This is a genomic window from Acinetobacter genomosp. 33YU, from assembly GCF_001990725.1.
GTDB classification, from domain to species: Bacteria; Pseudomonadota; Gammaproteobacteria; order Pseudomonadales; family Moraxellaceae; genus Acinetobacter; species Acinetobacter seifertii.
The window spans coordinates 1-115,343 of the sequence record NZ_LFZQ01000008.1; the positions used below are offsets into that span (position 1 = coordinate 1).

General features: G+C 38.6%; 99 protein-coding genes, 1 other RNA gene and 1 pseudogene (1 of these 101 running past the window's edge). 64 read left to right on the forward strand and 37 right to left on the reverse strand.

Features of this window, described 5'->3' with window-relative positions:
• Nucleotides 1-223: 223 nt before the first annotated feature.
• From AC056_RS09330 to rimI, 3 genes are all read left to right on the forward strand, one after another.
• On the forward strand, nt 224-1,105 hold the full coding sequence (locus AC056_RS09330; protein ID WP_004703331.1) for a metal-dependent hydrolase: 882 nt from the start codon (nt 224-226) through the stop codon (nt 1,103-1,105).
• Nucleotides 1,106-1,343: 238 nt separating this feature from the next.
• On the forward strand, nt 1,344-2,219 hold the full coding sequence (locus AC056_RS09335; protein ID WP_077163467.1) for a metal-dependent hydrolase: 876 nt from the start codon (nt 1,344-1,346) through the stop codon (nt 2,217-2,219).
• Between the two features lie 108 nt (nt 2,220-2,327).
• Nucleotides 2,328-2,783, forward strand: a complete 456-nt coding sequence (rimI, locus tag AC056_RS09340; protein ID WP_077163468.1) for a ribosomal protein S18-alanine N-acetyltransferase — start codon at nt 2,328-2,330, stop codon at nt 2,781-2,783.
• 38 nt (nt 2,784-2,821) lie between these two features.
• Here rimI and AC056_RS09345 read toward each other — a convergent pair whose 3' ends face one another.
• The 3 genes from AC056_RS09345 to trxB all read right to left on the reverse strand — a co-directional run bounded on the left by AC056_RS09345 (nt 2,822) and on the right by trxB (nt 5,454).
• Complete coding sequence (locus tag AC056_RS09345; protein WP_004703325.1) at nt 2,822-3,637, reverse strand: arginyltransferase; 816 nt, start codon at nt 3,635-3,637, stop codon at nt 2,822-2,824.
• A gap of 18 nt (nt 3,638-3,655) precedes the next feature.
• Complete coding sequence (gene aat, locus AC056_RS09350) at nt 3,656-4,387, reverse strand: leucyl/phenylalanyl-tRNA--protein transferase (RefSeq protein WP_077163469.1); 732 nt, start codon at nt 4,385-4,387, stop codon at nt 3,656-3,658.
• 119 nt (nt 4,388-4,506) lie between these two features.
• Nucleotides 4,507-5,454 carry a thioredoxin-disulfide reductase gene (gene trxB / locus AC056_RS09355; RefSeq protein WP_004703323.1) on the reverse strand — a complete coding sequence of 316 codons (948 nt, stop codon included), beginning with the start codon at nt 5,452-5,454 and terminating at the stop codon, nt 4,507-4,509.
• A 269-nt stretch (nt 5,455-5,723) separates the two neighbouring features.
• On the opposite strand from trxB, the gene AC056_RS09360 reads away from it, so the two are divergent.
• Together AC056_RS09360 and rhtC are read left to right on the forward strand one after the other, a co-directional pair.
• Nucleotides 5,724-8,756 carry a DNA translocase FtsK gene (locus AC056_RS09360; protein ID WP_077163470.1) on the forward strand — a complete coding sequence of 1,011 codons (3,033 nt, stop codon included), beginning with the start codon at nt 5,724-5,726 and terminating at the stop codon, nt 8,754-8,756.
• A gap of 149 nt (nt 8,757-8,905) precedes the next feature.
• Nucleotides 8,906-9,526, forward strand: a complete 621-nt coding sequence (gene rhtC, locus AC056_RS09365) for a threonine export protein RhtC (protein WP_004703321.1) — start codon at nt 8,906-8,908, stop codon at nt 9,524-9,526.
• 48 nt (nt 9,527-9,574) lie between these two features.
• Here rhtC and AC056_RS09370 read toward each other — a convergent pair whose 3' ends face one another.
• From AC056_RS09370 to AC056_RS09395, 6 genes are all read right to left on the reverse strand, one after another.
• On the reverse strand, nt 9,575-9,862 hold the full coding sequence (locus AC056_RS09370; protein WP_004703320.1) for a PA4642 family protein: 288 nt from the start codon (nt 9,860-9,862) through the stop codon (nt 9,575-9,577).
• A gap of 83 nt (nt 9,863-9,945) precedes the next feature.
• Entirely contained in the window at nt 9,946-10,218 is a 273-nt protein-coding gene (gene minE / locus AC056_RS09375) for a cell division topological specificity factor MinE (protein WP_003653273.1), read from the reverse strand.
• A gap of 2 nt (nt 10,219-10,220) precedes the next feature.
• Nucleotides 10,221-11,033 (reverse strand): septum site-determining protein MinD, encoded by an 813-nt coding sequence (gene minD / locus AC056_RS09380; protein ID WP_019456834.1) that lies wholly within the window; start codon nt 11,031-11,033, stop codon nt 10,221-10,223.
• Between the two features lie 70 nt (nt 11,034-11,103).
• Nucleotides 11,104-11,826 (reverse strand): septum site-determining protein MinC, encoded by a 723-nt coding sequence (gene minC, locus AC056_RS09385; RefSeq protein ID WP_019456833.1) that lies wholly within the window; start codon nt 11,824-11,826, stop codon nt 11,104-11,106.
• A gap of 121 nt (nt 11,827-11,947) precedes the next feature.
• Nucleotides 11,948-12,994, reverse strand: a complete 1,047-nt coding sequence (locus AC056_RS09390) for a hypothetical protein (RefSeq protein WP_077163472.1) — start codon at nt 12,992-12,994, stop codon at nt 11,948-11,950.
• Between the two features lie 14 nt (nt 12,995-13,008).
• Nucleotides 13,009-13,935, reverse strand: coding sequence for an acyltransferase (locus AC056_RS09395; RefSeq protein ID WP_077163473.1), 927 nt, complete (start codon nt 13,933-13,935; stop codon nt 13,009-13,011).
• A 245-nt stretch (nt 13,936-14,180) separates the two neighbouring features.
• Between AC056_RS09395 and AC056_RS09400 the strand changes: the two genes are divergently transcribed.
• From AC056_RS09400 to AC056_RS09450, 10 genes are all read left to right on the forward strand, one after another.
• On the forward strand, nt 14,181-14,834 hold the full coding sequence (locus AC056_RS09400; RefSeq protein WP_077163474.1) for an OmpA family protein: 654 nt from the start codon (nt 14,181-14,183) through the stop codon (nt 14,832-14,834).
• Nucleotides 14,835-15,027: 193 nt separating this feature from the next.
• Nucleotides 15,028-17,067 (forward strand): UvrD-helicase domain-containing protein, encoded by a 2,040-nt coding sequence (locus AC056_RS09405; protein WP_039254369.1) that lies wholly within the window; start codon nt 15,028-15,030, stop codon nt 17,065-17,067.
• A 24-nt stretch (nt 17,068-17,091) separates the two neighbouring features.
• Entirely contained in the window at nt 17,092-17,544 is a 453-nt protein-coding gene (gene dut, locus AC056_RS09410; RefSeq protein ID WP_000868152.1) for a dUTP diphosphatase, read from the forward strand.
• A gap of 195 nt (nt 17,545-17,739) precedes the next feature.
• Nucleotides 17,740-19,158 carry a phosphomannomutase/phosphoglucomutase gene (locus tag AC056_RS09415; protein ID WP_077163475.1) on the forward strand — a complete coding sequence of 473 codons (1,419 nt, stop codon included), beginning with the start codon at nt 17,740-17,742 and terminating at the stop codon, nt 19,156-19,158.
• 15 nt (nt 19,159-19,173) lie between these two features.
• Nucleotides 19,174-20,082 carry an acetylglutamate kinase gene (gene argB / locus AC056_RS09420; protein ID WP_004703301.1) on the forward strand — a complete coding sequence of 303 codons (909 nt, stop codon included), beginning with the start codon at nt 19,174-19,176 and terminating at the stop codon, nt 20,080-20,082.
• Nucleotides 20,083-20,200: 118 nt separating this feature from the next.
• Nucleotides 20,201-20,983 carry a GNAT family N-acetyltransferase gene (locus AC056_RS09425; RefSeq protein WP_004703299.1) on the forward strand — a complete coding sequence of 261 codons (783 nt, stop codon included), beginning with the start codon at nt 20,201-20,203 and terminating at the stop codon, nt 20,981-20,983.
• Nucleotides 20,984-21,091: 108 nt separating this feature from the next.
• Entirely contained in the window at nt 21,092-21,940 is an 849-nt protein-coding gene (locus AC056_RS09430; protein ID WP_019456827.1) for a class II glutamine amidotransferase, read from the forward strand.
• Between the two features lie 250 nt (nt 21,941-22,190).
• Nucleotides 22,191-22,646 carry a bacteriohemerythrin gene (locus AC056_RS09435; RefSeq protein ID WP_004703295.1) on the forward strand — a complete coding sequence of 152 codons (456 nt, stop codon included), beginning with the start codon at nt 22,191-22,193 and terminating at the stop codon, nt 22,644-22,646.
• 152 nt (nt 22,647-22,798) lie between these two features.
• Nucleotides 22,799-23,866, forward strand: a complete 1,068-nt coding sequence (locus tag AC056_RS09445; protein ID WP_100291124.1) for a hypothetical protein — start codon at nt 22,799-22,801, stop codon at nt 23,864-23,866.
• Nucleotides 23,866-24,189: an RnfH family protein gene (locus tag AC056_RS09450; protein WP_077163476.1), complete on the forward strand. Its 324-nt coding sequence runs from the start codon at nt 23,866-23,868 to the stop codon at nt 24,187-24,189. Before AC056_RS09445 ends, AC056_RS09450 begins: the two co-directional genes overlap by 1 nt.
• Nucleotides 24,190-24,244: 55 nt before the next feature.
• Here the strand turns inward: AC056_RS09450 and AC056_RS09455 are convergent, their stop codons facing one another.
• The gene (locus tag AC056_RS09455) at nt 24,245-24,643 is read right to left on the reverse strand and encodes an outer membrane protein assembly factor BamE (protein WP_004703289.1); all 399 of its coding nucleotides are present in this window, start codon (nt 24,641-24,643) and stop codon (nt 24,245-24,247) included.
• 111 nt (nt 24,644-24,754) lie between these two features.
• Here AC056_RS09455 and fur point away from each other — a divergent pair, with 111 nt between their 5' ends.
• Nucleotides 24,755-25,192 (forward strand): ferric iron uptake transcriptional regulator, encoded by a 438-nt coding sequence (fur, locus tag AC056_RS09460; protein WP_002052029.1) that lies wholly within the window; start codon nt 24,755-24,757, stop codon nt 25,190-25,192.
• Nucleotides 25,193-25,261: 69 nt separating this feature from the next.
• Here fur and AC056_RS09465 read toward each other — a convergent pair whose 3' ends face one another.
• Entirely contained in the window at nt 25,262-26,380 is a 1,119-nt protein-coding gene (locus AC056_RS09465) for a PilT/PilU family type 4a pilus ATPase (RefSeq protein ID WP_077163477.1), read from the reverse strand.
• Nucleotides 26,381-26,407: 27 nt separating this feature from the next.
• On the reverse strand, nt 26,408-27,445 hold the full coding sequence (locus AC056_RS09470; protein WP_019456823.1) for a type IV pilus twitching motility protein PilT: 1,038 nt from the start codon (nt 27,443-27,445) through the stop codon (nt 26,408-26,410).
• Between the two features lie 126 nt (nt 27,446-27,571).
• On the opposite strand from AC056_RS09470, the gene AC056_RS09475 reads away from it, so the two are divergent.
• A complete protein-coding gene (locus AC056_RS09475) occupies nt 27,572-28,264 on the forward strand; it encodes a YggS family pyridoxal phosphate-dependent enzyme (protein WP_077163478.1) in 693 nt (230 codons plus the stop codon).
• 106 nt (nt 28,265-28,370) lie between these two features.
• Nucleotides 28,371-29,213 carry an undecaprenyl-diphosphate phosphatase gene (locus AC056_RS09480; RefSeq protein WP_068933939.1) on the forward strand — a complete coding sequence of 281 codons (843 nt, stop codon included), beginning with the start codon at nt 28,371-28,373 and terminating at the stop codon, nt 29,211-29,213.
• A gap of 118 nt (nt 29,214-29,331) precedes the next feature.
• Here AC056_RS09480 and AC056_RS09485 read toward each other — a convergent pair whose 3' ends face one another.
• Together AC056_RS09485 and AC056_RS09490 are read right to left on the reverse strand one after the other, a co-directional pair.
• Nucleotides 29,332-32,928 (reverse strand): AAA family ATPase, encoded by a 3,597-nt coding sequence (locus tag AC056_RS09485; RefSeq protein ID WP_077163479.1) that lies wholly within the window; start codon nt 32,926-32,928, stop codon nt 29,332-29,334.
• Nucleotides 32,929-32,937: 9 nt separating this feature from the next.
• Nucleotides 32,938-34,206, reverse strand: coding sequence for an exonuclease SbcCD subunit D (locus tag AC056_RS09490; RefSeq protein WP_039254350.1), 1,269 nt, complete (start codon nt 34,204-34,206; stop codon nt 32,938-32,940).
• A 164-nt stretch (nt 34,207-34,370) separates the two neighbouring features.
• Here AC056_RS09490 and AC056_RS09495 point away from each other — a divergent pair, with 164 nt between their 5' ends.
• A complete protein-coding gene (locus AC056_RS09495) occupies nt 34,371-34,844 on the forward strand; it encodes an OsmC family protein (protein ID WP_039254347.1) in 474 nt (157 codons plus the stop codon).
• Between the two features lie 73 nt (nt 34,845-34,917).
• Here the strand turns inward: AC056_RS09495 and AC056_RS09500 are convergent, their stop codons facing one another.
• The gene (locus AC056_RS09500; protein WP_077163480.1) at nt 34,918-35,295 is read right to left on the reverse strand and encodes a VOC family protein; all 378 of its coding nucleotides are present in this window, start codon (nt 35,293-35,295) and stop codon (nt 34,918-34,920) included.
• A 219-nt stretch (nt 35,296-35,514) separates the two neighbouring features.
• Between AC056_RS09500 and AC056_RS09505 the strand changes: the two genes are divergently transcribed.
• From AC056_RS09505 to AC056_RS09530, 6 genes are all read left to right on the forward strand, one after another.
• Nucleotides 35,515-36,981 carry a DUF3375 domain-containing protein gene (locus AC056_RS09505; protein WP_039254345.1) on the forward strand — a complete coding sequence of 489 codons (1,467 nt, stop codon included), beginning with the start codon at nt 35,515-35,517 and terminating at the stop codon, nt 36,979-36,981.
• Nucleotides 36,982-36,993: 12 nt separating this feature from the next.
• On the forward strand, nt 36,994-37,779 hold the full coding sequence (locus AC056_RS09510; RefSeq protein WP_039254343.1) for a DUF4194 domain-containing protein: 786 nt from the start codon (nt 36,994-36,996) through the stop codon (nt 37,777-37,779).
• A complete protein-coding gene (locus AC056_RS09515) occupies nt 37,779-41,156 on the forward strand; it encodes an ATP-binding protein (protein ID WP_077163481.1) in 3,378 nt (1,125 codons plus the stop codon). The genes AC056_RS09510 and AC056_RS09515 overlap by 1 nt, the downstream gene beginning before the upstream one ends.
• Nucleotides 41,149-42,351, forward strand: a complete 1,203-nt coding sequence (locus tag AC056_RS09520; RefSeq protein WP_077163482.1) for a Wadjet anti-phage system protein JetD domain-containing protein — start codon at nt 41,149-41,151, stop codon at nt 42,349-42,351. Before AC056_RS09515 ends, AC056_RS09520 begins: the two co-directional genes overlap by 8 nt.
• Before the next feature lie 293 nt (nt 42,352-42,644).
• Nucleotides 42,645-43,097, forward strand: a complete 453-nt coding sequence (locus AC056_RS09525; RefSeq protein ID WP_004703268.1) for an ABZJ_00895 family protein — start codon at nt 42,645-42,647, stop codon at nt 43,095-43,097.
• Between the two features lie 83 nt (nt 43,098-43,180).
• Entirely contained in the window at nt 43,181-44,086 is a 906-nt protein-coding gene (locus tag AC056_RS09530) for a TIGR01777 family oxidoreductase (protein ID WP_039254338.1), read from the forward strand.
• Here the strand turns inward: AC056_RS09530 and AC056_RS09535 are convergent.
• Together AC056_RS09535 and hemB are read right to left on the reverse strand one after the other, a co-directional pair.
• Nucleotides 44,078-45,193: an NAD(P)/FAD-dependent oxidoreductase gene (locus AC056_RS09535; RefSeq protein ID WP_077163483.1), complete on the reverse strand. Its 1,116-nt coding sequence runs from the start codon at nt 45,191-45,193 to the stop codon at nt 44,078-44,080. The genes AC056_RS09530 and AC056_RS09535 overlap by 9 nt on opposite strands.
• 25 nt (nt 45,194-45,218) lie before the next feature.
• Nucleotides 45,219-46,232, reverse strand: a complete 1,014-nt coding sequence (gene hemB / locus AC056_RS09540) for a porphobilinogen synthase (protein ID WP_004748084.1) — start codon at nt 46,230-46,232, stop codon at nt 45,219-45,221.
• 142 nt (nt 46,233-46,374) lie between these two features.
• Between hemB and AC056_RS09545 the strand changes: the two genes are divergently transcribed.
• The 5 genes from AC056_RS09545 to ssrA all read left to right on the forward strand — a co-directional run bounded on the left by AC056_RS09545 (nt 46,375) and on the right by ssrA (nt 52,627).
• The gene (locus AC056_RS09545) at nt 46,375-46,872 is read left to right on the forward strand and encodes a thioesterase family protein (protein ID WP_004703260.1); all 498 of its coding nucleotides are present in this window, start codon (nt 46,375-46,377) and stop codon (nt 46,870-46,872) included.
• A gap of 267 nt (nt 46,873-47,139) precedes the next feature.
• A complete protein-coding gene (locus AC056_RS09550; protein ID WP_019456813.1) occupies nt 47,140-48,291 on the forward strand; it encodes an EmrA/EmrK family multidrug efflux transporter periplasmic adaptor subunit in 1,152 nt (383 codons plus the stop codon).
• A gap of 6 nt (nt 48,292-48,297) precedes the next feature.
• Nucleotides 48,298-49,821 (forward strand): DHA2 family efflux MFS transporter permease subunit, encoded by a 1,524-nt coding sequence (locus tag AC056_RS09555; protein ID WP_077163484.1) that lies wholly within the window; start codon nt 48,298-48,300, stop codon nt 49,819-49,821.
• Nucleotides 49,822-50,125: 304 nt separating this feature from the next.
• Nucleotides 50,126-52,108 (forward strand): gamma-glutamyltransferase, encoded by a 1,983-nt coding sequence (gene ggt / locus AC056_RS09560; protein ID WP_077163485.1) that lies wholly within the window; start codon nt 50,126-50,128, stop codon nt 52,106-52,108.
• Nucleotides 52,109-52,268: 160 nt separating this feature from the next.
• Nucleotides 52,269-52,627, forward strand: a transfer-messenger RNA (tmRNA) gene (gene ssrA / locus AC056_RS09565).
• Nucleotides 52,628-52,756: 129 nt separating this feature from the next.
• Here ssrA and AC056_RS09570 read toward each other — a convergent pair.
• Both AC056_RS09570 and AC056_RS09575 read right to left on the reverse strand, forming a co-directional pair.
• The gene (locus AC056_RS09570) at nt 52,757-53,083 is read right to left on the reverse strand and encodes a hypothetical protein (RefSeq protein WP_228144360.1); all 327 of its coding nucleotides are present in this window, start codon (nt 53,081-53,083) and stop codon (nt 52,757-52,759) included.
• A gap of 251 nt (nt 53,084-53,334) precedes the next feature.
• On the reverse strand, nt 53,335-54,699 hold the full coding sequence (locus tag AC056_RS09575) for an MvaI/BcnI family restriction endonuclease (RefSeq protein ID WP_077163486.1): 1,365 nt from the start codon (nt 54,697-54,699) through the stop codon (nt 53,335-53,337).
• A 295-nt stretch (nt 54,700-54,994) separates the two neighbouring features.
• On the opposite strand from AC056_RS09575, the gene AC056_RS09580 reads away from it, so the two are divergent.
• The 4 genes from AC056_RS09580 (at nt 54,995) to AC056_RS09595 (ending at nt 62,003) form a co-directional block, all read left to right on the forward strand.
• A complete protein-coding gene (locus AC056_RS09580; RefSeq protein WP_077163487.1) occupies nt 54,995-56,572 on the forward strand; it encodes a DNA cytosine methyltransferase in 1,578 nt (525 codons plus the stop codon).
• A gap of 125 nt (nt 56,573-56,697) precedes the next feature.
• Nucleotides 56,698-57,141, forward strand: coding sequence for a very short patch repair endonuclease (locus AC056_RS09585; RefSeq protein WP_077163488.1), 444 nt, complete (start codon nt 56,698-56,700; stop codon nt 57,139-57,141).
• A gap of 778 nt (nt 57,142-57,919) precedes the next feature.
• Nucleotides 57,920-60,349 (forward strand): AAA family ATPase, encoded by a 2,430-nt coding sequence (locus AC056_RS09590; protein ID WP_077163489.1) that lies wholly within the window; start codon nt 57,920-57,922, stop codon nt 60,347-60,349.
• A 7-nt stretch (nt 60,350-60,356) separates the two neighbouring features.
• Nucleotides 60,357-62,003, forward strand: coding sequence for a nuclease domain-containing protein (locus AC056_RS09595; RefSeq protein ID WP_077163490.1), 1,647 nt, complete (start codon nt 60,357-60,359; stop codon nt 62,001-62,003).
• 417 nt (nt 62,004-62,420) lie between these two features.
• Here AC056_RS09595 and AC056_RS09600 read toward each other — a convergent pair whose 3' ends face one another.
• Both AC056_RS09600 and AC056_RS09605 read right to left on the reverse strand, forming a co-directional pair.
• Nucleotides 62,421-63,272, reverse strand: coding sequence for a TIGR02391 family protein (locus tag AC056_RS09600; RefSeq protein WP_077163491.1), 852 nt, complete (start codon nt 63,270-63,272; stop codon nt 62,421-62,423).
• Nucleotides 63,273-63,493: 221 nt separating this feature from the next.
• Nucleotides 63,494-63,778 carry a hypothetical protein gene (locus AC056_RS09605; protein WP_077163492.1) on the reverse strand — a complete coding sequence of 95 codons (285 nt, stop codon included), beginning with the start codon at nt 63,776-63,778 and terminating at the stop codon, nt 63,494-63,496.
• Between the two features lie 747 nt (nt 63,779-64,525).
• Between AC056_RS09605 and AC056_RS09610 the strand changes: the two genes are divergently transcribed.
• Nucleotides 64,526-66,331 (forward strand): S8/S53 family peptidase, encoded by a 1,806-nt coding sequence (locus tag AC056_RS09610; RefSeq protein ID WP_077163493.1) that lies wholly within the window; start codon nt 64,526-64,528, stop codon nt 66,329-66,331.
• Nucleotides 66,332-66,509: 178 nt separating this feature from the next.
• On the opposite strand, the gene AC056_RS09615 is transcribed toward AC056_RS09610, so the two are convergent.
• The 3 genes from AC056_RS09615 to AC056_RS09625 all read right to left on the reverse strand — a co-directional run bounded on the left by AC056_RS09615 (nt 66,510) and on the right by AC056_RS09625 (nt 70,437).
• Nucleotides 66,510-67,856, reverse strand: a complete 1,347-nt coding sequence (locus AC056_RS09615; RefSeq protein ID WP_077163494.1) for an OprD family outer membrane porin — start codon at nt 67,854-67,856, stop codon at nt 66,510-66,512.
• A gap of 78 nt (nt 67,857-67,934) precedes the next feature.
• A complete protein-coding gene (locus AC056_RS09620) occupies nt 67,935-69,320 on the reverse strand; it encodes an MFS transporter (protein ID WP_077163495.1) in 1,386 nt (461 codons plus the stop codon).
• 172 nt (nt 69,321-69,492) lie between these two features.
• Nucleotides 69,493-70,437 (reverse strand): dihydrodipicolinate synthase family protein, encoded by a 945-nt coding sequence (locus AC056_RS09625; RefSeq protein ID WP_000050871.1) that lies wholly within the window; start codon nt 70,435-70,437, stop codon nt 69,493-69,495.
• 187 nt (nt 70,438-70,624) lie between these two features.
• Between AC056_RS09625 and AC056_RS09630 the strand changes: the two genes are divergently transcribed.
• Complete coding sequence (locus AC056_RS09630) at nt 70,625-71,515, forward strand: LysR family transcriptional regulator (RefSeq protein ID WP_077163496.1); 891 nt, start codon at nt 70,625-70,627, stop codon at nt 71,513-71,515.
• A gap of 13 nt (nt 71,516-71,528) precedes the next feature.
• On the opposite strand, the pseudogene AC056_RS19865 reads toward AC056_RS09630, so the two are convergent.
• A pseudogene (locus tag AC056_RS19865) lies at nt 71,529-71,687 on the reverse strand (hypothetical protein); the annotation flags it as partial.
• 348 nt (nt 71,688-72,035) lie between these two features.
• Between AC056_RS19865 and AC056_RS09640 the strand changes: the two are divergent.
• From AC056_RS09640 to AC056_RS09670, 6 genes are all read left to right on the forward strand, one after another.
• On the forward strand, nt 72,036-74,672 hold the full coding sequence (locus AC056_RS09640; RefSeq protein WP_077163497.1) for a type VI secretion system Vgr family protein: 2,637 nt from the start codon (nt 72,036-72,038) through the stop codon (nt 74,670-74,672).
• A 2-nt stretch (nt 74,673-74,674) separates the two neighbouring features.
• Complete coding sequence (locus tag AC056_RS09645) at nt 74,675-75,577, forward strand: DUF4123 domain-containing protein (protein WP_077163498.1); 903 nt, start codon at nt 74,675-74,677, stop codon at nt 75,575-75,577.
• Between the two features lie 204 nt (nt 75,578-75,781).
• The gene (locus tag AC056_RS09655) at nt 75,782-76,297 is read left to right on the forward strand and encodes a DUF3304 domain-containing protein (protein WP_039254156.1); all 516 of its coding nucleotides are present in this window, start codon (nt 75,782-75,784) and stop codon (nt 76,295-76,297) included.
• A gap of 28 nt (nt 76,298-76,325) precedes the next feature.
• Complete coding sequence (locus AC056_RS09660) at nt 76,326-77,840, forward strand: T6SS phospholipase effector Tle1-like catalytic domain-containing protein (RefSeq protein WP_039254154.1); 1,515 nt, start codon at nt 76,326-76,328, stop codon at nt 77,838-77,840.
• Between the two features lie 299 nt (nt 77,841-78,139).
• A complete protein-coding gene (locus AC056_RS09665; protein ID WP_077163500.1) occupies nt 78,140-78,847 on the forward strand; it encodes a YoaK family protein in 708 nt (235 codons plus the stop codon).
• A 148-nt stretch (nt 78,848-78,995) separates the two neighbouring features.
• Nucleotides 78,996-80,909: an alpha/beta fold hydrolase gene (locus AC056_RS09670; RefSeq protein WP_139344643.1), complete on the forward strand. Its 1,914-nt coding sequence runs from the start codon at nt 78,996-78,998 to the stop codon at nt 80,907-80,909.
• 49 nt (nt 80,910-80,958) lie between these two features.
• Here AC056_RS09670 and AC056_RS09675 read toward each other — a convergent pair whose 3' ends face one another.
• From AC056_RS09675 to betI, 7 genes are all read right to left on the reverse strand, one after another.
• Nucleotides 80,959-82,293: a basic amino acid/polyamine antiporter gene (locus tag AC056_RS09675; protein WP_019456936.1), complete on the reverse strand. Its 1,335-nt coding sequence runs from the start codon at nt 82,291-82,293 to the stop codon at nt 80,959-80,961.
• A gap of 5 nt (nt 82,294-82,298) precedes the next feature.
• Nucleotides 82,299-83,177: a homocysteine S-methyltransferase family protein gene (locus AC056_RS09680; protein WP_004703215.1), complete on the reverse strand. Its 879-nt coding sequence runs from the start codon at nt 83,175-83,177 to the stop codon at nt 82,299-82,301.
• A gap of 215 nt (nt 83,178-83,392) precedes the next feature.
• On the reverse strand, nt 83,393-83,863 hold the full coding sequence (locus tag AC056_RS09685) for a hypothetical protein (RefSeq protein ID WP_077163502.1): 471 nt from the start codon (nt 83,861-83,863) through the stop codon (nt 83,393-83,395).
• An 89-nt stretch (nt 83,864-83,952) separates the two neighbouring features.
• Nucleotides 83,953-85,593 carry a malate dehydrogenase (quinone) gene (gene mqo / locus AC056_RS09690; protein ID WP_019456938.1) on the reverse strand — a complete coding sequence of 547 codons (1,641 nt, stop codon included), beginning with the start codon at nt 85,591-85,593 and terminating at the stop codon, nt 83,953-83,955.
• A gap of 510 nt (nt 85,594-86,103) precedes the next feature.
• Nucleotides 86,104-87,762: a choline dehydrogenase gene (gene betA, locus AC056_RS09695; RefSeq protein ID WP_077163503.1), complete on the reverse strand. Its 1,659-nt coding sequence runs from the start codon at nt 87,760-87,762 to the stop codon at nt 86,104-86,106.
• A 93-nt stretch (nt 87,763-87,855) separates the two neighbouring features.
• Entirely contained in the window at nt 87,856-89,328 is a 1,473-nt protein-coding gene (gene betB / locus AC056_RS09700; RefSeq protein WP_077163504.1) for a betaine-aldehyde dehydrogenase, read from the reverse strand.
• Nucleotides 89,321-89,944: a transcriptional regulator BetI gene (betI, locus tag AC056_RS09705; protein ID WP_004703204.1), complete on the reverse strand. Its 624-nt coding sequence runs from the start codon at nt 89,942-89,944 to the stop codon at nt 89,321-89,323. Before betI ends, betB begins: the two co-directional genes overlap by 8 nt.
• 264 nt (nt 89,945-90,208) lie before the next feature.
• Here betI and AC056_RS09710 point away from each other — a divergent pair, with 264 nt between their 5' ends.
• The 4 genes from AC056_RS09710 (at nt 90,209) to AC056_RS09725 (ending at nt 95,415) form a co-directional block, all read left to right on the forward strand.
• On the forward strand, nt 90,209-91,831 hold the full coding sequence (locus tag AC056_RS09710) for a BCCT family transporter (protein ID WP_077163505.1): 1,623 nt from the start codon (nt 90,209-90,211) through the stop codon (nt 91,829-91,831).
• A gap of 117 nt (nt 91,832-91,948) precedes the next feature.
• Nucleotides 91,949-94,015 (forward strand): choline transporter, encoded by a 2,067-nt coding sequence (locus AC056_RS09715; protein ID WP_004703202.1) that lies wholly within the window; start codon nt 91,949-91,951, stop codon nt 94,013-94,015.
• A gap of 11 nt (nt 94,016-94,026) precedes the next feature.
• Nucleotides 94,027-94,641 carry a MarC family protein gene (locus tag AC056_RS09720; protein ID WP_004703201.1) on the forward strand — a complete coding sequence of 205 codons (615 nt, stop codon included), beginning with the start codon at nt 94,027-94,029 and terminating at the stop codon, nt 94,639-94,641.
• A 258-nt stretch (nt 94,642-94,899) separates the two neighbouring features.
• Nucleotides 94,900-95,415 (forward strand): acyl-CoA thioesterase, encoded by a 516-nt coding sequence (locus AC056_RS09725; RefSeq protein ID WP_004703199.1) that lies wholly within the window; start codon nt 94,900-94,902, stop codon nt 95,413-95,415.
• Between the two features lie 127 nt (nt 95,416-95,542).
• Here the strand turns inward: AC056_RS09725 and AC056_RS09730 are convergent, their stop codons facing one another.
• The gene (locus AC056_RS09730; protein WP_004703197.1) at nt 95,543-95,737 is read right to left on the reverse strand and encodes a hypothetical protein; all 195 of its coding nucleotides are present in this window, start codon (nt 95,735-95,737) and stop codon (nt 95,543-95,545) included.
• A gap of 500 nt (nt 95,738-96,237) precedes the next feature.
• Here AC056_RS09730 and AC056_RS09735 point away from each other — a divergent pair, with 500 nt between their 5' ends.
• Nucleotides 96,238-97,236 (forward strand): CobW family GTP-binding protein, encoded by a 999-nt coding sequence (locus tag AC056_RS09735; protein ID WP_139344644.1) that lies wholly within the window; start codon nt 96,238-96,240, stop codon nt 97,234-97,236.
• A gap of 42 nt (nt 97,237-97,278) precedes the next feature.
• Here the strand turns inward: AC056_RS09735 and dctA are convergent, their stop codons facing one another.
• Entirely contained in the window at nt 97,279-98,541 is a 1,263-nt protein-coding gene (gene dctA, locus AC056_RS09740) for a C4-dicarboxylate transporter DctA (protein ID WP_039254131.1), read from the reverse strand.
• Nucleotides 98,542-98,731: 190 nt separating this feature from the next.
• Between dctA and AC056_RS09745 the strand changes: the two genes are divergently transcribed.
• From AC056_RS09745 to pgaD, 5 genes are all read left to right on the forward strand, one after another.
• Nucleotides 98,732-99,262: a YaeQ family protein gene (locus AC056_RS09745; protein ID WP_077163506.1), complete on the forward strand. Its 531-nt coding sequence runs from the start codon at nt 98,732-98,734 to the stop codon at nt 99,260-99,262.
• Between the two features lie 87 nt (nt 99,263-99,349).
• Nucleotides 99,350-99,691, forward strand: a complete 342-nt coding sequence (locus AC056_RS09750) for an FKBP-type peptidyl-prolyl cis-trans isomerase (RefSeq protein WP_077163507.1) — start codon at nt 99,350-99,352, stop codon at nt 99,689-99,691.
• A gap of 236 nt (nt 99,692-99,927) precedes the next feature.
• Nucleotides 99,928-101,922 (forward strand): poly-beta-1,6-N-acetyl-D-glucosamine N-deacetylase PgaB, encoded by a 1,995-nt coding sequence (pgaB, locus tag AC056_RS09755; RefSeq protein WP_077163508.1) that lies wholly within the window; start codon nt 99,928-99,930, stop codon nt 101,920-101,922.
• Between the two features lie 13 nt (nt 101,923-101,935).
• Nucleotides 101,936-103,192 carry a poly-beta-1,6-N-acetyl-D-glucosamine synthase gene (gene pgaC / locus AC056_RS09760; protein WP_004703185.1) on the forward strand — a complete coding sequence of 419 codons (1,257 nt, stop codon included), beginning with the start codon at nt 101,936-101,938 and terminating at the stop codon, nt 103,190-103,192.
• Between the two features lie 86 nt (nt 103,193-103,278).
• Nucleotides 103,279-103,698 carry a poly-beta-1,6-N-acetyl-D-glucosamine biosynthesis protein PgaD gene (pgaD, locus tag AC056_RS09765; protein WP_004703183.1) on the forward strand — a complete coding sequence of 140 codons (420 nt, stop codon included), beginning with the start codon at nt 103,279-103,281 and terminating at the stop codon, nt 103,696-103,698.
• A gap of 107 nt (nt 103,699-103,805) precedes the next feature.
• Here the strand turns inward: pgaD and AC056_RS09770 are convergent, their stop codons facing one another.
• Nucleotides 103,806-104,594, reverse strand: coding sequence for a crotonase/enoyl-CoA hydratase family protein (locus AC056_RS09770; RefSeq protein WP_077163509.1), 789 nt, complete (start codon nt 104,592-104,594; stop codon nt 103,806-103,808).
• Nucleotides 104,595-104,752: 158 nt separating this feature from the next.
• Entirely contained in the window at nt 104,753-105,697 is a 945-nt protein-coding gene (locus tag AC056_RS09775; RefSeq protein WP_077163510.1) for a DMT family transporter, read from the reverse strand.
• A gap of 402 nt (nt 105,698-106,099) precedes the next feature.
• Here AC056_RS09775 and pnuC point away from each other — a divergent pair, with 402 nt between their 5' ends.
• Genes pnuC through AC056_RS09795 form a run of 4 tightly spaced genes read left to right on the forward strand, consistent with a single transcriptional unit; the run spans nt 106,100 to nt 108,147 of the window.
• Entirely contained in the window at nt 106,100-106,690 is a 591-nt protein-coding gene (gene pnuC / locus AC056_RS09780) for a nicotinamide riboside transporter PnuC (protein WP_077163511.1), read from the forward strand.
• A gap of 46 nt (nt 106,691-106,736) precedes the next feature.
• Complete coding sequence (locus AC056_RS09785; RefSeq protein WP_077163512.1) at nt 106,737-107,336, forward strand: hypothetical protein; 600 nt, start codon at nt 106,737-106,739, stop codon at nt 107,334-107,336.
• A gap of 21 nt (nt 107,337-107,357) precedes the next feature.
• A complete protein-coding gene (locus tag AC056_RS09790) occupies nt 107,358-107,825 on the forward strand; it encodes a hypothetical protein (RefSeq protein ID WP_077163513.1) in 468 nt (155 codons plus the stop codon).
• Nucleotides 107,826-107,847: 22 nt separating this feature from the next.
• A complete protein-coding gene (locus AC056_RS09795; RefSeq protein ID WP_077163514.1) occupies nt 107,848-108,147 on the forward strand; it encodes a hypothetical protein in 300 nt (99 codons plus the stop codon).
• Between the two features lie 46 nt (nt 108,148-108,193).
• Here AC056_RS09795 and AC056_RS09800 read toward each other — a convergent pair whose 3' ends face one another.
• Nucleotides 108,194-109,006 carry an IclR family transcriptional regulator gene (locus tag AC056_RS09800; RefSeq protein ID WP_004703172.1) on the reverse strand — a complete coding sequence of 271 codons (813 nt, stop codon included), beginning with the start codon at nt 109,004-109,006 and terminating at the stop codon, nt 108,194-108,196.
• Nucleotides 109,007-109,279: 273 nt separating this feature from the next.
• Between AC056_RS09800 and AC056_RS09805 the strand changes: the two genes are divergently transcribed.
• The 8 genes in view from AC056_RS09805 to AC056_RS09840 are tightly spaced (at most 42 nt apart) and all read left to right on the forward strand, a layout consistent with a single transcriptional unit that may run on beyond the window.
• Nucleotides 109,280-109,585, forward strand: coding sequence for a non-heme iron oxygenase ferredoxin subunit (locus AC056_RS09805; protein WP_000118513.1), 306 nt, complete (start codon nt 109,280-109,282; stop codon nt 109,583-109,585).
• Between the two features lie 27 nt (nt 109,586-109,612).
• Nucleotides 109,613-109,912: a recombinase-like helix-turn-helix domain-containing protein gene (locus AC056_RS09810; RefSeq protein ID WP_019456951.1), complete on the forward strand. Its 300-nt coding sequence runs from the start codon at nt 109,613-109,615 to the stop codon at nt 109,910-109,912.
• Nucleotides 109,913-109,928: 16 nt separating this feature from the next.
• Nucleotides 109,929-110,996 carry an aromatic ring-hydroxylating oxygenase subunit alpha gene (locus AC056_RS09815; protein WP_077163515.1) on the forward strand — a complete coding sequence of 356 codons (1,068 nt, stop codon included), beginning with the start codon at nt 109,929-109,931 and terminating at the stop codon, nt 110,994-110,996.
• On the forward strand, nt 110,989-111,753 hold the full coding sequence (locus AC056_RS09820) for an SDR family oxidoreductase (protein WP_049065225.1): 765 nt from the start codon (nt 110,989-110,991) through the stop codon (nt 111,751-111,753). The genes AC056_RS09815 and AC056_RS09820 overlap by 8 nt, the downstream gene beginning before the upstream one ends.
• Before the next feature lie 11 nt (nt 111,754-111,764).
• Entirely contained in the window at nt 111,765-112,694 is a 930-nt protein-coding gene (locus AC056_RS09825; RefSeq protein WP_077163516.1) for a VOC family protein, read from the forward strand.
• Between the two features lie 28 nt (nt 112,695-112,722).
• On the forward strand, nt 112,723-113,934 hold the full coding sequence (locus AC056_RS09830) for an NAD(P)/FAD-dependent oxidoreductase (protein WP_077163517.1): 1,212 nt from the start codon (nt 112,723-112,725) through the stop codon (nt 113,932-113,934).
• Between the two features lie 42 nt (nt 113,935-113,976).
• Nucleotides 113,977-115,200, forward strand: a complete 1,224-nt coding sequence (locus AC056_RS09835; RefSeq protein ID WP_077163518.1) for an MFS transporter — start codon at nt 113,977-113,979, stop codon at nt 115,198-115,200.
• 23 nt (nt 115,201-115,223) lie between these two features.
• On the forward strand, nt 115,224-115,343 hold the 5' end (the start) of the coding sequence (locus AC056_RS09840) for a cupin domain-containing protein (RefSeq protein ID WP_019456955.1). The gene runs 402 nt beyond the window's last position; the window shows 120 of its 522 coding nt (coding positions 1-120); its start codon is at nt 115,224-115,226; the stop codon falls past the right edge of the window.

Genomic DNA, 115,343 nt, shown 5'->3' on the forward strand with positions numbered 1-115,343 from the left:
GTTGCGAAAGTAACTGCATAATCACTTTTCAGTGAAAAAAGCGCTCCTTTTGGAGCGCTTTTTTTATACTTGTTGTTTGACAATTCAATTTAAAGCTGGCCTTAACTGATACTTCAATGTCCTTATTTGCACTTAAGCCTTTTTATTAAATTTGTATGATAAGAATCAAGAAAATGAACAATAAAGTTTATGTAACTTAGGTTACTGGTAAGGAGCTTTCGATATGAACGCTAAAGTGAATATTACGAATCGTGCAGGAGCGAGCTTTCCAGTACGTCGTATGAACTTTGACTTTAATGATGTACCAGAATATTGGATGAATGGTTCTGCTGGACTTACACATTTTATGACTGCATTATCAGCATTGTTTCCTGCTGGTGAGAAATTCTTCATCGATAGTGTACGTGCCGTACGTTATCATCCAGCTATTAAAGATGATGAACTGCTACAAAAAGAGATTAGTGCTTTCATTGGGCAAGAAGCAATGCACACTCAAGAGCATGTAAATTTTAATGCGTCTGCTCAAAAGTTTGGTCATGATGTAGAAACGTTAGAGAAATTTACTGATACAGCGATTCAAACAGCCATTAAAACTTTTGTAAAAATTGTCAAACCTTTTGGCATGACAAAAGAAATGGTGGATCTGACTGCTACTACTGCACTTGAGCATTTTACAGCTACTATCGCCTCACAATTATTAGTAAATAAGAACATTCAAGAACTGATGACTGATGAGACCATGTCAACTATGTGGTATTGGCATGCAGTTGAAGAAAATGAGCATAAAGCTGTAGCTTTTGATGTATACGAGGGTGTATTTGGTAAAGGTGTAAAGGCTTATGCTTTACGTACGAGCTCTTTAGTATTTGCTATGACTTTAATCTTTTTGATTCAGTCATCGTTTGTACTTCGTCTTTTAAAACAAGATAATAAATTAAACTTAGCTGAGCTGTCTGTAATTTATAAATATGGTTATAGCCCATCGAAAGGTATTATTACAGGTATGGCGAAAGAAATGCTTGCTTATTTTAAACCAGGTTTTCATCCTAATGATTTAGATACAGTTAGCTTGTTAAAAACATGGAAAGCTAAACTTGGACTTTAACCAAAAAATAAAGTGAAAAGGGCTGTGAATAGCCCTTTTTTGTTGCCTTAAAAGTGCTACTCATTTTTAAAATTATAGAGTTTTATTTTGATTCAGAAAGGGGCTTTTAATGACCTCATCTGATAATTCGCTGTCCTCATCTGCACTTAAATAGCGCTTTTAAAAGCGTATTATTATAAATATTAAGAAAATAAATAAGGATATAAGTGAATCTTGGGTTCACTTAAAGGAGTCTAATATGAATGCTAAAGTAAATATTTCTAATCGTGCTGGAGCAAGCTTCCCTGTACGTCGTATGGACTTTGAATTTGATCAAGTTCCACGCTATTGGGCAAATTACGATGCAGGATTAACTCACTTTATGACAGCATTATCGGCTCTTTTTCCTGAAGGTGAACAATTCTTTGTAAATAGCACGCGTGCTGTTCGAAATGATGCAAAACTTGCTGACCCAGCTCTTCAAAAGGAAATTAGCGCTTTTATTGGTCAGGAAGCAATGCATTCGAAAGAGCACTTAGCATTTAATGCTTCAGCGCAGGCTTATGGTTATGATGTTCGTCATATGGAAAAGCAAACTGGAAAAGTCATTAAGATGGGTACGGCTGTTGTAACCAAATTAATGAAACCTTTTGGCTACACCAAAGAAATGATTGATTTGACGGGAACATGTGCTCTAGAACATTTTACTTCGACCATTGCCGCTGAACTTCTACAAAATCCTGAAATTCAGGCGATGTTCCAAGATAACACCATGTATCATTTGTGGATGTGGCATGCGGTTGAAGAAAATGAACATAAAGCGGTAGCTTTTGATGTTTATACAAGCATGTATGGGCAAGGTCCGAAAGCTTATTTTATGCGTTCAACTGCTTTAATTATTGCCATGGCTTTAATCTTCGCAACTCAATCTTACTTTACGGCTAAGTTACTCAAGACTGATGAAAAGTTAACTTGGAACGATACCAAATACATGCTTAAGTTTATGTATGGTCGTAAAGGTTTTATGACACGTCAAATTCCAGAATTGTTGGACTTTTTAAGACCAAAATTTCATCCAAATGATTCGGATACCACGGCTTTATTGGCAACTTGGCGTGAAAAGTTAGGTTTCTAATAAATCACATAGAAAAAGAGCAATTTAATTGCTCTTTTTTTTGCTCGTTTTTTCTATTTAAGTTTCTATAATACGCTTAACTAGAAATCTGTAAATGTGTTGAAATTCATGATTCGTACTATGCAAGCCTCCGATGTGGATAGTGTTGCTCAAATTGAAAAGCTTGTTCAGACACACCCATGGTCAAGACAGCAATTTATTGAATCTTTGAATTTTTATCAATGCACAGTGATTGAGTTAAATAGCAAAGTAGTTGGATTTTGTATTTTACAACCCGTTTTAGATGAAGCAAATTTATTACTCATGGCAGTTGATCCTAAAATGCAAGGGCAGGGTTTAGGATATGAATTATTAAGTGCTTCAATTGATCAATTAAAAAATGAGCCAGTACAAATCTTTTTAGAAGTCCGTGAAAGTAATAAAGCAGCTATTGGTTTATATGAAAAAACAGGCTTTCACCAAATTGATCTGCGTCGCAATTATTATCCTACTCAAGAAGGTGGGCGTGAAAATGCGGTGATTATGGTAAAAACCTGTACTGATGATTTCGCATCATTATTTTAATCACTTATCTCTTTGCATTTGATAAGAATAGATTAAAACTATTTAATAATTAAGTTGTTCCATTCGGAAGGTAAGGTTGTCATAAGAGACGTGCCTAACTGTTGGATCTCTTCTGGTGACAATGATCTATTTAAACGGCGCCATTGCCCATCTAGTAAAAGTTCTAAAGGTGTATATTGCGATTTGTAGTTCATTTTGGCAGAGTGAGGTACCCAATAGCCTAAATAAAGATATTCTAAGCCAAGTGATTTTACATATTCGATTTGATTCAAAATCGAATAAACACCTAAAGATCTACGGTGCTCATCTGGATCAAAGAATGTATAGACCGCTGATAAACCATCATCCATAAGATCACAAGTAGAAACACTGATCAGACGGTTATCTTTCCATAATTCCAAGAAGAAACTATCTGTGCAGCTATGAACTAGAAATTTTTCAAACTGATCTAAACTTGGCGGAAACATATCGCCATCGGCATGGCGCTCATTAATATAACGTTCATATAAATCATAATGAATTTGTGCAGCTTGCCGTGTTGGTAGAACAGTCATGGTAAGATCTTGATTCCGTTTCCATGCTTTTTTTTGCATGCTGTTCATTTGGAAATCGGCTACAGGAACACGACAAGACAAACATTGTCTACATAAATGGCATTCAGGACGGTATACAAAGTCGCCACTACGACGAAAACCTAAACGAGAAAGTTCAGAAAGAGTCACCACATCAATTCGATGAATCGGGTCTAAAAAGACCATACGTGCTGATTTATTTTCTAAATAGCTGCAATCGTGAGGTGGAGTAATATAATACTGCAGATCATTTAAAAGGGACTTCGGGTGATATGATTTCATGATTGGTCCCTCCTGTTATCATTCCATTAATTTTGCATTTAATGCTATTGTTTTACTTGAAAATACACGTTCTTGATACTTTTTCCAATTGATAGAGGGGTGAATAATTACATCTTGTAACGATTTAAGATATTCCTGCCGAGAAAGTGTACAAGCCCCAAGGCTAATTAAATGACTATTTACCAGTTGGCAGTCGACCCAAGGAAGCTGATTTTCTTGACCGATTAACATTAAAGTATAAAAAGCCATTTTAGAAACATCGGTTTGGGTACTAAACATAGACTCGCCAAAACAACCTTTCCCGATCGTTATCCCATATAAACCACCTACTAACTGTTCATCTTGCCAGACTTCTATACTATAGCCATAACCTGCATTAAACATTGCGAAATAGCCCTGAATAATATCTTTGCTAATCCAAGTTTCATTGGCATAACTTCGAGGTAGTGAACATGAACGTATGACTTGTTCAAAAGCACGGTTTACCGTAATGGTGTAATCATACTTTTTCATATTCCGAATGAGCGATTTACTTGGTTTATAGTTTTGAGGATAAATCACACAGCGTGGTTCCGGACTCCACCAACAAATAGGCTCATCTTCATTAAACCATGGAAACAAACCATGGGTGTAAGCTTCATATAAAGTAGAAGGGGAGAGGTCCGCTCCGATACAAATTAAACCATGACCATCTGGATCAGCTTCCTCTGGATCTGGAAAAATATATTGAGATAGAGGTAGTTTATTCATAAGTCTAAAATAATGTGCGTTTAAAGGTTATGCTATAAAAATTAATATGAGGCAGCCAGTAATTATTATAAATGATAAAAAAACAGCCGTTATAAAACGGCTGTTTGTAAGGTCTAAACTTAAAGATTGTCTAGATATTTCTCTGCATCTAATGCTGCCATACAGCCTGAACCAGCTGATGTAATCGCTTGACGGTAGATACTGTCAGCTACATCACCTGCAGCGAAAACACCCGCTACAGAAGTTGCTGTTGCATTACCTGAAGTACCACTTTGTACTTGGATGTAGCCATCACGTAAGTTTAATTGACCATCAAACATTCCTGTATTTGGTTTGTGGCCAATTGCTACGAATAGACCATGAACTTCTACATCTTGCTTAGTGTCATCTTTGGTTGATTTAAGGCGAACACTTGTTACGCCAGTATTATCACCCAAGACTTCTTCAACTTCATGATTCCAAACGATGCTGATTTTGCCTTCTTTTTCTTTAGCAAATAAATGATCTTGTAAAATCTTCTCAGAGCGTAAAGAATCACGACGGTGTACTAGGGTTACATGTGAAGCAATATTTGATAGATAAAGCGCTTCTTCAACAGCAGTATTACCACCACCAACAACCATTACTTTTTGGTTTTTATAGAAGAAACCGTCACATGTTGCACAAGCACTCACGCCTTGGCCCATAAATTTTTGTTCAGACTCTAAACCAAGGTATTGTGCTGTTGCACCTGTCGCAATAATTAATGCATCACAAGTGTACTCTTCCATATCACCTTTAAGAACGAAAGGACGTACATTTAAGTCCACTTCATTAATATGGTCATAGACAAGTTCGGTACCGAAGCGTTCAGCATGCGCTTGCATACGTTCCATTAAAGCAGGACCAGTCAAACCTTCAGGATCGCCCGGCCAGTTATCAACTTCGGTTGTTGTTGTAAGTTGGCCACCAAGCTGTAAACCAGCAATAAGTGTTGGTTTGAGATTTGCACGAGCTGCATACACAGCCGCACTATAACCTGCAGGGCCTGAACCGAGAATAATTAACCGAGAATGACGAGCACTCATTGAGGGTATCCTTATTTATTTCGAGAATTTTGAAAATTATACGTGAAATTGCCGACCAATAGCGTGAAATCGATGTGGATAATATTGATCAGGTCAATCGAATTAAGTTATATAACAATATAGAAGAGCCTTATGTTAACAACAACTGTAAAGAATCATGCACCTTTTTTGTAAGAACAGGTGCATAATATAAAGTTCATTCGTTGAAGATCTGAAATGTTGGTCTTCACATCTCTAAACCAATAATTAAATGGGTTACAGGACAGTATATGACTGCGGTGTCAAGTGTTTATGCACAGCGCTTATTGATGACATTATTCTTGGTCTCTTTTGGTATTTATATGTTTCTGGCGACAGTAACGTATACGCCATTTGATCCGGGCTGGATGCATATTTCAAGTGATACTCAGCAAGTATCTAATGCAAGTGGTATTGCTGGTGCATGGATTGCAGATTTGCTGTTTGGCTTTTTAGGCTGGGCAAGTTTGCTTATTCCAATTTTCTTGTTTGTTGAAGCCATTCAAGTCTGGTGGCCGCATAGTTTTCTAAACCGCCCATTTCGTTATGCTGCTCAATTCTTCTTAATTCTTGTTGTGTCGAGTTTACTCTATTTACACTGGAATGTACCGGCAGATACTTTGGATAATGCCGCAGGCGGAATTATTGGTTATGAATTGGGACAGAGCTTATCTCAACTATTAACAATTTATGGTGCCACATTCTTTTTATTGGTTTTTGGGGTGGTTTTGTTCACTTTGGCATTTGGAGTGCAGTGGAGCAAAACTTGGGTTACGCTCAAAGCGATGCCAAGTTATTTACAAGACTTATTCTATAAGAACGTATCGCCAAATGAATCTGCTTATGATTTAACTACACAGCCCGCAAATAAAACAGCAAAGGTAAAAGTTGCAGAGATGCCTAAGGCCGAAGTTGCTGATGAGACAGAGTTAAATATTCAACCAGAAAAAACACAAACAAAAGTTAGCTCTACACGACACGATGAAATGGCAGAGCGTTTATTTGCCGATGTTTTAGCAAAAGAGCAAAGTCAGCCTGAAGTTGTGGAAGAAAAGCAAACTCCTCAACCAGAAAACTTTGAACATACACTTGAACAAGCGCATCAGCTTAAAAAAGATAGTGAGCGTCTGGTTGCTACTGGTGAAGTTTGGCGCGCTTTGCAACGTGATGATGCAAGTCATAAGCAAGAAATTGACGCCTTATTAAGAGCAGCTGATGATTCAAATGAACATCCAAGTCATGAGCAGTTCCAAGAGGTAGCTTATCAGGCTAAACAAACTCAGCCTCAAGTCTCGAATACTCATCAAAGTTTAGATTGGAACGATGATGAGATTTTTGACGAGTTACTTGCCGCAGTTCCAAATAGTAAAACTGCGACTGATGTGCATACACCGTTCATTCAAGACCATCATGTTGAACCAGTTTTAACGCCGCAAACATCTCATGCATCAGTTGAAACATCTGTAGCTCCATCGAATTTAAATCAGTCACCTAAAAATTTATCAAATGAACAGGTGTTTGATGATTTTGATGACTTGTTAATTGATGAAGATATTGCTCCAGCAACTCAACCGGTCAAAGCAAGTAGTTATGCTCAATCTTCAGCATTTGTACAAGCACCAATTCAAACTGCGATTGGTACAGAGAAGCTTTCAAAAGAAGAGTTTATTGAAGCTTGGCAAGAAACTGCTGGAAAGCCTGATGACGATTTTGAAGATGAGTTCGATTTTGATGCACCATTAACTGATGCATCTGGTCGACCAATGTCTCGTGCAATGCAGGTAGCGAAGAAGCGTTTAGATTTACCAACCTTACCGGGCTTTGAACTGCTTGATAAGGTTGACCCAAATAAGAAAGTTAACTTTACCGAAGAGCAGCTTTCACGTTTGTCTGAATTGTTAGAGATTAAATTACAAGAGTTTAATGTTAAGGCTCAGGTGGTTGAAGCTCAGCCAGGGCCAGTTGTTACGCGCTTTGAATTAGACTTAGCACCGGGTGTGAAAGCATCTAAAGTGACTAATATTTCCCGTGACTTGGCGCGCTCAATGTCTATGGCTTCGGTACGTGTTGTAGAGGTTATTCCGGGTAAACCGTATATTGGTATTGAAGTACCTAATAGTGCCCGTGAAATGGTACGTTTGATCGAGTTATTGGAAACACCAACATATCGTGACCCAAGTGCCCTCATTAGTATGGCAATGGGGAAAGATATTTCTGGTAATCCAGTATTAACAGATTTAGCAAAAGCACCGCATATGTTAGTTGCTGGTACAACAGGTTCTGGTAAATCTGTTGCGGTTAACTCGATGATTTTATCGATGTTACTTAAATATACGCCAGACCAGCTACGTTTAATTTTAATCGATCCAAAACAGCTTGAACTTGCAAACTATAATGATATTCCGCATTTATTAACGCCTGTAGTCACTGACATGAAAGATGCAGTCAGTGCATTAAATTGGTGTGTAAATGAAATGGAGCGTCGTTATAAGCTTATGTCATTCCTTAAAATTCGTAAATTAAGTGACTACAACCGAAAAGTTGAAGAAGCAATTGCAAATGGGGAAGACTTGATTGATCCAACATGGAAGCCAAGTGACTCAGCGACACAAGAGCGTGCACCTCGTTTAACGCCGTTACCATCAATTGTAATTGTGGCAGATGAGTTTGCCGACATGATCATGCAGGTGGGCAAGAAAGCGGAAGAAATGATTACGCGTTTGGCGCAAAAATCTCGTGCTGCTGGTATTCACCTTTTACTTGCAACTCAGCGTCCATCGGTAGATGTTATTACGGGTTTGATTAAAGCCAATATTCCAACGCGTGTAGCTTTACGTGTAAACAGTAAAATCGACTCACGTACTATTTTGGATGCAGGTGGTGCAGAAGACTTGTTAGGTCATGGTGATATGCTGTTCTTAGGGCCAGGTAAGATTGAGCCAGAACGTGTACATGGCGCATTTATTAGTGATGATGAAGTGAACCGTATCTGTGATGCGTGGCGTGAACGCGGTGAACCTGACTACGTAGATGAGATCTTAACGCCATTTGATGAAGAGCCTACTTCTCGTGGCTTTGAAGAGGGTGATGGTGCTTCAGACCGTGATGCACTTTATGACCAATGCGTATCGTTTGTCCTAGAAACTAGAAAGGCATCTACATCTTCATTACAGCGTAAGTTTAGCTTAGGTTATAACCGTGCTGCCCGTATTATCGACCAAATGGAAGAGAACGGTATTGTGAGTGCTATGGGTGCCAATGGTAAACGAGATATTTTAGTTTAATATCTTCACCTGAAATTAAGCCTCTTCGGAGGCTTTTTTATAGTTCAAAATAATAGCTCTGAACTGAAAGTTTGAGATTTTATCAAATAGTAAAAAATGCTAATGTGTGCTTCTAAATAAAAAACAATGAAACAAATCAGGAGGACAACATGCTAGTCGCGTTAATTACGTTAGCTTTTATTCATTTTTGTGCGCTTATTACTCCAGGGCCTGATTTCTTTCTAGTATCGCAGACCGCGGTAAGCCGATCTCGTAAAGAAGCAATGCTGGTTGTAGCAGGAATAACAGCAGGCGTTATGTTTTGGGCATCCTTAGCACTGATGGGCTTAAATATTATTTTCGAGAAAATGGCTTGGTTAAAGCAAGGTTTGCTTATAGCTGGTGGTTTATACCTATGTTGGTTAGGCTATCAAATGTTACGTTCGGCATTTTCAAAAAATCAGCAGGAGGAGGTTACGGAGGTTGAGTTACCTAAAGCACCTTACTTATTTTTTATGAAGGGATTACTCACCAATTTATCGAATCCGAAAGCTGTGATTTATTTTGGTAGTGTGTTCTCTTTATTTTTAGCTAACCCTCAGCTTGATCAAGTTCATTGGTTGCTTTTTATTATTGTGTCGGTTGAAACGATTTTATGGTTCTGCTTTGTGACATTTATTTTCTCGTTACCGAGTTTCAGAGTAGCTTACCGTAATTTTTCAAAATGGATTGATGGGATTTCAGGTGGTATTTTCACTGTATTTGGTATTTTTCTCATTGGAAATCGATAAATTTAGATAAGAAAAAAGCCTCTTAAAGAGGCTTTTTTATGTTTAAGGTTAAGCAAATTTTGCTAAAACTTCTAAAAACGGCGCTGATTGACGAGGAAACTTAGCAATCACGTCATGGATGCGTTCACCTTCAGGATCTGTTGCATTGATATCTCGTCCATCTGCAACAAATTTAGTCAAAAGACGTTCATAGTCATTTGGACGCATATGTTTGAAAGCATGGTAGAGCACATGAAAATCTGCGTTCACACCATTTGGAGGAAGTTGGTTGAGGTAGGCAAAAACACGCTCATCGGACCATTCTTCATTGAAAGTTGCTGGCTGTGATAATGCCATGACAATCTCCTCATTTTAAAAAAGGCAAAATAACTTGCGTTATTTTGCCTTGATTCTGATGTGTTGAATAGTCAGAAATAGAATTATCGTTCTTCAGGTAAATTGATATTCATTTCTAACATTTCGATATTTGCTTCAGAACGAACTTGCATTTGGATATGCTGTTCGCCTACACCGCTAACATAACGACTCACAACCTGCATGATTTCTTTCTTCATTTGGTCAATCTTGTCTTGGCTTAAGCGACGGCCTAAACCTTGTTCTGATGCAACAATAACTTTTAAACGATCTTTAGCAGTTTGAGCACTTGATGGCTTTTCGTCACTGCTAAATAATTTACTCCAGAATCCTGCCATATCTACGCTCCAAATAGTCGTGCTAACCAGCCTTTAGGTTGAGCTGTGATGTGTCGATAAGGGCGTTCTTCGCCAAGAAAGCGAGCAACCAAGTCATCATACGCTTGGCCAGCTTTAGTTTCTGAATACAGAATAACTGGCTTACCTTCGTTTGATGCTTGTAATACGCTTGGACATTCAGGAATAACACCTAATGTCGGTACGCGTAAAATATCTTTAGAAATATCATCAATCGTCAGCATTTCCTGACGGTCAGCACGTTCAGGGTTAAAACGTGTAATACATAAATGCTTACGTATACGTCCTTCGTTGTGTTCAACTTTTTTAGTTTTACTGTCTAACATTCCGATGATGCGGTCAGAGTCACGTACTGAAGAAATTTCAGGGTTTGTCACAATGATTGCTTCATCTGCATGGTACATTGCTAAAATTGCACCACGCTCAATTCCAGCAGGTGAGTCACAAATAATGTAATCAAATTCTTGAGCAAGTTCGTCAATCACACGAGCAACACCTTCGTCGCTCAAAGCATCTTTATCACGGGTTTGTGAAGCCGGTAAAATGTAAAGGTTTTCGATATCTTTATCGCGAATAAGGGCTTGTTGCAGACGTGCTTCATTGTTAATTACATTGACAAAATCATAAACAACACGACGCTCACACCCCATAATTAAATCAAGGTTACGTAAGCCTACATCAAAGTCAATCACAACAGTTTTATGACCACGAAGGGCTAAACCTGTTGCAAAAGATGCACTCGTTGTAGTTTTACCTACACCACCTTTGCCTGATGTTACGACAACAATTTTGGCCACCGAATCCACTCCTATTATGGTCATACATACACCCTTAAAAGGGCTGTTTTTTGGTGATTTGCTTAATAAACTAAAGTTCTAGAGCTTCAAATTCAAGCTCTTGCTTTTCATTTAAATAAATATGTACTGGCTTTTTTACCACATGTTTAGGGATATCATCTGCGACACAATATGTTCCGGCAATGGAAACGAGTTCAGCCTCTAAAGATTGGCAAAAAATACGTGCAGCAGCGTGCCCACCCGCACCAGCAATGACTCTACCACGAACCGTGCCATAAATATGTATATTTCCTGAAGCAATCACTTCAGATCCACTATTCATGCCAGCTTTTAAAATAATATCGCCTTGGTCTTGTACAAGAGATTGGCCTGTACGCAAAATTTCATCATGATAAGAGGTAATATGGGCAACTGCATTATTATTTAGTGGTTTTTTTGTTTCGGCTGAAGCTTGTGCAGGTGCCGGTTTCTCTACAATTGCGACTTGCTCGGCAGTTGCTTTAATACGTTGTAATGGCTGATCTGCTGGTAATACAGGGAACTGAATAGCGCGTGCTTCATCTCCCAAAATACCATCAATAACTGCCATTGGTTGCAAACCTAAGCTGACTAACAGCTGAATTAAAGCAATCAACTCTTGTTCAACAGTACTATCTATAATAACGAGAGTTCCCTGATAGGACCCTTCATTTAATATGTTTGATAATTGCTGGCGGATCACATCATGATCATTCGTATCGAAGGTTATCCTGCTAAAGTTAACCATTCTGCCGGTAATCCGGATATCAGCCATAAGTCTTCCTTCAAGGCGTTAAAACGAGCTGTAATATCGTTAAGTTTATTGTAAATAGAGCAAATGCTAGAACAAATCGTGCCAATTCTCTAGCGTGTTTCATAAAAAATTAAGTAAATGCTTATTCTTTGATTCGATCATGCTCCGCAAGGGTTTGTTGCCACTGTTTGACCTTAACTTGTTTGCGAATTGCTTCTAGGCTTTCAAACACCACAGACTCTACAAGTTGCTCAAGCTCACGGTTATTAATATTCACGTTACTTATTTTTTCTGAAATTAATTGATAAGTTGCATTTGGGTGCTCTTTTGATCCTTCAACTAATGGTTCAATTAAACCTGCACTGATATTTTCACCGAGCCGTTGTCCAATACTTTGGATTTGCTGTTCGATACGACCACCCACTAAAGGAATTAAGCGTAATAATTGAGTTAACTCAGGCGTATCCTCTATTGCCTGATCAACAATTTGCCCAACGCCTTTTGTGATTGCTGGCTTTTGTTCTTTTAAAGCAGTCGCTAATGATTCTTGCAATATAGAGGTCAGGGTAATTGTAAATTGTTCACGATGATGATTAACCAACTCATGAATAATTTGCTTATGTGTTGAGCTAGTTTGAAGCTCATTACGAATGCCATCAATAACCGTAATAACAACACGGTCAGACAGTTCTTCCATAACGACACGATAATAAAATAGTCCGTTTTTTCTCCAGCCTTCAGGAATAATAGGATAGCCTAATTCATATAAACGATAGGCAATAATACCAGCACGAAACAAACGTAAAAAACGCAATTGAGGAATGATGGCTAAAATTTCATACCAGTGAATAAATGGGAAGAAGAACCAACGTTTATGGTGTTTATAAACAATAGAAATGCCCCAACGGACAAGAAATTCAGTAATTAAAAAGCCAATAAACCAAGCTTCTGTTGTAATTACCCATGGGTGTAAATAGGTTTTATAAAAGCTGAGTACTTGGGGCAAGTGAATATGTTCGAAAAACCATGCCCCAATACTGCTCATTAAAAAGAAATTTGCTGCAAGACAGAACAGATTGAAAATAATAATAAACACCATAAAGATGTCATAAACCAAAAACAGCTTAAATGAAATGCTGTTTGGATCCATATGGTAATATTTTGCTTGTTTTCTGGAACTGTTTTGCATAGCTATAAATGCTTTTAATGAGTTGAAGTAGTATATCGAGCTTTCATTTGTTCGATAAGTTGATCTTTTTCAGTCCAAAGCTCGTGTACCCATTGTTGAAAACGTTCACGATAAACTGGGTCATCTTCATAATTACCACCGAGTACCCAAGCTGGTATTTGAATTTTACGAAGATTTACCGCAATTTTTGAAACATCACCTAACCAGAAGTCGCCATAGCCCGGTACACCGTCAGGGTAGACAATCGTCATATCAACCAAAGCATCAATTTTGTCGCCCAAAATATTTAAAGCCAACGCCAAACCACCTGCTTTAGGTTTTAACAAATGTTTATATGGCGAGTTTTGTTGATCATGTTTTTCTTGAGTAAAACGTGTACCTTCTAAATAGTTTAATAGCGTAAAAGGTTGGCTCAAGAGTTGCTCGCACGCTTTACGTGCTTCCATCATATCGCGGTCTTTGAGTTCAGGATTTTTCGCAATTTGCTCTTTAGTATGACGCTTCATCATTGGGAAGCCTAAAATTTTAAAGGCTTGACCAACGAACGGAATAAAGATGAGTTCCCATTTGGTAAAAAAACGGGTAAGGGGCATACGTGTTAAACCAAAATACTGATTTACTGTCGTATCAACCCAACTTTGATGATTACAGGTCATTACATATCGGCCTTGCATACTCAAATCAAGACCTTCATCGATCGTAATATCCCATTTTAAATTAGGTAAAACATGATCAATGAGCCAGTTATTTACACCAAGCCAGCTATTTGTAATTTGAATATTGGTTTCATCAACTTTAGACGATTTTTTTAACAGCTTAGTCAAACCTAAAGCCAATACAGGTGGTCCATGAAAAAAAGTACTACCTGTGATGACTGTACCTACAGTGAGTCCACGTGTAATTTTTTTTAGCGCAGATTGCTTATTGGGTGCAGTTGACATATAAATGACCCCGAGTATCTAAAATCCATGGAAAGTTGTTCAACTATAACTATCGTGAAATGAAATACAACGATATCTTAGATAACAATGAAGAAATTGTGATGAGCACGCATCTTAAAGTGCATCAAAATATTACAAAAAAATAACTAAACTGTTTATTATTAACAAAATATCAATGTTTTATACTTCCTTTTTGTTTCATTATTCATCCAGACAACAAAACACACAAAGTGAGGAGGCATGCAATGCGTGCACTAGTTATTTCAACAGTCGTAGGGGCAGCAGTAGTATTATCTGGTTGTCAGACAACAGGTAACAACCTAGGTGGAATTGAATACGATAAAGCCGCATTAGGTACTTTAATTGGCGCAGCAGCAGGTTATGGTATTTCTAAATCAAGTGCAAACTCTAGCCGTCAAAACAACCGTGCTGCGGCAATCGGTGCAGTTCTTGGTGCAGCTGGTGGTTTATATCTTGATAACAAAGAGAAAAAATTACGTGAGCAAATGGCGGGTACTGGTGTAGAAGTAGGCCGTAACCCAGATGGTTCTGTTCAATTGATTATGCCAGGTAGCATTACTTTTGATACAAACAAATCAAACATCAAACCAAACTTCTATGCAACTTTGAATAAAGTAGCTCAAACATTAGCTGAAGATAACAAGAGTGCGATTTTAGTTACTGGTTATACAGATAACACTGGTAATGACTCTATCAACATTCCATTATCTCAAGCACGTGCTCAATCAGTTAAAATGTATTTAGCTGGTAAAGGTGTATCTTCTACTCGTATTGATGCACAAGGTTATGGTTCTTCTAACCCAATCGCAGACAACTCAACTGCTTCTGGTCGTGAACAAAACCGTCGCGTAGAAATCAGCATTTATGCTAAACAATAAGATTTAATTTATTGTTTCGAAAACCACCTTCGGGTGGTTTTTTTTGGGGTGCAGTACAAGAAATAATCACGACATTCTACGGCGCATAAATTGCATTATTAGACATCATTTATACATATCCGCAGATTTATTATTGGGATTCTAAAAAAGAGATGACTATAATCATGCTCGAAAAATTAAGAGGTAATACACGATGTCAGCTGCCAGTCAATTGAACGACAAGCAAGAAGAAGCCATGAAATATACTCAAGGCCCTTTATTGGTGCTTGCTGGCGCTGGTTCAGGTAAAACATCGGTAATTACCCGTAAAATTGCCTATTTGGTGCAGCATTGTCGTATTCCTGCGCATCGTATTACAGCGATGACCTTTACCAATAAAGCCGCACGTGAAATGAAAGAGCGTGTAACCAAGCTTTTATCACGTGAAGAAGCAAAAGGCTTATCTGTTTCGACTTTCCATACGTTTGGCTTAAATCTTTTACGTTTAGAACTTAAAAATTTACCTTTAAAAGCTAATTTTTCGATTTTGGATGCAGATGACTGTAAACGTATTTTGATGGATTTGATGCATCGCGATAATTTGTCTGGTGCAGAAAGCAAAGAATTAATTGCTAAAGCAATGAAGAAAATTTCAGATTGGAAAAATGATCTGATTTTGCCTGAACAAGCACATTCGACCTGTGAAACTCCTGAAGATGTCCAGTTTGCTCACCTTTACCAACTTTATGAACGTAATTTACGTGCTTATAACGCTGTCGATTTTGATGACCTGATTGTTATGCCAACCCGCTTACTGCAAGAAAATGCAGAAGTACGTGACAAGTGGCAAAACCGCGTTCGTTATTTATTGGTCGATGAATATCAAGATACCAACACCGCGCAATATATTTTAGTGAAACTGTTGGTTGGTGTAATGGGACAGTTCACCGCGGTAGGTGATGACGACCAATCGATTTACGCATGGCGTGGAGCGAAGCCTGAAAACATGGCTTTGCTTAAACAGGATTTCCCAAATTTACATATTATTAAGCTTGAGCAAAATTACCGCTCGACCAGCCGTATTTTGAAAGCTGCGAACTGCGTTATTCAGAATAACCCGCATATTTTTGATAAGAAATTGTGGAGTGATAAAGGCCATGGTGAGGTCATCAGAATTATTACCTGCCGTAATGATGACGATGAAGCTGAACGCGTAGTCAAAGACTTACTGACACATAAGCTGATGAACGGTAAGAACTGGAAAGATTACGCTGTATTGTACCGTGGTAACTTTCAAGCACGTGTATTAGAAACCCAGCTTCGCCAAATGCAAATTCCTTATAAACTCTCTGGCGGTACATCATTCTTCGCTCGTGCAGAAATTAAAGACGTGATGAGCTATTTACGTCTTATTATTAACCCTGAAGATGACAGTGCTTTCTTGCGTATTATTAATACGCCTAAACGTGCGATTGGCCCAGTTACTCTTGAGAAGTTGGGCTTATTCTCTCAAGAAAATAATTTATCTTTACTTGGTGCATCTTCTGACCAACGCTTAAGTATGGTTCTTCCTAAAAAAGCAGAAACTCAATTGCATGAGTTTGCCGACTTTATTGCGACATTTACGCGTGAGTTGCTAGAAGATGATGAGCCTGTGCCTAAAGTTCGTCAAATGATGAATGAAGCAGGTTATATCGATTATATTCGTGAACAGTCTGCAACGCCTGCTCAAGAGAAAAGTAAACTCGATAATATCGAGAATTTATTTACCAGTATTCAAAATCTGATTAATCGTGCAGAAGATGTTGATGAAAAGAACATTGAAAGTGTCATTCGCAAACTGGTTTTGCTTGACTTGCTAGAACAGCAGCAAGAAGAAGAGGATACTGACAAAGTAAACCTACTTACTTTGCATGCAGCAAAAGGTTTGGAGTTCCCATATGTGTACATTATGGGACTTGAAGAAGAGCTTTTACCGCATAAAAACTCGATTGCAGCTGAAACCATTGAAGAAGAACGCCGTCTTATGTACGTGGGTATTACCCGTGCACGTCAAGGCTTAACTTTAACTTTGGCAGAACAGCGTAAAAATGGTGGTCAAATGAAACAAATGACCCCAAGCCGTTTCCTTGATGAGCTTCCGCAAGACGAGCTCGAATGGTTAGGGCGTAAAAAGAAAATTGCAGCAAATGTTGACCCTAAAGAACAGGCTCAACAATATTTGGCAAATTTAAAAGCTTTATTAAAGCGTTAATTTTTTTAATTTTTAGGAAATCCAATGAAAGTTCAAGTTAAATTGCTCGATCCGCGTTTAGGTAAAGAATGGCCTTTACCTTCATATGCAACAGCAGGATCAGCAGGTCTAGATTTACGTGCCTGTTTAGATGAAGCAATTGAAATTGAACCAGGCCAAACTGTATTGGTTAAAACAGGTATGGCAATTTATATTCATGATGTGAATTTTGCTGGTTTAATTTTACCGCGTTCAGGTTTAGGCCATAAACACGGCATTGTTCTTGGTAACTTGGTTGGATTAATTGACTCGGATTATCAAGGTGAATTGATGGTTTCAGTTTGGAACCGTGGTCAAACGACTTTCCGTTTAGAACCGGGTGAGCGTTTAGCACAGTATGTTTTAGTTCCAGTGGTTCAGGCTGAGTTTGAGCAAGTAGAGGAATTTGAAGAAACTCTACGCGGTGCGGGCGGCTTTGGTCATACGGGTAAACAATAATTAGCTTATAAAAAATTATTGAAAGAAACGCCTGTTTTACAGGTGTTTCTTTTTATGTCTTGAATGTTACAATGAATTATATTACAAAACGCTTTACTCATACTCTTTTAACTTTTTTAGCAAATACCCTTTCAAATTTTGAATACTCTATGTTTTTGCGATAGATCAGATTGATCTTTAAATAGAAGATACGTTATGAATGTAAGACACTCATTTCCAAAAAATATTTTCCGTGCTTACGATATCAGAGGCAAACTTTCTTATTTAACTACAGACGTCGTCCGTTCAATTGCCTATGGATTGGCACAACAATATAAACAAGCAGCACAAACTCAATTAGTAATTGGCTATGATGCCCGTCTCACAAGTCCATCTTACGCTCATTTAATTGAAGAGATGTTAATAGAGCAGGGTTTAACAGTTACAAATATTGGTTGTTGCTCGACCCCGATGATGTATTACATTGCACGTGAGTTTGGCGGCAATGGTATTATGGTAACCGCTAGCCATAATCCTAAATCAGATAATGGTATTAAATGGATATTAAAAGGGGAACCCCCATCCCCAGAAATGATTCAGCAAGTCGGTGAGTTTGCGCAAACTTATGTTCCTGTTCATCCAATATCATTATTAGAATTATCAACTCCTCAATTTAAATCAGAATTTTGCAAAAAATACCAACAGGCTCTTTTTAACGATATTCAACTCAGACGCCCATTAAAAGTCGTATTAGATGGTTTACATGGTTCGGCAGGACATTGTGCGAAACTGGTACTTGAAAAAATGGGATGTGACGTCATTGCTTTACGTACTAACCCAAATGGCGAGTTTCCTGACCATGCGCCAGATCCTTCACATGCTGCACATTTAAAAGAACTGCGTAAAACGATTATTGAGCAAGATGCCGATATTGGTATTGCGCTTGATGGTGATGGCGATCGTGTCGTATTACTCGATGAAAAAGCAAATATTCTGACAGCGGATCGTCTTTTATCACTCTTTGCACAAATGTGCCTAGAACAACAACCAGATAAAGAAATTGTATTTGATGTGAAATGTTCGCTTATGGTTCAAAGAACTGTAGAGCAACTACGTGGTAAACCGAAAATGATTCGTACTGGAAGTAGCTTCCTTCGTTCATATTTATCCAAGTCTAAAGGGCAAGCCATTTTTGGTGGTGAATACGCGGGTCATTATGTGTTTAATGATGGTCGTGGTTTTGGATATGACGATGGAATATATGCTGCACTGCGTGTAATGGAATATTTTACCCAATCTAAAGCAAAAACTATTTCTGAGTTATTTTCTATTTATCCTGAAAGATGCTGTACCGAAGATACCTATATCAGTACTCACCATTCAGACCCTAAGCATGTACTACAAGACATTGAAATTTTGAGCCATCGTCTAGGCGCACATATTAGTAAAATTGATGGTGTACGTCTTGATTTTGAGGATGGTTTTGGCATTATTCGAGCATCAAATACAGGTGAGTATTTTACCGTAAGATTTGATGCTGATAGTCCTTTACGTTTAAAGGAAATCCAGCAAAAATTTATTGATATGTTGCAAGAGCGTTACCCGCAAATTGCACAAGAACTTTCTGAAGCCTAAGTAAGGAGAGGCGCAATGCCACAACATCAGCACCTTGGCGTCGACAAAGCAAAAATCTTAATTGAAGCTTTGCCATATATTCAACGTTTTTCCGGTAAGACGCTGGTGGTGAAATACGGTGGTAATGCGATGACTGATCCAGAGTTGGAAAGTTCATTTGCCCGAGATATCGTTTTACTTAAAACAGTGGGTTTAAACCCGATTGTTGTGCATGGTGGCGGCCCACAAGTTGACTCTTTCCTAAAACAATTAGGTCGTGAGTCTGATCGTATTGATGGTATGCGTGTGACCGATGAAGCCACTATGGAAGTGGTCGAAATGGTATTAGGCGGTAGCGTAAACAAGTCGATTGTTAATTTAATTAATAAGCATGGCGGACGTGCGATTGGCTTAACGGGTCAAGATGGCAATCTATTGCGTGCCCGTAAATTATTAATGGAAAAACAAGAAGAAGACGGTTCGATCAGACATATTGACTTAGGTATGGTGGGTGAAGTTACTGGGGTAAAAACAGATGTATTAGAGATGTTTACTCAAAGTGATTTTATTCCTGTTATCGCACCATTAGGTGTTGATGAAAAAGGCAATACCTACAACATTAATGCTGACCTAGTTGCTGGTAAAGTTGCGGAGGCATTAGGGGCGGAAAAATTAATTCTGCTGACTAATATTACTGGTGTGCTTGATGAAAACAAAAATCTATTAACAGGTTTAAGCACCCAAGAAGTTGACCGTTTAATTGAAACCGGCGTGATTTATGGTGGAATGATTCCTAAAGTCGGTTGTGCGCTTGATGCAGTCAAAGGCGGTGTTGTCAGTGCTCATATTGTAGATGGTCGTGTACCACACGCGACATTACTTGAGATTTTTACAGATCACGGTGTGGGTACGCTTATTTCTAATCGTACAAATGCTTCTCACTAAAGTGAGTATTTTTATGAAAAGATCACGCTAAGTGGTCTTTTTTTATGTCATTTAATTTTGGTCATTTTTTTGTCATGAGCTTTGACTAGTGTAAGGGGTGTCACTAGGAGCGTTCATTATGCTGGAAAAATTTAATCAATATCGCCAAACCTGGACTTTACCTCTAAATCGTCATAAGACTACTAATCAAACACAATTTCGCTTTGAATGGGTTGATAATTTAAAAGAATTACAAGATGTACAACGGTTCCGTGCACAACAGTTTAGTAAACAATTTGGCATTCATTTTGAAGATAATTTAGATCAAGATATTTACGATTTTAGCTGTGAGCATGCAGTATTACGTGAGAAATGGACGGGAGAGATTGTGGCTTATACAAGACTTAAACTCTTCCAAGGCCATGAAATTGGACAAAGCTATAGTGCCCATGAGTTTGATATTGTTCCTCAGTTATCACACTTGCCAAACGTATTGGAAATAGGGCGTACCTGTGTGCATCCGCGCTTTCGTAATGGTAAGGCACTTTCTACACTTTGGATGAACCTTGCACCTAAAGTGTTGTGGTCAATGCGTGCTAAATACTTGATGGGTTGTGTGAGTATTCACCTTCAGGATAATTTAGCTAGAGCGTATTATACACATCGTCAGATTCAGCAATTACCAGACGCTAAAACCATCGATATTCGTTCTAAAAAGATTTATGAACCTGAATATCCAGAGTTTAGTTTTCCCCAAGACGAGCGCATGCCAAAACTGTTCCAAATGTATTTGAGTATGCAATCTAAACTGTCTAAAGAAGCTTTTTTCGATGATAAATTTAATTGTCTGGACTACTTTGTATTCTTAGAAGTGAATAAAATTGCTACTTCATTTGTAATGAACAAAATGGCTCAACGATAAAGATATCTTATATTTTGTAATAGCGAGCGCATATTGGGATTTACAAGCTATTTTACTCTCATGCACAATAGTATGTATGAGGTAATGAAGCGAAAAGTTTAGAACAATATGTGCCAGCTATTAGGAATGAATTGTGCAACACCAACGGATATCACTTTTTCTTTCCGTGGTTTTTCACAGCGCGCAGGAATTACCTCTGACCATAGTGATGGCTTTGGTATAGCCTTTTTTGAAGACAAGGCATGCCGTTTATTTGTAGATAACCAGTCTGCGGTTGAATCGCCAATTGCCGACCTTATTCGCAATTATCCCATCAAATCGCGTAATGTGATTGCGCATATTCGTAAGGCGACCCAAGGTAAAATTACACTGGAAAACTCGCATCCATTTATTCGAGAGCTATGGGGACGTCATTGGATTTTTGCTCATAATGGCGATTTACATGATTTTGATCCACCTTTGAGCGGACGTTTTACACCTGTAGGTAATACAGATAGTGAAAGAGCATTTTGTTATTTATTAGACCAACTGGTAGAAGTATTTGGTTATGAAGAGCCAAGTCTTGAGCAAATATTTGAAGTATTAGAAAAGATTTCTCCGCAAATTGCAGAATATGGCACCTTTAATTTCTGTTTATCTAATGGTAAAGCTTTATTTAGTTATGCAATTACTAAATTGCATTGGTTAGTCCGAGAATATCCATTTAACAATGCACATTTAATTGATTTAGATGTTGAAGTTGATTTTAGTCAAGTGACTACTCCAGAAGACCGAGTGGCAGTCATTACCACTGAGCCTTTAACCCATAATGAAAACTGGACAGCTTATCAACCGGGTGAAATGATTTTATTCCAAAATGGAATGCCTATAAAAAAAGCAATAACACATGTTGAAAGATTAATACGTGAAGAGAAAAATCCGGAACTTAAACGTATTACTCGAGCAGATCAATATTAATTTTAACTAAAATAAATATAATTCTTTTAAAAACATATATTTTTATTTACTTGGTAATAAAGTATTTTGATTAAAAAATACTTTATCGTTTTAGTTGGTTAATATTAATTAATTTTATGTAAATCAATGCTTTGGGTTTTAATTCATTTTTATTATATAAAGCCGACAAAATAGGTTTGTTTTTATTTATCCCCTTTAACTATAAAATGCGACTTATGCAACAGTCATTGAACATCATTGGGGGTGGTGTATGAAAATGAAATGGGCTTTAGAATATAATACCGGTATTGAAGTTATTGATGAGCAACATAAACGGATACTTGATTATATTAATCAGATTGATGATGTAAAAGATGATGAAGATAGACGTCGTATTAAAGATGTTTTAGATAATATTATCGATTATACGCAGTCTCATTTTACTTTTGAAGAAAGTTTACAAGAAGAAGCCGATTATAAATATAGAGTACCTCATAAACGTGTACATGACTTATTTATTAAAAAAATTGAGCTATATCGTGAACGTTTTGAAATGGGTCATACCATTGAAGCCGAATTACAAGAAATTTTGGCTAAATGGCTCATTAATCATATTCAACATGATGATGCCGATTATGTAGGAGCAGTAAAAGAAAATATGATGGGAATCATTAGAGAAAAGGAAAAGAAGAAAGGAAAAAACTGGTTCGCTCGTTTTTTCTCATAACTTTAACTAGAAAAACTCTAAATTATCGTTAGCGCGGCAAACTATCGTTTCGGTGGTTTGCTTTTTTTATGGCGCAAACTTTGATTTTCATGCATGAGACGGGCAAAATATCTATAGACTTTTTCAAGGAATGCATAATGCAGGACATACCTATGTCACGTTGGTTATCGCCTCTTATGGCGTTTTGCTTATCTTTTGTCATCATGGCTACTTTGGCCCCAACTATGGGCATCCAGATTGATCGTCAGCTCGATTTCTGGTTATTGTGGTTTGGTACAATGTTGTTATTGGCATTACCAGTTTGTTATTTGGAAATTGCTTTAGCAAAACGATCTAAAACGACCGCTTTAAATGCGCTATCGAGTCTAACTCGTGAAGCAGATAGTTCATCTAAATGGCGTGTGGTTGGCTGGCTTGCTGTTGTTTTTATTCCTTTCTTAGCTGGTAATGTTTTGAGCACTGCAAGCAATATATTAGTTGCACAATTTGCTCCAAGTATTTCTGGGCAAATTATTTTTGCAGGCCTTGCTGTTGCTGCCTTAGTACTATCTTTTATTCCACGTCAAATTCTTATTTTATTAATGACTGTTGGAGTAATTGCTTCTATTGTGTTGGCAAACATGATGGGAACGACTTTACAACCTTGGCATTGGACCAATGTTGAGTTCAAAGAGTGGGGTAATGCAACTGTACTTGCTCTTGTAGCGAGCGGTTTGGGTTTAGGACTTTACTGGCAAAATACAGTGGGTACAGTTAAAGCAGAAGAAGGTGCAACTAAAACTGTGCTGCCAATTTGGTTGGCCCAGCTTATTGCTGTAATTGCTTTTGGCTTCTTTTCGCTCCAAGCTCAATTACCTGTTTTGACGTGGATATTTACAGGTGTGATGACATCTGCGCTATTTGTGCAATTGGCGCGCGAACAATTAGCTCAGCGTCAGCTCATGATTGTTTTACAGTGGGTAATTCTTGTTGTCGCAATTGCAATTTGGGCAGTGCCTGAACTTCATCACTTATTTACGCTAATTCTTATGCTTTGGGGCTTACTCATTAGTTTGATCTATGCCATTTTTGCTGGCTGGATTATGAAAATTAGCCATTTGCGTAAATCAATGAATTTCAGCAACGAGCTTTTCTATAATTTATGGCGTATTGCTGTACGAATTGTTTTGCCACTTTCAATTGTTCTGGCAATTGTTGCCGTAATTGGACAAAGTCTTTAATGGAACGTACTCAGCAAGTTTGGGTGGCTTTTGCCGCACCAGAACAACAGTTTCTCATTTCTATTCCATTTGTAGAGGGCATGAGTGCTTTGCAGGCAGTACAAGCAAGTGGTTTGTTAAATCAAGTTGAATTGCCAGAACCTCTTCAGCTCGGTGTTTTTGGAGTAAAAGTAGAAGTGGATACAGCATTACATGCGGGTGATCGAGTTGAGGTTTATAGACCTTTAACAATTAATCCAAAAGACATTCGCCGTAATCGTGCAGCGAAGAACCCTGTAGGCCGTTACATTAAAAGTAATCGCTTTAAGCAATCAGCTCAATAAGCAAAACCCCTCAAGTTTTTTCACTTGAGGGGTTTCTTTTTATTAGAAAAAACGATTATAGTGGCGGGGCAGTTAAAATCGCTTCTTTAGAAGCTGGTAAACCTGGTTGCGATTCTGGAATAGTCTCTAAACCTTCAATTTTAGTTACAGTTCCAGTACTATCAAAGTAAATTTTTAAATGCTGACCATGTGCTGCGGGGATTTTCGCTTTTTTAGCATATGTTCCCGGGATATAGTTGTAGATATAGTCCCAACGTTGTGGATTGAGCGGATCAGTCACTGTTGGGCTACCAAGCAAAAAGCGCACTTGCTGGAAATTCATGCCGACTTGTACTTGAGAGGCTTGAGCTTTAGTCAATGGAGTCCCTTGAGGAATATCAACCTTATATACACCAAAGATTGAACAACCAGCTAGGAGTGAAGTGACGAATAACGTCAGCACGAGTTTTTGCATTTTGCTACACTATCCCAATAAATTATGATGCATTTGATCAAAGGATAGATCATACTTCATCTAAATTCTATTGCCTATTCCAACTTGAGATTTGTTGAGAGACCTTTTTTCATGCCTATTTCCAATCAAGATTTGCGCAAAGCTGGACTTAAAGTTACCCTTCCACGAATTAAGATTTTGGAATTATTAGAAAATTCAAAACAACATCATCTTAGCGCTGAAGATATTTACAAGACTTTGTTAGAGCAAGGGGAAGATGTCGGACTTGCGACAGTTTACCGTGTGTTAACACAATTTGAAGCTGCGGGTATTATTCAACGTCATCATTTTGAAAATAATCATTCTGTTTTCGAAATTATGCAAGAAGATCACCACGATCACTTGGTTTGCCAAAACTGCAACAAAGTTATTGAATTTACTAATGATGTTATCGAGAAAGAACAGCATTCTGTAGCAGAACAACATGGGTTTACCTTAACGGGTCACTCATTAAATCTCTATGGTTACTGTAATGAACCTGAATGTCAGGATGCATTGCGCAAGAAATAATCGTTTTCACACAAAGAAAACAAATAAAAAAGGAAGGTTACGTTTAACCTTCCTTTTTTTATGAAGAAATTACTGACGATCAAAAGTTAAATGCTGTTTTTCGTCTGTTATTTGATCAGGACCTTCATTTGCAAGTTTAATCGTTAAACGTAAATCGTTTGGTGAGTCGGCATGTTTAAGCGCATCTTTATAAGTAATTTGGCCGGCTTTGTATAAATCAAATAAAGCTTGGTCAAAGGTCTGCATACCAAGCTCACGTGAGCGTTTCATCAAGTCCTTAATTTCATGAATTTCACCTTTACGGATATAGTCTGAAATTAATGGTGAGTTAATTAAAATCTCAATCGCAGCACGGCGTGAATTACCATCTGGCGTTGGAATAAGCTGCTGAGCAATCATGGCCTTTAAGTTGAGAGATAAGTCCATATAGAGCTGACTGTGGCGGTCACTTTCAAAGAAATGAATAATACGGTCGAGTGCTTGGTTGGCGTTGTTGGCGTGCATTGTGGCTAATACAAGGTGACCTGTTTCAGCAAAGCCAATCGCGTAGTCCATTACTTCACGAGAGCGGATCTCACCAATTAAGATGACATCGGGTGCTTGTCGTAAAGTATTTTTCAAAGCAATTTCGAACGAGTCAGTATCAATACCGACCTCACGCTGAGTAATAATACAGCCCGCATGTTCGTGAATAAACTCAATCGGGTCTTCAATAGTAATGATATGACCTTTAGAGTTATGGTTACGATGGCTGATCATTGAAGCCAACGAAGTCGATTTACCTGTACCTGTTGCGCCTACAAAAATAATAATGCCGCGTTTGGTCATTGATAAATCTTTAAGCACAGAAGGTAACTGTAAGTCATCAATCGAAGGAATTTTCGTTTCAATTCGACGTAGAACCATGCCCGGCATGTCGCGTTGCTGAAAAGCACTCACACGAAAACGTGCCGTTTTGTCACGATTCATAATGGCAAAGTTACATTCACGAGTGTCCGCAAATTCTTTACGCTGCTTCTCACTCATAATCGAATGTAAGAGCTGTCCAATCACTTCGCCAGAAAGGCTATTCTTTGAAATGGGAACAATTTGACCATTAATTTTCATAGATGGTGCAACACCATCTGTAATAAAAAGATCCGATGATTTTTTTTCAACCATCAGGTTGAGCAAGTCATTAAAATCCATAATTGTATTCTCGCTATTTTGTTATTTTTATAGGAATGATTCAGGTTGTTTAGCCGCAGTACGTGCAGTTTGTGGGCTAATTACGCCACGTGACACTAAACCTTTTAAGCTTTGGTCAAGCGTTGTCATGCCATAGTTAGCACCAGTTTGAATAGCTGAATACATTTGTGCGACTTTGTTTTCACGGATTAAGTTACGAATGGCAGGAATACCAATCATGATTTCATGTGCTGCCACACGACCGCCGCCGTTCTTTTTAAGCAGGGTTTGCGAAATAACGGCTTGCAAAGATTCAGACAGCATGGCACGTACCATGTCTTTTTCTTCGGCAGGGAATACGTCAATTACACGGTCAATGGTTTTAGCGGCAGATGTGGTATGAAGCGTACCAAATACCAAGTGACCTGTTTCGGCAGCTGTAAGGGCCAAACGAATCGTTTCAAGGTCACGCATCTCACCGACCAAAATAATATCTGGGTCTTCACGCAATGCTGAGCGAAGTGCTTCATTAAAGCCATGTGTATCACGATGGACTTCACGTTGGTTAATGAGGCATTTTTTTGATTGGTGTACAAATTCGATGGGGTCTTCAACCGTTAAAATATGGTCATAACGATTTTCATTAATGTAGTCCATCATCGCTGCAAGTGTGGTTGATTTACCCGAACCTGTTGGCCCTGTCACCAGTACAATCCCGCGAGGATAGTCGCAAATATCTTTAAAGATTTGACCTAAGCCTAAATCTTCCATGGTGAGTACTTTAGATGGAATGGTACGAAATACTGCGCCAGCACCACGGTTTTGGTTAAATGCGTTCACACGGAAACGTGCAACATTTGGTACTTCAAAAGAAAAGTCTGTTTCGAGTTTTTCTTCATAGTCACGGCGCTGTTTATCGTTCATGATGTCGTACACAAGGCGGTGGACATCTTTATGTTCTAAGGCTGGTAAGTTAATACGGCGAACTTCACCATCGACACGAATCATTGGTGGCATGCCAGCAGATAAGTGTAAATCGGACGCGCCATTTTTCACAGAGAAGGCGAGTAGCTCTGTAATATCCATAATTTCCCCAAGTAAATCAAAATATGTCATTATTTTGTAGAATAATATACGGCTTTCACTGAGGCTTACCAACACCTCACTTTAGGTGAAAAGCAAAAAAGTTTTTTGAAAATGAGAACCTTGTCAATGAATTACCTGCAAGATGCGCGGCAGCACGTATTACAGCAAATTAAAACTGCTTGTGAACATGCTCAGCGTGTGCCTGAAACTGTGCAACTTTTAGCCGTATCAAAAACACATCCAAGTGAAAGATTGCGTGAAATGTATGCAGCAGGGCAAAGGGCATTCGGCGAAAATTATTTACAAGAAGCTTTAGATAAAATTGAAGCTCTGCATGATTTAGACATTGAATGGCATTTTATTGGTCATGTTCAACGCAACAAAACTAAGCATTTGGCTGAAAAGTTTGATTGGGTACATGGTGTAGATCGTTTGATTATTGCAGAGCGTTTGTCTAACCAGCGTGGTGATGAGCAAGCTGCACTTAATATTTGTTTGCAAGTGAATATTGATGGGCAAGACAGTAAAGATGGCTGTGCGCCAGAAGACGTTGCTGAATTGGTTGCTCAAATTAGCCAACTGCCGAAAATTAAACTCCGCGGCTTAATGGTCATTCCGGCACCAGACAATACCGCTGCTTTCGCAGATGCCAAAAAGCTATTTGATGAGGTGAAAGGGCAACATGCTCATGCGCAAGACTGGGATACATTAAGCATGGGAATGTCAGGCGATTTAGATGCTGCAATTGCAGCAGGTTCAACCATGGTCCGTGTAGGAACGGCATTGTTTGGTAAGCGTGACCCGATTGAGAAAAAATAACTTTTACGGTTTAGCTAAATATTTTGTGGTGGAACTGTAATCAATTAATTTAAATTTAATTTTCCTCGCCTATAACCCAAATATTTTATATTTGAGTGTGTAATGTATGGATTTGTTGCATGTTTTCATTCTGGCAATAATTCAGGGTTTTGCTGAATTATTGCCAGTTTCTAGTTCCGCACACGTTATTTTAGCTGAAAAGTTAATGGGGTATGATCCATCTGCACCTGACATGACATTCTTACTTGTGATGTTGCATACAGGTACAATGTTTGCAGTGATCGTTTACTTTTGGAAATCTTGGAAAAAGACCTATTTTTCTTCTTGGGAAAGTTTTAAAAAACAAGCCTTCTATATTATTTTGGCAACGCTCATTACAGGCGTGCTTGGTTTAGCGCTCCAATCTATGATTAAACATGTGTTCTTCGGCGGCGCGAGTAGTTTCGAAATTGAGCACTTGTTTAGTAACTCAAAACTCATGGCGGCTGCGCTGATTTCGGCAGGTGTCCTGATTATTTTGTCTTCGCGCTTAGATCGCGGCCAGCAAGGTGAAATTAGTTTGCGTAGTGCTTCTATTATTGGGGCAGTGCAGGCGTTATGTTTACCTTTCCGTGGCTTTTCACGTTCTGGTGCAACCATCTCTACAGGGCTTTTTTTAGGGGTATCTCGCCAAAAGGCTGAAGAGTTCAGTTTTGCGTTGGCTGTGGTATTAACACCAGCAGTGATTTTAAAAGAATTATATCGTTTAGTTCACGCTCAAGGCTTACAAACTGTAGCTCATGGACAAGTGTTCCATTCGATGGTTCCAAGCTTGTTGGGTATGTGCTTTAGCTTTGGTGCTGGTCTTTTGGCGCTAAAATGGTTGTCTTCATGGTTAGAGCATGGCCGTTGGCATTTATTTGGTCTGTACTGTATTGGTTTCGCAATTGTCGTACTCTGCGTTAATTAATTTTTTGATGTTTTAAAATAAAAAATTAGCAAAAGACCATACAAGAAAAAGGGGCGTAAATAATACGCCCCTTTGTTCTATAAGATTCAATCAAATTTAAGATATGAAATCCTAATAATTAACCCACGACCTCAATGGTACTTGCACCAGCACCAAGTGGTTTCACTTGAATTTGTACAGGAATACGTTCATGCATTTCTTGAATGTGTGAAATGAGAATGACCTGACGTCCCTGATTTTGTAATTGGTCTAAAGCATTCATGACCATGTGCAAAGATGAGGCATCCAAAGTACCAAAACCTTCATCAATAAACAGTGATTCAATTTTCATTGAACCCGAGGCCATATTGGCAATCGCTAAAGACAAAGCCAGCGCAGTTAAGAATGACTCACCACCAGACAAAGAGGCAACTGAGCGAGTTTCCCCATCCATGTCGTGGTCAATAATCGCAAGACTTAAAGACTGATCTAGGCGTTTAAGCGTATAGCGCTGAGATAGCATCGCCAGTTGCTGGTTTGCATGTTCAACTAAAATATCTAGGTGATATTGCTGAGCGTAGTCGCGGAACTCTTTACCTTTGGCATCACCGATCAAGCCTGAAATTTTGCTCCAGCGATGTTCCTCTTGCTGAATATTTTGAATTTGCTCGGCGTATTGTTGCTGCTTGGCAAGATTTTGTTGGTGCACTTCAAGCTTAAGTTTAAGCCGATCACGTACTTCAAGTTGCGCTTTAAGCTCTGCAATATTGTCTTGAATAAGGCTAACGAGCTTTTCATGCTCAATATCTGGCTGAGTTTGTAAGTGCTCGCTTAATTGCTCTTGCATGGTTTTTAAGGCAGAAGAAGCTTCACTTAATAAACGCTCGACATGATTAAGTCGGTTACGAATGTCTTGCTCTTGAGCTGAATTAATTTGCATGAGCACTGTAAGATCAGATGCTTGAAAATCAGTGTGGGCTTTTAACCAGTTTTGAATTTGCTCATCAACCTGCTGCTGATGCCCCGCAGTGTGTTGATGTTGATGCTTGAGCTGATCGAGCGCCTGTTTTTGCTGCTCAAAGTGCTGTCTGGTTTGTTCAAAACGTTGTTTAGCCTCGTGATACGCCGTTTGTTGGTGTTGACGTTTAGCGTCATGCTCAATTAACCATTCGTGCGGTTTAATATCAGCGTGGCCTGTCATTTGTTGAATGAGCGACACCGCTTTTTCATTATTTTGTTGGCCTTTAAGCGTAATCTCTTTGAGATTTTGATCGATCTCATCAATTTGCTTGGTCAATTGCTCAAGGTTAGCAGCTAACATTTTAAGTTCTTGTTGCTGTTGTTCAAAACGCTGTGCAAGCTGTTCTTGTTGTTCAAGTTGCTTGGCGCGTGCATCAAGAATAGTCCAAGTTTGCTTAGCTGTTTGGCTACTTGCTTGCTGCCATGCGTGCTGTTCAGTTTTCGATAAACATTCAACAATATGTTGAACTTGTTGTTGCCATTGCTGTGCCGTATTGAGCAAGCTTTCATTATGCTGAATAGCTTGAACAAATTGATTATGTTGTTTTATCGCTTGGGTTAAGCGAAAGTTTTCTGAGTCAAATGAATTTATGGCAGTTTGCGCGGCTTGTCTGAGTTCGTTAAGCGTTTGCAAGATTTGTTCAGGAGCTTGATTAAGCTCAATGTGTAATTGATTGAGGTTAAACGCTTGCTCAAGCTCTTGCTGCAAGCTTGATTGTTTGGCTTTAAGTTGAGTTAAGTATTTCTGAACTTGTTCAAGTTCGGCACGACACTGAGTAAGTGCATGTTGCTGAGTTTGCCAGGCATTAAATTTAGTTTGCTCTAACGCTACTGCTTGTTGTTCTTGTTGTTGCTGTAAGTCGTATAAAGCTTTAGAGACTGCACTGTCATCAACACGATAGGGATGATGTGTACTTCCACAAACTAAACAAGCTTCACCTTCTTTGAGATTGGCTCGTAACTGCTCAATATTTTCGGTGTGTAATAAACGCTGCTGTTGCAGGATGTGCTGTAAATTTTCACGTTCAGTTTTTGCTGTTTGGTAGTCTTGTTCAGCTAACTGGCAAACGGTTTTCAGCTGCTGCTCTTGGCCTGAGGCCTGAGTTTGTTTTTCAGTGAATTGCTGAAGCTCAGCATATAGTTCATGATAAATTTTTATTTTTTGCTGAATCAGATCTAACTGCGTGATTTGAGCAAGTTTCTGATCTTTGTCTTTACGCTGTTGATCAAGCTTTAACTCAATCTGTTCAACGGTGCCTAGTGAAGCTGTCAGTTGTTCAAGTTCACTTTTAGCTTCCGATAGCTTTTGGCGAGCAGAGGCAGGGTTGCCAAGCTGTTGTTCAATCGCTTCATAATTTTGAATAAATTGTCCAAGCTGATGTAGATGTGCTGAGAGGCCTTTGTCTAATACAGCGTATTGCTGAGTCTGAGTAAGCTGCTGTTGTAAATGAATTTTGTTCTGCTCAAGTTGTACAATCTGCTGTTGCAAAATAATTTGCTGTTGTTGCAGTGGACTGAGTTTCTGCTCAAGTACATTTTTCTTTTCTTTGCACTTTTTATATTCATCGGCAATAAAATCACGTTGTTGAATAGACTGCCGAACTTGATTTAAAGCGTGTTGATGCTGTTGTTCAAAATCGAGCGTCTGTTTGAGCTGTTGTTCTGCAAGTTGATATTGTTTTTGTCCCGTTTCAAAAATTTGTACTAACTCATTAAACTTGGTTTGAGCTTGCTGAATTTGCGGCTCAAGTTGTTGTAGTGTTTGTAAATTTTGAGCTTGCTGAAAAACTTGTGGGTGTATTTCAGAGAAAACTTCGAGACGTTTTAATTGCTCGCGTTCACTAGCCAGTTGTTGATAGTGATTTTGCTGTGTTTGAAACTGTTGCTGTTTAGCCTGAACTTCTTGCTCAAGTTTGGCTTTACGTTCAAACCATTGTTGTTGTTTGTCTAAGACATTTTTTTGTTGTTCTAACTGCTGATGGTTTTGCTCGGCTTGCTGATATTGCTCGGTAAATGCAGCAATCTCTTCATCAGACAAAATTTCAATGTGGCCTAAGAACTCTTCAAGCTGTTTACGCTGCTTTGCAATATCGGCTGTTTTACGAAAAGCCAGTTCACCAATTTTAGCGAAGATACTGGAGTTGGTTAGGTACTCAAGTAATTCACCGCGTTCGCTATCTCGTGCTTTTAAAAATGCGGTTACTTCTGACTGGGCAAGTAATACGGCACGAGTAAACTGTTCAAAAGAAAGCTGGGTAATTTGTTTAACTTTTTCATCAACCGCTTTGGCTTTGTCTGCAAGTACCACACCATCGGTTAGGCATTTTAAGTGGCGCTGTACACTTTGTAATTTACCATTTGGGTTTTCACGTGCACGTTTAATTTCCCAACGAGCCAAATAACGCTTTTGATCTTGTGCGATAAAGCAAAGCTCAGCAAAACCATGCCCTGTACCACGGCGTAAGACAGTTAAAGGTGAGTTAGTGAGTAACTCTGAACCATCAACATCTTTTAATTTGCCATCACTGTCTTTCAAGCGAGGCACCCGATTAAATAAAGCCAGACACATCGCATCTAAAATGGTCGACTTACCTGCGCCTGTTTTCCCTACAATTGCAATGAGACCTGCATGGGCGAGAGGCGCGCTTTCAAAATCAATAAAGTGTTCATCAGAAAGAGATGCCAGATTTTTTATTCGAATGGATAAAATTTTCATGACATATCCTTAATGGCTTGCATCATTTTCAAGATTTTTTTGTGCTTCTTGTACCAGACTCAGAAAATCTTTTAAGACAGCATCATCGGCGCTGTAGCCTTGTTTTTCCCAGATATTTTGAAAGAGTTTTTCTGGTGTAGGAGGTTCGAGTGCAATGTGCTGGGTGGTATTTGCATCGGTCGCGTCTTTGTTCACATATTGACGTGAAATACGCACTAAACGATAGCGATCAGGCGGTAGGGCTGCTTCAAATTGCTGACGTAAATTCGGTTGCGGCGGTGTTAAACTATAGTATTCAATATCGACATATTCACGATGGTCAATATTTTCAACAACGCCATGTGGCAACGCTTTGAGTTGTTGCAGCACTTCATTTAATTCACCACGAATGCGGTGCAATTGTATGCAACGCGGAATTTCGACAGCTTCAAATTGCAAACGGTTATCTGTCTCTTGAGCTGGGTCAATTTTGACCTCAACCACTTGGTGCTTATAGTTAATTTCACTAAAAGAAAGCGGAATGGGTGAGCCGCTATAGCGAATATGCGGCTGACCTACTTTTTGTGGTTTATGTAAGTGCCCTAAAGCGACATAATCGACAGCATCTTCAAATAATGTCGTTGAAAGCGCTTCTTCATTACCAATAATAATTGGACGTTCAGAGTCGGACGTTTCCCCACCTTGCATATGGGCATGCGACATCAAAATAAGCGCTTGGTCTGGTGTTTTACGACGTTTGGCTTCGGCAATGAGTTGCTGGTGTAAATAGGCAATCGCATTTTTACTATTAGTGGTGTGTTCATTAAAACCCGTAATTTCGGCCGAGCGTAAAAAAGGCAAGGCAAGGCACCAAGCCACAATATCTTGATTTTGATTATAAATAGGTAAAAGTAGTCGATCGAGATCTAGGGTTTTATCTTCATTCCAGCGAACCACGCCCACGGTTTTTGCATTGTATTTTTCTAAAAGTGGTTCGACCTGTTCAATACGGTAGCCTGAGTCATGGTTACCCGCAATCATGAGCGTTTGCATGTGCGGCGCAATGCGATGTGCATCTGCTAAAAATTGATAGAGTTGTTTTTGTGCTTGAGAACCAGGGTTAATCACATCAAAAATATCGCCAGCGATGAGCAGGGCATGCGGTTGTTTTTCTTGTATTTGAGTGAGTAACCAGCTTAAAAATTGTTGGTGTTCGTAGTGGCGTGAATGATTATAAAAAAACTGCCCCAAATGCCAGTCAGAAGTATGTAGAAAATGTACGGACATAGAAACAGACATCAAGCCAAAATAAACACAGATACGTTAGCATAAATTGGCAGGAGATTTTATCAAGACATTTTAAAGTGCTCGTTATTTAAGCCAGCCGTAATACCTGAATTAAATTGTTCCTTTTAAACCCTGCTTTGTTACTATCAGATCAAACCATGAACTTTGAGAACAAAATGACTATTCATAAATATGAAGTAAAAATACAGTGGGAAGGCAATACGGGCACAGGTACTTCATCTTATCGTTCATATAAACGAGACTTTAGTATTCAACATCCTCAAAAAGCCACGATTGAAGGTTCATCAGACCCAGCCTATTTAGGTGATGTGACCAGATGGAACCCTGAAGATTTATTGGTCGCTTCAGCTTCAGCCTGCCATAAACTTTGGTATTTACACCTATGTGCGGTCAACCATATTCACGTACTGAGTTATGTCGATAAAGCACTTGGTTTTATGGAAGATGCAGATCCCGTTAAACGCGGTCACTTTACTCAAATTATTTTAAAGCCCGAGGTTGTTTTGGAAAAAGGTGCTGACCAAGAGCTTGCTGCAAAACTGCATGAAGAAGCACATCATGAATGCATGATTGCCAATTCGGTAAATTTCCCAATTACATGTGAAGCCAGCTTTAGTTTTGCTGAGTAATTAATATGAAATAGCCACCGTTTAAAGGCGGTGGCTATACATTAAAAATAAATAGAGTGGTTAGATAAAATCTTTAAGCTGCATTTTCATCGGCTTGAAAAATACCAAAAACATTGTGTTCTAAATCGACAAAGTAACCATGCCAAGCGCGACCGGGAATGGCGAATTTATCCATTGCCACAATGCCACCTTGGGCTAAAATTTTTGCAGCAACTTCATCGAAGTTTTCCACATGAACTGAACAGGTAAATGCATTGGTGCCATATTCCATTGGAGGCGTTTGAGCGGGACGTTTTAAAAGGCCGCCCATAATTGAAGGGGTTTCGATACGGTAGTATTCAATCGGTAAGTTTGGATCTAATTTAAATTGCCAGCCGAACACAGCTTGATAAAACTGCGCGTCGCGAGCAGGGTTTGAAGACTGGATTTCAAAATAGGCAATGTTGTTCATGTTTAGCTTTGTATTTTATTCCTTTAATAAATTGTATCCTAGAATATACTTAAGATTAAGCATATCTATGTATTTGGTTTAATTTAAATTTTATATAAACAAACGTTATCATCATATAAAGAATACGACATTTTATGTCGCTTACTCTAATTCCTCTAGTATAGGTTTATTAAAAATTTAATTATTATAAAACATTATATTTATAACTAATGAAAATATATGAATATTCAGGGAATACAGGCAACTTACCGCCGTTTATATCATGAAAGTTCAGTCTGGAAATTATTAAGGGCGGAAAATGCACCACTCATTCTAGCATTTATTGCAGATCTATTTGCGGAAAAAGCCGAAGTTCTGTATGGACATGCCAGAAGCCTACTTGATGAGTTTATCAAATATAGTCGTGAACAAGGACTGTGGCAAACTGAAAATAATGCAGCCTACTATTTAAATAGTTGGATTAAGGCAGGTTGGTTGCGTGAAATGGATGACTTACTAAGCAAGACCGATACCAGTGAAACAGTATTACGTTTTTGTCGCAATCTGGATGAACGGCATAGCAGTACCACTGCGTCACATTTAAGAATTGTACAGGATGCTGTTCGGGATTTTGTAGTGGCTATTAGTGACAATATTGACGATCGGGTGGCCTTGTTAGAACAAAAGAAAGCACAGATTCAACAGGAAATTGATGATCTGCATGCGGGGGTAGTTATGCAGCTCAATGAAACGGAGCAACGAGAACGAATTCGGGAGATTTATCAACTTGCTTCTATTTTAACAGGTGATTTTAGACGAGTTGAAGATGAAATTCGTCAGTTAGACAAAGAGTTAAGGGTTGAGATGATTGGGGGCAACGCTGCACGAGGTGAGGTGTTACTTGCATTGATGCAAAAAGAACAACTACTTGCCAAGAGCGATGCGGGTAGTGCTTTTGATGGCTTTTGTCAATTATTGCAGGATCAGGATCGTTCCACTGAATTTCGGGAACAGCTACGCAGTATTCTCAATCATCCTGTGGCACAACAGCTCAGTGAAGCACAAAAGAAATATTTAGGGCAACTCATGCGTGAATTGGCACGGGAAAGTAGTAGGGTCTTTCAGGTACGTTGTAGAACAGAAGAGGGCCTTCGGGCATATATTGAAAGCGGTGCTGCACTGGAAAATCGTATGATTGATTGCTTACTGTCTCAATTAGAAAAGCAGGCGGTGAATTTAACACTGGAACAGCAATTTGATTTAAAGACTGAAACACAGATGTATTTAGCCGTAGGTTCGGTTCAAGTTGGCTCACCAGAGAATTTTGCATTGAAAAGTCCTAATGAGCATATGGATACACGAGGCGTACAGCAGCAGCAAAATCGTAAAGAACCAAGTGCTCAGATGCTGCAATATTTGGACAGTGTACAGGTTCGGATGATTGCTGAAAAAACACACAATACTTTGCTAAAAAAAGGTGTCATGAGTATTGCCAATTTAACTCAAGAACATCCATTACAGGCAGGTCTAGAGGAGTTAGTGGCGTATTTGCGTATTGCCAAAGCCATTAAAGCGCCTCAATTGACAGAAAAAAATGAGCAGATTCAGTTTAGGGACCAACATGGTGTGAACCTGCAAGCCAGTATCCCGACCTATTATTTAAGTGCTGAATTATTTCCTGAAAATTTAGATGAACTGACATTATAAGAGTGTAGAGAGATGCAACCACAAAAAAGCAGTTTTTTTGACAGAGTACGTCGCCCATCATCTGATGAAAATCATGAGATTCAATCGCAGTGCATCGCGGAAGTCGAAGATGAGTTTACACGGGTTGAAGTGGATCAAGAGCTAGAAAATGATCCTCAGGCAAGCGATGAACTGTCTAGTATGCCGCATGAGGCCAGACGGGTTTTGGTCTATTTGATACGGCATGGAACAATTTTGGCAGCTGAAAACCTGAAACTGTTTGATGTGTTATGTCGTTATGAAACAGCGATTCGTCAACATCTTGCCGAAGTGTATATTCAACTAATTTTAGATGCCAGACAGGGCGTTGCCTATATTATTAATGTGGAAAGCATTGGTAATGAAAATGATAATAGTCCATTATCAGATGATTTTCCTACACTGATTCGTAAACGTACTTTGACTTTGTATGATACCTTGGTTCTGCTAATTTTACGTAAATATTATCAGGAACGAGAAACCGCAGGTGAGCAAAAAATTATTATTGATCTGGAGCGGATTCAGGGAAATTTAATTCCTTTTATTCCGATTACCAATCATGAAAGTAAAGATATTAAAAAATTAAGTGGTACTTTGGATAAATTTAGTGAAAAGAAAATACTTAGTGTGATACGTGGTGAAGAGGGGCGTTATGAAATTACACCGATTATCCGTTATGTGGTCAATGCCGAATTTCTACAAAGTTTATTAAGCGAATATAAGCAATTGGCGGATAAAACAGCTCTGCATCAATCTGAACAAAATAAAGGAAAAGTATAATGCAAGAGATGACTTTGGATACCTTATTTGCTCAGGGACAAATTCGTTTGGCAGAAATTTCAGTGTTTAACTGGGGGTCATTTCACAATTTGCACACGGCTCGTATTGATCCTGAGGGAACATTAATTACAGGGGATAATGGAGCAGGAAAATCTACTTTTATTGATGGGTTGATGGCGTTATTACAACCTGCCAGCAAAGCCAGTTTTAACGTGGCAGCAGCACAGGGCGACCGTTCTGATCGTTCACTTGTGACTTATATGCGAGGCAGTTACGGCTCTGAGCATGATGGTTCAAGTACTAAAGTCAAAAGCAAGCGGGAAAAAGCCGTGACTACGGCACTTCGAGCATTCTATACCGCAGAGGATGGTTCGCAGATTACCCTGATTGGACTCTTCTGGATTGGACAGGGCAAAAATTCGCTCAGTGATGTCAATCGTTTATATATGATTGCCAGTCGCAATGTGTTGCTTACTGAAGTATTGGATATTTTTGCCGATGGTAATACTCGCCAACTGAAACAGCATTTTAATCCAAAAACCGATCAACGCATTCATTATTTTGATAATGATTTTAAAAGCTATCAGGACATGTATCGTAAATATCTATTTATGGATAATCAGAATGCACCTGCATTGCTTGCTCGGGCATTAGGATTAAAGAAAATTGATGATTTGACCAAGCTGATTCGGGAACTGGTGTTGGAACCCAGCAATTTAAGGGAAACTGCTCAGACGGCTGTCAATGAATTTGCTGATTTAGAGGCAAATTATAAGCATCTGGTAGATACTCGGGAACAAGTCGAACATCTACAACGTTTGCCACAATGTGCTGAACAGATTGCCGAATTGACACAGCATTTGGCGCAACTTCATCTGGAAAAACAATCTATTAATGCTTATTTGGGTGAATTGTTTGCTGCATTATGGACAGAGAAATTACAGCAACTTGAGCAGGAATTGTTACAGCTCAATCAACAGTTTCAGCAGATTGAACAGCAGGAACAGGATGCAGAAATACGGCAAGAACGTTGTCATGAAGAATATTTGCAACTCGGGGGAAACCAGATTGAAAACTTACATAAAGAGCTAGGCTTTATCGCCGATAAGCTTAAAAGTTTGGTCTTGGAGGCATCTCGGTATCAGGATGATGCCCGACAATTACAGCTTTCTGATGATTTAACTGAACATCGTTTGCTGGAAAACCATGAGATAGCGACTGAAGAACTGGTCAATATTGAACAGAATACCAAGCAACGCCAAGATGAATTTGCCGAAGTCAGTGGTAAATATGCACAAACTCAGCAACAACTCAAGGATATTCAGGAAGATATTCAGGAAATGGAAGCCAGACCTGACAGTAATATCCATGATGTGCATTTACTGCGTTTACGTGATGAATTAAAACAGCATCTATCTTTTGATGAACATGAACTGATGTTTATTGGAGAGTTGATTGATGTTAAAGATTGCGAAAAAGCATGGCAGGGAGCCATTGAACGAGCACTAGGCGGACTCAAAACCACTTTACTTGTGCCACAGGATCGCTATTCCATGGTGACTAAATGGGTCAATGCCCGTAATAATAAAACCCATGTGCGTTTACAAGTGGTCAATACAAAGCAAGTAGAGCATGTCCATTTTAAAGACAATGGTTTTCTGGGTAAATTACTTTGGCGAGAACACGCCTATCGTGACTGGTTAAAACAGCATTTACAGCGTTTCGATTTAAATTGTGTGAGTGATACCCAAACACTGGATCATACACCATTTTCCATGACCCAACAGGGCTTGATTCATTTGGAAAGAGGGCGCTTCGAGAAAAAAGACCAACAACGTATTGATGAGCGTAAAGCATGGTGTCTGGGTTTTTCTAATACTTCTCGTCTAAACTTACTCAAACATGAATATAGTCAGTTAGAACAACAGCTTAAACAACAATACCAACAGATTGAACAGGCTCGGCAGTTACTCAATAATATTAATCAGCAAAAAGGCTTATGGGAAAGGTTGCAGCGTTATCAATGGGATGCCATTAATTTACCATATTGGCAACAACGCCAGCAGCAGACGCAGCAGGATTTGCAGCGTTTACAACAGGCAGATTCCGATGCTGAACAGGCTCACCAGCGTTGGGAAGCGGCAAAAAATGAATTAAAACAGATTCGCTTACAAAAAGGCGAGTCGCAAAAAATCCGAGGTCAATTAGAACAGCAAAATGGTGATACCCAGTTAAAACAGCAAAAAGCCCAACAAGCAGCTGAGCAGGGAATGAGTGATGATGCCCGACAGTTATTGAAACAACGGATCGGTGAAGTCAAACAACTGGATGATGCGTTGCAGGCAGAAATCGAACGAAAACTTGAGCGTTTAATTGGGCAGACAAATGACCAAAAAACGACGATCAGTAATACCGCCAATGGTATTATGGTGTCATTCCGCAGTAAAGATAAATGGACACATATCCCATTACAACGAGAATGGGCAACAGGTTTGGTAGCGCTAGATGACTATGTCGCTTATTTACAGGAGTTACAGCGGGAAGGTTTGCCGAATTTGGTTGAACTATTCCAACAACGTCTACATAAACATACTACTCAATCTTTAAGTGTGATTCAGGATAAATTGAATGTCAATCGGGAAGAAATTATTGACCGAATTGACATGATTAATCAGGTATTACAACGCACGGAATTTAAGCTCGGTAGCTATTTAAGACTTGGCTATAAGAAAGAAAAATATCCACATGTACAGGATTTCGAACAACGTTTAAAACAGGTTCTGGCTGGTGTAAATAGTGAAGAATATGAACGTCGTTTTAAACAGTTGGCGGAGTTGATGGCGATTTTGGACAAGGCCAGCAGCTCGGCAACCGCCAATAATCAGGAAAGTCTACGTTTGCTTGATCCTCGTTATCAAATGTCATTTCATGCAGAAGAAGTGGATGCACAAACAGGGGTAATACGAGATGTGCTTGAGTCTTCCAGCGGTAAATCGGGAGGTGAAAAAGAATCCTTTGCAGGCACGATTGTCGCAGCAAGTCTAGCTTATGTACTGACACCGGATGGCTATGATTATCCAATTTATAGCACTGTGTTTTTAGATGAGGCCTTTTCCAACACTGCCGAAGCGGTCAGCCGCCGTGTACTAAAGGTATTTAAAGCACTCAAAATTCATGTCAATCTAATTACGCCTTACAAAAACCTAAATCTGGCGCGTGAATCAGCTCGATCATTATTAATTGCTGAGCGTGATATTGACCAACATGAAAGTCATTTATGTGAAGTCACATGGCAAGAGATTGATGAACGGATGCAGCAACACAAACAGACAGTAGCAGCAGAGGCTGAACAACTTGGAATTCAGCTTTATGGCTAGAACAGCAGTATGGGGACTTTTGCCTGATGATGCCATTGCCCAATTACGCAAGAAAGAATGGGATCATCAAAGGCATTTAAAACAACGCTTGCGTCATCAACGTCCATTCCCGATTGTACTTTCACTCAAAGCCCCGACAGGCCAGCAGGCAATGAGCAATTTGGATCATTTCCATACATTTTTTAAGGCATGGAAAAATTTTGTCTATCCTGATCTGGTGGAATGGCAACAACGTCAATTCAAACAGTTGGCAACACAACAAGTCCCTGTTAAGTTGATAATTCCTACATTGGATGTCATGGTGGATGTGCTAGGACAGCAACAGCGATTTAAAAAAATTTCAGATAAAATTTCCTATTTGTTACTGCAGCCATTTGTACAGCCACAAGTGGAATATGCTTTGTTCTGTACATTAATTGAATATTTGGAACTGCTTGAAAAATATCGTGAGGCAGACTGGCAATTGCTGATCCAGTTGATTTCCCAGCTTAAAGCAAATATGGGAGCAGGACATTATTTAAGAGCATTACCTTTGCAGCATGTTGATACCAAGTTTTTAGAAAGAAATGTGCTGTTGGTCGAAGCCATTTGTGATGTCTTATACCATGGAGAAGTACAGGCAGCAGGTGGATTACTAAATTGGCTCAATTGCCTGGATCATCCGAAAGGCTGGCTGATGATCAAACCTTTATGTACCCTAGTGCAACAGTCATTGGGAGGACTGCCAGTTTTTCAGCTTTCTACCGATGTATTGATACAATTTGAATTGCCTGCTCAACATATTATTGTGATTGAAAATATTCAGTCAGGTTTAGCTTTACCTGTGATGGAAAATACGATAGTTGTCTGTGGCGGTGGTAAAAATATTAAATGGCTAGATGCACCTTGGCTACAAAATAAACAAGTATATTACTGGGGTGATATTGATTCCGAAGGATTAAATATCCTGAGCATGGTACGACACAAAGTTCCGGATGTTATTCCTTTGATGATGAATGAAGCCACTCTATTACAATTTCAGGATAAAATGGTGGATGAGCCTGATTCAGTTTTTCTTGAACCTAAATATTTAACAGACGAAGAATTAATATTATTTCATCAATTAAGAAGTAAGTCTTATATCAATAAACGTCTAGAACAAGAAAGAATCACTAATGATTGGATCAGAGAAAATTTAAAAAGGCAAATTAAATAATACTATTATATTTGATTAAAAATAAAAACCGACGATTCGAGTGATGAGAGAATCGTCGGTCAAAGACTTCATCAAGGGTTCTGGCTGCTAACAAAACCTAATCTGAAGGAAGAAAGAGTCGTAATGAAAGGTCACCGAAACAATTTTGCGGATGCCGTGCAAAGGAAGTATTCGGTTGCTGCGACCTTGTTACTCTATATAACGTCAAGAGATTCGGATTGGTTGACAGAAAAATGAAAAAAAATCGAAAAAAATTTATAATTATTTTTTGAACCCATAAATTAGGCAAAAATATGACCAAATTACGTTCTTACTTTCTCTGGTTTTTTGCTATATGCATCATACTTACCTTAATTGTAGGCGTTGTTGCAGCACTATTGCCAGCGAGTGTAGGTGGTATTTTAACAGCCGTTCCTTATTTAGGTGCAATGATTTTTGTCTTATTTAGATTTTTAAAGAAAGAACGCCGTGCGCCGACTGTACCAGAAAAAAAGAAATTTACTTTAGGGTTTACCCTCATATTTTGGGGCTATAACTTATGCGGTGTTTTATTTGGTTTGTTTTTATTTTCAAGACAAGACCCAGAGATTTTGCAAAACTTTATGCTTTACCTCAAGCAGCCTCAGTTCTTAAGTATTATGGTCATTATGATTTTAATGCTGGCTATTCCGCTTTATTTAATTACCTACTGGTTTTATGGCAAACAGGCACAGCGCATGGCTGACAAAATGTTGAATGTGCAATAGATCACTACAAAAACAGCTACGATTAAATATAAATGAGTTTTATATAATCAAATAAAACAGTTGTCCTCAGCTTAGGAGGAAATATGAATAAGAATGTATTAATCACGGGTGCTAGTGGTTTTATCGGAACGCACTTAATTAAGTTCCTATTACAAAAAAATTATAATGTGATTGCTGTAACACGGCAGGCTGGAAAGGAATCTGACCATCCTGCCTTACAGTGGGTACAAAAGTTTGAAGATATTACGACCCGTCAAATTGATTATGTGGTGAATTTGGCTGGTGCAAATATTGGTGAAAAACGCTGGACCGAGTCACGTAAAAAACAACTCATCGAAAGCCGTGTAAATACGACCCGAAAACTTTATGCGTGGCTCAAGCAATCTGAAATTTTTCCTGAAGTAATTGTCTCTGGTTCAGCGATTGGCTATTACGGTATAGACGATCAAGAAAAGTGGGCAGAGGTATGCACCGAACAAAGCCCACCACAACCTATTTTTATGTCTCAGCTTTGCCAAGAGTGGGAACGAGCAGCTTTAGCAGACGCTCAGCAAAACACTAAAATTATTCGTTTAGGCGTAGTGTTTGGGCAGGGTGGTGGCATTTTGCCTAAAATGTTATTTCCTATTCGACTCAATTTAGTCGGTCAAATTGGTCATGGTCGTCAGCCTGTGGTGTGGGTACACATTCAAGACGTATTAAACGCCATCGAGTTTATATTTAAACATCCTCAATCTGCTCAAGTTCATAATGTGGTGGCACCAGAAAACGTGACTCAAAAGGTATTTGTTGAACAAGCAGCAGAGGTTTTAAATAAGAAACCAATATTATCAGCACCAAGCACGGTTTTTCGCTATTTGTTAGGGGAACAATCGCAATTGATTTTAAATGGTCAATACGTTAAACCTGCTGCCTTACAAGCTGAAGGATTTGAGTTTACTTATCCTCAGTTAAAAATGGCTTTAGAAAATATACTCGCGTCAGGCTAAGATTTTATTTTGCAAACGCTCTGGTGAATATGCTTTGGCATCCACTAATGTCGGTTGCCCTAGCATAAGCTGACGGAGCAATTGTGCAGAGCCTGCACCCATACATAACCCATTTCTAAAGTGACCAAAGTTTGCCCATAGGTTATCCATTTCAGGCATTTTACCAATGTAGGGAACGCCATTTGGTGAGCTTGGTCTGAGGCCTGCCCAGCGCTGTACGATCGGGAAATCGGCCAGTTCAGGCACCATTTCTAAACACGCTTCTAAAATATTGTGCTGAGTCGTTTCATCAGTTGAAGTGTCAAAACCACGATGTGCCATGCTAGACCCACAGACAATATGCCCGTCCATACGTGGAATCAAATACATGACTCGATTCATACACATGGTCGGTAGCCAGTGAGCAGGGGTTTTAAATAGCAGCATTTGACCTTGAACAGGTTCGACTGGAATATCGAGTTGTAATTGTGAGTTCCAGTAATGGCTCCAAGCACCCGAAGTTATTACAAAATGATCTGCTGTATGTTTGCGACCATCTTCGGTTTGTAGCGCCTGTATCACATCACCTTGTTGAATCAGTTTTTTGACAGCAGCGTGTTCAAAAAACTCAACATTTGGATGTTGTTTTAAATAACTAATGAGAGATTGTAATACGCGAGGGTTACGAATATTAGATAGTTCAGGGAAATAAATCGCTTCTTGAAACTGATCGGAAATATGTGGATTAACTTGTTCTAGGGCATCGCGCTGTAAATATTCACAGCGTTGCATCGGTTCTTGATGCTGCTCTGCGTAGGAAAGCCCGATGTCAAAATCTTCTTTATCAAAAATTAGCATGCCTGTGTCATGTATTTCAAAATCAATCCCTGTAACAGGGTAGAGCTTTTGGTTCCATGCTTGATAAGAGGCTTTGCCAAATTGAGCAAGTTGGTTCACTGCATGCACATAACGCCACGGGTACATCGGAGAAAGAATACCTCCGCCAGCCCAAGAGGCTGCTTGTCCCGCTTGTTGTTGATCAAAAATGCTGACTTTACAGCCTTGTTCAACCAACTCCAGCGCAGACATTAATCCACTTATGCCCGCGCCAATAATTGCAATATGCATGCAGTGTTATCCTTTCTCTGCGAACTTAGTTCATTTCCTTGAGTTTTTCAGCAGCGGTTTCTGCAAAGTAAGTCCAGATCCCGTCTGCACCAGCGCGGCGGCAGCACATGAGTGATTCTAAAATCACTGAGTCTGATAACCAGCCATTTTGAATTGCGCCCGCTAACATGGCGTATTCACCACTTACTTGATAAATGAAGGTCGGAACACCAAAGGTATCTTTCACTTCACGTACTACATCCAGATATGGCATGCCCGGTTTTACAATCACCATGTCTGCGCCTTCTTGAATATCAAGCGCGATTTCATGTAAAGCTTCGGCACGGTTGGCAAAGTCCATCTGGTAGTTATATTTATTACCACCTTTTAGGTTGGATGCAGAGCCAACAGCATCACGGAACGGGCCATAGAAGCTAGACGCATACTTTGCAGAGTAGGCCATGATGTTGGTGTAGATGTGACCATTGGCTTCTAAAGCCTGACGAATCGCGCCAATACGCCCATCCATCATGTCACTTGGTGCAATCACTTCGGCACCAGCTTCAGCGTGACTCAATGCTTGTTTAATCAAGCACTCTACAGTCTCGTCGTTCAGCACATAGCCTGTTTCATCAATAATGCCGTCTTGACCATGCGTCGTATATGGGTCGAGGGCACCATCAGTGATTAGTACCATTTCTGGTAATTCTTTTTTAAGCAAACGGCAGGTGGTTTGAACTAAACCATCTTCACGCCATGCAGCTTCTGCGGTAAGGCTTTTATCTTCTTGTGGGGTAACTGGAAAAAGAGCCAGTTTTGATACGCCCAATTCCAGAAGTCTTTCAGCTTTTTTCAGTAACAAATCTGCCGACAAACGCTGAATGTTTGGCATACTTGGAATATCTTGGGTCTGATTTTGTCCCGGTAATACAAATACTGGATAAATCAAGTGATTGGTAGTGAGCTGTGTTTCGCTGACCATCGCACGCAACTGGTCATTTTTACGGATACGGCGCATGCGAGTGGCTGGAAATGCAGGACGATTGAACGTATAAGTCATAACAATCTCGATGTTCGGTATTACACTAGAATAGGTTGGCGGATATTCCATTACTGTCAACCGACTGCTGTATTGTAGCCCCATAATGCTGGATTTGTACAAAATTATGGGTGTTTATCATGCTTTTAAATTTAGGCAATGTATGAGTGATGAAAAGAAAAATTGGACTGGGAACATCCATTTAGGTGCCAAAACTGACCTAACTGTGGTGCTCAACCAATTATGTAAGGCGTTTAATAGCTCTCCTTTTTTTAAGCATAGTGGAATGATTATGCGTGTGGTAGATGGCCACATTGAAGGCTATATCGAGATGCAACCCAACCTGATTGGTAATCTGGCATTTCAGATTTTGCATGGCGGCGTTGCTGCAACTTTGCTCGATAGTATTGGTGGAATTGTGGCAATGGAACACCTCTATCGCCGTTCGACTCCTGAAACTTTAACCGAAACCATTAAGCAAGTATCACGCTTGGCAACTGTCGATATGCGGGTAGATTATTTGGCTCCGGGACGCGGTAAGTATTTTATTGCACGTGCGGAAGTGTTACGTTTAGGTCGTAAGGGCTGCACTATGCGCATGACGATGGTCAATGATGAAGATAAAGCCATCGCAGCAGGGATTGCTTCATATGCCTATTAGGCGATGAATTGAACCGTTTTAAAGCGCCATGTGCGCTTTTTTTAGTGCTTAAAAAGCTGGAATTTTCATAAAAACTTTGAGATAAACATTAATTTAATTAGAACGAACGCATGAGTTATATTTTTTTATTCTCATATTGTGAGGTTTTAGCGTTAAAATTGACTGCTTTGACAATGCGATATGTCTTGTTTATAGAAAAATAAAAACTCTATAACAAGGTGTAGTGCGAGATTGATGGCAAAGCCAACTCATCTTTAGGAACATACCATGACTGATGCACAAAGCAATGTACAAGAAACAGTGCCAACAACATCTGCCTCGGATGACAACAACCAAAACAAGCGCAAAAAATTTCTTGGTTTTTTTGCGCTGATTTTATTGATCGCCGCTATTTTGTATGCAATTTGGGCATTATTTTTAAATCACTCTGTAAGTACAGATAATGCCTATGTCGGTGCAGAAACCGCGCAAATTACCTCAATGGTGAGCGGTCAGGTCGCTCAGGTTTTGGTAAATGATACTCAAACAGTTCATCGGGGTGATGTGCTGGTTCGTATTGATGAACGTGATGCCAAAATTGCATTGGCTCAAGCTGAGGCAGAACTTGCTAAAGCAAAACGCCAATACAAACAGACTGCGGCAAACAGTAGCTCTTTAAACTCCCAAGTTGTGGTTCGTGCCGACGAAATTAACAGTGCCAAAGCACAAGTTGCACAGGCACAGGCCGACTACGACAAAGCTGCTTTAGAACTCAACCGTCGTACGCAGCTTGCTGCCTCTGGTGCGGTATCTAAAGAAGAACTCACCAAGGCACAAAGTGCAGTGGAAACAGCTAAAGCAGGGCTAGAGCTTGCTAAAGCTGGTTTAGCGCAAGCGTCTTCAAGCCGTAAAGCTGCTGAAAGTACTTTAGCTGCTAACGAAGCCTTAATTCAGGGTGTAAGCGAAACATCGACTCCGGATGTACAAGTTGCGCAGGCCCATGTTGAACAAGCACAGCTTGATTTGGAACGTACCGTGATTCGTGCGCCAGTTGATGGTGTTATTACGCGCCGCAATATTCAAGTTGGTCAACGTGTTGCACCGGGTACCAGCATGATGATGATTGTGCCGCTGAACGAGTTATATGTAGATGCGAACTTTAAAGAAAGTCAGTTGAAAAAAGTCCGTCCGGGTCAACCAGTGACACTGACTTCAGATTTATACGGTGATGACGTTGAATACCACGGCAAAGTGGTAGGCTTCTCTGGTGGTACAGGCTCTGCCTTTGCCTTAATTCCGGCTCAAAACGCAACAGGTAACTGGATTAAAGTGGTTCAACGCTTACCGGTTCGTATTGCACTTGACCCGAAAGAACTTGCTGAACACCCATTGCGTGTTGGCTTGTCGATGGAAGCAAAAGTCGACTTATCTGCGAAGTAAACGCTTATGAAAACGCAAACACCTTTTGCCGAGTTAAGCGGTGGCCGTTTACTACTGGCAGCGTTTGTTATTGCCTTGTCGAACTTTATGGTTGTACTTGATACGACCATTGCCAACGTCTCTGTACCACATATTACCGGTAATCTTGCTGTTTCAAGTACACAAGGGACATGGGTTGTTACGTCCTATGCAGTTGCAGAAGCGATTTGTGTACCTTTAACAGGCTGGCTTGCGGGCCGCTTTGGAACGGTACGGGTCTTTATCTTTGGTTTAATTGGCTTTACGGTCTTTTCTTTCCTGTGCGGTCTAGCAACATCGTTAGAGATGTTGGTATTTTTCCGTATTGGACAAGGCCTTTGTGGTGGTCCACTTATGCCACTCAGTCAAACCTTGCTTATGCGTATTTTCCCTCAGGAAAAACATGCACAGGCTATGGGTCTATGGGCAATGACTACCGTCGTGGGGCCAATTTTAGGACCAATTTTAGGCGGTCTTATTAGTGACAACTTGTCTTGGCATTGGATCTTCTTTATTAACTTACCTGTCGGTATTGTCTGTGTATTAGCAGCAATGCGCTTGTTAAGAGTGGCTGAAACAGAAACCATCTCTTTAAAAATTGATACGGTTGGTTTAGGACTGTTGGTACTTTGGATTGGTGCGCTACAACTCATGCTCGACTTAGGGCACGAACGCGACTGGTTTAATAGTACCAGCATTGTGGTGTTAGGCTTAACTGCCGCCATTGGCTTTGTGGTGTTCCTGATATGGGAACTCACCGACAAGCACCCCGTCGTGGATGTGAAAGTCTTTAGGCATAGGGGCTTTGCCATATCGGTACTGGCCTTGTCGCTTGGCTTTGGCGCGTTCTTCGGCAGTATTGTACTGATTCCACAGTGGCTGCAAATGAACCTTTCTTACACCGCGACGTGGGCCGGATATTTAACCGCCACCATGGGCTTTGGTAGTTTGACCATGTCACCGATTGTGGCAAAACTTTCGACCAAACATGACCCACGTGCACTGGCAAGTTTCGGTTTAATTTTGCTGGGTATAGTGACCTTAATGCGGGCATTCTGGACTACAGATGCCGACTTTATGGCACTGGCTTGGCCGCAAATTTTGCAAGGTTTTGCTGTACCGTTCTTCTTTATTCCACTGTCCAACATTGCGCTTGGTTCAGTACTCCAGCAAGAAATTGCATCTGCTGCGGGCCTCATGAACTTCTTAAGAACCATGGCAGGGGCGATTGGTGCTTCAATTGCAGTGACAGTCTGGGACGACCACGCTAAAGTTGCCCGTAGTGAAATGGTATCAAACCTGAACCCAACTGAAGTACAAAACAACCTTCTGCAAAATGGTTTTACGACTGATTCGACCTTAGGAATCATTTCTAACCTTGTCGATAAAGAAGCCATTACCATGTCGGCAAACCATGTATTTTTGCTGTTTGCGATCGTGTTTGTCTTTGCGGGATTAGTGATTTGGCTGTGTCCAAAACCCAAACAGGTCAGCGGCATGCCTTCTCACTAAGCATAAAAAAGCATCTCTTCGGAGGTGCTTTTTTTAGGCTTACTAAAAAATGAGTGAATTTATAAATAGCAGATTTTGCCTACATTAAAAGAAATAAAACATGCCAGAATTGGGCAAATCAGTTATAAAAGAATGTGATATCAAGCAAGGAGGCACAACACAGGGCACAGTGTAAATAGCCTTAATCATTTAATATTATTAAAATCTTATTTTTATCAAAGATTAAAAAAACTTAATACCTGAAAACAAAGAAGCTTGCATGGCAATTGCATGGATAGGCAGGCGTATATATTGGAGTTATCACGTGAATAAAAGATATTCATTTTTGTTCAGTAGTTTATTAGCAGTCGGTTTATTACAAGGTTGTGGAGATGATTCTTCAGATCAGCCCAAGGATGATTCAAATACAACTCCACCCAATTTAATTGTAGATAATGACCCAACCAGTTGTAGCAAACTGGCACAAGACGGATCAAGCGTGGTGGTCGGCTCAAACCAAAATGGTGACCCCGCCGCGCCAGAGGGTGCATCGGGTTATAGACTGGGTAACACGGTTAAATACGCAGATAAATATATGGTGGTGGCAAATACACCACTCGCGGTAAAAGCGGGCTGTGATGTTTTAAGAGCAGGTGGTAGTGCAGTCGATGCAGCCGTAGCGGTACAAGCGGTTTTGGGTTTAGTCGAGCCACAGTCGAGTACCATTGCTGGTAGTGGTTTTATGATGTATTACGATGCTAAAACCAAAAAAGTCACGGCTTATGATGGCCGTGAAACCGCACCAGCCGCAGCCAACGAATTTTATTTAATTCGTCAAAATATGGATGACCCAAATTCACCTGCACCTGTACCAAATGCGCGCCGTAGTGGTCGCTCGATTGGTGTGCCGGGCGTGATGCGTTTGCTCGAACAAGCGCAACAGGAACATGGCAAGCTCAAGTGGAACCAGCTTTTTGGTGAAGCGATTGGTTTGGCTGACAGTGGGTTCCGCATTCCGGGGCGTTTGGCAGATGCAATTGCAAGTAATGCCAGCAGCTTAGCGCTTGATGCAAATGCAATGGCGACCTATTTCTACCCAGATGGATCACCACGTAAAGTCGGTGAGACCATGACCAATAAAGCCTATGCCAGAACACTTGAAGCACTCGCTTCACAAGGCGCAAACGCACTGCACACTGGCCCGATTGCGCAAGCCATTGTGGCAAAAGCAGGACAGACGTTAGGGGATGACTCAGCAAGAACTCCAATTACTCCAAGCTTAATGACCTTGCAGGATTTGTCGAACTATCAGGTTAAAAAACGCGACCCGATTTGTACAACGTACCGTGACCGTTACTATGTATGTACCATGCCGCCTCCATCTTCGGGAGGGATTGCGGTTGCGCAAACGCTGGGTATTTTAGAAAACTTTGATATGTCGCTTTATCCACCTAAAAACCCTGAAAATGAAGGTGGTGTGCCAGATGTGATGGGCGTGCATTTAGTGTCTGAGGCAGAGCGTTTGGCCTACGCCGACCGCGATAAATATGTAGCAGACACTGACTTTGTCGCTTTACCAGCGCAGGGTATTGCAAGCTTTATTGATAAAAATTACTTAAAACAACGTGCAGCACTGATTAACCCTAACCAAAGTATGGGCGTTGCGCCAGCGGGTAATTTCAATACAGCAGCAGGTGTCGACACCACTGTTGAACACGGTACAACTCAGTTCACGATTGTAGATGCCTATGGCAATGTGGTTTCAATGACATCGACTGTTGAATCGAGCATGGGTTCATTCCACATGGTGGATGGCTTCCTACTGTCTAACCAGTTAACTGACTTTAGTGCCAACCCGCTGGATAGCACGGGAGCACTGGTTGCTAACCGTGTAGAAGGTGGCAAACGCCCACGCAGTACCATGGCGCCAACTTTAGTGTTTAAAGGCACCACGCCAGATGAGTTTTATATGGCAACAGGTTCACCAGGTGGCGGTACCATCATTCAGTTTGTGGTAAAAACTTTGGTGGGTGCGTTGGACTGGAACTTAAATGCACAGCAGGCCACTTCACTTGTAAACTTTGGTGCGACCAATAGCCCAACGACCAATATCGATAGCTCGAATGTACAGCTTTCCTTAGTTGACCTGATTGAAGGTTTAAAAGCAAAAGGACACGGCATATCAAACACTGCACAAACCAGTGGTATTTCAACGATTATGAAAGTAAATATAAATAATCAAAGTAAATACGCAGGTGGGGTAGACCCACGCCGTGAAGGCATTGTGCTAGGCAATGGTGCCTTATAGAGCAAACTGAAAAAAAGCTATCAGTTTTGGCAGCTTTTTTATGTGGCCCTTGAAAAAAAACAAAAGGGACTCAATTATGTAAATATGTTCATCAGTAGCAGACTGTTGATAAATTGCACAGCATTTTATTTTAGTTATGCTATGATGTTCAGACATTCATGGGGATGTTATTGGCTTCGACGCTGGTGATGAAACTCATAGATGCATGCCGAGAGCGCATTTTCTCTCGTAAATCAAATTTGCATATTTTAGTCGCAAACGACGAAACTTACGCTCTAGCTGCCTAAGGGCAGTTTGTCCGCTTCCTAGAATACTTGTGGTTTAGGAACCCGACCGTAGCGCACGCACACAAGTCCGTATAGAGTCAAGCCTCGGGGCTTTATACCAAACTTAGAGGATCGCAACTTGTACCCTGTTCGTCGGGTCACAAGGTGTTAAAACAATAGACGATATCTAAGCATGTAGTATTCTCGAGCGTAGTGCTGGCGGACGCGGGTTCAACTCCCGCCATCTCCACCAAAATTCGAAAAAGCCCTGAAACGAAAGTTTCAGGGTTTTTTATTGGTTAAGCTATTTTCTTTATTCAAAGCTTAGTTTGAAATGCGTTAAAATTTCCCTTTGCAGATACAATATTTCAAAGTGATGATTTTAAAACTTAGAAATACCACTAATATTTTTTAGAGCTGCTGCTTCCATACTAGTTGCCTTCCTTAATCCTGGTCTTTTGGTAAGAAATTTCTGATGAATTAATTTCCAGTCTTCTTTCGATTTATCCCATTCAATAGGTATGGTAAGTAAAGATTTTTTACCTGTATAGGCACACATAAACTCATCTGAAACCATAGTAGGTGGTGTGGTTTTTACATGAACAGTAAAGCAATCGACTAGTGTATATAGAGTCTCTTTATTACTAATTTTATCGCCCTGAATCATCCAAATAATATCACCTGCATTAAGACGAAATTCTTCTTTCATGTAGACAATAGATTACTCAAGAGCAGCATAAGGGAATGAATTTTCTTCAGAATGCGCTTGATGATAAGCGAGCCAGTGTTGAGCCATTTAATTTAAACCTTTCGATTTTTGATTTTAGTATTAAGTCATCACTGATTATATGAGAAAAAATATTAGGCTCAAATTTAACTATTAAATTAAAATTTATTACCTATATATTTAGTTTTGAAGACCTCTAAATAAAGCCCCTAATGTAGGGGCTTTATTTAAAATTATTCTAATGAATATTCCTTTTGTTCAGGAAATAATAGATCAAGATGTTTTGGATTTATCTTAAATAGAGGCCCTTTCTCGGTAGCATTACCTGTACCGTTTTTACGCTTAATCAAATGATCCATTGTTATGATCCCATCAGCTAAAAGTTGCATAAGCTGACCAACTAATGGATTTTTCGTATGTATCACCGATTTAAGAATAAAATGTTCAGTACCGTCAATTTCAATTGACTCGGCTTTTATCCAGAAAGTTTCCTTATGTTTCTCTAGTAAACGTTGACGTAAGATTGAACCTTTCCAAACAGCAACCTCACCATCAATATGATGTTTCTCTACCAATAAGTCTTTAGATTCTTGATATTCAAAACTTAAACCTTGAGAATTAATGGTTTTTGTACTAATGGAACAGTAAAGTTTTAAATCATCTTCACGCATATATCCATATTTGTCTACAATTGCACCGCTACTTTTTAGGGGACTAATATCCCAACTGGCTACTTGAGCAAAAATAGTAGATCTAGTTTTCTGTGCTTTTGCTTTTTCACGAGCAGATTTAAGCTCAATACCTTTATAGTCAGGGTTCTTAGACGAATTTGCTGAAATTCCTAAGGCATGTTCAATTGTCATGCCAATTGCAGTATCCCCAGATTTTACAGCTTTTAAGGGACCTAATTTAGCAATAGCTCTTAGTTTTTCTAATAGTTCAAATGCAACTTCATCTACTTGATAAACAAATTGATTTAGTAGTGTTAAATGAGTGTTTAAATCAATTTTGGAGATATTAAACACATATAAAAGTCCCTTAACCAAGACTAAAGCTAAAACATCGTTAGGCTGAACATGTTCTTTTAACTGATAAATCCAAATTCTTGGATCGCCCTTTTTAGTGTTAGGTCGATATAAGCTAACTTGAGTATCAATAATAGAAGTAGCTGTAATTAACTTGGCTGGTTGTAATATTTTTTCTCCTTGTTGCTGGAGACCATAATCATGGTAGTGGTTAAGCTTAAAATATTCTCGTAAAGGTGCTACAGCATCCATAATAGATTTTTTGATGCCTGTTGCAGTAATAATTAGATCACTATGATCTAGACCGAGTTTCGCTAAAATTTCGCGATTATGATGAATAAGATCTTCACCAATAATGGGATAAGTAACTTTTTGTGGTTTAGTTTTTGGCTTGATTGCTTTACGAGGTGTATTGTAAAAGATTAAAGTTTGCCAATCTGGATAATACTGTTCTACAGCAATAATATTTTGAGCTTCGTTTAGAGAAATATTTGAAGCTTTCTTTAGTTTTTTTGCATCATCTTTTAGACGAGCAATAGGGCGTTTAAGTTTAGGGTATGGGTTCTCACTCATTGAAATATCTCTTTATCGATGTACTTTTCAATGCTTATCCCGCAACTAAGCATTCAGTACATACCAAAAGACTGAATATTTCAATGAGATGACCAAAAGGGGTCTTTACAGAATTTGCGGGCTGTAGGCTTTACTCTGGGAAGCCTTTCTTGAATGTTTTCATAACTTAAAAGAAAGATCAACTTTAAAAAATAAGAAAAACGACAACTGTTGTCGTATGGCCCTGGACTTTTTATAAAATTCTAACTAAAATAGCTTGGCTTCTATTTAGAAGTGTTGTTGAAGGATTTTTCAGTTGAACCATATTGAGTTATTTGCAGGCTGTGGTGGATTGTCATTAGGACTAGAGTCTGTAGGCTTTAAATTAGTTATGGCAAATGAACTATCACCTATGGCAGCAGAAACATTCGCCTATAATTTTTTTAATGAAAATCTTGAAAAATCAAATAATAAAAAGAGTCAAGTTAAATGGTTAAGCAGTAAATTTAAAAATGAGGATATAAAATCTAGATTGAGAGAAGACCCTAGAACTTTTCCAGAGTTAAATGAAGGACAGTCAGATCTAGATGATTATGCAGATTTAAATGAGAAATTAATTGTAGGTAATATTGTCCAACTTAATCAATGGCTTGAAAACCATCCCTTTCAAGTTAATGATCTTAGTATGGCTTACGGTCAAAAAGGGGGACTTGATCTTGTTTCAGGTGGTCCCCCATGCCAAAGCTTTAGTATGGCGGGGTTAAGGCAATTTAGTAATAATCGGAATACCTTGCCTTGGGAATTCGCAAAATTTGTTCAAATGACGCAACCTAAAATTGCCTTGCTTGAGAACGTAACAGGAATCTTGAGAGCTTTTGATGTAGAAGGTAAGAAGTTCTATGCTTGGTTTGAAGTAGCTAAAGCATTCGCACAGATAAATTATATTCCTTTGTGCTTACATATTAATGCGAAATATGCTGGTGTTGCCCAGAACCGACCACGGTTTATCTTGGTTGGCATCAGACATGACATTTTTGACCAAGTTTATTCAGCTTTTAATGAGCACGAAAAAGAACTTTATTCTCAAGCAATAAGCTTTGTTGATAATTTAAAAAAAGGATTACAAGTCGAATATGGCACCTTATCTTATTTTGACGTTGAATATGATGAGCATTTAACATTATTCAAAAATACATTCTTGAATCCTTTGATCAAATATAAGGAAAGTGAATTTACTGTTAAAGATGCTATTGATGATCTGAGAAATAAAGGTTTAGAAAAGTCTAAATATATTGAATTAATTAATTCTACTTTAATGCCTAATAGTAAGGGTGACTCTGTTCTTCGGAATCATGATTTAAGAAACAATGGTATTCATGTTCAACGAAGATTTAGGATTTATCAAATCCTTCAAATGTTAGATAGTTCAACTAAAAAAGAAGCCCTTGATTTACTTAAAGGAAAAATAGATTCAGTTTCTGAGTCAACAGCTAAACATTTGTTGAATTATGATTACCTCATTGAGCCAAATACTTATGAGAAATTTAAATCAATTGACGGTTTGATAAGTTACTTTAATGAGCATCAAACTAAGAAACAAACTCAAAAGGCCTTAATAGCGAATCAGCCGGCGCCAGCAGCTTTATCTATTCCAGACGATGCTTGTCATTATCATCATGATGAGTTGAGAACTTTGACGGTTCGTGAAATGGCTCGTATACAGTCATTTCCTGACCACTTTGTATTTAGATCAAAAGTGACGACTGGTGGTCAAATGAGACAATTTGAAGTTCCTCAATATACGCAAGTAGGTAATGCTGTGCCACCGCTATTGGGGCAAGCATTAGGTCTCGTTATAAAAGCAATTTTAGATAAATATCAAAGTTCTAATTAGTATAGAAATTACATTTATAGGGAGATACACGTTTTTACGTTGATCCCTATAACTCATACAACATTTTGCTTATATACACATCTAAGCGATTAAAATAAAAACAAATAAACTGAAGTGGGTTACCTATGACTCATGATGAGTATTCTTCACCTCGCTCAAGAATCATGTCTAGTATTAAGAGCAAAAACACAAAACCTGAGCTGATAGTTCGTCAGAGATTACATGCATTAGGCTTTAGATATATCTTGCATGACAAAAGGTTGCCCGGAAAACCAGATATTGTTTTACCTCGTTATAAAGCAGTGATACAAATTCAAAGCTGCTTTTGGCATGGGCATGATTCATGCTATTTATTTAAATGGCCTAAAAGTAGATCTGAATTTTGGTATGAAAAGATAAATAAAAATATTGCTAGGGACCAAGCTAACCAGAAAAAACTATTAGAGTTGGGGTGGCGAGTTCTAATTTGGTGGGAGTGTAATATACGTAGTTCTCATGATTTTGAATTAGGTTTAATGAAAACGGTTGATTGGATTAAAGGCAATCAGTCGTATATGGAAATTAGATGAATTGTAGTAGGGAATATTCCTATTTTTTCTTATAATTCATATCATAATACTATTCTCGAGCGTAATGCTGGCGGACGCGGGTTCAACTCCCGCTATCTCACGAAATTCGATTCATAAGTTATGACTAAATAAAAAAGACTTTAAATTCGAAAATAAAGGATTTTTTGATATGTTGTCCAATTTTTCCCTAAGCTGTATGACTCATTTTTTGTGTTTTATGAGTAATTCTTGTGAAAATTTACCTAACAATTTTTAGTCTTGATAAAGAGTAAATAGATAAATGCGGAAAAGCGTAACTAAAAGAAAATGCTATCATCTTTCAAATGATAATTGGCTATCTCTGCTAACGACATTAAGGTAGCAAAAATATTGGAACGTACGTTATACCATTCATAGTTATTATAAGTCAGAGTCACTTGGTCCATACCCAGACATAAGTTTAATAAAAGAAAGGCAGCTTGCGCTTGAACTAAACACAAATATTGCTAATTAGTTTTGCATGAAGACATTAAACCGTAATTTGAAGAAGTGTCTGGGCGAGTAATTTGAGAATTAAAAAAAGACTGGGGTATTCAAATATATTAGTAATGTGCGAGCATCTTTGGATAAGCTTTAAAATATTCTTGCAACTAAACTTATTAATCAATTTAAGTTTCTTGAGGAAAGTTATTGATTGATTGAAAAATAAGCGTTTGATTTTATATTCTATCTAAAATTTTAAAAAATAAGATAAAAAGTTTATAATTAACTAATTTTATATACATTTCATTAGAAGCATATGGAAATTTTAGCTAGAAAAATAGGTACTCATGAAAGCTTTCCTAACGTTGGTTATGTTGAAGCACTATTTAAAATTGAAAACAATAAATTAACTAAATTTACAGAAAATGAAATAAATCGAAAAGTAGAGGTGAAACAGTATGGTGATGTTAATTCGAAGTTCTTAAAAGGGACTATTTTTAAGATTAGTATTAGTCCAGATATTAGCGATCGTGAAAATTTAAAATATCATGCAAATGGGCAAGATGTAGAGCGTTTTGAAAAAATTGTAGAAATAATAAAAGTAAAAAAATTACCAGATAGAAATGAAAAGAGAATAACTTTAGAAACGGATAATGTCCCAGGTACTAAAGTAATATTTTTAGTAGATGATCAATCTGAGTGTTATGGTCCATTAGAATGGGAAATGGATGATGTACGATCAAATACGATTTTATTGAAAAAAATTTCAACAGATATTGAGGATTATAGACTTCCTGAGGAGTTTGTAAATAAAATTGATTTGAAGGATTTGTTGAGTTTTTCCCTTTATGATAGTGAGTCTAATATTTTATTAGTTAATAAAATTTCAGATTTAAGTATATTTTTATATAATTTGAAGAATTATTTTGATTATTCATCTGATCAAGAAATAATAGGTTTTTTTACAAAAAAAATTAATACAAAGAATATGCCTATACAGGAAATAACGTTACAAAATTTGTCAAATTTAGTTAATAAAAATAATTATTCTAAAGAGTTAATTCAACAGAAAATTGATTTGCTTAAAAAAGTAAATACTAGTAATAATGAGAAATACAGTACTATTTATAATAGTATAGAAAGTTTTTTCTTAACAGAAAATGGATCGAAGTTAGTAGAGGATTATGTAAAGAATAATAGTAAAAATCTAGATAAAATAATTAATCTGGAATTGGAGCATGATATTGATGTACAGTTAAAAGAAAAAGAAGAAAAATTAAAATTACTTTCTGAGAAGTTAGAAGAAGCAAGAAAAAGTCTTGCAACACAAAAAACAATAAATTATTCTGAAGAGAACCCTAGTATTCCTGCAAATATTTTGGAACAATTAGAAGAGTTTAAAGAAAAAGTAAAATTAATTGATGACTATAAACGTTTAGGGTGGGAAAAGGACCAACTTGAAAAAGAAATTGCTAAATTAAATGCTTCACAAAAAAATATTGAAAAAGAAATAAATGTACTGGAAGCTACTAAAGATACTCAGGCTCAAGAAATTAATACATTAATTAGTAATGCAAAAATAAAAGCTCTAGAGTTTAAAATATTCTGGGATGAGTTTAGTAAAAAAAATATCAATATTGAAAATAGTAAAATAAATATTCAATGTGAAGTTAAAAAAGAAATTAATAAGTATTTAGATAATCTTCTTGAAGCTCAGCAGGTTGCTATAAATATATTACATCAGAGTATAGTAAATAGTAATTACCATATATCTAGAGTAATGTTAGCAAACTTATTGTTATGTACTCAACAAAATTTCATTACTTTTTTAGCAGGCCCCCCAGGTGTTGGAAAAACCTCATTAATAAAAAAAATATGTGAAAAACAAAATACTACATCAAGACTATTAAACGTTCCTGTTGGGAGAGGTTGGACAAGTCAAAGAGATTTAATAGGTTTCTATAATCCATTAAGTGAAGTTTTTCAACCATCTAATACTGGCGTTTTTAAATTTTTAAAAGCATTGTCTGAGGAATATACAGAGCAAAACCAACCGACAACATATATTTTACTTGATGAAGCTAATTTAAGTCCAATAGAACATTATTGGTCTAATTTTATGGGGCAATCTGATGATATTTTAAAAAATATTGATTTAAGTAATCAGATATTAAATATTCCAAGAAATTTAAGGTTTGTTGCGACTATTAATAATGATGAAACTACAGAAAAACTATCACCTCGTATTTTAAATAGAGCTGCAATCATTTATATCAATAATATGGAGAATGATATATATAATGTTGATTTTGATATGGAAGATTTATACCCAATAGGATACGCAGAACTTGAAAGTTTATTTGGTAGAAGCTTAAATTCTGTTCTAACAAAACAAGAAGAAGAGATATTTAAAAAAATCATTAGTATTCTTGAGGTAAAAAAACAAGAATATGGTAAATCTATTATGATTAGTTATCGAAAGAAAGAAGCAATCAAGCAATATTGTCACAAAGGACGTGGCTTATTAGAAATGTATACAGATAATCCTTTAACTGCTTTGGACTTGGCTGTTAAGCAACATATTCTTCCTTTAATTTCAGGTTATGGGTACGGATTACAAAAAAGACTAACAGATTTAGCAGATTTATTTGATCAAGTAGACTTGATCTATTCAAACGAACATCTAAAAGAAATGATCGAACACGGTAATTTAGAAATGAATTGCTATGATTTTTTTAGTATTTGAGTAAATTATGTCTAGACTTTATTTATTAAAAAGTGGCAAGCGAAGATTACTAAATGAGGTAGGTGGATCTTCGATTGAAATACATGAATTGGACAAGATTCAATTTGAGATTCAATGTCAAGATTCAGCACCTGAACTTTACATTGAGGACTATAAGGTTAGTTTAAGAAAAGTTGGTAATGTCTTTGTATCTGAAGAGTATCAATTTTTCAGAGAAAGCTTTGGGGAAAGTCTGATTAGACTTTATGCTGAAGGAAAATATAACGAATATTTAGCTAACGTATTGGCACAAAAAGTCACATGTGATAAAGCGATAGAAATTATTGAGTTTTTATATGAAAGAAATCCCAATCTGTTAAAAGTAGATTTTTCAAGGACTACTATTGAAAAAACCTTAGTTAGTAGCAACGAAGTTAATTTTGAAAGTTTTATTGACTTTAGTCAAAACTTTATTAATTTATTAAATAAAAATAGACATACACTGAAAACATTAATCAAAAGCAAAGTATCAAAAAAAGTAAATGATGTAGGTGGTGTTATTAATCCTGAGGATGTTATCTCAAATTTGGATCGATTATATCCAGATCAAACTTCTTCTGATGCTATAATAAATAATAATTTTTATTCTACTAAAGATATAAAAGGTGAAAGTCTTCATAATTTCTACGATTTTTATGAAAACAGAGCCATACTTTCGGGCTTAATTTATACTAAGAATCAGTTGTATAGAATTAAAGAATTCTTATCTGGTGCGGGGATGGAAAATTCTGTAAGTTTTGATAAGGAATATGCTAGTTTTAAAGAGGGTAACTATAATTTTTCAAAAATTATTCTTCAGGTTACCTCTGATGGCTTATTAAAAAGAATTAATTTGATAGTTAATGATTTAGATATTTATATAAATTTTTTTAAATTAAAATTAAATGTTAATTATATTAGGCCAATTTATCCATTAATTACAAATTTTGTTAAAAATTCTAAATTTTATAAAGATATATTTTTTGAAATAAAATGTTTATATGAGTGTGGTGTTTTTGGCTTTAATGATGTAGTTTCTAAAATAAAAATTAGATCTATGTCTAAGATATATGAGTTTTTTTGTTTTTATAAATTAGAAGATGTTTTTATAAATTTAGGTTTTAACATGGTAGGGCAAGATATATTACATAATCTTCCTACAAAAACAACTTTTGATAATGAATTAATAAAAATAGAAATTCATTATGAGCCAAAAATACCCTATATTGATGATGCTTCTAATTCAGGGTTAGTTAGGTTGACTTATGGGGGGAAATTCAATTTTTATAATCCAGATTATGTAGTAAGTATTAAAAATAAGATAATTAATAAAGAATCTTATTATATATTTGATGCGAAATTTAGATCATATCAAAGTTTAGTGAGATATGAAGAGCTCGATAAATTGAAATCTAAATATTTTAATGACGTTAACTATCTTGATATTTATAAGAAGACAATTTCAAATAAAGAAATTTTTGGTGTCTTTTTAATTTATCCTGGTGATAATGAAATAGTATTATCACAGGGGAAAATATTTGGTGATTATATAACCTTGCCTATGTTTAATGGAATTCCATTGCAAAATGATTTTGATATTAGTTATATTGAAAGCTTGATTAAATATACAACTTAATTTTCAATTGTTAGTACTTTAATTTTTCTTAAATGGGAACCCATGAATTATTTTTTAAAATAGTATTTATATTGGTGATTAAGGAGTTATCTTATTTAAAACAACCAAAAAATTAGCATTTTATGTGTTTGGTGTAAGTTATAAAATAATTTAAATATCTGTTTGAAAATTTAGTATTACTAATATAATATTTTTGGATTAAGCGATTTTAAATAGAATCAAGAAGTTACTTAGATTTTAAATTTGTGTTAAGAGAATTATTTAAAATATAAGTTGATAAGTTATTTTGATTTGTTGTGAATAATGTTTTTAACTAAACAAAATAAAAAAATCTATAAGTGAACTTAGTAATTACTTGATCTAATGATATATTGCGTATCACAAAGTAAGTAAGAGCTCTGCTGAGCTCTTTTTTATTTAATTAGATATGGGTTCTTCAAGAGTGGATCTTTCAATCGCTTCACCTTCTAATAGATATAACTCATTAACTAAAAGAAACTCTCTAAACATTTGAGCATAGTTTTCAGTTGACTCTCGATGTGCTCTAGCATTACGAAAGGCCATGTAAGTGCCTGTAAATAAATTAGTTCTACCTTTTATCTCTCCACTATCTGGCACTTCCCAAGTTAATAAAGCATTATCACCCTGAAAAGCTTGAGAAAATAATTTACTGCTATGTTCTGTTAAGTCAGTACGATCTCTAATAATATCTTCTAGACGTTTATAAGCTTTTAAAAGAGCTGAGTCAGGATCGTGCTTAAAAAGTAGAGCAAGATCAAAAATTCTATCATCTAAAATTGAATAAGGTAGTTCCAGAGGATAGTAGCGTTTAGACTTATGAGTTTCAGAAACTTCTTTTGTAAAAGGATAGATATAATCGTGTAGTCTGATTGGGCGGATAATTTCTTGTTTAAATAGAAGTTCAATCTCTGAGTCATTCAAAGTTGAATTATTTGCCCTTCTTAAAATTTTTGAACTTACCAATATTTCTTCAGTTTCTATTTGATGTCTTTTTAATAATGTTAGTGCTGTTGCTAAGCCTCTAGGGCCTTCACCCATATATCCTGAGGTAAAACCTGAGCGTATTACAAAAAAGCTCTCATTTTCGTCTTTAATAATAAAGGCATGAGTCTGCTCATTGGTAAGAAGCAAAGCATAGGTTAAATCTGAATGAGTTTGAATTAAATTACAAAGACTCATTAGACAAGTTTGAGTTATTCCCTGATTTCCCCAATACTCTACGTGATAATAATTTTCAGTTTTAAACATTTGAATAATTAGTAGTTGTTAAATGTAGAATGAATAATGAAATATAATTTATTAAAAATCTATAGCTTATGGAAAATATGAGTTCACTGTAATTTCTTAATCTTAATTTATTTAGAACTATTCCCCCAAGGCCCCCGTGCCACAACAGAACTTTAATTTTTTGCGCTGATTTAAAGTAATCCACTATTGCGACACAGAGATAAGGGAGCTAAGCCAAACGCTTAGCCCATGTCTTCTTTATCGCACCGCCGCATCACACTAAAAAAAGTAGGGGCAAAGTCCTGTGGGAGAGCAGGACTTTGCAAACTGACATGTTCTAGACGTTGCATAAGCTTATGCGAATACACTTGTTCAAGCCGTTGGTAAATACAGTCGCAACAGGCTTGGGTGTGTCCACCAGACAGGCAAATTTCTTCAAAATCCTGCTGAGTGTGAATGTCGCAACCAGAAACACCGTAATCGCCTATTAAAAGGCTTAAAGCCAAAATAGGTTTATAAAGTTTCATATTATTCTCGTGATAATTTTCACTAAGTTATTAATAAAAAATAAGCCGCATATATTTAAAGTTTTAAAATCATTTTTTTAGGATGTAATTAATCCGCCTATAAAATAAGGAAAATAAAATGATTAAAATTTTAAAATAAAAATAATTTATAAATTTAAAAAATTAGATAATAGAAAACCAAAATTTTAAATAAATAAAAAGTTTATAGGGGAGAGGGGGTAAGTTTATATAGTGGCATGGTCAACTCCTTAAAATTTATGGAGCTCTACCACCAAAGATCACCGTCAATTGATTATGGTGGTAGAACGAAAAGGGGTTAGCAGACTGGGATCCATGGAACCAGCACGCGCAAGCGCGTCCCCCTCTCGTCCTACCGCAAAGAAAAGGGACGCAAGGGTCTAACGACTTATAGAAGAACTATAACCCGCCGTGGATCTACGGTCTGCTAAAACCGACTGGCAATGTAGGCCAGCGAGACAATAATAATCATAAGTTTTTAAACGGTCAATTCAATTTAAATAAAATATTATAAAAATTTTAATTATTAAAAAATAATAATTGATTTAATTCATTTGTTTTTATTTTAGTGATTAAAATGGGTTTGAATTATTATAAAAAACTTAATAAATTATATATTGTTATATTTTGTTTTGTAATTTAAGATTAAGTGAAGATAGTTTTTAAAATTAAATTATTAAAATTATCTAAATACGATCTTAACAATAATTAAAATATGGGGAGATAGCGATGACTATTTCTAGTAACGGAAAACTATTAATTCGTGTACCTAACGAGCATTTCGAAGAAATTAAAAATGTTCAGTTTAGTTATTCAATTTTCACCGAAAATTTAAAGCAACCTACCGATGGTTTGACTGGTTTAACAGGGGTTACAGAACCTCTGTTCCCAGATGAAGCAAACAATACCATGCTTAAGGGCGCATTAGATTTTACGAAAAAAAGCACTTGGCTATTACATTCACCTACACAAAGAATTGCAACTCATCCATGGGATAAAGCTCATCAAATATATCAACAATATCAAGATGCTAAGTTAGCGGGCGATTTGTCAGATCAGGTCTATATTGAGCCAGATTTAGAACATTTCATAAGTGTTAAAGAAAATGATGATACTCAAAGAAAATCATTAACTGTAGATGGAAAATCGACAGAGAATTATCCGGTAGAACCATTAAATACTCACTATCCACCCACCATGTCAAATTTAAGTAGCTTAGATTGGTATATTAAAAGAGATAACTTTGATAAAGCTTGGGCAGCAGGTTATTTGGGGCAGGGAATACGGATTGCCCATGTTGACACAGGCTATTCAGATCAGCATCAAACAAAACCATTGAATCTATTACCAGAACAAGGCTGGAACTATTATGACAATAATGCCGATACGGTAGATCCGGGCAATCATTTAAATGCAGGCCATGGACCTGCGACATTAGCAATATTGGCTGGTAATAAAATAACCTTGAATATTAAGGATAACCCGTCTTTAACTTATAGTGGTTATATTGGTGGTGCGCCAGAAGCATCTGTTGTGCCTATTCGTATTGGTGGCGTAGGCGGTTCGGTTGCACATATTTATAGCTCTAATCTTGCTCAAGGTCTAAAGCATGCTTTGGGTACTTACAATACTGCAAACGGTCAATACTGCCCGCCATGTAATGTTGTCACTTTAAGTCATGGGGGGCTGCCAACAGCAAGTTGGGCCGATGTCACAAACCAATTATATGACCAAGGTATTGTTTTAGTCGCTGCATCGGGTGACAGCTATAATGCTGTAGTCATAGATATCGCAACACATTTTACGGTTTATCCTTCTGCTTTTTGGCGTGTGATTACGGCAACAGGAGTGACCTATGACAACAAACCATATATCACTAATGATGCTGGTGTTATGCAAGGCTCTTGGGGGCCAGATGCGGTCATGAAAAAAGCAGTTGCTGCCTCTACACCGAATGTCCCTTGGATGAAGTTAGGAAGTACTAATGGCTGGGCTTTAGATGGGGGAGGTACATCGGCAAGTACGCCTCAAATTGCTGCCGCTTGCGCGCTTTGGCTCCAAAAAAATAAAGCTGCGCTTGCTGCACTAGAAGGATGGCAAAAAGTAGAAGCTTGTCGTTTTGCTTTGTTTGATAGTGTCGCAAATAAAAATCTTAATTTAAAACAAATAGGCTTGGGTACTTTAGATGTAAATGCCATGCTCGGTATGGATATCAATCAAATTGTTGCAAAAGTAACCGATCCAAAATTTGAAAAAATAGGACCAGATAAAGTCTCTTTTCCGTTCTGGCGTTTACTGTTTGGCTTAGCTCCTCCACAATCGGGACGCGAGGAAATGTATGAGGTTGAAGCACACCAATTACTTTATCGGTCAAAGAATATCGCGCTACAAAAAGCGTATGAGCAATATAGTGAAGCCAAAGATTTAAATGAATTGAGTCCGCAGCTTGTCCAAGACTTGAGAGAGCAATTTTTACAAGAGCCAGACATGTCGATGGCTCTAAAAAGTTATTTAGAAGCTAATTTAAATACTTAAATGATTTAATGATAAATAACCAAACCAAAGCGTAAAAGTGTCAACATAACGGTATTTAAAACTTTATGGTTGGTACTTTTACGCTTTATTGAGAACATAATTTTCAAAAAAGCCTTATATTTTTCGGGTTTTATAAATCAATCTAGATGAGTATTGATGCTAAGTCGTTAGCCAACTCTTAAAACGTATAACGATAATTAATAAAAACTCGGTGCTGGTCCCAATCTTTCCGAGACATTCCATTTATTTTTTCACCTAGGTTTGCATTTTCAAACTTTGACTCATAATGCAAAAATGAATAACGCACATCTAAGTTTTTCACCCACGGCAGGGCATAACTCACCGTAAAGTCAAAGTAACGCTCTTTACCCTCAATATCACTGCTAATGTTACTTTGGTGAGCGCCAAAGCCATAAATATACTTCGCTTCGGTTTTTAAACCTTTCACATAGTCTTTCCAGTTATATTTCAAGCGCAGGGCAATTGCGGTTTCATCATTATTGGTAAAGTCGGGGCCAATGGTCGCAGAAGTCGGAAACGGGTTGGTGCCGTGGTCTTGCGTTAAAACCGAGTTGCGGTCGGAGTGCACAGCAAAGTTATCTTCAATCCAAAAGCCATCAAATTTTGAAACGGCAATGCCACCTTCAATATTATTCTTGGCTACATTTACATCGACAAAATAACCATTGCCACGATTGTTAATGTCTTGGCCTTTTACACAGTCCAGCTCGGTTTCGGCACCACATTTAAACAGCTTGCCATCATCACGTGAGAAAAAAGCACCTGTGTTAAATGTCCACATAAGGCCATGCAAAGGCAATTTATATTGCGCAATCGCCCCGGACTTTTTTAAATAATCTTTACTATTTAAATATTCGGCATTTACGCTCCAGTTTTTGTATTGATACTTGGCACCCAGTAAACCGACATAATCAATCCGCTCGTCATTCTCAGTCACAAACTTTTCAAAAGAGTCCATGCTGCGCGGTTTCCAGCGGTCATAATAAGCGATGTAAGTCTGTAGCTGATCATTCAATTGAAACTGACCACTCGCACCCGAAAAAGTGTCGGGCACCGCGCGGTTATTGGTGCTTTTAAGCAAGAGAGAGTCTTGCAACTGGCGACCTAATTTAATTTCGCCTTTGTCGCCCAGTTTTGCTTTGATGTAGAGCTGCCCAAAAGTTGCAAAGTTTTGATCAAGTTTGCCGTTATTTTCAACCTCTAAAAGTTGAGCGCTAGGCTTGCCAGAGTCAAATAACTTGGTGACTGCATAGAGTGAGCCATCCACCCCAAGCCAGTCCCACAAGTAAGGTGACTGATAATTTAACTCAAGCCCTAACGCGCTTTGTTCATATTCACTCGACGAAGGTGAAGGGTTTGTAAGCGTGGGGTGGGCAGTGCCTTCATCGTTCCAGTAACGGGTGTTAAGTTTTAATTCTAACTTGCCAAATTCTTGAGGAAGCTCTGCATAAGCGTTGCTTACGCTGCCTAAACCAATACAGCCCCATAGCAAATATTTATTCATTTTAAATTCCTTTTTTAAGCATGAATAAGCCCTTTGCCTAACGCTGAGGTTAGGCAAGCTTTTTATGAAATGGATGAATTAAGGAGAGAGTTTTTCGAGCACTTGGCCTTTGGTTTCAATGGCAAACAAGAAGGTCACTAGGCCACCAATGAGTGCCACAACGGCAAGCACACTAAACACATATTGAATGCCGTAACCACCAACCACGAGACCCACCATCACAGGCCCAATTGCAGAGCCAGCACGTAACCAAGCGGTACTAAAACCAATGCCCATCGCACGTAGGCGAGTAGGGTAAAGTTCGGCAGCGTAAAGATATAAAGAGAATGAAATCGTTTGCAAAATGGCATAGCTAATCGTTGCGAAAATTACAACTTCCATCGCCGATTTTGCGCCTAAAACCGAGAGACTCATGAGTGGAATAATCGCCAAGAAAAACGCTGCACTATACCAAAGACGGCGACCGACTTTATCAATCATTAACGCACAGATAATAGAGGCAATCACACCCACGCCCGAGGTAATCCAGCCATAACCTAAACTGGTTTGAAGCGACAGACCAAAGTGTTGTTTGTAAAGAGATGGCAGCCAAGTCACCATGGCATTGTTCACCATATACACGCAAAACCACATGCCCCACAGGGTAAAGGTACGTTTGCGGTAGATGCCACGGAACAGCTCGCGCCAGTCGGTTTTTGCCATGCCTTGCGGGTTAATTTCTTTAACCACAGGTTCAGGTAAAGTTTTACCGCTTTTGATGGCACCCTCTTCAAAGCTTTTAACCACTTGATCGGCTTCTTTAAAACGACCTTTTGAAGCAAGCCAGCGTGGTGACTCAGGCAAGAAAAACCGTAAAGGAATGACCAGTAAAGATGGAATTAGGCCCACAATAAACATGACTTTCCAGCCGTAAATTGGCATCAGGAAAAATGCTGCCATGCCTGCAAACATAAGACCAAGTGGAAATAAAACTTCATAGAGCAAGAAAAACTTACCGCGCTTTTCTGCACCAATAAACTCGTTAATATAGGCGCTCGCAACAGGCACTTCGCCACCTGTTCCCACACCTTGTAAGAAACGGAAAATTAACAGCGACATTCCGCTCCACGCAAATAGACAAGAAATATCCATTGCCACAAACAGTAAAATGGTAAAAGACAGCACTTTTAAACGACCGACTTTTTCGGCAAGAGAACCAAAAAAGATTGCACCGACCAGTTGCCCGACATAGCCCGCGGCAATAATTGCACCGACATAGGCAGGCGTCAGGTGCCATTCGGTAATCAGTTGGGGTAAAGCAAAAGCAATCGCAAGAACAGTATAAGCGTCAAAAAAGGTCGCGATCCCAATGGTAATTCGCATAAATTGCAGTCGACCAGTGACGGGTAGTCGTTCGAGTCTTGCAATAATTTCCGCATTTTTTTGATGATGACTAATTTGTTCTACATCCGCTAGATTTGTCATCTTATATCTCCTTATCACTACATTCCTCGTAGTTTTGTTGTTCTATTTCGCACTACCTGTTCACCACAGTTTGCATGCTTTTTATTATTGTTTTTAAGAGACATGCCCGATGTTTGGCCTCAGGCAGCGTACAGGAAAAAAAGGCTAGCGTACATGCTAGCCCGAATAGAATTTAAGCAACGGCTTGGGTTAAATCGACCTTGCCAATGCCGGCTTGACGCATTGCATCATGAATTTCTTGCTCAGCACCATCTGCCAGTGGAAGCAGTGGCGAACGCACAGTGGCATGGTCCAAAATTCCGCGAGCAACCAGTGCATGTTTTAGCGCGACTGTGCCTTCCATGTGTGAACCACGGTGATAAACATTGCGAGTCACTGGTAATAATTGGTCGTGAATCGCACGAGCTTTAGCATAATCTTTGGCTTTACCTGCTTTAATCATTTCAATTAACAGTTCAGGGGCAATGTTGCCATAGCCAACCAAAGCACCGTCTACATCAAACATGGTGTGAAGCAAATATTCATCGTGGCACGTCAATACCTGTAAGTCGGGACGTTCACGACGAATAATCGGAATTTCGACATCCCAACGGCGCATATTACGCACACCATTTTTCATGGCAAATACACCTGGCTGTGCAGAAATATCGAGTAGGGTGTCTAGGTCGTAAGTGGCTTTCGTTGCATCTGGATATTGGAATAAAATAGATGGCAAACCACTTTCTTCATAAATTGCTTTATAGCGGTCTTGCGGTGCGCCTTTTTGATAGCCAAAACGCAACCAGCCATGTGAAGGGTAAATCAAACCTGCCGAAGCACCTGCGCTGACTGCACGTTTTGCTTCTTCTGCTGCAACCGAAGTACCTTCAAGTGTAATCCCTGCGATTACCGGAATTTTGTCATCTACCGATTTAACAAAGCTTTCGATGACCTGCATTTGTTCTTTTTGCGACAAGAATGTTCCTTCACCTGCATGCCCAAGAACAACCAAGCCTTTCACACCATCAATACTACCTAACCATGAACCTAAACGTTGAATTGCATCATGGTCTACTTGTCCATCACGGGTAAAAGGAGTCACAGGTGCTGGGGTTAATCCACGTAAATCTAAACTCATAATCGTACTTCCTATACAGTGTAATTAAATATTCTCTGGTTCTTAATCTGACTTAAATCGTGTTGTAGAGAACATGATTGGAGTATAGAAATATGTGAGCTATGTAGGAATTACCAATTCTTGAATTTCAGTTATACTGAAAATGTATGGCTCAAAATGCTGCCTATTTACGATTTAGGAAGAATCGATGAATTATGAATTATGGAAAATATTTTTAGACGCGGTAGAACTCGGTAGCTTAAGCAAAGTCGCGATGCTGCATAACACCAACCAACCGCAAATCAGTCGGCAAATGAATGAGCTTGAAGCGCAATGTGGTGGACGTTTGTTTAACCGAACTGGACGCGGTGTCGAGCTGACCGATTTAGGCCAGCATTTACTTCCTAAAATTCGTTCATGGCTAAACGTAACCGACCAACTGAATAATGAAATTTTGCACTCGACCGATACTCCAATTGGTACGGTGCGCATAGCCAGTTTGCCGTCTACTGCACATCCCTTGTTATCGACTCTGTATAAAGTGCTTCAACAAAAATATCCCTTAATTAAACTGTCGGTGCGTGAAGGGCAAGGGGTGCATTTAGAAAAATGGCTGGAAGATGGCAGCGTCGATTTAGCTATACTCTATCGCTTTAACCCAACGCCTAAACAGGGTGATGTTTACCTTACCCAAGCCGATACTTATTTGGTCGGCTGTGAAGGAGATACGCTCACTCAAGCCAATGAAGTCGACTTTAAAGAGGTAAGTGATTTACCGCTGGTCACGTTTTGCAGGCCAAGTAACTGGCGCAATTTTTTAGACCACATGGCTTATGAAAATGGGGTAGAGCTGAACATTGTTTTTGAGGCTGACTCGATTAGTTTACAAACCCATTTGGTTTCCGAATCTCGCATGTATACCATGTTGGGGCCGCAAGCGTTAAAGAAGGCCAGCCAATACACCTCAATTCAAGCCGCAAAAATTATTAACCCCGCACTCAAGCGCTATATTTCTTTGTCTATTTCTAAACATGGCTATTTAACGCCTGCGTGTAAGGCAGTAATGGAAGAAATTAGGGATTTGGCTGATTTGCTTTAATGCACTGGTAAAGTTAAGAACGGCACTGTTGCATCGTTCGAAGCATGGTTTTTACAAAATCACGCGGCAATTCTGGGCTTTGTAGACTTAACTTTCTAAGCTTATGCATGAGTTTTGGGGAATATTGGCGTTCTAAACGGTGATAAATACACAAACAGGTCGCGCGGCTATAAATTTTGAGTAAAAATCACAGTTTCATCATAGTCGGAGCGGTTTTAGAGGTCAAATTGATTTGATGATAAAATCGTTAAAAGAAATACTCCAAGTATGTTTTAGAAATGAATAAATATTATTAAGTAAAAATTTAATAATATTTTATTTTTAATTAATAATAAGAAAATTGCGGAATAATTATTCAATTTAGCGAAGTAATTCATTTTAAGATAACTTTTTAATAAAATATTACTATATTTATTTGATTGGTTTTATTGTAGTTTGTTGAGAATAAATATATTTCGTTGTTTGAGGTTATTATGTCTATTTGTTAATATAAATAGGTTGATTTGTGGTTAAAATAACAATGTTAAATAATATATTTGATTTCTTAGATAAAATTGGTTTCGCTTCACAAAAACGGGCATTACATATTTATTTTGCTCATCCCGAAATAAATAATCAGGTTTTTTTACAACGTATTGATGGCTTTCATGCAATTAATGAAGGTCTCTCTGCTGAGCTGATTTGTTTATCAACAAATCCTTATATTTCGTTAAAACAATTTATAGGTTGTCAGGTTGCAGTAGAACAAGTAACAGATTCGGGTAAATTATTTAGAACGACAGGAATTATTACAGGGGCGAGTCAAGGGCAAAGCGATGGCGCTCTTTGCTTATATAAACTGAATATGCAAGATGCGACCAGTTTATGGCACAAACGACGTAATAGTCGGGTGTTTATGAACAAAAGTGTGGTAGAAATTATTGAGATTATTTTTAAAGAATGGCAAAACAAAAGCCCCTTATTTGCCGCAAGTTTACAAATAGATAGCAGTGGTTTAACCAAGAATTATGATGTTCGACCTTTTTCTATGCAGTCAAATGAAAGTGATTATGCATATTTAACCCGTCTCATGCGGGAAGAGGGCATCAACTGGTTAATTGATGAAACAGAGACTATAGTCTTGAGCAATAGCCAGACGATTGAGCCTCAAAAATTACGCCTTATTGATCATAATCATGAATATAAAATCTTAGAGCGTCGGGCTATTCGCTACCATAGAAGTCATGCAACTGAACAAAATGACAGTATTACCAGTTTTATTACGCAAAGACAGTTGCAACACACTGCAATCCATCTTCAACGTTGGCAAGCGGATAATTTAAGTCAAGAAGATGCAAGTGGCAGTGTTTTAAGCGCACATCAGCATAGTTCACAGCGAGATAATGAAAGTTTAAGTCTTGAACAGGCATGGACCATTACACCTGCTTGGATTGCGGACCTAAATGGAGAAGATCAGGCAACTACTTCAAGTAACAGTCAGATTGAAAAATTAAATAAACAATTAAATCAATATCAAGCTTTGCAGGCAAAGTATTTTATTGCTCAAAGTAGTGTACGAGATGCTCAAGTTGGTTATTGGTTTCAGTTAAATGAACATCCTGAGCTTGAAAAAAATCATGAAATTTCTGATAAAGAGTTTTTGATTTTAAGTAAGCGGTTTTATAACCAGAATAACCTGCCTAAAGATATACGGGATCAAGTTGAGCAACTATTAAGTTTGAGCCATTGGCAAGTCAGCCATGATAGAGCGCAAGAAAGACAAGCCAACGAATTAGTAGTTGTTCGTCGTTATATTGATATTGTTCCAGAATTTGACCCATTAATACATCGTCCCTCGGCCCATGTGCAACGAGCCAAAGTAGTGGGTTTAGATGGAGAAGAAATTCATGTAGATGAATGGGGCCGTATCAAGGTTCGTTTTTTATTCACCCGTACCGATGATCACCAACATGATGGAGGTGCAGGAAGTAATGACAATGATACAGATTCTGCTTGGGTGGATGTACTAACGCCATGGGCAGGGGAAGGATACGGTGCCCGCTTTTTGCCAAGGGTGGGTGAAATCGTTGTAATAGATTTTTTTGATGGAAATATTGACCGTCCATTTGTTACAGGGCGAATTCATGAAGGGCAACGGTCACCCACCAAATTTGATATTAAAGGTCAGCTACCCGATACCAAAAAGTTAAGTGGTATTCGCTCTAAAGAGGTAGGCGGGTCTGGATTTAACCAACTTCGTTTTGATGATACGACTGGGCAAATTAGTACCCAACTCCACAGTAGTCATGGGGCGAGTCAGTTAAATTTAGGTAACTTAAGTCATCCTAAAGAGCAGGCTGAGAGTGATGGAAGAGGTCAAGGGTTTGAACTCAGAACTGATCAATGGGGAGCTGTACGCGCAGGTGACGGTTTACTGATTTCAACATATAAACAAAAAAATGCAGCTCACGATGCGCTTAATCTAGAGCAGACGATTGCTGATTTAAAAACACATAAAGAATGGAATACAGTTCTAGAAGATAATGTAAAAGAACATAAAGTCATGGCACTAGATGCTTTAGCGACATTGACAAAAAGTATTGAGGCTTTAGAGGCAGCAGGTAAAGAGGCTGAAGTTCAAACGTTAAAAGAAGCGATTATTATTCTAACGAGTCCAGCAGATATTACTTTAAACTCATCTAAAAATATTCTTATTCAAAGTCAGTCAAATACCCATATTTCAGCTAAAGAGAATATTAATTTGATGAGTGATCAAAATACGGTTTTAGCAAGTCAAAAGAAATTAAGTCTTTTTTCTTATGAAGACCTTATGCAAATTATTAGTGCCAAAGGAAAGTTAGAAATACAAACTCATGAAAAATCAATTGAAATGATTGCGAATGAGGTTGTTAAAATTTTGTCTGTTAAATCCAATATTGAACTTACTTCGCCAGAAGAAATTACTTTAACTGCTAAAGAATCCCAAATCAAAATTAATGGAAGTGGTGTATTTATTACCACCTCTGGAAAATTTGAAGTTAAAGCAGGTCAGCATGTCTTTTTGAGTGGTGCAAAGGCTGACTTACCAAAACTAACGTGGTCATTTAAAGAAAAAACGGCGAGTTGTATGAAGAATGCGAGTGAATCACATGAAGCCTTCGTTGGTTTTGAGGGATAATCATGGAAATTTGCACTCAATCGCCAGATTTTTTGGACAATATATTTGTACCTACAGAAGAGGTTGATGAAAGCTTTTATTATTTTTTAATCGATAGTAGTTCTTTTTCAGGTGTGGATAGCTTTTGTAAGGATTTTCCATTTGATGGTGGGCAGAAAATAAACCTCTACTCAGATTTTTCTGAAAATCTACAAGAAAATGGAGCACTACTTTATTCTTTTACTCACGAAGAATGTATTAAAAATATCGAACTAATTAAAAACATTAGAGACCAAGGTGGGCTAAATTTCTTCAATTCTTATTTTGAAATTGAACAAATTAAAGAACATCTTGAAGAACTGATGGAAATTAGGCAACCTAATGGAAAAAGTGCTTTATTTCGATTTCAAGACAATTTTGCTTTTCATGCAACGGTAAGTGTATTAAATGAATTGAAATGGAGAAAAATATTATCATTTAAAATTAATTATTGGATTTGGCAAAATATTGATAATACTTTTCATCGTTTAGATAATTTTCCAACCAATCGCTCCATTCTTACTACATTAAGTTTTTCAGAAGATGAGTTTAAAGAGATCAATATTAACCTTAAGCCAATGCGATTAATGCCTCTATTGAAAGAATATGATGAAAATTTAAAAGAATTACCTTTTTATCAGCTCTATGAAATAGCAATAAACTTGCTTAAAGAAGCTAAAAAACAACGGTTGATCAGTTTTGAAGATGAAATTTTATTTAGTACTTTATATCACAAATTTGGTGAGTTCTTTCTTGTTGAAGGGCCCTTTAAAAAAGCTTTAATCAAAACTCAAATGACAACAATGAGTTTTCAAAAAACGACAGACGAAATTGATTTAGAAGAGCTAGATGATTGGTATAAAAAATATCAAAAAATTCAAGTCTAAATATATTTATTGCAGAGATATTACATTGATAAAAGCTCTAAAAATATTATTTTGTACAGTAGCATTACCCTTGAGGGTTGCATGTCAAGCTGAAAAAGCTAAGAAAATTACTTTAAGCTCTCCAACAATATGGAGCAATATCCCTGAAAATGAATCAGTTCGAATAAAGTATCCAGATTAAATATGACAAAGTGGAATGAAATAATGAAGAATATTTTTAAAGTAATACTGTGCGCAGCCATACTCCCGCTCATGGTTGCCTGTCAGGCCGAAACGGTCGATTTAACATTTATGGTTTATAACTATAGTACCTATGGCATGGCAGATATTTCTGTAAATGGTCGAGGAAACACTAATTCTGGAGCAGCAGAGCGGTTGGGCAGTGTAGGAGGTTCAGGAACAGCTTGTTGTGTTCATTTAGTGGCAAACAGTAATACTGCCGATGTAAGCTTTTATACGGATATGGGGGATGGCTATAAACAGTACCATATTAAAGTTCCTGTAGAAAACCTCAAAGATACTCCGCGTTCATATGCAGTTTTACATTATTTCCCAAATAATACTGGGGTCATAGAAGTGACTATGCGTTGGCCAAGTTTTAGAAAAGATTTATTTGATAAAGCACTTGGGGATAAAGCAAAAAAAGTGACTTTAAGTTCACCTCAGATGTGGAACAAGATTCCTGAGAATGAAGCAGCCCGTATCCAATTTCCTGATTAAAAAATTTTAAAATATCAAGACAACGACTATGACTCAAGCAATACAAAATGAAACTCGTTCTGTTAGAGATATGCTTATAGCAGCTAAAGTTTTAGCAAAAGATGGTAAGGCTACAGAAAGCCCTTGCAAAACTTGTCGTGTACCAGTTTGGGTTAGTTTCTTTTTTGATGGTACAGGAAATAATAAAGATGCTGATGCAGCGACTTTAAACCAGACTAATGTAGTCGCTCTTTTTGAAGCACATAAACAAGAACCAGAAAAAGGAATACAAAAATTTTATTATGAAGGTTTAGGTACACAGTATAAGTTTGATAAATATTCAGTAGTGGACACAGCAAAAATTAGTGCTGCTGCACGGAGCTTAAATGGAAGAAAAATTGATATTACTGATGCTGAGTGGCGTAAACAAGGTTACAGTGAAAGTGGAAAGGGTATACAAGGAGCTTTGGGCCTAGGTGTTGCATTAGGTATACAACAACGCTTACAGAAAGCTATTTTTGAGTTAGTCGATTATTTAGAAAGAATTTATCAAAAAAATGGTATTACTGAAATTAATCTTTCTGCTTTTGGGTTCTCACGTGGTGCAACAGAAGCTCGTATTTTTATGAACTGGTTACAGCATGCACCAAATGTGACTAGCCAAGGTGCAGGAAGTGGTAAAAAATTGTTTTATCGAGGTAAACCTATAAAAATAAAGTTTTTAGGTATTTTTGACACAGTAGAGTCAATTGGTAATGCTGGGCAAAATAAAAATCCTGAGTTATATAGAACACGCATAGAAGACTATATAGAGCATAGTATGCACTTGGTTGCATCTCTTGAAATGCGACAGTCTTTTCCTTTAACACCCACAGGTAAACCTACGGCAACTACTGTAAAAGGCCTTGTTCATGACCAAAAGGTTTACCCAGGTGTACATTCTAATGTCGGGGGAGGTTATATGCCTATGGAACAGGCACGTATTTTAGGACTATGCCGTATTACTTTACATGCTATGTATAACCGTGCCTGTGCTTATGGATTAAAATTTTTTACACTTAAGGAAATGAATACTTTAATTGATAAAAAATCTTCATATAAGAAATTTTATACTTTTGATTCCAAATGGCAGCAAGATTTAAATAATTTTATGGCATATGTCAAAGGAGGAACCTCTTTTGAACAGCAAATGCAGAGTCAAATTGCGTTATATCATCAATGGATTCGAGAGGGCGGATATGCTCGTTTTATTCATCGTAAAACGAGAGAGCGAATCGGCCGAAAAGAAAAAATCACAGCCATCACAAAACTCAATGATGGCTTGTTTGAGAATATCCGTCAGGCACTCAATGTATATGTACCAGAAGGTGCGAGGCCTTATGATGTGATAAAAGGCAGAGATCGTAAAAGTACTCTACCAAAAGAAGTGGTTTACTATTTTGAAAACTATGTTTGTGACTCAGTCGGTGGCTTTATTGCTGAGGCCAGTGATTTCCAAGCAATTCTCAATGATGGTAAAGCACCTAATTATTTTATTCCTAGAGGGATTGCTAGACCTACTTAATTAAATAAAGCAATTTGTAGTACTTCTAAATAAGAGATACCGCAAACTCAGTTTATTGATGCTTATGAACAAGCCCAACAGACAGATAACTTTTTAAATGCATCTTAGTGATGCATTTAAAATACCTTAGCTTTAAAAATAAAAAGTCCAATTGCATTGTATCTGGTTTAAATACACTCTGACTTAAAATGAACAGCTAGGTTTTTACATAAAGATCTGTTGTTATTAAAGATCGAAATTTATATTAAATTTCTGACAAAAATTTCTAATTAAAAAACCAATATTTGATAGGAAGTGTAATGCCAGAGACTTCAATTCAACAAGAGACACAAAGTACATGGGCACTATGTCGAGATCCTGTTTTACTGACTATGGTTGGTGGAGCAATTGATACCATTGGCTTTATTGCGTTATTTGGTTTTTTTACAGCGCATGTCACGGGTAACTTGGTACTGGCAGGAGCGGCTTTGGTGAAGGGCGGCACAGGTGTCTGGATTAAACTTGCGGCTATCCCATTGTTTATTTTGACGGTGGTGATTACCAAACTTTTAATTGACCGTAGTCAGGCTAAACATAAAACGCTGTCTTATTTATTTTTGTTTGAAGCTATTTTCCTGTGTGCCTTTATGGTTGCTGGGCTTTACTTTGAGCCATTTAAAAATGCCGATGCGATTACCGTTGCTATCACGGGTGGCCTCGGTTTAATTGCTTTAGCTATTCGTAATACCTCAAGTAAAACCCTCATTAAAAATATTAGCCCAAGTACCATGATGACAGGCAACACCACCCAGCTTGGTATTGATATTGCCAACTTGCTTAAAAACAATAACGCAGCCAATCGGGCAAGTTTGCTTAAAAGTGCCAGTATTGTGATTGGCTTTGTGATTGGTGCTTTTATGGGGGCTGTGCTTTATGTCTATTTTGACTTTTGGAGTGTAGCGCCGTTTATTTTACCTATCCTTTATTTTTCTTATTTGGCTTCACAGCAGAAGTTTAAACAAGCTTAAACAGAGCTGTTGAAAGAGCCTGAATTTAAAAAAATTCGGGCTTTTATTTTTTTAATAAAGCACCATTGAAGTTGAGCTGAAATTGTTCGTTCACAGCTTTACAGGCATAATGACGAATGGGGAAATACATTCGATAAAGGAATGCACAATGACAAAGTCTGGCCATTATTTAGTGCTTGCAATAATGGGACTGCTCAGCGGTTGTCAGGTCATTCATTTAAAAGAAAGTAACTTAAGTAGCGCTTTGAAAAGTAAAAATGAAAGCATTTTGACTGACAATACTTTAAGTCATCAAACCCAAAACTTACTGTATTTGGTCAAAGAAAATGAAAAGTCTTGTCTGCAAAATTTTGATGATTGTTTAAAGAAAATTCAGGGACTGTCTGAAAATAGCAGCAGAGAAGAGCGTTATGCTGCGCTCAGTGAAATTTACTTGGCAAAAGCTTTAGATGTGGGACGTAGTAGCCAGTGTAATGTGGGTAGTAAAAATAATCGTTGTGTCGAGCAAGAGTTAGCACTATTTGATAAAAGCTTGCGTTATAGCTATGTTTATTTGTTTGACTCTGAAGAGTCGCCGTTCGATCGGGTATTTGACCATCGGCAAAATCAGGTACGTATTTTTTATAACGTGGCTTTGTCAAAGCTTATGACCACGTATTTTAATCATTTAAATACGCTTCATTTCCCACCGCTACTAAAAGCAGATGGGCATGAGTACCATGTCAATTTTGACCATGCAGTAGATGTACAAAATATTGAAGTCGATACCTTTCGCTCTAGCTATAACATGAACTTTTCAGGGTTTAATACCGTCAACCGTAAGGACGGTTTAGGAGCCGAGTTTATTGTTGGGCGTAAGGAGCATGATGTAAATCATGGTTTCATTTTAGACCCCGACGCTTTTTACGCTCACCAGAGCAATCCGAATATACATTTACCACGCTTCTTTCCAGTCACAGCCATTGCCTACCCAAAACAAAAGGCCACAGCCGATCAGATCATTGCTGGGGCAGACTTAGAAATTGCCATGTTCGACCCATACCGAAAGGATCGTGTAAAAGTTGAAGGTGTGGACTATCCGCTGACTGCAAACTATTCGGCACCTTATGGGCTGTGGCTGTCAAAATATAATTTAGGTGCGGCGGGTTATTGGTCTTTAGTGAATAAAGAATCGAATTTGATCATGCCGCATTTATATATGTTGGAACCCTTTAACCCGAATAAAAAAATCATTGTATTTATTCATGGCTTAGCAAGTAGCCCAGAGGCTTGGGTGAGCCTAACCAATGACATTATGGGAGATGCCGAATTAAGGAAAAACTACCAAGTTTGGCAAGTGTTTTATTCAACCAATATGCCGATTTTTGAAAGTCGTTTTCAGATTTATTCATTGCTGAATCAGGCTTTTCAAAATGTTGCCAAAGACAGCTATGCTGCACATGATGCAGTGTTGGTTGGGCATAGTATGGGCGGAGTGATTAGCCGCCTATTAGTAAGCGATGCTGATGTTTCAGAGCAAGCCATGCAAAAAATGAATGAAGCACAGCTAAATCGTTTAAAGGAAAATCCTGTTATTCGAGAGCGTTTTCAGTTCAAGACTTTGCCGTATTTTAAGCGGGTTGTTTTTGTTTCGGCGCCGCATCATGGTACCGACTATGCTGATCGATGGTTTACCCAAATTGCTCGCCGTGTTATTCGTTTGCCTGCTGACTTTTTTATTGCGGTCGAAATGAGAGATGAGAAAAATACAAAACTCAGAAAAGGTTTGATTGAAAACGGAGCGAGTAATTTGAGTCGCTCTTCTAGCTTTATGCAACTTACGCAAGCCATTCAGCCATCGTCCAACGTGGTCTATCACTCGATTATGGGCAATATAAATGGCACCACAGATAAGTCAAAAAGCAGTGATGGGATTGTGCCGTATCAAAGTTCACATTTGGGTGGGGAGCAGTCGGAGCTGATTATTAAAGGTGGGCATTCAATTCAAACTAGCCCTGAGGCAATTTTAGAATTACGTCGTATTTTAAGATTGCATTTAAAGCAGTCACAGCTTTCAAAATAGAATTTTTTTAGAAAACCACTGCTGACGGGCTCAACAGTGGTTGAAGTGATTAATTAAGCTGGTTTTGTTTGAGCGATTTTTTATGCTCAAAGTAGCTGATTGAAAAAATAACCAAGCCGACCAAATACAACACGCCAGACAACAGCAGCAAGTCTAAGCCTGCCGCGTAGAGCAACCAAAGTGCATAGATTGAAGCAACACTTGCAATCGCAATATGCGGCGTGCGTTTATGGCGAATCGATTCTTTAAGATAAAAAGCCGACACCAGAAAATAAGGCAGCAAAATCATCACCGATGAAATCAATAAAAGCTGAGTGTAGTTTTTATTGAAAAAATACACAGCAATCAGAGAGCCTTGTACCACAATAGTCGTGAGCCAAAGTGATGAAATGGGTACATTGTTCTGATTATTCTTTAAAAATAATTTAGGGAATGCACCATTTTTTGCGGCTAAAAATGGAATTTCGGTCGCAAATAAAGTCCAGCTTAAATAAGAAGATGAAACTGAAATAATCAGCCCGATGGTAATAATGATGGTACCCGGTAAGCCGATCAATTGCTGCAAAATGGTCGCCATAGATGGGTTATGCATGCCTGCAAGGGCTTCACGACTTGCCACACCATAAGCCAGTACTGTCACCATGACGTAAAAACTTAACGCCAGTAACACACCTAAAATGGTGGCTTTACCAATGTCATTACGGTTTTTTGCACGCGATGATAAAACCACAGCACCTTCAATACCCGTAAATACCCAAAGGGTAATGAGCATCAGGTCTTTGACTTGCTGCCAAAGGGGAACTTTTAAAGAGAAGTCATTTAAGTTGAGTTTGAATAAATCAAACTTAAAGGCAATGAAGGTAAAGAAGATGAAAACCACCATTGGAATAATTTTGGCAATGGTCGCCAGCAAATTTACAACAGCGGCTTCTTTAATGCCTCGGCTCACTAACCAATGTACCAGCCATACAAAAATGCTTGAACCAATCAGAGAGTAGAGCGTGTTACCTTCACCAAAAATAATATGGTCTTTGCTGTCGGTAAACATACCAACGCCTGAAAAGGCAATGACCACATAGCCGACAATACCAATGGTGGTACATAACCAATAACCCCACGCCGAGCAAAACCCGATGAGGTCTCCAAATCCTTCCCGCGCATAGTTATAAATACCGCCGTCTAGATCTGGTCGTTGACGGGTTAAATGCAACAATGACAGGGCTAAGAAAATAATGCCGACCCCAGTAATGAGCCATGCAACAAGAAGGGCAGAGCCGTTGGCAACTTGAGCCATATTTTGGGGAAGGCTAAATACGCCAGACCCCACCATAGAGCTAAATACCAGCGCTGTAAGAGACAACAATCCGATTTTGGCAGCAGACATGGTATTTATTCTTTAAAAAATTGAGAAAGTTCAGCAATGTGTTCTGGTCCAATACCACAGCAACCGCCAACCAGACTTGCACCTGCTTGCTGCCACTGTTTAGCAAAACCAAGATAAGCTGGAGCATCTAAGTCTTTACGAATTTCATCTAAGCCATCGTTCGCAGTAGCGCTGTCATCTTGTGGTGGGAAAGCGTTGGCATAGGCGCCAATTTGTACAGACTCTGGAATAAGTCCTTTAATCTCATTAATCGCTTGCAAGATCACTTCAGGTTGGCAGCAGTTAAACAACACTGCTTTGGCATTGGATTGTTTGATGAAATCAGCCACTTGCTGCATGTTTTCGCCTGAACGAAGTAAAGCTTGTTCCTGTTTAATTTCATCTTGCAGTGTAAATGACACCCAATAGTCCTTACCATCTTGTGGCAATAACGCGTGTACTGTTTCAACTTCTTTTAAGCAAGACTGAGTTTCAGCGAGCCAGAAATCTACTTCTGGTGCCAATGTGTTAATGATAGGCTCAGCTAGGTTTTTAGCCTGTTCTGGTTGGAACAAGTCTGCACGGTAAGAACCAAATAACGGTGGTAAGCAGCCTGCGATTTTGACATTTTTACCGCTTTCTTTAACTGCATTTTTCGCTTGTTCGATGGCAACTTTAATTAAACGTACGCCGTCAGTTTCAAAGCGTTCCTGACCAATGTGAAATGGTACAACTGCGTAGTTGTTAGTCGTGATGACTTCTGCACCAGCATTAATAAAGTCGAGGTGAACTTCTTTTACTGTTTCAGGTGCTTCAATAAGTGCTAAAGCAGACCATTCTGGTTGACGAAATGGAGCGCCACGACGGGCCAATTCACGGCCTAAACCGCCATCTAAAATTTTCATAAATTACAACATAAAGGGAGAAAAGTAATTCAGCTAATCTAACGTGTAGGTGAATTCTATTCAATCACTAATATGCTCGATATATTTCAAAAAAAATGAGATGGTTATGAAAAATTTTTCTTAAAAGGAATTCTGTAAATGCTGTTCAGTTTTACTGATGAACTTCACATGAAAATGAGCGTGTATTGGTTGGCAAACATAGAATGAAAACGATCTTACAAAGCGCCATATTGTTGCCAGTTTTCACCTGTATGCTGTGTTTTATAATAGGCTTGAAGTTGTTTAAGCTGTGTAAAATGTACACCCGACCAAATTAATAAACTAATGAATAATAAAACTTTAGATAAGCTACGAACTTTATTGAAGCGAGCAAAAGCTAACATAACAAAGAACAATGCAGGTAAAAATATAAAGAACTGGAGAGGTGAGAAAAATAAATGAGTACTACTGAAATATAACGCGGCTGCACTTAGCAGCACATTTAAAACTGAACAGATTTTCTGGTACTTGCCGAGCTTAAATGCATAGGCAGTGATAATAAATAATACGGCTGAGCTGACGTAAATGGCTGTACCACCAATCATCCACATATAAAATCCGCTTAACAAAAGATAAGCCAGTAGCAAAACAAGTACGAGCTTAAAACAAAATGATAAGAGGCGAGGTGATGAGTTTAAAGGCGTCATAGCGAATCTATATCTCAACTAAGGTCTTAAAAAACAAAAGGACGAATCGAAACTCATCCTTTTGGAGTTTTACTTATACATCGTCAAACTTAGTTTGCTTTTGCAACAGGGGCAGCAGCAGATTCATCGTTTGCAGCTTTGAACGGAGATGTATAGTTCAAGCCAAGCGTAGAACTTGTGTACTGACGAACTTTATCGAGTAACACTGGGTCTTTGCTCAAGTCTTGCTTATAAGAAACTACAATTTCATGAAGCTTTTGGTTCCACTTACCTTCAGTTTGCTGAGGGAAAGCTTTTTCAAGTAAGTTAAGCATGATGTATGGAGAAGTCGAAGCACCCGGAGACGCACCTAACAACGCAGTTACAGCACCGTCTTTAGAAGCAAAGATTTCTGTACCGAATTGAAGTGTTGCTGGTTTACCCGGTTCTTTCTTGATGATCTGAACACGTTGACCACCTTGGCTTAAACGCCAGTCTTCAGCTTTCGCATCTGGGTAGTATTTACGAAGTTCATTTAGACGGTCTTGGTCTGACATCATCACTTGGCTGACCAAGTATTTAACAAGATCAAGGTTTTCCAAACCAACAGTGGTCATTGGTAAAATGTTGTTTTTGTTGGTTGATGCAAGCAAATCAAGCTGTGAACCATTTTTCAGGAACTTGTTTGAATAGGTTGCAAATGGTCCAAACAATACATATTTTTTACCGTCGATATAACGTGTATCAATATGTGGTACAGACATTGGAGGCGCACCAAGTTCAGCACGACCATATACTTTTGCGGTATGTTGAGCAGTAATTGCTGGGTTATCAGTGATTAAGAACTCACCACCTACAGGGAAGCCAGCATATTGTTTCGCTTCTGGTAAACCAGTAAGTTGCAATAATTTAACCGCTGCACCACCTGCACCGATAAATACAAAACGTGTTTTAACGTGATCTGTTTTACCAGTTTTTAAATCTTTGAAAGTTACAGTCCAAGTTTTGTCATCATTTTGGCTGATGCCAGAAACTTCAGTTGAAGTCTGTAATTTGAAATTTGGGTTTTGGCTTAAGTGTTTCACTAACTGATTCGTGATTGAACCGTAGTTAACGTCTGAACCAACTTCCATACGCGTCGCTGCAACTTTTTGAGTTGGGTCACGATCGTTCATCACTAAAGGTGCCCATTGTTTAATCACAGCTGGGTCTTCAGTAAATTTCATACCTTTGAACAACGGGCTTTGAATCATGGCAGCATAACGTTTTTCTAAGAACTGAACGTTATCGCCCCAAACGAAAGCAATGTGTGGAACAGGGTTAATGAATGATTTCGGTTCAGCTAAAACGCCTTGTTTTACCTGATATGACCAGAACTGTTTTGCTACTTCAAACTGAGAAGCAACTTTTTCAGCTTTGGCAATTTCCATCTTACCGTTTTTCTCTTCGGTATAGTTCATTTCCATAAAGCCAGAGTGGCCTGTTCCGGCATTGTTAAAGCCGTTTGAACTTTCTTGAGCAACTTGATCAAGACGCTCATACATACGAATTTGCCAATTTGGTTCAAGCTCAGTGAAGTAAGTACCGAGAGTGGCACTCATGATGCCGCCGCCAACAAGAACGGCATCAACAACTGGCTCATCTTTTGCAGTTTGCACTTGTTTTGACGCAATCGGTCTAAACAAGAAAACAATACCTGCAATTAAAATAATAATGATTAATACCAGAAGGTATTTCAAAAACTTTTTCATGCAAGGGGAACCTTAAAATAAGTTATTTGAGTCACTTAAGGTGTGAGGAAACCTAGACAGCGTATCCAGACAAAACGGATATAAATGCGAAAGTAAAATTCTCCAAAACAGAGAACTTTAAAAAAAGAAAAATTACTTGGGATTATCGCAAACACTCTATATTTTAGACTAATTTTGCATTGACAAGACAATTTTTATAATAAATGGGTTCTATCAAAATCATAAATATGATTTATATTTAATCAAATTAAGCTTTTATAAGATTATTTTTTGCTGATATTTTTATATAAACATTTGAAAATTATTAATTTAAATAATTGTGGTTAAAATTAAATCACTTGATGGTAATTTGCATATAAAAATAGATTAATTTTTATTTCATGCCATATTTGTGTAAATGTTTAGCTTATAGCCGCTTATTTTTTGTCATACATAGTTCTTATTAATGTTTATGCGATGCCGATTAAATTCAGGGCATATTTCTGTATAAGAAATATGCCCTTAACGGTTTTATGACGCTACATAAAACGGTGCAGTTGAACGTGGTAACGCTTCGCGTCCACGAATTTGGTCTGCAATTTTCTCGGCAATCATAATGGTGGTGGCGTTTAAGTTACCCGTAATAATGAGCGGCATAATTGAGGCATCAACTACACGTAAACCATTCATACCGTGTACACGGCCTTGACCATCTACAACAGCCATCTCGTCTTCGCCCATCTTACAGCTACAAGACGGGTGGTAAGCCGTTTCTGCATGGTTACGAACAAAGTCATCAAGCTCTGCATCACTTTGCAAATGTTTACCCGGACTAATTTCTTCACCACGATATGGATCAAGCGCAGGTTGCTGCATGATTTCACGTGTAATACGAATTGCATCGCGGAACTCACGCCAGTCTTGTTCAGTTGACATGTAGTTAAACAAAATACTTGGATGTTCAAACGGATCTTTCGATTTAAGTTTGATACGACCACGTGAAGGCGAGCGCATTGAGCCTACGTGTGCTTGGAAACCATGTTCTTTTACGGCATTACTACCGTTGTAGTTAATAGCTACTGGCAAGAAATGGTACTGAATGTTTGGCCACTTGAACTCGTCCGAACTACGGATAAATCCACCCGCTTCAAACTGGTTACTTGCGCCAATACCTGTACCGTTAAATAACCACTCAGCACCAATGGCTGGTTGGTTATACCATTTTAAAGCAGGGTATAAAGAAACGGGTTGCTTACATTTATACTGTAAGTACATTTCCAAGTGGTCTTGCAAGTTTTCACCTACACCTGGCAAATCATGAACCACATCAATGTCCATTGATTTTAAGAAAGTACTTTGACCAACACCAGAACGCTGTAAAATTTGTGGTGAAGCAATGGCACCTGCGCACAGTAGTACTTCGCGTTTTGCTAAAGCACGTTGCATGTTGTTTTGATCAGCACCAATAATGTATTCAACACCAATCGCTTGCTTTTGATTAAATAAGATTTTATTGGTTGTGGCATGAGTCAGAATGGTCAGGTTTGGACGACCTTTAGCCATATCCAAATAACCACGTGCGGTACTTGAACGACGACCTTTAGGTGTAACCGTGCGGTCCATTGGGCCAAAACCTTCTTGTTGGTAACCGTTTAAGTCGTCTGTACGTGGGTAACCTGCTTGTACGCCTGCTTCAACCATGGCATGGAACAACACATTGTTGCCATTTTTAGGCGTAGCAACGGATACAGGGCCACTGTCACCATGATAGTCATTGCCACCAATGTCACGAGTTTCGGCTTTTTTGTAGTAAGGCAAACAATCGGCATAAGTCCAGTGTTCAAGACCTTTATGAGTTGCCCATTGTTCTAAATCCATCGCGTTACCGCGGATATAGCACATGCCGTTAATTAAAGATGAGCCACCTAAACCTTTACCACGACCACATTCCATACGGCGGTTATTCATATGTGGTTCAGGGTCGGTTAAATAAGCCCAGTTATAGCGACGACCTTGAAGAGGGTAGGCCAAAGCTGCCGGCATTTGTGTACGGAAATCCAAGCGATAATCTGGTCCACCTGCTTCTAAGAGTAAAACGGTGGTATCTTTGTCTTCAGTCAGACGCGCAGCGAGTACATTTCCGGCAGATCCTGCGCCAATAATAATGTAATCAAATTCTTTAATATTCATAACTATCCTTTTTACTAACAGTTTGCTTGAGCAATCTATAAAGACTGCTCGGCATATGTGATTTAGGTTGAAGGTTTTAGTGCGATTGAGGCATTAAAAAATGCTTTGATAATCGCCAAGTTCAACTTGAATAGATTTGATACGGGTATAGTGCCCAAGTGTGGTCAAGCCATTTTCACGGCCCACGCCAGATTGTTTGTAGCCACCAACTGGCATCTCGGCAGGTGATTCACCCCACGTGTTAATCCAGCAAATACCGGCTTCAATTTGGTGAATAATGCGATGAGCGCGGCTAATATCTTGCGTAACAACGCCAGCAGCTAAACCAAAGGTCGTGTCGTTAGCACGGCGGATGACTTCTTCTTCGGTTTCATAGCTTAAAATGCTCATGACAGGTCCAAAAATTTCTTCTTGAACAATGGCCATCTGGTCGGTGCAGTCACTAAATACTGTCGGTAGTACATAAGCGCCTTTGGCAAGCTCGCCTTCGGTCGCACGGGCACCACCGATTAACACTTTAGCGCCTTGTTGTTTGCCTGACTCAATGAAAGACAACACTTTTTCCATATGAGGGAAGCTGGTGAGCGGACCGAAGTTTGTGTCTTCAGCCATTGGGTCGCCAATGCGAATGCGTTTTACACGCTCTACAACCGCTTTTTCAAAGTCGGCTAAACGTGATTTTGGAACAAATACGCGCGTACCGTTGGTACATACTTGACCTGAGCTAAAGAAGTTCGCCATAACCGCGATATCTGCGGCACGGTTCAGGTCGGCATCTTCACAAATAATGAGTGGTGACTTCCCACCAAGCTCCATGGTCACTTCTTTCAGTGTAGAGCCAGCAGCGCTTGCCATGACTTTTTTGCCGGTTTCCACACCACCCGTGAATGAGATTTTTTCAATTACAGGATGTTCAGTGAGCCATTGACCAATTTCACGACCTGCACCTTGCACCACGTTAAATACACCGTCTGGTAAGCCAGCTTCTGTATAGATTTCTGCAAGTTTAAATGCAGTAAGTGGGGTTGTTTCACTTGGCTTGAAAATCATGGCATTACCCGCAGCAAGAGCAGGGGCAGATTTCCATAAAGCGATTTGAATTGGATAGTTCCAGGCACCAATACCGGCAACTACGCCTAAAGGTTCACGGCGTGTATAAAAGAAACTTGATTCGCGAAGCGGAACTTGTTCACCCTGAATGGCTGTTGCAAGTCCTGCGTAATATTCGAGTACATCGGCACCAGTCACAATATCGACGGTAGAAGTTTCGCTATAGGCTTTACCTGTGTCGAGTGTTTCAAGACGGGCAAGCTCATCATTACGTTCACGGAGAATGTCGACAGCACGGCGTAAAATACGTGAACGTTCCATGGCAGTCATGGCACCCCAGATTTTTTGTCCTTGTTGGGCACTTTTTACAGCAGCTTCAATATCTTGTTCAGAAGCTTGTTGAAGAGTCGCGATTGTCTCGCCATTGGCAGGGTTAATACTATTAAATGTTTTACCACTGGTTGCTTCAACGTAGCGTCCATGGATATACAGTTGATAAGCTTGTACATCACTCATTTTGTCTCTCCTGCAAAGGCTTGTTCGCAAATTGCAATTGCGTTTTTACATAATCGTAAGCAATAGAACGGGCCAGTTCGCTGTCAAATTCGTTATGACGGCTTAAACTGCCGCGTAGCCATAATCCATCAATCAATGCTGCCAACCCTCTTGCGGCAACACTGGCCTGTTGCTCATCTATTAACTTGAGGAAATAAAACTTCAAGTTGGAGTACAGGCGTTGATCATTAATCTTTTGCAAACGGCTCAGGTCCGGTACATGCATACTTGCAGACCAAAAGTCTAACCAGACCCGCATTGCTTTTTCATTTACCTGACTAATGTCAAAGTTAGAGTCAATAATTGCCTTAATTTGGCTTTCCGGATGCGAATCTGCTTCTGCTCTGTATTGTTCGGTTTTCCGACGCAAAACATTTAGCATTTCTTGCATACAAGTATTTATTAACCCTTGTTTGTCGCCAAAATAGTGGCTAACAATGCCGGTCGACAGCTCGGCTTTTTTTGCAATTTGTGCAATGGTGGTATTGGATAACCCCACTTCATAAATTACGTCGAGTGCAGCGTTCATAATCTCTTCACGGCGCACATGCTCTGGTTTTACTCTGCGTTTTGTCATGATTTTCCACATCAGCACTTTTATGGGTGCTTTAAATTCAGCATGTTAACTTGCAGAGCATCATAGCACTTTTTTTATCATACTTGTTATTGATTGAACGTTCAATCAATAACAAGTATGATGTGTAAAAATCAATGAATTTTTGAATCTGACTTCGGGGAAGAAGAGGTAGAATCAGAAGTTCTTACGGATAGGATGATGCGCATAAGTCCAGTACTTATCACGTTATTTTAGAAAAATACACCGATTGCAAGGAGCAATAAGATGGTGTTGAAAAGTGATAAATATTCTTCAGACCATATTCGGTTAAATCGTTTCGTATTTTGGAGTTCGGCAGTCAGTATCGGTATTTTTGGCCTTTTATTTGTACTGTTTCCGCAAAAAAGTCAGTTTTGGCTGACCTATGTACAAGAGCAAGTAAACCACTTTTTCGGGTGGTATTATATGTTGGTGATTGTGCTGTGTTTAGGCTTTGTGGCATGGCTTGCCTTTTCAAAAGTAGGGCAGATTCCTTTAGGAAAAGACCACGACAAACCTGAGTTCGGCTATTTGGCTTGGACCTCAATGCTGTTTTCGGCAGGTATTGGTATCGCGCTACTTTATTATGGTGTTGCTGAACCTGTTGACCATTTTCTAAGACCACCAGAAGGTGAGGCAGGAACAATTCAAGCTGCTCGAAACGCCATGACCTATAGCTTTTTGCACTGGGGTATTCATGGTTGGGTGCTTTACGCCTTGCTTGGCGTGACATTAGGTTACTTTGCTTTTAGACAAAATTTACCACTCGCGCTACGCTCGGCGCTCTATCCAATTTTCGGAGAACGAGTTCATGGCTTGGTGGGTGATTTTGTCGATGGCTTTGGTATTTTAGCAACCGTCATTTCGCTCGTGACTAATTTAGGTATAGGCGCTTTAGTATTAGTTTCAGGCATTTGTTATTTAATTCCTGAAATACCGCATAGCTCTGCAACCTTAATTACAGCTGTTCTCGTCATGATGAGTGTTGCGACCATTACAACAGTGGTCGGCATTGAAAAAGGCTTGGCATGGTTATCGCGTATTAATTTGCGTTTGCTCTATGCTTTACTTTTATTTGTATTTTTAACAGGGCCAACTAACCATTTGTTAAATGGCCTTGTGCAAAATGTCGGTGATTATCTCAACAATTTTATGGGTAAAAGTTTTGATATGTATTTATACAATCAAAAAGCCAGTGGATGGTTGGGTTCATGGACTGTGTTTTATTGGGCATGGTGGATTGCTTGGGCACCTTTTGTAGGAATGTTTATTGCCCGAATTTCCAAAGGTCGAACCATTCGTGAAGTGGTGTTGGGTGTATGTCTCATTCCACTCGGCTTTACACTGGCTTGGATTTCAGTTTTTGGAAACACTGCAATTTACTTAATTCTCAATCAAAAACATAAAGTTTTAGGAGATATGGTTTTAAGTGATCCAGCGTTGTCATTATTTAAATTACTCGAATATCTCCCGTTTAATCCGTACATTGCGGGGATTGTTGTTGTAATTTGTTTCGTTTTATTTTTGACCCCTGTTGGCTCTGGTACACTAATGATCGCCAATTTGTCCTCGAAAGGGGGCACCAGTGATAGTGATTCACCGATCTGGTTACGCATCTTTTGGTCTGTGGTCATCACCATTGTCAGTATCGGTTTACTCTTAGCCGGTAGTTTCAACTCCATGCAAAGTGCAGTGGTGTTATGTGGTTTACCATTTTCTGTAATTATTTTGCTTTATATGTTTGGTTTAGCCAAAGCCTTAAGGCAAGATGAGTTTGACCCGAATGTTGCGAAAAAGCAGTTAGCTATTTCAAAAGACATTTCTATTCCATCGAATTGTGACCAGAACAAAGTAACCGAGGTTTCATAATCTTGGTTCATCACATTTATTTCTATTTTTTTGCGTTCAAAGCAGTCTTTTCATTATGGTTAAATAGTGAAAAGACTAAATTGAATATTTTATTTTCTTCTATTCCTTGAGGATTGTATGGCAACAGATAATCCAAGAGCAGTTGATGATTTAACATTATCTAAATCTAAAAAAGACCCGCTTAATCGTGTGGTTTTTTATATTTCAGCTCTAATTATTTTAATCTTTTCTCTCGTTACTTTTTTGTTTAACGATTTTGCAAATCGAACAATTAACACCGTACTTGCGTGGGTAACGTCAACTTTCGGCTGGTATTACTTACTGGCTGCAACACTGTATATGGTGTTTGTTATTTTCATTGCCTGTTCCAGATATGGTGAAATTAAACTTGGCCCTAAACACTCAAAGCCTGAGTTTAGTCTACTGAGTTGGTCTGCCATGCTGTTTTCGGCAGGTATTGGTATCGATTTAATGTTCTTCTCGGTGGCCGAGCCATTATCTCATTATATGCAACCGCCTGTTGGCGTAGGCCAGACCTATGAAGCTGCACGCCAGAGTATGGTGTGGACGCTATTTCACTATGGTTTGACCGGATGGTGTATGTATGCCTTGATTGGTATGGCACTTGGCTATTTCAGTTATCGCTATAACTTACCGCTGACTATTCGTTCTGCACTTTACCCAATTTTCGGGAACAGAATTAATGGGGCAATTGGCCATAGTGTCGATACTGCTGCTGTCATCGGGACAATTTTTGGTATTGCGACTACCTGCGGGATTGGCGTGGTACAGCTGAACTATGGTTTACATGTTTTATTAGGACTGCCAGAGAATATCTGGATGCAGTTTGCTCTGATTGCCATTGCAGTCGGTATTAGTATTATTTCAGTGACATCCGGGGTGAATAAAGGCCTTCGGATTTTGTCTGAAATCAATATTTATGTATCAATTGGTCTTTTACTGTTTATTTTATTCTTGGGTAATACCGAGTTTTTACTCAATGCGCTGGTACAAAATATTGGCGACTATTTAACTCGATTCCCGACCTTAGCACTTCAAAGTTTTGCTTTTGAGCAACCTAAAGATTGGATGAGCAGTTGGACCTTGTTCTTCTGGGCATGGTGGATTGCTTGGTCTCCATTTGTAGGACTCTTTTTGGCACGTATTTCAAGAGGACGTACTATCCGTGAGTTCGTGTGCGGGACTTTAATTATTCCTTTGTTATTTACCTTAACGTGGTTATCCATTTTTGGTAACAGCGCATTGCACAGCGTGATTTTTGAAGGCAACCAAACTTTGGCTGCAACGGTATTATCAAATCCGGCACATGGTTTCTATGACCTGTTAGCACAGTATCCGGGTTTTACCTTTATTGCTTCAATCGCGACGGTGACGGGTCTTTTGTTCTATGTGACTTCTGCTGACTCGGGTGCATTGGTTTTAGGTAACTTCACGACCAAGCTCACCCATATTGATAATGATGCACCACGTTGGTTAAGCGTGTTCTGGGCAATTGCCATTGGCTTATTAACTCTTGCTATGCTGATGACCAACGGGATTACTGCTTTGCAAAATGCCACCATTATTATGGGACTACCGTTTAGTTTCGTAATGTTCCTTGTGATGGCAGGGCTTTATAAGTCACTCAGACTTGAAGACTACAGGCATGCTAGTCGAAGTATGAATGCAGCACCCGTGGTAGGTAACGTCGACATTCTTAACTGGAAAAAGCGGTTGACCCGAGTGATGCATCATCCGGGAACAACTGAAACCAGACGTATGCTCGACACAGTTTGTCAGCCTGCTGTTCAAGCTGTTGCCGATGAGCTTATTAAGCAAGGCGTGAATGTAGATGTACAGCAGACACCACTTGAAGACGAAGAGGCGTTATATCACCTCGATATCACTATTCATTTGGAAGAAGAGCAAAACTTTGTTTATCAGATTTGGCCTGTCCGTTATAGCGCGCCTAACTTTAGTCAGCGTGTAAAAAGAGGCAAACAGTTCTATTACCGTCTCGAAACTTATCTTTATGAAGGTTCTCAAGACAACGACCTTGTTGGTTACAGTAAAGAACAGGTCATTAATGACATTTTAGATAAATATGAAAGACATATGACCTTCTTGCATATCAATCGTATTAGCCCTGGAAACCGACCATTGTTCCCAGATCCACAAGCTTAAGAGGAAAATGCATGGCTTCTCCTTATCTACATTCTTTTGCTTTATTTTTCTCATTGCTCAATCCATTTTTAATGAGCATTTATATGATTGGCCTAATCCGCCATTCAGAAGCTAAGGTGTTTAATAAAGCGCTGATTCAGGGAAGTTTGATTGCTTTTATTGTATTCATGCTGTTTGCATGGGGCGGTGAAACAATTTTTAGTAAATATCTGAATGTACGTTTTGAAGCCTTTCAGATTTTTGGCGGCCTGATCTTTTTGGTGATTGGCTATCGTTATGTGTTTCAGGGTGCCGATACTATTGGTGAAATGCGCGGTGCTCCTGAGCATTTAGCTGGAACCATCGCTATGCCATTTATGATTGGGCCTGGTACTATTAGTGCTGCTGTTGTCACAGGCATAGAAATGTCAATTGGTGAAGCAGCCCTAGTGATTGCCTTTACGTTATTTTTAACCTGTAGTATTTTGATTTTGATGAAATTTTCACATGATCATTTACGCTATAAACATGCCAAACATATCGACCGCTATTTTGATATTGTTGGGCGTTTATCAGCGTTATTAATCGGTACGATCGCTATTGATATGATTATCAATGGTGTGACAGGTGTAATTAATAAAGTTTAGCAAGTATCAGTCAACATCGTGCTATGCCATTTAATATTGAAAAATGGCATAGCACTTTTTTATTATTTTTAATTTCTCAATCAACTTTTATTTAAGAAAAACTAAAAAATAATTAAAAATAATAGATTAAAAAAGCTTCGTTCAAAAAAAGAATAAACAATATTAAAAAATACGATGCTATGTTGTGGATTTAAGCATGTTTTTTTTGTGAATTATCAACCATAATGTTTCTGAGCTTGTTTGAGACAGAGTTGAGTCATGCCTACATTAGATGAAATGACAACCGTAACTGATGATCAGTCAGAATTAACCATGTCAGTTTTAATGACCCCTGATATGGCAAATTTTTCAGGTAATGTTCATGGTGGAACAATTCTTAAGCTGTTAGACCAAGTCGCCTATGCTTGTGCAAGCCGTTATTCGGGCAGCTATGTGGTCACTTTGTCTGTAGATAAAGTGAATTTTAAAGAACCGATTTATGTAGGTGAGTTAGTTACCTTCTTGGCAAGTGTGAACCATGTAGGCCGTACTTCAATGGAAGTCGGTATTCGTGTTGAAGCACAAAATATTCAAAAGCGCACTGTTCGCCATACCAATAGCTGTTATTTCACAATGGTTTCTGTTGATGAGCATGGTAAACCACGCGAAGTTCCTCAATTGAAGCTAGATACCGAGTGGAAACGCTGTCGATTCGAAGCGGCAGAGCATCGTAAGGTGTTGCGCCTACAAGAAAATCATAATCCTTCTTGTAGCATGTATAAGAAAACGTCTTAATAAGATCGAATTAAAAAAAGATCGAACCGCAGCATGGTTCGATCTTTTTTTTATCACTGAAATTTAACGTCCTGTTTCATTTCAGCAAAATTATCTCTGAGCTTGGAGGAGAGTACAGAGATAATAATTATTGAGCAGCAGGAGCGGCTTCAGAAGCTGAACCTACAGCGTCAGATGCAGCATTTGCAGTGTTGGCTTGTTCTTGAGTTGAAACTACAACTTTGTCTTCTGGAGCATGAACCTTGTCATGTTTAGAAGCAGCGAAAGTTGAAGCAGCAGTTAAAGCTAGAGTAGTAGCAAGTAAAGTTTTAGCTAATTTCATTTTATGGCATCCTTAAAATTCATTAAACAATAAATTAAACCTAATCGTTCTTACCAACATGAAACCTGAATGGCTGAATGATTAAGCTAGGACACATGCTAAGCCGAGCTTTGGATTGCATCAATTAACTTAACAATCTATTACGCCTATCTTAACAATATGAAATATACGGGCCGTTTATGTGCGTCTACTGTAAAATTACCGCGCTGGTTGAACGTTTAAAATGTGAAAAAATATTTCATGTTGAATAAAAAAAAGTCAGGTTGGTTACGTAAACAAAACACTCTGGTATGAATTATGAATGCCTTAAAATAGAATATTCCGTTTGATAATAAATTATTTAAAGTAAATTTAGATAAACAACGAGACTTACATCTCAAATTTAATATTTTCACCCACTTTTTAAAAAGATGACGTCAAAAGGAAAAATCATTTTCATGCCACTTAAACAGTGATATACCTTTCCTAGTTTTTTTGAACCTTGTTGATTTGAGTTGCTTGTGAAACTGATTCCCCAAAAAACTGTTCCTACCCATATTATTTCAGGATTTTTAGGGGCAGGGAAAACCACATTATTACAGCATTTATTAAGTCAGAAACCCAAAGATGAAGTGTGGGCGGTCTTAATGAATGAGTTTGGTCAAATTGGGGTAGATCAACAACTTTTACCGCAAGAACAAGGCTATGCCGTAAAAGAATTATTAGGTGGGTGTTTATGTTGTAGTAGCCAACTCCCCATGCATATTGCTTTGGCTCGTTTGCTAAGTGAACAAAAACCAGACCGACTCTTTATTGAACCTACAGGGCTTGGACATCCTTCACAACTGTTTGATCAGTTAACAGAACCTCATTGGCAAAACAGCTTGGCTATGCGTGCATTAGTCACGGTTGTGGATGGTAGCCGTTTACATGACACCAATTGGGTTAAGCAAAATCTTTATGAAGATCAGTTAAAAGCTGCCCAGATTGTTGTGGTTTCTCATGCTGATACGATGTGTTTTGAAGATGAACAAGCATTAGACCAATTGAAACAAGAGTATCAACCTTATCAACAACAATGGTTAACGACAGAGCATGGTCAACTCGAACTAGCACAAATTGATGTCGCTGCTCGTTTAACCGCACGCTCTATACAACCTTTACTTAAGCTTCAAAAGCAGATGAGTGAAGCTGAAGTAGCAAAAGAAATTCGCCAATTGCCTTATCACTATGTTGAGTCAGCGCAGGGATATACTGTTGCAGGCTGGAAATTACCTAAACGTTGGAAATTCGAATTTTATGCTTTGCTCGATTTGCTCTGCGCACAGCAAGACTGGCTGCGTATTAAGGGGATTTTTCATACAGATCAGGGGTGGAAGACTTTTAACTTTAATCCTGAACAGTTTAATTATAAGTCTGGTGAAGAGGGCATTGATAACCGTATTGAAATCATTAGCCAACATGAGCATGACTGGCTGGCATTTGAAACTGAGTTATTAACTTGCAGAATTGATGAATAGAGAACATTGAAAAGATAGCTCAATGTTCTCAAAAATCTTCATCTATTTTTTAATGTCGAGTACAGCTTTGGCTTGGGCATGATCAATATCTTTTTCCCAATGGGCAATGACTACGGTCGCAACACAGTTACCAATTAAGTTGGTACAGGCACGAATAATCCCAATAAACCAATCTACAGACAGTAAAAGTACTAGGCCAATTGCAGGTAAGCTTGGAATAACTGAAAGTGTAGCCGCAAGAATAACTAAAGCTGACCCCGGAATACCATGCGCACCTTTAGAGGTAATCAGTGAAACCAGTAAAATAGCTAACAAGTCATGCATAGAGAGATCGATATTGCAGGCCTGCGCAATAAAAATCACTCCTAATGTTAAATAAATGGAAAAGCCATCTAAGTTAAAAGAATAACCAGTTGGAATGACTAGACCGACTGTTGAGTCTTTTATGCCTAGGTTCTTAAGCTTTTTCATGACTTGAGGAAGAACTGAGTCGGAAGAGGCAGTACCTAAAACAATGGCAAGTTCATCTTTAAAATAGCCTACAAACTTGAAAATGTTGAGGCCAGCAAGCTTTAGAATTAAACCTAGAACAATGACAACAAATAAAATGCAGGTTGCATAAAAGAGTAAAACTAAATAACCGAGTTGTAGGAGTGAGTCTGATCCAAATTTTGCAGTGGTATAGGCAACTGAACCGAATACCCCAATTGGAGCTAAGCGAATGATTAGCCCCATAATTTTAAAGAAGACTTCAGAGAAAGCTTCAAGTGCCTGACGTACTAGCTCTGCTAAATGTTTAGGAATTAAAAGTAGAGATACGCCAAATAAAATCGCGATGAGTAAAACTTGTAAAATATCGCCGTTGGCAAAAGCGCTAGTAAATGTTTTTGGAATAATATTAAGAAGAAAATCTGAACCTGTATGCATGTCGTGAGCACGTTCGGTATAGGTACTTAAATCTTTAGCATCTAAATGGCTAATATCAATATTCATACCGACGCCCGGTTTAAAGACATAAGCAACAATAATTCCCAAAATTAAAGCAATACTTGTGACTACTTCAAAATAGAGAATCGTTTTTGCACCGACTTTGCCCATTTTTTTAATATCGTTTGCACCATAAATTCCCAGTACTACGACACAAAATACAATTGGTGCAATCAACATTTTAATCAGTGAAATAAAACCATCACCAAGGGGTTTTAAAGCTAGAGAGAAGTCATGAAAAGCAAGTCCTACTGCAATACCGAGGAAGAGAGCGCAGAGAACTTGTAGGAATAAACTACGTTTAAGTTTTTGCCACATAAGTCATCAAATCAAAAGAGAGGAATACAAACCCTTTAAAGCAAAAAGCCCGCCAACTTGGAAAGCGCTTGGATGTTTTGGAAGAAGATGCAAATTTAGAGTGAAAGAAGTTTTGTGTTACTGCGTTTTTTCTATAATTTTTTAATTGAAATCGAGTATTCTTAGCGCCAAATTTTTGGACATATTAACCATGGCGCTTAAAGCAACAATTTATAAGGCAGACTTGAATATTGCCAATATGGATGACCATATCTATGGCGATTATCAATTGACGCTTGCATTGCATCCTTCAGAAACTTTAGAACGGTTAATGGTTCGTGTTATGGCATTTGCACGTTTTGCAAGTGACAGTCTTGAATTTACTAAAGACCTTTTTGAAACCGATGAGCCTGCACTTTGGCAAAAAGACTTAACAGGTCAGTTAGAAAATTGGATTGAGGTCGGTTTACCTTCTGAAGATAAAGTGAAAAAAGCCAGTGCACGTTGTAAAGCTGTAGCAATTGTTGCGTATGGTTCACAGGTCGAAGACTGGTGGAAGAGAAATAGTAAAATTAAAACATTAAGTAATGTCCAAGTTTGGCAAATTGCACCTGAAAGTACAGCAGAGTTAGAACAGCTTTGTGAACGTACGATGCAGTTACAGTTAAACGTTATGGACAATGAGTGGACTTTACTAGGCGAGAATGGCCAAGCAAATGTAGCGTGGACTCAATTACAGTAAAATTGGAAAGCGCAACAAAATTTACAAAACTAGTTGCTAGACTAAAGATTGAGTCTGGGCTGTGAATTTAAATGAAACGGAAATGTTATGATCACTGAATTAGAAATTATCGATTTAAAAGTAGGCGAAGGTAAGGAAGCGGTTAAAGGTGCCTTAATTACCACTCACTATACAGGTTGGTTAGAGAACGGTACCAAATTCGACTCTTCAATTGACCGCGGAAATTATTTCGAATGTGTCATTGGTACTGGCCGTGTGATTAAAGGTTGGGACCAAGGCATCATGGGAATGAAAGTTGGCGGAAAACGTAAACTTATTGTTCCTGCGCATTTGGCTTATGGGGAACGCAAAATGGGCAAAGTTATTCCGGCGAACTCAAATTTGATTTTTGAAATTGAGTTATTTGACGTAAAAACTCGCGATGAATGAAATCAGAATTTTACCGTTTGATTTTGTTATATAAGCTTTAAATATGAATATATTCGTTATTTATATTTTAGCTTTTTGAATATTTAAGATTATTTTCAGTTTATTTGATTATAAAGGTGAACTGAAAAACTGTTCATTTTGGGCAGTTTAAACTTAAGGGCTAAATAGACGTCGGTTTTAGTTCTTAAGTTTAAATTTCACATAAATAATCTATATTGCTATTGAGACGCTATTTCATGATTACCCGCTTTGCATCTCCTTTGTTGAATCTAACGCTTGGCTTGGCTTTAGCAGGCTTGTCAGGTATGGCATTAGCTGCTCCTCCTAAAATAGATGCTTCAGAACTTACTGTTATTGGCTATCATGAAATTACCGATACTAAGAATGCCTTAATTCCTCAATATGCGGTGACTACGAAACAATTTAGTGAGCATATCGATTGGCTGCAAAAAAACGGTTTCCATTTCATTACTGTAGACCAGTTAATTCGCGCTCATCAGGGTAAAGTTGCACTGCCAAGCAAACCGGTTTTATTAACTGTAGATGATGGTTATCAGACTTTTTATCAAAATGCTTATCCAGTGATTAAGGCCAAGAAAATACCAGTAGTACTTGCTGTTGTTGGTTCATGGTTAGAGCCAAAAGAAAATCAGAAGGTAGATTTTTCTGGTGAAGAAATTCCACGTGATAAAATCTTAAGCTGGCCTGAACTTAAAGAGATGCAAGATAGCGGTTTTGTTGAAATTGCAAGCCATAGCTATCACTTACACCGTGGTATTAATGGTAATCCACAAGGAAACTCTGAACCTGCGGCAACCACACGTTTTTATGATGATAAAACTAAAACATATGAAAACGACAGCCAGTATCAGGCTCGAATCTATAATGATTTGAAAAAGAATAATCAGTTGCTCAAACAACATGGTATACGTTCGCCACGTATTATGGTTTGGCCATACGGTCGCTACAATATGCAAACGGTTCAGATTGCTAAAAAGCTTGGTATGCCAATTACCATCACACTTGATGATGGGGCAGATCATGCTAAACAATCTCTACAGAATATGAGCCGTATTTTGGTAGAAGGCGGAATGAGTACCAATGATTTGGCTCAAGAGATTAAAAACCGTGAATTAAACTTAACGGATAACAATCGCCCGCAAAAAATTATGCATGTTGATCTGGACTATATTTATGATCCAGATCCGAAACAACAAGAGCGTAATTTAGGTAATCTACTCGACCGTATTAATGCGATGGGCGTAAACACGGTTTATTTACAAGCTTTCTCTGATGCAGATGCTAATGGTTCTGCCGATATGGTATACTTCCCAAATCGACATATTCCTATGCGTGCTGATCTATTCAACCGTGTTGCATGGCAAATTCAAACACGTACGCCTGTAAGCCGTATTTATGCGTGGATGCCTTTATTGGCATGGGAACTACCAAAAACTGATCCTGTATCAAAAGATTTGGTTGTAACCCAGCAGGATAAAACGAGTGAGCATCTCAATATGGGATACATTCGCTTAAGTCCTTTTTCACCTGAAGCGCGTCAAACTATCCGTGAAATATATGAAGATTTAGCGAAGTCATCGTCTTTCAATGGAATTTTATTCCATGACGATGTGACTCTGTCTGATTATGAAGATGCAAGCCCAGATGCCTTAAAAGCTTATGCGAAACAAGGTTTACCAACAGACTTGGCAAAAATTCGTGCAAATGACGAAGATTTGCAGAAGTGGACTGCATATAAAACAAGATATTTAGATGATTTTGCGATGGAGCTTGTTGGTGAGGTTCGTCAGTATGAGCCATTCCTGCTTACAGCACGTAATTTATATGCACAAGTGGCTTTAAAACCATATGCGGAAAATTGGTACTCTCAGTCACTTGAAGAGTCATTAAACCGTTATGATTTTACTGCTATTATGGCGATGCCTTATATGGAGCAAGTGAAGAACCAAGATCAATTCTATAAAGATATGGTTGATCGTGTGAAACAGTATCCAAATGGCATTAAGAAAACAGTTTTTGAGCTACAAGCAACGAACTGGCGTAATAACGAAAAGGTACCTTCAACTGAAATGGCTGCGACAATTCACTCTCTCTATGAACAAGGTGCAATGCATGTTGCATATTACCCAGATGACCCAATTAAAGATCATCCGGACGTGAACGTGATGCATAAAGCATTTGCTGAAAAGTCATCTCGTCTTGTGCCGTAGACGAGGCTGAAACATGACAATCTTTGCTGCAATATGGTCGCAGGCTCTAAAGTTCGTTTTTTATTATCCATTGTTTATGTCATATCTATGGATGATTGGTGCGATCATTTTCTATTGGAAAGAACGTAAGGCTCCACCTTACGATCAACCGGCTCCATTAGAAAGCTATCCGAAAGTTGCTGTACTTATTCCTTGCTTTAACGAAGGTGATAATGCAGAGGAAACCATTAGTCACGCTTTAAAATTGGATTACCCTAATTTTGAAGTCATTGCGATTAACGATGGTAGTTCGGATAATACGGGTGAAGTCCTAGATCGTTTAGCTGAACAATACGAAAAACTTCGTGTTGTTCACCTTGCACAAAACCAAGGTAAAGCAATGGGCTTACAGGCTGGTAGCCTCATGACCGATGCCGAGTTTTTAATTGGTATCGATGGGGATGCTTTGCTTGACCCGCATGCAGCAAAATGGATGATTCGTCATTTTCTTCAGAATCCAACAGTTGCAGCCGTAACTGGAAACCCACGTATTCGTACGCGTTCAACTTTGTTAGGACGTATTCAAGTCGGTGAGTTTTCTTCGATTGTGGGAATGATTAAACGTGCGCAGCGTACATTTGGTCGTTTGTTTACGGTGTCTGGTGTAATTACGGCTTTCCGTAAAAGTGCTGTTCACCAAGTCGATTATTGGTCACCAAATATGTTGACCGAAGACATCGATATTACTTGGAAATTGCAACGTGCAGGCTGGGACATTCGTTTTGAACCGAATGCCTTGGTCTGGATTTTAATGCCTGAAACATTAAACGGATTGTGGAAACAGCGTTTACGTTGGGCAATGGGTGGGGCACAGGTATTAATTAAAAATATTGATGTGTTCACCAAACCAAAACTGAATTTTTTATGGCCTTTAATGTTTGAGCTTTGCTTAACTTTAGTCTGGTCATATTTAATGCTGGCAATGGCTTTATTGTGGTTGGTACATTTTATTTTCCCAGTCCCTGCATTAGCCGTTGTGAGTTCCCCATTTTTACCGTATGGTACAGGTATTTTATTGGGGGCAACCTGTCTAATTCAGTTTGCTTTAAGCAAATGGATGGATAGTCGTTATGAACCGAATCTAGGAAAAAACTATTTCTGGATGATTTGGTATCCATTGGTCTTTTGGCTAATCACCATTTCGGCAACCATTGTGGCATTTCCAAAAGTCTTACGACGTGGAGATGAGAAACGAGCACGTTGGGTGAGCCCGGATCGGGGCATTCGTTAGATGAAATGCAAGAGTCATGAGATTTTAAAGATCGTGCTGTATTGATGTCTGGGGAAAACCGCAGCACTTCGTTAGGTAAAAGAGAAATGAAGACAAATTCGTTGATTATTGATTTACGTCGTCAATTACCGTGGCACAAGCGCTATGTTTCTACAACAAGCACAGCCATGATGTGGGGCGGTTGGTTGTTGTTGTGGCGTCCGTTCGTGTTTGTATGGCTATTGGTTGAACTACAAAAAACACATTTGGTACACCGTTTATTTAGTGCCTTTGGTGTGGGAATTGAGCATGGCTTTACAGCACTCATTGCTTGTGCAATTGGTTTGTTGCTATGGAGCCATATTTTGCCTGAACGCCGTGTGGGTGGTGATGAACTTGACATGAAGCAGACAGATGATTATGCACGCTACTTTGATTTACCTGAGCAAGAAATTGAGCAGGGACGTAGCCAAAAAATTACGATAGTTCACCACGATGAATTTGGTAAAATTGTTAGAGTTGAATAAGCCAAATTAATTCAAGAAAGCCCACATCATGTGGGCTTTCTTTTTATATATGTTTTTAGAGAGTAATAAGTTTTAAATCTTGAAGGGTGTGTGTGTCTGAGTAGTCTTTATTTACCTTTGAAAACAGGTGGACGCTTTTGTAGCATGGCAAAGACACCTTCTTGAACATCTTCTGTGGTTAGCAAAGGCTGTAAATGAGTTTGCAATTGATCAAAAGCAACCTCATAGCCTTCATTAATGGCTTCGCGTGCAGAGGCAAGAGTGGCTTTGACAGCAAGTGGCGCAGCTTGGGAAATATGTTCCGCAAGTTCTATCGCACGGTTAAGCTCCGTCCCTTCAGGGCATATTTCTGTAATCAGATTCATATCAAATGCTGCTTTTGCATCGAAAGAGTCACCAGTGAGTAAATAACGCATCGCTTTGGCCCAACCCGCGGCTTGAGTAAAACGTGCAGTAGCTCCGCCAAAAGGTAAGATGCCACGTTGGACTTCCATTTGAGCAAATTGTGTATTTTCACTCGCAATCGTAATATCTGCGTTGAGAAATAGTTCGATACCCGCGGTATAACAGTAGCCCTGTACAGCTACAATTAATGGTTTACTCAGTTTTCGGCCAACTGTACCCCATGGGTTAATTTCTTCATCATTAAAATCGAACACGCCTGTAGCAAGCTTAGGTTGTAACTCAACCAAATCTAAACCCGCCGTAAAATGATCGCCATGAGCAAAAATAATCGCACAGCGCAGAGCATCATTATTTTCATATTCGGTAAGTGCTAGAGATAAATCTTTAATGAGGTGGCTATCAAAGGCATTGCGTTTTGCTGCCCGATCTAAACCAATTAAAAAAATATGTCCTCGAGTTTCACGGCTGACTTTTCCTTCTTGATTTGACATATTGTCGCGCTCTTTATTTGTGTTTCATTATCTTTTAAACAATCATTTAAAAACGATCAAATACAATTTGTTGATGAGTTGGTAAGTGAAAATAAAAGCATGCTGTCAATACTCGTCAAAAGTCAACCTGACGCATAGATGTGTCAGGTTGAGCAAGTTTATGCAGAACGCCTTGAATACATCAATAGCCCTAGACATAACATGATTAAACCTAAAACAAGATGTGAGCTAAGTTGTTCATGGTTGAACCACGTTCCCCAAAAAGTGGCTAAAACAGGGGTGATAATTGTAATAAGTAGTACCGTCGTCGGCTGTAGTACCTTAATGAGCTGATAATAAAAAATCATGGCAAGTACAGAAGAAAAGACAGCACTATAGAAGACCGCGAGTGAAATTTTCAGACTTGGAAATTCAGTTGGAAGATGTGACCAGAAGAAAGGCAACAAGCATGCGTAACCTACCCACGAGACAAGGCTAGAACCCGTCATTTGTATAATGGGGTGAATATGCGCTCCGACAGATTTTACGGCAAAAGTCGACAATACATAAAACAGCATAGCGATTAGCTCTAGCATAATACCAATACTGTTGAGCTGAAAACCTGATGAAGATAGCCCTAATGTAAAACTCATCCCGACAAGCGCAATACCGAGACCAAGCCACTGCCATGATGAAAAACGCTCACGCCCTAATACAAAAGAACTGACAAGCCCAGATACTAAAGGAGAGGCACCATAAATAATTGAAATAATGGCCGAAGGAACTTTATCTGCACCCATATAGCAAAAAGCCATGGAACCAAATAAACCAATGGCTCCTGCACAGTAGCTTAAAATTGCTTTTTTACTAAAGATCAGTTTTAAACGGAAAAATTTTAGACACAGTAAAGCAATCGGAATAGCGATACTAAAGCGAAGGAATAATCCCCATGCCCAGTGAAGTTCTTGTACTGTCCAGACGGCGGCGAGTGGTGTAAGCGACCAAATAACAATGACCGCAATAAATTGGCCGGCTGTAGCGAGTCGAGTCGGAGATGAATGTAATGCTACAGCCGGCTGAATCTGCGGGCTGGATGTACTCTGTTGTTCAAATAAAGGCTTCATATAGAGCTCCAGTGATATTTTGTAGGATGAACGGACATAAAAAAAGCCGCGTTTTATGGCGGCCTTTTAAGAAAAATCAGAGAAAATATTATGTAAGTAACTTCTTGATTTTTTTATTCAAAGCGCCAAATTGTCCAAAATAGGGACGTCGGCAATTGACCACACAGAGCATCATCTCTGAGGCGTGGAATTGACGCGCTAGACAATAATGGGCTTTAGATAAAAACATGATAAGTATATTAAAAATATAGCTGATATTTTTATAACATATAAATAGAAAAGTACAAATTAGATTCAAGCGTGGAATATAGATTTTTTGAATACGTTAAATTAGTTGTTTGCTTAGCCCCATATTTTTCTCATAATACCTCGTCAAATTGATCTCAATAAGCAGCTGCTCTTATGTCACCTCTAGAAATCTTTGCGGTCTTTATTAGTCTCATTGGAGTCGGATTAACTGTAATTCGCAATATGTGGTGCTGGCTGTTTAATTTCTTTGCCTTTGTTCTATACGCCTATTTGTTTTACGAATTTAAGCTTTACGGTGAAACGATTTTGCAGTTCTTTTTTATGGCTGTAAATTTTTATGGTTTTTACTATTGGCTCAAAGGAAAGCAGCAAGATCACGACATCCGAATTGAACCTATCGCAGTTCAAACCGCTATTATTCAAATGATCATTGCTGCGATAGGTGGCTTACTATTTGGTTTGATACTTAAAAATTTTACCGATGCAGCAGTGCCTATGCTCGACTCACAGCTTGCAGCATTTAGTTTGCTTGCAACTTATTGGACCAGCCGAAAACATATTGCGACTTGGATACTTTGGGTATTTGTCGACATTATTTATGTGGGTATGTTTATTTATAAAGATCTATTTTTAACTTCAGCCTTATATGCAGCCTTTGTGTTAATGGCAGCTTATGGTTGGTATCAATGGGAAAAGGTTAAAAGAAAGCAGGTTGATCATATAGATCTGAAAAAAACTATTTAATGTATGAGAAAATATTAAAACAATAATCCTGTTTGGAAATTATTTGATGACTCATACTTTAAAAAAACTTTTATTTTGTTTATTTCTTTTTTCTGGTTATGCAAATGCTCAGATTAACGCTATTCCTTTAAACCAGCTCAGTAAACTACCTGATTCATGTCAGAAAGATGAACCTGTTGAAAATAATAAATTAGTTATACAGACGGCACAGATAAAAATACAAAGCTATTCTTGCTTTAAGCCTGATATAGCTGATGCGCTAGGCTATAATGTATTTGCTATTCATTTAGATAAAAATAAAACCTATTATTTTAAATCGAAAACTCAGGATATATCCTCAATAGCTGGTCAGACTATACATAAAATTGATTCTGAAACCTTTGCAATAGACAACTATCAAGAGCGTGGCGGAAATTTCATTATTTTTTGGATAGCGAATTGGTCAAATATTTATACACAAGATATTAGTTATTATACTGATGATGAAGTCTCTATAGATAGTGTTATTAAAGACAACCAGATTTATTTACAGAAGAAAAAATATTTGGATAATACCAAAACTAAAAAAGTTGGATCTCCCTTAATCATTATGAAAGACAAACAAAAAGGTTTGATTATTAATAAGACTAAGGCGCAAAACTTTTAAATCATTAATTTCTGGATTTTTATGAAAAATTTAACTCATATATTTTTATTTTGTATTGGCTTTTTAGTAGCAACAACCTCTTATGCACAAGTAAATATTAAACCTTTATGGCATGGTAAAGTATTAAACAGTTTTAATATTCCATTAAATAACCTGAAAAAGCCAAAGCAGGTTATTAAAGGTGAGGCTGATGAATGCAATGGTGGTTATTTCCCAGATCAATGGGTATATGACGATGGAGTGGTACTCTCTACGGGTTCTTTAGATAAGGTATATGTAAGTCAGCAAAATGGTCTAAAGTATGGTCCCCGATTATTTAATCATTTAACTACCGAGAATGAGTTCAAAAAATTTTTTGGGGAACAGATCTATATGACTAAAAAACATGTTTATTCTTTACAACCTTGGGAAGGTAGTAATGATAGTCTAGACTTTCACTTCCGCAATGGAAAATTGCACTACTATACGCACTCTATTGATGACTGCTAGTAATTAACTTTTAAGAATAACCATGATCCTGAATTTAGTCATATATAAACAGCAACAGTTTGATGCAGTGGCCCAAAAAATTATGGCTGAACCCACAAAATATATAGATTTTAATTCGGTGTCAGATTTCTATAAGGCTGCATGGCTCAAAGATTTTCCACAAGGTACTCGGGTCTCTGCGACAGGTTTAGATGATGGAGCCCAAGAGTTTTATGCAGTGGTGCAGTTTAAACAGCAGTATTTAAAATTTGATATTAAAGAAAATTATTCAACACTGTGTTTTCAGGATATGAATGGTGAGATTTTTAAGCTTAATTTTTAATTAATGAAATATAAGCATAAAAAAAGCGACTTAACGTCGCTTTTTTTTAATAGATAAATTTTGAAATTTTATCTGCTGTTGCGATGACCAGAGCGGCGATATCTTCTTTAAAGGTTTTTTCATCATAAGTGGTAATTGGGCAGCTCACCGAAAGGACTGCTACCATTTTTCCATTAGATTGTTTGAAAATAGGAGCACCACAAGCAGCCATATCATGATTGTAATGACCCCAGCTCACCATCGATTTTTGGGTTTTTACATAATTTAGTTTTTGTAAGAGTGCTTTCAAGTTAGTTGGGGTAAGTTCTGAGAAACTGTCCCACTCATTGAAATTACGATAGCGTTGTCGTACTTCTGCCTCTGGTAAATCCGACAATAACATTTGACCAATAACGGTAGCATGGGCTGGCCAGCGAGTACCTAAGCTAATATTGCTGGTAAAAGTACCCATTGATTGAACATTATTTACAAAAACAATATGTGTGCCTTCCAAAACAGTCAGATGTACTGCCAGTTTGGTCTGATCACGTAGTTCTTTCATTAAAGGAGTGGATAAGTCGAGTAATGAAAGCTTCGATAAACTGTTAAAACCAAGCTCCATAACTTTTGAGTCAAGCGCATAAGTTTTTTGGGATGCTTTCCTTAAGTAGCCACAAGCTTCGAGTGTATAAATAAGACGAAATGCACTAGAACGGTTCACTTCCAAAATTTCGGCAATTTCTGTAATCGTCATTTCTTGTGCTTGTTGATTAAATGCTTGCAAGATGGCTAAACCACGCACAAGCCCTGGTACTAAATATCGATCATCATTTTTTGTCGTTTCTGATTCTTGCAAATCTTCTTCAATCTCTAGGCTCATTTGTGTTGTTTTCCTATAAATAAAAAAGGGTTCGAATTGGGGCATTATGCTTTATTTTAGAACTATTGTAATTATAAAGATCGCATAAAACATTTTTTATATTTAAAACAAAGTTTTCTTTTTGAAACGTAACAAATTATTTAAAATTAATTAATATAATGATTTTTATCATTATTTTTACTTTGACAAAAATTAACCAAGAGTATTATTCTTTGCTTGTGTTTTGAAAATGAAATTAAGTTTTGTATATAAAACAAAATGAGGACGCAAAGTATGAGTTGGATCTCAGTTTGTCAGCAGGGTGACGTTAGCGAAGATGAGCCGAAGGCTATCGAAGTTGAAGGAAAAAAAATTGGCGTATTTTTTGTCGATGAAAATTACTTCGCTATCGAAAATGTTTGCCCTCATGCGTATGCCTTATTAACCGAAGGATTTATCGAAGATCAAACTGTTGAATGTCCATTGCACGAAGCAATTTTTGACATTCAGACAGGTGAGCTAAAAAGTGGGCCCGGGTGTAGAAACCTATGTACGTACCCAGTTCGTGTTGAAGGACAGGATATTCAAATTCAACTCTAGTCCTCACATGTACAAGGAAGCAGAACAATGAAGACATTTAATGAAAAGTTAGCAAGCTGGATTCATGCAACGCCAGCAACCGAAGCAGGTATCAACAATATTCAAATTCCTGGTCAATCTGAATTGTTGGTTTGGCAGACACGTTATAAAGAACCGACTCTCTACGAGCAAGATTTTGTAAAGAACTTGATTCAAGCATTTTCTGCGGGTGCAACAGCGCTAGATGATGTTGTTTCTGCACTTAATCAACAGGGTTTCCGCTGTGAATCTGGTGATGAATGGACTTCTGCAAGCTTTACAGAAGAAATGCAACGTTTAGGTTATTGATTCAGGGAAGAATAAAATGAACGCAATCGTATCAACTTCACAAAGTGCTGAAGAATATTTAGAACTTGGTTTACGTGACCAATGGCATCCGGTTTTGGCAAGTTGGGAAGTCGCTGCTAATCCAGTCGGAATTACCCGTTTAGGCGAAAACATTGTGGTTTGGCGTGATGCTGAAGGGCAGGTTCATGCACTTGAAGATCGCTGTCCGCATCGCGGCGCTCGTCTTTCCCTCGGTTGGAACTTGGGTGACCGAGTTGCTTGTTGGTATCACGGTGTTGAAGTTCGTGCTGATGGTGTGGTTGCCGATGTGCCAGCAGTTCATGAATGTCCAATGACTGGAACTAAATGCTTAAAGAGCTATCCAGTAATTGAGCAGCATGGTGCAATCTTTATTTGGTTTGGTATTGATGCAAATGAACAACCAGCGCCGCTTGAGTTCCCAGAACAACTTGCCAGTGAAGAGTGGAGTGCCTTCCTTTGCCAAGCAGACTGGAAAGTAAACCATCAATACGCGATTGATAACGTGATGGACCCAATGCATGGTAGTTATTTACATGCGACATCGCACTCGATGGCAGATGGTGATCGTACCGCAGAGATGAAACATCGCACCACCGATAATGGTTTTATTTTTGAAAAAGAAGGTCAATTAGGTGTGAACTTCGATTGGGTTGAATATGGTTCAACAGGTGCGAGCTGGTTACGTCTGTCAATTCCATACCGCAAACAATTTGGCCCAGGTGGTGAGTTCTGGATCGTGGGCTATGCAACGCCAATTGATGCTAACAATACCCGCGTATTTTTCTGGCGCTGCCGTAAGGTGAGTGGCTGGCAACGTAATGTATGGCGCTTCTTGTATCGCAATCATTTAGAGCAGTTGCATTGGGATGTATTGGAACAAGACCGAATTATTTTAGAAAATCTTGCACCAAATGCACGTGAACAAGAATTCCTCTATCAACACGATGTTGGCCTTGCTCGTTTACGTCGTCTAATGAAAAAAGAAGCTGAAAAGCAATTAAAGAAAATTGCTGCGCTAAATGCATCAAACCGTATTGAGATGCAGGAAGAAGCTCATGGCTAATGTAGCGTTGTTGCAAGGCAAAAAAGTTTTAGTGACTGGTGCTGCACGTGGTTTAGGCCGAGATTTCGCGCAAGCGATTGCCGAGGCTGGTGCTGAGGTTGTAATGGCAGATATTTTATCTGACTTGGTGCAACAAGAAGCACAAGCTTTGCAAAAACAAGGACTGAATGTTCATGCTGTTACCGTTGACCTTGCCAATGCAGACTCTATTGAAAATGCGGTTGCAAAAAGTGTTGATGTACTCCAAGGACTAGATGGCCTTGTGAACTGCGCGGCACTGGCAACCAATGTTGGTGGAAAAAATATGATTGATTACGATCCTGAACTTTGGGATCGGGTCATGAATATTAATGTGAAAGGCACATGGCTCATTAGTAAGGCATGTGTTCCCCATTTAAAGCAATCGGCTGCAGGCAAGATCATTAATGTTGCTTCTGATACAGCACTTTGGGGCGCACCGAACCTAATGGCTTATGTTGCGAGTAAAGGTGCAATTGTTGCCATGACGCGTTCAATGGCAAGAGAGTTGGGACAATCTAATATCTGTGTCAACACATTGTCACCGGGACTTACTCTGGTTGAAGCAACCGAGTATGTGCCTCAAGAACGTCACGATTTATATGTTAATGGAAGAGCGATTCAACGTCAGCAACTTCCACAAGATTTAAATGGAACAGCATTGTATCTACTGTCGGATTTGTCCTCTTTTGTGACAGGTCAAAATATTCCGGTCAATGGCGGTTTTGTCTTTAACTAAGGAGTAGTCAAATGATTACAGGGATCGAGATTTTAAAGTTTGGAGTTGAGGATAGAGCCGCTTCAAACAAGTTTCTAGCAGATTTTGGTTTAAGCCAAAGTACTTCGGATATTGAAGGTACAGATTTATACCAAACTCAAAATGGCAGCAAGATTTATCTATTTAATTGTGATGATGATCGTTTGCCACCTGCGATTGAACAAGGCTCAACTTTACGTGAAGTCACTTGGGGTGTTGATAATTCTCAAGACCTTGAAGACTTGGCAGCTCGTTTGGCCGATGTAGAGGGTTTTAAACGTTCTGAACATACAGTTCAGTGTCTTGACCCAAATGGCATGACGATTCGTTTTGAACAAAGTTTTGTTAAAGATGTCTCTGAACTCAAAACGGAAGGTATTAACCAATACGGCAACATTCAACGTGTTAATGCAGCAAGTCCTGTCTATGAAAAAGGTCAGCCTGTTGCGATTGGACACGTGGTGTTCTTTACACGAGATTTGGCAACAACCGAAAATTTCTATATTGAAAAAGTAGGCTTTCATTTATCGGATGCCTATAAAAATCGCGGTGCATTCTTACGTTGCCGCGGTGAAGGTTATCACCATGATTTATTCTTGCTGAGTGTTCCAAATAAACCTGCTGGCTTAAATCACGTTGCGTTTGTAGTACGTGATATCCATGAGGTGATTGGGGGCGGTTTAAATATGAATCGTTCGGAATGGTCAACCTTTATTGGACCGGGACGTCACCCAATTTCCTCTGCTTATTTCTGGTACGTCAACTCACCATTGGGTGGTGCATTTGAATATTACACCAACGATGATTATTTGACAGAAGAATGGCAGCCACGTGTAGAAGAGCATCGTCTAGAGCTTTTCACCGAATGGGCGATTGAAGGTGGTCTTGATGACACAACCCGCCGTCAGGTGAAGCCTGTTTAACAGGTATGGCTGAACAAGGAAGATGGCTATGGAAAAGATCGTAATTGTAGGTGCCGGACAGGCAGCGGGTTGGGCAGTAAGTACCTTACGCCAAAATGGTTATGCGGGCGAAATTCACGTGGTTTCAAATGAAGACCAAGTGTTTTACGAGCGTCCACCACTGTCTAAGCAAGTACTTTCAAAAGAAGCTACTTATGAAAGTTTGAATCTGTTCTCACCTGAACAGGTTCAAGAGTTCAACGTTCAATGGCATAAACCAGAAATTGCGACAAAAGTCGATCGTGAGCAAAAACAGGTTCATTTAGAAAGTGGCCAAGTTTTACCGTATGACAAATTGTTGATTGCAACTGGAAGCCGTGCACGTGTACCCGTCAATACATGGCAGTTTATTCCAAATGTTGTGACCCTACGTAATGTGCATGACTGTGAACGTTTGGCTGAAATTTTAAAGAATGCAAAAAATGTCGCTGTGATTGGCGGCGGCTGGATTGGTTTAGAAATTGCTGCAACTGCACGTAAGCAAGGTAAAGAGGTACATGTTTTTGAATATGGCGACCGTTTATGTGCAAGAAGTGTGAGTCCTGAAGTTTCTGCATTTTTAAAAAATATGCATGAAACACAAGGCACAAAAATTCATTTAGACAGCAAAAGCCTTCATTTGGTTGAAGCACCAGATCGCAAAGTTGAAGTGGTAAATCATCCTCAACATAGCCAGTTATTTGACTGTGTTGTGGTAGGTGCTGGTGCTGAAATTGCCAAAGAGTTAGGTGTGCACGCTGGTCTCGATGTCAAAGATGGCATTGTGGTGAATGGTTTTGGGCAAACCTCAGATCAAAACATTTATGCCGCAGGTGATGTCGCAATTCATCCGAGCTTGGGTTATTGCATTCAGTCTTGGGCAAATGCACAAAATCAGGCGATTGCAGCAGCAAAATCAATGCTCGGAATTGATACTGAATATACAGATATTCCATGGCTCTGGTCTGATCAGTACCACTTCAATATTCAGATTTTAGGTACGTATCAACCAGATAGAACTAAAGAAGTAGTGATTCGCCAAGGTGGTGAGGATCAGGTGAGTTATTTATATCTCGACCATGAAAATCGTTTGCTGAATATGATTGCCATTAATGATTCAAAGCTGATCAAACTGGCAAAACGTTGGATGCAAGCCAACACCGTTTTAGATCCAAAATTATTAGCAGATGCCGAATTTAATGTCATGAAGTTAAAACCGTAAGCATTAAATCTGGTTCTCATTACCAAATCGAAGGAATGACGCATGAGTAATGAAGAAAAAAGTGGATTGAAGCATTGGGTGCCTGCTTTTGTCCTTATGGTGTGTGTGGTACTGGCATTTTTCGACAAGATTAGTATTGCGGTTTTATTTTCAGATCCTCATTTTCAAACTGCAATGGGAATTGCTGAAGATAAGGCCAAGCTCGGATGGCTCATGACAAGTTTCTTGCTTGCTTATGGCTTTTCATCGGTCTTTCTAAGCTTCTTGGGTGACATTTTTAACCCAAAGAAAATGCTGTTCTGGAGCGTGACCTCTTGGGGTTTACTCATGTTTTGCATGGGCTTCACCACCAGTTATTCAGGCATGTTGATTTTACGTGTACTGCTTGGTTTGGCAGAAGGTCCGTTATTTGCCTTGGCGTATACCATTGTTAAGCAGACTTATACAGACCGTCAGCAGGCACGTGCTTCTACTATGTTCTTACTGGGTACACCGATTGGTGCATTCCTTGGTTTCCCGATCACTGCAAATGTTTTAGCTCACCACGACTGGCACACCACTTTTTTTGTGATGGCTGCGCTAACCCTAATTGCCATTTTCAGTATTGTTTTTGGTTTGCGTAACTTACAGCTCAAGAAAACTGTCGAAATTGAGGGCGAGAGTAAACGTACCAATTTCAAAGGCCACATTGCCAATACTAAATTGTTGCTCAGCAACAGCGCGTTCTGGCTGGTTTGCCTCTTTAACATTGCATTAATGACTTATTTATGGGGCTTAAACAGCTGGGTTCCTTCTTATCTTATGCAAGACAAAGGATTCAATCTCAAAGAGTTTGGGATGTATTCAAGCTTTCCATTCATTGCCATGTTAATTGGCGAAATCATCGGTGCGTTTTTATCTGACAAGTTAGGCCGCCGAGCAATTCAAGTCTTTAGTGGTTTATTACTCGCAGGCATCTTCATGTATGTGATGGTCATTATGACTCAACCATTATTGATTATTGCTGCCATGTCTTTAAGCGCAATGGCATGGGGTTTTGGAGTAGCAGCTGTATTTGCTCTGCTTGCAAGAGTAACGACTTCAAATGTAGGGGCGACTGCGGGCGGAATATTTAACGGTTTAGGTAATTTTGCAAGTGCAATTGCGCCTGTTCTTATCGGTTACATCGTGATGCAAACACATAGTTTTAATTTAGGAATTACCTTCTTGGCTGCTGTCGCTGTCATTGGATCGTTGTTCTTGGTTCCTCTTTTAAAACGTTATTAATTCACTGTATAGGAGTTTAAAAAATGACTACACAACAATTCGAATCGTGGGCACAACCAGAGGGTGCTTCTTTAGAAGATTGGTTAAACACACGTATTGCTCGCTTTGAGACACGTAAATATGACTTCGATGCTTTGAAGTTC

Bases quoted from the DNA above. Each gene is read 5' to 3' on its own strand.
- AC056_RS09330 (WP_004703331.1), top strand. From the start codon at position 224: ATGAACGCTAAAGTGAATATTACGAATCGTGCAGGAGCGAGCTTTCCA.
- AC056_RS09335 (WP_077163467.1), top strand. From the start codon at position 1,344: ATGAATGCTAAAGTAAATATTTCTAATCGTGCTGGAGCAAGCTTCCCT.
- rimI (WP_077163468.1), top strand. From the start codon at position 2,328: ATGATTCGTACTATGCAAGCCTCCGATGTGGATAGTGTTGCTCAAATT.
- AC056_RS09345 (WP_004703325.1), bottom strand. From the start codon at position 3,637: ATGAAATCATATCACCCGAAGTCCCTTTTAAATGATCTGCAGTATTAT.
- aat (WP_077163469.1), bottom strand. From the start codon at position 4,387: ATGAATAAACTACCTCTATCTCAATATATTTTTCCAGATCCAGAGGAA.
- trxB (WP_004703323.1), bottom strand. From the start codon at position 5,454: ATGAGTGCTCGTCATTCTCGGTTAATTATTCTCGGTTCAGGCCCTGCA.
- AC056_RS09360 (WP_077163470.1), top strand. From the start codon at position 5,724: ATGACTGCGGTGTCAAGTGTTTATGCACAGCGCTTATTGATGACATTA.
- rhtC (WP_004703321.1), top strand. From the start codon at position 8,906: ATGCTAGTCGCGTTAATTACGTTAGCTTTTATTCATTTTTGTGCGCTT.
- AC056_RS09370 (WP_004703320.1), bottom strand. From the start codon at position 9,862: ATGGCATTATCACAGCCAGCAACTTTCAATGAAGAATGGTCCGATGAG.
- minE (WP_003653273.1), bottom strand. From the start codon at position 10,218: ATGGCAGGATTCTGGAGTAAATTATTTAGCAGTGACGAAAAGCCATCA.
- minC (WP_019456833.1), bottom strand. From the start codon at position 11,826: ATGGCTGATATCCGGATTACCGGCAGAATGGTTAACTTTAGCAGGATA.
- AC056_RS09390 (WP_077163472.1), bottom strand. From the start codon at position 12,994: ATGCAAAACAGTTCCAGAAAACAAGCAAAATATTACCATATGGATCCA.
- AC056_RS09395 (WP_077163473.1), bottom strand. From the start codon at position 13,935: ATGTCAACTGCACCCAATAAGCAATCTGCGCTAAAAAAAATTACACGT.
- AC056_RS09400 (WP_077163474.1), top strand. From the start codon at position 14,181: ATGCGTGCACTAGTTATTTCAACAGTCGTAGGGGCAGCAGTAGTATTA.
- AC056_RS09405 (WP_039254369.1), top strand. From the start codon at position 15,028: ATGTCAGCTGCCAGTCAATTGAACGACAAGCAAGAAGAAGCCATGAAA.
- dut (WP_000868152.1), top strand. From the start codon at position 17,092: ATGAAAGTTCAAGTTAAATTGCTCGATCCGCGTTTAGGTAAAGAATGG.
- AC056_RS09415 (WP_077163475.1), top strand. From the start codon at position 17,740: ATGAATGTAAGACACTCATTTCCAAAAAATATTTTCCGTGCTTACGAT.
- argB (WP_004703301.1), top strand. From the start codon at position 19,174: ATGCCACAACATCAGCACCTTGGCGTCGACAAAGCAAAAATCTTAATT.
- AC056_RS09425 (WP_004703299.1), top strand. From the start codon at position 20,201: ATGCTGGAAAAATTTAATCAATATCGCCAAACCTGGACTTTACCTCTA.
- AC056_RS09430 (WP_019456827.1), top strand. From the start codon at position 21,092: ATGTGCCAGCTATTAGGAATGAATTGTGCAACACCAACGGATATCACT.
- AC056_RS09435 (WP_004703295.1), top strand. From the start codon at position 22,191: ATGAAAATGAAATGGGCTTTAGAATATAATACCGGTATTGAAGTTATT.
- AC056_RS09445 (WP_100291124.1), top strand. From the start codon at position 22,799: ATGTCACGTTGGTTATCGCCTCTTATGGCGTTTTGCTTATCTTTTGTC.
- AC056_RS09450 (WP_077163476.1), top strand. From the start codon at position 23,866: ATGGAACGTACTCAGCAAGTTTGGGTGGCTTTTGCCGCACCAGAACAA.
- AC056_RS09455 (WP_004703289.1), bottom strand. From the start codon at position 24,643: ATGCAAAAACTCGTGCTGACGTTATTCGTCACTTCACTCCTAGCTGGT.
- fur (WP_002052029.1), top strand. From the start codon at position 24,755: ATGCCTATTTCCAATCAAGATTTGCGCAAAGCTGGACTTAAAGTTACC.
- AC056_RS09465 (WP_077163477.1), bottom strand. From the start codon at position 26,380: ATGGATTTTAATGACTTGCTCAACCTGATGGTTGAAAAAAAATCATCG.
- AC056_RS09470 (WP_019456823.1), bottom strand. From the start codon at position 27,445: ATGGATATTACAGAGCTACTCGCCTTCTCTGTGAAAAATGGCGCGTCC.
- AC056_RS09475 (WP_077163478.1), top strand. From the start codon at position 27,572: ATGAATTACCTGCAAGATGCGCGGCAGCACGTATTACAGCAAATTAAA.
- AC056_RS09480 (WP_068933939.1), top strand. From the start codon at position 28,371: ATGGATTTGTTGCATGTTTTCATTCTGGCAATAATTCAGGGTTTTGCT.
- AC056_RS09485 (WP_077163479.1), bottom strand. From the start codon at position 32,928: ATGAAAATTTTATCCATTCGAATAAAAAATCTGGCATCTCTTTCTGAT.
- AC056_RS09490 (WP_039254350.1), bottom strand. From the start codon at position 34,206: ATGTCTGTTTCTATGTCCGTACATTTTCTACATACTTCTGACTGGCAT.
- AC056_RS09495 (WP_039254347.1), top strand. From the start codon at position 34,371: ATGACTATTCATAAATATGAAGTAAAAATACAGTGGGAAGGCAATACG.
- AC056_RS09500 (WP_077163480.1), bottom strand. From the start codon at position 35,295: ATGAACAACATTGCCTATTTTGAAATCCAGTCTTCAAACCCTGCTCGC.
- AC056_RS09505 (WP_039254345.1), top strand. From the start codon at position 35,515: ATGAATATTCAGGGAATACAGGCAACTTACCGCCGTTTATATCATGAA.
- AC056_RS09510 (WP_039254343.1), top strand. From the start codon at position 36,994: ATGCAACCACAAAAAAGCAGTTTTTTTGACAGAGTACGTCGCCCATCA.
- AC056_RS09515 (WP_077163481.1), top strand. From the start codon at position 37,779: ATGCAAGAGATGACTTTGGATACCTTATTTGCTCAGGGACAAATTCGT.
- AC056_RS09520 (WP_077163482.1), top strand. From the start codon at position 41,149: ATGGCTAGAACAGCAGTATGGGGACTTTTGCCTGATGATGCCATTGCC.
- AC056_RS09525 (WP_004703268.1), top strand. From the start codon at position 42,645: ATGACCAAATTACGTTCTTACTTTCTCTGGTTTTTTGCTATATGCATC.
- AC056_RS09530 (WP_039254338.1), top strand. From the start codon at position 43,181: ATGAATAAGAATGTATTAATCACGGGTGCTAGTGGTTTTATCGGAACG.
- AC056_RS09535 (WP_077163483.1), bottom strand. From the start codon at position 45,193: ATGCATATTGCAATTATTGGCGCGGGCATAAGTGGATTAATGTCTGCG.
- hemB (WP_004748084.1), bottom strand. From the start codon at position 46,232: ATGACTTATACGTTCAATCGTCCTGCATTTCCAGCCACTCGCATGCGC.
- AC056_RS09545 (WP_004703260.1), top strand. From the start codon at position 46,375: ATGAGTGATGAAAAGAAAAATTGGACTGGGAACATCCATTTAGGTGCC.
- AC056_RS09550 (WP_019456813.1), top strand. From the start codon at position 47,140: ATGACTGATGCACAAAGCAATGTACAAGAAACAGTGCCAACAACATCT.
- AC056_RS09555 (WP_077163484.1), top strand. From the start codon at position 48,298: ATGAAAACGCAAACACCTTTTGCCGAGTTAAGCGGTGGCCGTTTACTA.
- AC056_RS09570 (WP_228144360.1), bottom strand. From the start codon at position 53,083: ATGAAAGAAGAATTTCGTCTTAATGCAGGTGATATTATTTGGATGATT.
- AC056_RS09575 (WP_077163486.1), bottom strand. From the start codon at position 54,699: ATGAGTGAGAACCCATACCCTAAACTTAAACGCCCTATTGCTCGTCTA.
- AC056_RS09585 (WP_077163488.1), top strand. From the start codon at position 56,698: ATGACTCATGATGAGTATTCTTCACCTCGCTCAAGAATCATGTCTAGT.
- AC056_RS09590 (WP_077163489.1), top strand. From the start codon at position 57,920: ATGGAAATTTTAGCTAGAAAAATAGGTACTCATGAAAGCTTTCCTAAC.
- AC056_RS09595 (WP_077163490.1), top strand. From the start codon at position 60,357: ATGTCTAGACTTTATTTATTAAAAAGTGGCAAGCGAAGATTACTAAAT.
- AC056_RS09600 (WP_077163491.1), bottom strand. From the start codon at position 63,272: ATGTTTAAAACTGAAAATTATTATCACGTAGAGTATTGGGGAAATCAG.
- AC056_RS09605 (WP_077163492.1), bottom strand. From the start codon at position 63,778: ATGAAACTTTATAAACCTATTTTGGCTTTAAGCCTTTTAATAGGCGAT.
- AC056_RS09610 (WP_077163493.1), top strand. From the start codon at position 64,526: ATGACTATTTCTAGTAACGGAAAACTATTAATTCGTGTACCTAACGAG.
- AC056_RS09615 (WP_077163494.1), bottom strand. From the start codon at position 67,856: ATGAATAAATATTTGCTATGGGGCTGTATTGGTTTAGGCAGCGTAAGC.
- AC056_RS09620 (WP_077163495.1), bottom strand. From the start codon at position 69,320: ATGACAAATCTAGCGGATGTAGAACAAATTAGTCATCATCAAAAAAAT.
- AC056_RS09625 (WP_000050871.1), bottom strand. From the start codon at position 70,437: ATGAGTTTAGATTTACGTGGATTAACCCCAGCACCTGTGACTCCTTTT.
- AC056_RS09630 (WP_077163496.1), top strand. From the start codon at position 70,625: ATGAATTATGAATTATGGAAAATATTTTTAGACGCGGTAGAACTCGGT.
- AC056_RS09640 (WP_077163497.1), top strand. From the start codon at position 72,036: ATGTTAAATAATATATTTGATTTCTTAGATAAAATTGGTTTCGCTTCA.
- AC056_RS09645 (WP_077163498.1), top strand. From the start codon at position 74,675: ATGGAAATTTGCACTCAATCGCCAGATTTTTTGGACAATATATTTGTA.
- AC056_RS09655 (WP_039254156.1), top strand. From the start codon at position 75,782: ATGAAGAATATTTTTAAAGTAATACTGTGCGCAGCCATACTCCCGCTC.
- AC056_RS09660 (WP_039254154.1), top strand. From the start codon at position 76,326: ATGACTCAAGCAATACAAAATGAAACTCGTTCTGTTAGAGATATGCTT.
- AC056_RS09665 (WP_077163500.1), top strand. From the start codon at position 78,140: ATGCCAGAGACTTCAATTCAACAAGAGACACAAAGTACATGGGCACTA.
- AC056_RS09670 (WP_139344643.1), top strand. From the start codon at position 78,996: ATGACAAAGTCTGGCCATTATTTAGTGCTTGCAATAATGGGACTGCTC.
- AC056_RS09675 (WP_019456936.1), bottom strand. From the start codon at position 82,293: ATGTCTGCTGCCAAAATCGGATTGTTGTCTCTTACAGCGCTGGTATTT.
- AC056_RS09680 (WP_004703215.1), bottom strand. From the start codon at position 83,177: ATGAAAATTTTAGATGGCGGTTTAGGCCGTGAATTGGCCCGTCGTGGC.
- AC056_RS09685 (WP_077163502.1), bottom strand. From the start codon at position 83,863: ATGACGCCTTTAAACTCATCACCTCGCCTCTTATCATTTTGTTTTAAG.
- mqo (WP_019456938.1), bottom strand. From the start codon at position 85,593: ATGAAAAAGTTTTTGAAATACCTTCTGGTATTAATCATTATTATTTTA.
- betA (WP_077163503.1), bottom strand. From the start codon at position 87,762: ATGAATATTAAAGAATTTGATTACATTATTATTGGCGCAGGATCTGCC.
- betB (WP_077163504.1), bottom strand. From the start codon at position 89,328: ATGAGTGATGTACAAGCTTATCAACTGTATATCCATGGACGCTACGTT.
- betI (WP_004703204.1), bottom strand. From the start codon at position 89,944: ATGACAAAACGCAGAGTAAAACCAGAGCATGTGCGCCGTGAAGAGATT.
- AC056_RS09710 (WP_077163505.1), top strand. From the start codon at position 90,209: ATGGTGTTGAAAAGTGATAAATATTCTTCAGACCATATTCGGTTAAAT.
- AC056_RS09715 (WP_004703202.1), top strand. From the start codon at position 91,949: ATGGCAACAGATAATCCAAGAGCAGTTGATGATTTAACATTATCTAAA.
- AC056_RS09720 (WP_004703201.1), top strand. From the start codon at position 94,027: ATGGCTTCTCCTTATCTACATTCTTTTGCTTTATTTTTCTCATTGCTC.
- AC056_RS09725 (WP_004703199.1), top strand. From the start codon at position 94,900: ATGCCTACATTAGATGAAATGACAACCGTAACTGATGATCAGTCAGAA.
- AC056_RS09730 (WP_004703197.1), bottom strand. From the start codon at position 95,737: ATGAAATTAGCTAAAACTTTACTTGCTACTACTCTAGCTTTAACTGCT.
- dctA (WP_039254131.1), bottom strand. From the start codon at position 98,541: ATGTGGCAAAAACTTAAACGTAGTTTATTCCTACAAGTTCTCTGCGCT.
- AC056_RS09745 (WP_077163506.1), top strand. From the start codon at position 98,732: ATGGCGCTTAAAGCAACAATTTATAAGGCAGACTTGAATATTGCCAAT.
- AC056_RS09750 (WP_077163507.1), top strand. From the start codon at position 99,350: ATGATCACTGAATTAGAAATTATCGATTTAAAAGTAGGCGAAGGTAAG.
- pgaB (WP_077163508.1), top strand. From the start codon at position 99,928: ATGATTACCCGCTTTGCATCTCCTTTGTTGAATCTAACGCTTGGCTTG.
- pgaC (WP_004703185.1), top strand. From the start codon at position 101,936: ATGACAATCTTTGCTGCAATATGGTCGCAGGCTCTAAAGTTCGTTTTT.
- pgaD (WP_004703183.1), top strand. From the start codon at position 103,279: ATGAAGACAAATTCGTTGATTATTGATTTACGTCGTCAATTACCGTGG.
- AC056_RS09770 (WP_077163509.1), bottom strand. From the start codon at position 104,594: ATGTCAAATCAAGAAGGAAAAGTCAGCCGTGAAACTCGAGGACATATT.
- AC056_RS09775 (WP_077163510.1), bottom strand. From the start codon at position 105,697: ATGAAGCCTTTATTTGAACAACAGAGTACATCCAGCCCGCAGATTCAG.
- pnuC (WP_077163511.1), top strand. From the start codon at position 106,100: ATGTCACCTCTAGAAATCTTTGCGGTCTTTATTAGTCTCATTGGAGTC.
- AC056_RS09785 (WP_077163512.1), top strand. From the start codon at position 106,737: ATGACTCATACTTTAAAAAAACTTTTATTTTGTTTATTTCTTTTTTCT.
- AC056_RS09790 (WP_077163513.1), top strand. From the start codon at position 107,358: ATGAAAAATTTAACTCATATATTTTTATTTTGTATTGGCTTTTTAGTA.
- AC056_RS09795 (WP_077163514.1), top strand. From the start codon at position 107,848: ATGATCCTGAATTTAGTCATATATAAACAGCAACAGTTTGATGCAGTG.
- AC056_RS09800 (WP_004703172.1), bottom strand. From the start codon at position 109,006: ATGAGCCTAGAGATTGAAGAAGATTTGCAAGAATCAGAAACGACAAAA.
- AC056_RS09805 (WP_000118513.1), top strand. From the start codon at position 109,280: ATGAGTTGGATCTCAGTTTGTCAGCAGGGTGACGTTAGCGAAGATGAG.
- AC056_RS09810 (WP_019456951.1), top strand. From the start codon at position 109,613: ATGAAGACATTTAATGAAAAGTTAGCAAGCTGGATTCATGCAACGCCA.
- AC056_RS09815 (WP_077163515.1), top strand. From the start codon at position 109,929: ATGAACGCAATCGTATCAACTTCACAAAGTGCTGAAGAATATTTAGAA.
- AC056_RS09820 (WP_049065225.1), top strand. From the start codon at position 110,989: ATGGCTAATGTAGCGTTGTTGCAAGGCAAAAAAGTTTTAGTGACTGGT.
- AC056_RS09825 (WP_077163516.1), top strand. From the start codon at position 111,765: ATGATTACAGGGATCGAGATTTTAAAGTTTGGAGTTGAGGATAGAGCC.
- AC056_RS09830 (WP_077163517.1), top strand. From the start codon at position 112,723: ATGGAAAAGATCGTAATTGTAGGTGCCGGACAGGCAGCGGGTTGGGCA.
- AC056_RS09835 (WP_077163518.1), top strand. From the start codon at position 113,977: ATGAGTAATGAAGAAAAAAGTGGATTGAAGCATTGGGTGCCTGCTTTT.